This window comes from Modicisalibacter radicis, from assembly GCF_900961225.1.
Classification (GTDB): domain Bacteria; phylum Pseudomonadota; class Gammaproteobacteria; order Pseudomonadales; family Halomonadaceae; genus Modicisalibacter.
Window position 1 is genome coordinate 1 of the sequence record NZ_CAAHFN010000053.1, and the last position, 81,419, is coordinate 81,419.

The 81,419-nt window shown below is 64.3% G+C and carries 70 protein-coding genes and 1 pseudogene; 21 read left to right on the forward strand and 50 right to left on the reverse strand.

Annotated features, from left to right (window positions below; translation table 11 throughout):
* Positions 1 to 641: 641 nt before the first annotated feature.
* The gene (locus tag HR9077_RS05260; RefSeq protein ID WP_136065869.1) at positions 642 to 902 is read left to right on the forward strand and encodes a hypothetical protein; all 261 of its coding nucleotides are present in this window, start codon (positions 642 to 644) and stop codon (positions 900 to 902) included.
* 76 nt (positions 903 to 978) lie between these two features.
* On the opposite strand, the gene HR9077_RS05265 is transcribed toward HR9077_RS05260, so the two are convergent.
* The 4 genes from HR9077_RS05265 to HR9077_RS05280 all read right to left on the reverse strand — a co-directional run bounded on the left by HR9077_RS05265 (position 979) and on the right by HR9077_RS05280 (position 7,537).
* Positions 979 to 1,167: a hypothetical protein gene (locus HR9077_RS05265; protein ID WP_136065871.1), complete on the reverse strand. Its 189-nt coding sequence runs from the start codon at positions 1,165 to 1,167 to the stop codon at positions 979 to 981.
* A gap of 105 nt (positions 1,168 to 1,272) precedes the next feature.
* Positions 1,273 to 3,939 (reverse strand): DNA ligase D, encoded by a 2,667-nt coding sequence (ligD, locus tag HR9077_RS05270; RefSeq protein WP_136065873.1) that lies wholly within the window; start codon positions 3,937 to 3,939, stop codon positions 1,273 to 1,275.
* An 83-nt stretch (positions 3,940 to 4,022) separates the two neighbouring features.
* Positions 4,023 to 5,804: a bifunctional diguanylate cyclase/phosphodiesterase gene (locus tag HR9077_RS05275; protein ID WP_136065875.1), complete on the reverse strand. Its 1,782-nt coding sequence runs from the start codon at positions 5,802 to 5,804 to the stop codon at positions 4,023 to 4,025.
* Between the two features lie 47 nt (positions 5,805 to 5,851).
* A complete protein-coding gene (locus HR9077_RS05280) occupies positions 5,852 to 7,537 on the reverse strand; it encodes a methyl-accepting chemotaxis protein (RefSeq protein WP_136065877.1) in 1,686 nt (561 codons plus the stop codon).
* Between the two features lie 258 nt (positions 7,538 to 7,795).
* Here HR9077_RS05280 and HR9077_RS05285 point away from each other — a divergent pair, with 258 nt between their 5' ends.
* Together HR9077_RS05285 and HR9077_RS05290 are read left to right on the forward strand one after the other, a co-directional pair.
* Entirely contained in the window at positions 7,796 to 8,146 is a 351-nt protein-coding gene (locus HR9077_RS05285; RefSeq protein ID WP_136065879.1) for a DUF488 domain-containing protein, read from the forward strand.
* Complete coding sequence (locus HR9077_RS05290; protein ID WP_136065881.1) at positions 8,146 to 8,337, forward strand: acetyltransferase; 192 nt, start codon at positions 8,146 to 8,148, stop codon at positions 8,335 to 8,337. Before HR9077_RS05285 ends, HR9077_RS05290 begins: the two co-directional genes overlap by 1 nt.
* A 242-nt stretch (positions 8,338 to 8,579) precedes the next feature.
* Here the strand turns inward: HR9077_RS05290 and HR9077_RS21865 are convergent, their stop codons facing one another.
* Positions 8,580 to 8,738 (reverse strand): hypothetical protein, encoded by a 159-nt coding sequence (locus HR9077_RS21865; protein ID WP_168380895.1) that lies wholly within the window; start codon positions 8,736 to 8,738, stop codon positions 8,580 to 8,582.
* Between the two features lie 262 nt (positions 8,739 to 9,000).
* Between HR9077_RS21865 and HR9077_RS21870 the strand changes: the two genes are divergently transcribed.
* The gene (locus tag HR9077_RS21870; protein ID WP_168380896.1) at positions 9,001 to 9,138 is read left to right on the forward strand and encodes a hypothetical protein; all 138 of its coding nucleotides are present in this window, start codon (positions 9,001 to 9,003) and stop codon (positions 9,136 to 9,138) included.
* A 15-nt stretch (positions 9,139 to 9,153) separates the two neighbouring features.
* On the opposite strand, the gene HR9077_RS05300 is transcribed toward HR9077_RS21870, so the two are convergent.
* Positions 9,154 to 10,167, reverse strand: coding sequence for an AraC family transcriptional regulator (locus HR9077_RS05300; RefSeq protein WP_136065885.1), 1,014 nt, complete (start codon positions 10,165 to 10,167; stop codon positions 9,154 to 9,156).
* A gap of 79 nt (positions 10,168 to 10,246) precedes the next feature.
* On the opposite strand from HR9077_RS05300, the gene HR9077_RS05305 reads away from it, so the two are divergent.
* Positions 10,247 to 11,425: an MFS transporter gene (locus tag HR9077_RS05305; protein WP_136065887.1), complete on the forward strand. Its 1,179-nt coding sequence runs from the start codon at positions 10,247 to 10,249 to the stop codon at positions 11,423 to 11,425.
* Positions 11,426 to 11,522: 97 nt separating this feature from the next.
* Here the strand turns inward: HR9077_RS05305 and HR9077_RS05310 are convergent, their stop codons facing one another.
* On the reverse strand, positions 11,523 to 12,212 hold the full coding sequence (locus tag HR9077_RS05310; protein WP_136065889.1) for an FMN-dependent NADH-azoreductase: 690 nt from the start codon (positions 12,210 to 12,212) through the stop codon (positions 11,523 to 11,525).
* Positions 12,213 to 12,334: 122 nt separating this feature from the next.
* Here HR9077_RS05310 and HR9077_RS05315 point away from each other — a divergent pair, with 122 nt between their 5' ends.
* The 6 genes from HR9077_RS05315 to HR9077_RS05340 all read left to right on the forward strand — a co-directional run bounded on the left by HR9077_RS05315 (position 12,335) and on the right by HR9077_RS05340 (position 17,588).
* Positions 12,335 to 13,240, forward strand: a complete 906-nt coding sequence (locus tag HR9077_RS05315) for a LysR substrate-binding domain-containing protein (protein WP_136065891.1) — start codon at positions 12,335 to 12,337, stop codon at positions 13,238 to 13,240.
* Positions 13,241 to 13,495: 255 nt separating this feature from the next.
* A complete protein-coding gene (locus tag HR9077_RS22380) occupies positions 13,496 to 13,873 on the forward strand; it encodes a TonB-dependent receptor (RefSeq protein ID WP_136065893.1) in 378 nt (125 codons plus the stop codon).
* Between the two features lie 8 nt (positions 13,874 to 13,881).
* On the forward strand, positions 13,882 to 14,796 hold the full coding sequence (locus tag HR9077_RS05325) for an ABC transporter substrate-binding protein (protein WP_136065895.1): 915 nt from the start codon (positions 13,882 to 13,884) through the stop codon (positions 14,794 to 14,796).
* On the forward strand, positions 14,793 to 15,776 hold the full coding sequence (locus HR9077_RS05330; protein WP_136065896.1) for a FecCD family ABC transporter permease: 984 nt from the start codon (positions 14,793 to 14,795) through the stop codon (positions 15,774 to 15,776). Before HR9077_RS05325 ends, HR9077_RS05330 begins: the two co-directional genes overlap by 4 nt.
* Complete coding sequence (locus HR9077_RS05335; RefSeq protein WP_136065898.1) at positions 15,769 to 16,794, forward strand: FecCD family ABC transporter permease; 1,026 nt, start codon at positions 15,769 to 15,771, stop codon at positions 16,792 to 16,794. The genes HR9077_RS05330 and HR9077_RS05335 overlap by 8 nt, the downstream gene beginning before the upstream one ends.
* A gap of 5 nt (positions 16,795 to 16,799) precedes the next feature.
* Positions 16,800 to 17,588 carry an ABC transporter ATP-binding protein gene (locus HR9077_RS05340; RefSeq protein ID WP_136065900.1) on the forward strand — a complete coding sequence of 263 codons (789 nt, stop codon included), beginning with the start codon at positions 16,800 to 16,802 and terminating at the stop codon, positions 17,586 to 17,588.
* A 6-nt stretch (positions 17,589 to 17,594) separates the two neighbouring features.
* Here HR9077_RS05340 and HR9077_RS05345 read toward each other — a convergent pair whose 3' ends face one another.
* Together HR9077_RS05345 and HR9077_RS05350 are read right to left on the reverse strand one after the other, a co-directional pair.
* A complete protein-coding gene (locus HR9077_RS05345; RefSeq protein WP_136065902.1) occupies positions 17,595 to 17,909 on the reverse strand; it encodes a chaperone modulator CbpM in 315 nt (104 codons plus the stop codon).
* Between the two features lie 4 nt (positions 17,910 to 17,913).
* Positions 17,914 to 18,852 carry a DnaJ C-terminal domain-containing protein gene (locus HR9077_RS05350; RefSeq protein WP_136065904.1) on the reverse strand — a complete coding sequence of 313 codons (939 nt, stop codon included), beginning with the start codon at positions 18,850 to 18,852 and terminating at the stop codon, positions 17,914 to 17,916.
* Positions 18,853 to 19,795: 943 nt separating this feature from the next.
* Between HR9077_RS05350 and HR9077_RS05355 the strand changes: the two genes are divergently transcribed.
* The 3 genes from HR9077_RS05355 (at position 19,796) to HR9077_RS05365 (ending at position 23,982) form a co-directional block, all read left to right on the forward strand.
* Positions 19,796 to 20,497, forward strand: a complete 702-nt coding sequence (locus HR9077_RS05355; protein ID WP_136065906.1) for a helix-turn-helix domain-containing protein — start codon at positions 19,796 to 19,798, stop codon at positions 20,495 to 20,497.
* A 211-nt stretch (positions 20,498 to 20,708) separates the two neighbouring features.
* Positions 20,709 to 22,091 (forward strand): glutamate decarboxylase, encoded by a 1,383-nt coding sequence (locus HR9077_RS05360; RefSeq protein ID WP_136065908.1) that lies wholly within the window; start codon positions 20,709 to 20,711, stop codon positions 22,089 to 22,091.
* Complete coding sequence (locus HR9077_RS05365; protein ID WP_136065910.1) at positions 22,084 to 23,982, forward strand: aspartate:alanine exchanger family transporter; 1,899 nt, start codon at positions 22,084 to 22,086, stop codon at positions 23,980 to 23,982. Before HR9077_RS05360 ends, HR9077_RS05365 begins: the two co-directional genes overlap by 8 nt.
* 5 nt (positions 23,983 to 23,987) lie before the next feature.
* Here the strand turns inward: HR9077_RS05365 and HR9077_RS05370 are convergent, their stop codons facing one another.
* The 17 genes from HR9077_RS05370 to arcD form a co-directional block, all read right to left on the reverse strand.
* Positions 23,988 to 24,860, reverse strand: a complete 873-nt coding sequence (locus HR9077_RS05370; protein WP_210725864.1) for a F0F1 ATP synthase subunit gamma — start codon at positions 24,858 to 24,860, stop codon at positions 23,988 to 23,990.
* An 8-nt stretch (positions 24,861 to 24,868) separates the two neighbouring features.
* Entirely contained in the window at positions 24,869 to 26,407 is a 1,539-nt protein-coding gene (locus HR9077_RS05375; protein WP_136065914.1) for a F0F1 ATP synthase subunit alpha, read from the reverse strand.
* The gene (locus HR9077_RS05380) at positions 26,388 to 27,137 is read right to left on the reverse strand and encodes a F0F1 ATP synthase subunit delta (RefSeq protein ID WP_136065916.1); all 750 of its coding nucleotides are present in this window, start codon (positions 27,135 to 27,137) and stop codon (positions 26,388 to 26,390) included. The genes HR9077_RS05375 and HR9077_RS05380 overlap by 20 nt, the downstream gene beginning before the upstream one ends.
* A gap of 4 nt (positions 27,138 to 27,141) precedes the next feature.
* A complete protein-coding gene (locus HR9077_RS05385) occupies positions 27,142 to 27,390 on the reverse strand; it encodes a F0F1 ATP synthase subunit C (protein WP_092844411.1) in 249 nt (82 codons plus the stop codon).
* Between the two features lies 1 nt (position 27,391).
* On the reverse strand, positions 27,392 to 28,087 hold the full coding sequence (locus HR9077_RS05390; protein ID WP_136065918.1) for a F0F1 ATP synthase subunit A: 696 nt from the start codon (positions 28,085 to 28,087) through the stop codon (positions 27,392 to 27,394).
* The gene (locus HR9077_RS05395) at positions 28,084 to 28,353 is read right to left on the reverse strand and encodes an N-ATPase subunit AtpR (RefSeq protein WP_136065921.1); all 270 of its coding nucleotides are present in this window, start codon (positions 28,351 to 28,353) and stop codon (positions 28,084 to 28,086) included. The genes HR9077_RS05390 and HR9077_RS05395 overlap by 4 nt, the downstream gene beginning before the upstream one ends.
* A gap of 37 nt (positions 28,354 to 28,390) precedes the next feature.
* Positions 28,391 to 28,669: an AtpZ/AtpI family protein gene (locus tag HR9077_RS05400; protein ID WP_136065923.1), complete on the reverse strand. Its 279-nt coding sequence runs from the start codon at positions 28,667 to 28,669 to the stop codon at positions 28,391 to 28,393.
* A complete protein-coding gene (locus tag HR9077_RS05405; protein WP_136065925.1) occupies positions 28,656 to 29,102 on the reverse strand; it encodes a F0F1 ATP synthase subunit epsilon in 447 nt (148 codons plus the stop codon). Before HR9077_RS05405 ends, HR9077_RS05400 begins: the two co-directional genes overlap by 14 nt.
* A complete protein-coding gene (gene atpD / locus HR9077_RS05410) occupies positions 29,099 to 30,526 on the reverse strand; it encodes a F0F1 ATP synthase subunit beta (protein WP_136065927.1) in 1,428 nt (475 codons plus the stop codon). The genes HR9077_RS05405 and atpD overlap by 4 nt, the downstream gene beginning before the upstream one ends.
* A gap of 188 nt (positions 30,527 to 30,714) precedes the next feature.
* Positions 30,715 to 31,830, reverse strand: coding sequence for a zinc-dependent alcohol dehydrogenase family protein (locus tag HR9077_RS05415; RefSeq protein ID WP_244613056.1), 1,116 nt, complete (start codon positions 31,828 to 31,830; stop codon positions 30,715 to 30,717).
* Between the two features lie 126 nt (positions 31,831 to 31,956).
* Positions 31,957 to 33,075 (reverse strand): ABC transporter permease, encoded by a 1,119-nt coding sequence (locus HR9077_RS05420; protein WP_458692909.1) that lies wholly within the window; start codon positions 33,073 to 33,075, stop codon positions 31,957 to 31,959.
* Positions 33,072 to 35,798 (reverse strand): ribosome-associated ATPase/putative transporter RbbA, encoded by a 2,727-nt coding sequence (gene rbbA, locus HR9077_RS05425; RefSeq protein WP_136065929.1) that lies wholly within the window; start codon positions 35,796 to 35,798, stop codon positions 33,072 to 33,074. The genes HR9077_RS05420 and rbbA overlap by 4 nt, the downstream gene beginning before the upstream one ends.
* Positions 35,795 to 36,871, reverse strand: coding sequence for an HlyD family secretion protein (locus HR9077_RS05430; RefSeq protein ID WP_136065931.1), 1,077 nt, complete (start codon positions 36,869 to 36,871; stop codon positions 35,795 to 35,797). Before HR9077_RS05430 ends, rbbA begins: the two co-directional genes overlap by 4 nt.
* A gap of 134 nt (positions 36,872 to 37,005) precedes the next feature.
* Complete coding sequence (gene arcC, locus HR9077_RS05435; RefSeq protein WP_136065933.1) at positions 37,006 to 37,935, reverse strand: carbamate kinase; 930 nt, start codon at positions 37,933 to 37,935, stop codon at positions 37,006 to 37,008.
* 26 nt (positions 37,936 to 37,961) lie between these two features.
* On the reverse strand, positions 37,962 to 38,972 hold the full coding sequence (locus HR9077_RS05440) for an ornithine carbamoyltransferase (protein ID WP_136065935.1): 1,011 nt from the start codon (positions 38,970 to 38,972) through the stop codon (positions 37,962 to 37,964).
* Positions 38,973 to 39,012: 40 nt separating this feature from the next.
* Positions 39,013 to 40,266, reverse strand: a complete 1,254-nt coding sequence (gene arcA, locus HR9077_RS05445; RefSeq protein ID WP_136065937.1) for an arginine deiminase — start codon at positions 40,264 to 40,266, stop codon at positions 39,013 to 39,015.
* A 60-nt stretch (positions 40,267 to 40,326) separates the two neighbouring features.
* The gene (gene arcD, locus HR9077_RS05450) at positions 40,327 to 41,754 is read right to left on the reverse strand and encodes an arginine-ornithine antiporter (protein WP_136065939.1); all 1,428 of its coding nucleotides are present in this window, start codon (positions 41,752 to 41,754) and stop codon (positions 40,327 to 40,329) included.
* Between the two features lie 308 nt (positions 41,755 to 42,062).
* Here arcD and HR9077_RS05455 point away from each other — a divergent pair, with 308 nt between their 5' ends.
* Complete coding sequence (locus HR9077_RS05455) at positions 42,063 to 44,804, forward strand: HAD-IC family P-type ATPase (protein ID WP_136065941.1); 2,742 nt, start codon at positions 42,063 to 42,065, stop codon at positions 44,802 to 44,804.
* Positions 44,805 to 44,872: 68 nt separating this feature from the next.
* On the opposite strand, the gene moaA is transcribed toward HR9077_RS05455, so the two are convergent.
* The 10 genes from moaA to HR9077_RS05505 form a co-directional block, all read right to left on the reverse strand.
* Positions 44,873 to 45,862 (reverse strand): GTP 3',8-cyclase MoaA, encoded by a 990-nt coding sequence (gene moaA, locus HR9077_RS05460; protein ID WP_136065943.1) that lies wholly within the window; start codon positions 45,860 to 45,862, stop codon positions 44,873 to 44,875.
* A 140-nt stretch (positions 45,863 to 46,002) separates the two neighbouring features.
* A complete protein-coding gene (locus HR9077_RS05465) occupies positions 46,003 to 46,728 on the reverse strand; it encodes a Crp/Fnr family transcriptional regulator (protein WP_110062525.1) in 726 nt (241 codons plus the stop codon).
* Entirely contained in the window at positions 46,694 to 47,947 is a 1,254-nt protein-coding gene (locus HR9077_RS05470) for a molybdopterin molybdotransferase MoeA (protein WP_136065945.1), read from the reverse strand. Before HR9077_RS05470 ends, HR9077_RS05465 begins: the two co-directional genes overlap by 35 nt.
* Positions 47,944 to 48,537, reverse strand: coding sequence for a molybdenum cofactor biosynthesis protein B (gene moaB / locus HR9077_RS05475; protein WP_136065947.1), 594 nt, complete (start codon positions 48,535 to 48,537; stop codon positions 47,944 to 47,946). The genes HR9077_RS05470 and moaB overlap by 4 nt, the downstream gene beginning before the upstream one ends.
* 65 nt (positions 48,538 to 48,602) lie before the next feature.
* The gene (locus tag HR9077_RS05480) at positions 48,603 to 49,418 is read right to left on the reverse strand and encodes a peptidylprolyl isomerase (protein WP_136065949.1); all 816 of its coding nucleotides are present in this window, start codon (positions 49,416 to 49,418) and stop codon (positions 48,603 to 48,605) included.
* Between the two features lie 14 nt (positions 49,419 to 49,432).
* Positions 49,433 to 50,110, reverse strand: a complete 678-nt coding sequence (narI, locus tag HR9077_RS05485; RefSeq protein ID WP_110062529.1) for a respiratory nitrate reductase subunit gamma — start codon at positions 50,108 to 50,110, stop codon at positions 49,433 to 49,435.
* Positions 50,111 to 50,127: 17 nt separating this feature from the next.
* Positions 50,128 to 50,865, reverse strand: a complete 738-nt coding sequence (narJ, locus tag HR9077_RS05490) for a nitrate reductase molybdenum cofactor assembly chaperone (protein ID WP_136065951.1) — start codon at positions 50,863 to 50,865, stop codon at positions 50,128 to 50,130.
* Positions 50,858 to 52,486, reverse strand: coding sequence for a nitrate reductase subunit beta (gene narH, locus HR9077_RS05495; RefSeq protein ID WP_136065953.1), 1,629 nt, complete (start codon positions 52,484 to 52,486; stop codon positions 50,858 to 50,860). The genes narJ and narH overlap by 8 nt, the downstream gene beginning before the upstream one ends.
* A gap of 433 nt (positions 52,487 to 52,919) precedes the next feature.
* A complete protein-coding gene (locus HR9077_RS05500; RefSeq protein ID WP_210725865.1) occupies positions 52,920 to 54,317 on the reverse strand; it encodes a NarK family nitrate/nitrite MFS transporter in 1,398 nt (465 codons plus the stop codon).
* A gap of 68 nt (positions 54,318 to 54,385) precedes the next feature.
* The gene (locus tag HR9077_RS05505; protein ID WP_136065957.1) at positions 54,386 to 55,738 is read right to left on the reverse strand and encodes an MFS transporter; all 1,353 of its coding nucleotides are present in this window, start codon (positions 55,736 to 55,738) and stop codon (positions 54,386 to 54,388) included.
* A 314-nt stretch (positions 55,739 to 56,052) separates the two neighbouring features.
* Between HR9077_RS05505 and HR9077_RS05510 the strand changes: the two genes are divergently transcribed.
* Both HR9077_RS05510 and narL read left to right on the forward strand, forming a co-directional pair.
* Positions 56,053 to 57,888 (forward strand): type IV pili methyl-accepting chemotaxis transducer N-terminal domain-containing protein, encoded by a 1,836-nt coding sequence (locus HR9077_RS05510; protein ID WP_136065959.1) that lies wholly within the window; start codon positions 56,053 to 56,055, stop codon positions 57,886 to 57,888.
* Positions 57,885 to 58,526 carry a two-component system response regulator NarL gene (gene narL, locus HR9077_RS05515; RefSeq protein WP_136065961.1) on the forward strand — a complete coding sequence of 214 codons (642 nt, stop codon included), beginning with the start codon at positions 57,885 to 57,887 and terminating at the stop codon, positions 58,524 to 58,526. Before HR9077_RS05510 ends, narL begins: the two co-directional genes overlap by 4 nt.
* Before the next feature lie 6 nt (positions 58,527 to 58,532).
* On the opposite strand, the gene HR9077_RS05520 is transcribed toward narL, so the two are convergent.
* The 3 genes from HR9077_RS05520 to HR9077_RS05530 form a co-directional block, all read right to left on the reverse strand.
* Positions 58,533 to 58,748: a hypervirulence associated TUDOR domain-containing protein gene (locus HR9077_RS05520; protein ID WP_136065963.1), complete on the reverse strand. Its 216-nt coding sequence runs from the start codon at positions 58,746 to 58,748 to the stop codon at positions 58,533 to 58,535.
* Positions 58,749 to 58,807: 59 nt separating this feature from the next.
* A complete protein-coding gene (locus HR9077_RS05525; RefSeq protein WP_136065965.1) occupies positions 58,808 to 59,212 on the reverse strand; it encodes a ribonucleotide reductase subunit alpha in 405 nt (134 codons plus the stop codon).
* 199 nt (positions 59,213 to 59,411) lie between these two features.
* Entirely contained in the window at positions 59,412 to 59,732 is a 321-nt protein-coding gene (locus HR9077_RS05530; protein ID WP_075368167.1) for a carboxymuconolactone decarboxylase family protein, read from the reverse strand.
* Between the two features lie 359 nt (positions 59,733 to 60,091).
* Here HR9077_RS05530 and HR9077_RS05535 point away from each other — a divergent pair, with 359 nt between their 5' ends.
* Complete coding sequence (locus HR9077_RS05535) at positions 60,092 to 61,711, forward strand: Na+/H+ antiporter (RefSeq protein WP_136065967.1); 1,620 nt, start codon at positions 60,092 to 60,094, stop codon at positions 61,709 to 61,711.
* Between the two features lie 85 nt (positions 61,712 to 61,796).
* Here the strand turns inward: HR9077_RS05535 and hmpA are convergent, their stop codons facing one another.
* Positions 61,797 to 62,981 carry an NO-inducible flavohemoprotein gene (gene hmpA / locus HR9077_RS05540; RefSeq protein ID WP_136065969.1) on the reverse strand — a complete coding sequence of 395 codons (1,185 nt, stop codon included), beginning with the start codon at positions 62,979 to 62,981 and terminating at the stop codon, positions 61,797 to 61,799.
* A 201-nt stretch (positions 62,982 to 63,182) separates the two neighbouring features.
* The gene (locus tag HR9077_RS05545; RefSeq protein ID WP_136065971.1) at positions 63,183 to 66,950 is read right to left on the reverse strand and encodes a nitrate reductase subunit alpha; all 3,768 of its coding nucleotides are present in this window, start codon (positions 66,948 to 66,950) and stop codon (positions 63,183 to 63,185) included.
* A 501-nt stretch (positions 66,951 to 67,451) separates the two neighbouring features.
* Here HR9077_RS05545 and fnr point away from each other — a divergent pair.
* Both fnr and HR9077_RS05555 read left to right on the forward strand, forming a co-directional pair.
* Positions 67,452 to 68,198, forward strand: coding sequence for a fumarate/nitrate reduction transcriptional regulator Fnr (fnr, locus tag HR9077_RS05550; RefSeq protein ID WP_136065974.1), 747 nt, complete (start codon positions 67,452 to 67,454; stop codon positions 68,196 to 68,198).
* 101 nt (positions 68,199 to 68,299) lie between these two features.
* Positions 68,300 to 69,601, forward strand: coding sequence for an oxygen-independent coproporphyrinogen III oxidase (locus tag HR9077_RS05555; RefSeq protein WP_136065976.1), 1,302 nt, complete (start codon positions 68,300 to 68,302; stop codon positions 69,599 to 69,601).
* A gap of 78 nt (positions 69,602 to 69,679) precedes the next feature.
* Here the strand turns inward: HR9077_RS05555 and nirK are convergent, their stop codons facing one another.
* From nirK to ytfE, 9 genes and pseudogenes are all read right to left on the reverse strand, one after another.
* Positions 69,680 to 71,065: a copper-containing nitrite reductase gene (gene nirK, locus HR9077_RS05560; RefSeq protein ID WP_210725866.1), complete on the reverse strand. Its 1,386-nt coding sequence runs from the start codon at positions 71,063 to 71,065 to the stop codon at positions 69,680 to 69,682.
* Positions 71,066 to 71,219: 154 nt separating this feature from the next.
* Positions 71,220 to 71,609, reverse strand: coding sequence for a SirB2 family protein (locus HR9077_RS05565; RefSeq protein ID WP_136065978.1), 390 nt, complete (start codon positions 71,607 to 71,609; stop codon positions 71,220 to 71,222).
* A gap of 121 nt (positions 71,610 to 71,730) precedes the next feature.
* Positions 71,731 to 72,414, reverse strand: coding sequence for an anaerobic ribonucleoside-triphosphate reductase activating protein (locus HR9077_RS05570; RefSeq protein ID WP_244613058.1), 684 nt, complete (start codon positions 72,412 to 72,414; stop codon positions 71,731 to 71,733).
* A gap of 92 nt (positions 72,415 to 72,506) precedes the next feature.
* Positions 72,507 to 73,427 carry a U32 family peptidase gene (locus HR9077_RS05575; RefSeq protein WP_136065980.1) on the reverse strand — a complete coding sequence of 307 codons (921 nt, stop codon included), beginning with the start codon at positions 73,425 to 73,427 and terminating at the stop codon, positions 72,507 to 72,509.
* 14 nt (positions 73,428 to 73,441) lie between these two features.
* A complete protein-coding gene (gene ubiU / locus HR9077_RS05580) occupies positions 73,442 to 74,437 on the reverse strand; it encodes a ubiquinone anaerobic biosynthesis protein UbiU (RefSeq protein WP_136065982.1) in 996 nt (331 codons plus the stop codon).
* Between the two features lie 100 nt (positions 74,438 to 74,537).
* Positions 74,538 to 75,263 (reverse strand): anaerobic ribonucleoside-triphosphate reductase activating protein, encoded by a 726-nt coding sequence (locus tag HR9077_RS05585; protein WP_136065984.1) that lies wholly within the window; start codon positions 75,261 to 75,263, stop codon positions 74,538 to 74,540.
* A gap of 48 nt (positions 75,264 to 75,311) precedes the next feature.
* Positions 75,312 to 77,237: pseudogene (locus tag HR9077_RS05595) on the reverse strand (ribonucleoside triphosphate reductase).
* Positions 77,238 to 77,479: 242 nt separating this feature from the next.
* Positions 77,480 to 79,771: a nitric-oxide reductase large subunit gene (locus HR9077_RS05600; protein WP_136065991.1), complete on the reverse strand. Its 2,292-nt coding sequence runs from the start codon at positions 79,769 to 79,771 to the stop codon at positions 77,480 to 77,482.
* Entirely contained in the window at positions 79,764 to 80,441 is a 678-nt protein-coding gene (gene ytfE, locus HR9077_RS05605) for an iron-sulfur cluster repair protein YtfE (RefSeq protein ID WP_136065993.1), read from the reverse strand. The genes HR9077_RS05600 and ytfE overlap by 8 nt, the downstream gene beginning before the upstream one ends.
* Positions 80,442 to 80,626: 185 nt before the next feature.
* Here ytfE and HR9077_RS05610 point away from each other — a divergent pair.
* The coding region (locus HR9077_RS05610) for a sigma 54-interacting transcriptional regulator (protein ID WP_136065996.1) at positions 80,627 to 81,419 on the forward strand (793 nt) is incomplete at its 3' end.

Sequence of the window (81,419 nt, forward strand, 5' to 3'; positions counted from 1 at the left end):
GAGATAGAGGGCATCAGGGGGCATAATCTAGGTCCCAGGCTATACCGCCTCAGGGTTTGTGGATGCTCACCCTGATGCCAGAGCCTGCTGGTAGCTAATCAACAGGCCCGGAGAGACACAAGGGTTTGTACGAAAAGTCGGCGAGCGAAGGCAAGACAAGGCAAAAATTGGCGAAAAAGCGGACCGGGCTGGCGCTCCAGTTTACGGGGTGTAAATGAGCATTTTGATCGGACTCGCGCCCGAGCCGATTTTTAACGCCGTATTGCCGAGCGCAGGCAGTTTTCGTACAAAGCCTGGCTGTCCGGTGCGATCCGTCGGCTAGGCAAAGGCGCCGGAGCCGACCCGCAAGCGGAATTTCGGCGGCGAAAAATATTGAGACAACAGCTGTACCTTACTTGTACGGCACGATGCCCTGATCTATCCTTGACGGGTGTTCAACGCTCCCTGCTGTCCTGTTGCAACACACCCCTTGAACCGGCCACGTCCTGCGTGGCCGGTTTTTCATGCGTGCGCTGGCTCATCGCGGGGCCTGGGAAAACGAAATAGCGGCTTGCCGGGTAACCCAGGTTAATCCATTGCCTTAGAAGACGGTGTTAGCTTGAGGACGTCGAACCGACGTAACCAACAGGCAGGAAGCCATCATGTTGAATCGCTCACGGAACGTAATCTGTCCCACTTGCCAGGCCACCAATAGTTGGGAGGGTGATCCGGCCCCGGAAGAAGCCCTTCATTGCCAGTATTGCGAGAATTTCATCAGTACCCATCGGCATTACCTCGAAAGCCTGGTCAAGGGCGAGGTGGCACGCGTCATGGCGCGTTACGCCGATCCCGACTCCGCCTATCAATTGTCACTGCTCAAGCAGGTGCTCGCCGACCAGCCCTCGGCGGGCGCGCGCCTCTGATCCTTCGATCCCCCTGTTTATCGCTGTTTCAGGAGCCCGGTCGGGACTGGCCGGGCCCTTGGCGCATCATCGCTTGCTAGCCTGCCTGACTCTCTCCCGTTGCCTGGTCCGTCTGGCCGCAAGGTGGCGCTTCGACCCGGTCGATGACGAAACGGCTCGCGGGAACAATCGGCATTCGCGACCAGTCGATGGTCAGTGTCTGGGCCGGCACCCGGTAGCGCATAGGGTTGAGCAGTCGATCGAGGGCCACTGCCATCAGCGACACGGTAAACCACTCCCCGGGGCAGCGATGGTTGGTGTCATGCTTGCCTTGGGGATCGTCGCCATGGTTCGCACTCCCTGCGAATGAATGTCGGCGTAACGGCCTGGCCTAGTCGAGCCCCACGGCTTGGCGCATCTTGGCATCGATCGCACGTCGGGCATCGTCGAAACCCGACCAGGGATCCTCGCGCAACGAGGCGAGTCGCCGCGGCAGGTTCTTGACGGTGTAGCGGTCGGGTTTCAGCCTGGCGGTGAGCTCGTCCCAGCGAACCGGGACGCAAACCGTGGCGCCTTCGCGGGCGCGTACGGTATAGGAGGCGACGGCGGTGGCGCCGCGCCCGTTGCGCAGGTAGTCGATGAAGATGCGTCCCTCGCGCTGCGCCTTCGACATGTTGGTGGTCAGCCGCTTGGGTTCCGCCTCGGCGTGCCGTTCGGCCAGCGCCCTGGCGAAGGCCTTGGCGTCGTCCCACTCGGCCTCGGGGCTGACCGGAACCACCAGGTGCACCCCCTTGCCACCGGTGACTCGCACGAAGCTCTCGAGGCCCAGCGATGCCAGGCGATCGCGTAGCGAGCGAGCCACCCGAACGATCTCCGGCCACGCCACACCCGGGGCGGGATCGAGATCGAAGACCAGGTTGTCGGGTCTTTCGAGATCGCCGACGCGGCTGCCCCAGGGGTGGATCTCCAGCGCGCCGGCCTGTACCAGAGCGACCAGGTCCGCGGCCGATTCCACATAGAGGTATTCGGCGCGGCCCTTCTTCTCGTCGATATCTACGCGCGGCACGCTGTCGGGAATGGCGACATGAGGATGCTTCTGGAAAAAGCATTCGTTGTCGCGGCCTTCCGGGCAGCGCATCAGGGCGAGCGGGCGCCGGGCGAGATGCGGCATGACCCAGTCCTGAAGCTCTTCGTAGTAGCGCGCCAGGTCGAGCTTGGTCAGGCCCTGTTCCGGATAAAGCACTCGATCGGCGTGAGTCAGGCGTACGCCGAGGACCTGCGCCGTCCGTCCGCTGCGCGACGCGCTGGAACCGGCGGCTCGCTTGCCCCGCGAGGCGGCGGCCTTGCCTGTGCCACCCGCGTCGGAGCGGGACGGCTTGCCGGAGCGCGGCGGCGCTGCCGATCGGTCCTTGTCGGATGCCATGCGGATCTCCTCGGGGTTGCGGTCCTCGCGCAGGCCGCGAAAGGCCGGGTGGCGCAGCAGGCCATCGCGGGTGCGTTCGGCGAATTCGACTTCGATGACCTGCTCGGGGCGTACCCAATGCACGCCGCGGCTGCTGGGCACCGAGCCCGCGAAGGGCGACTGCGAGGTCTCGAGATCGCGCAGCATGGCGCTCAACGTCTCGAGCAGGCGCTTGTTGAAGCCGGTGCCCACGCGGCCGGCGTAGACGAGCCGGTCCTGGTCGTCGAAGGCGCCCATCAGCAGGGCGCCGAAGCCGCTGCGCGAACCGCCGGGCTCGGTGTAGCCGCCGATCACGAACTCCTCGTGGTTGGCGCACTTGACCTTGAGCCACTGCTTGCTGCGTGTGCCCTGGTAATGGCTCGACGCACGCTTGCTGATGATGCCTTCCAGACCGAGCCGGCAGGCGCGTTCATAGAAGACCTCGCCCTGGGCGTCGATGTGGTCTGAATAGCGAATGCGGCTGGCGTTGTCGAATCCGGCGGCTTCCAGCAACCTGGCCAGGACCTGTTTGCGTTCGCTGAGCGCGACGCGGGTCAGATCGTAGCCATCGAGGTGCAGCAGATCGAAGGCCTGATAGGTCAGTTCCCGCGTATTGCCGGCACTCAGGGCCTCCTGAAGGCGCCGGAAACTGCTGGTGCCGTCGCGGTTGAGGGCGACGATCTCGCCGTCCAGCAGTGCCTGCTCGACCGGCAGTTGCTGCATGCGTCGGGCGAATTCGGGAAAGCGATGCGTCCAGTCCTTGTCGTTGCGGGTGATCAGGGTGACCTCGCCGCGATCGAAGCGGACCAGGATGCGATAGCCGTCGAACTTGACCTCGTGGATCCAGTCCTTGCCCCGCGGGACGCGATCGACCAGCGTCGCCAGCTGCGGATTGGCCTCCCTGGGCAGGGCCTGACGTCGCGCCCCGTTCAGCTTCCCTGCGCGCTGGGACGGAGTCGGGGTGTGCTCGCCATCAGCGTTGTCGGTCGCAGCGTGCCCGGCGCGCTCATCGGGTTGGCCGCGCTCGTCGCCTGCCGGTGACCGCCAGGTATTGTCGACGTCCTCGGCGATCTGACGCATGGTGCGGTCGCTGATCACGCTGCGAGCGTCGTCGTCGATTTCCGGCGCCTGGACTTGCGAGTCCACTTCGTCATGGCGCTTGATCATCAGCCAGTTCTTGTCGCTCTTTTGCTTGCCTCCGGTCATTCGGGTCAGCGTCCAGGCGCCGCGCAGCTTTTCGCCGTCGAGGGTGAAGTCGATGCGGTTCCTGTCGCGCTTTCCGGTCGGCTGCCAGCGGCCGTGATCCCACAGCATGACCGTGCCGCCGCCGTAGGAGTCCTGCGGGATGACGCCTTCGAAGTCGCCGTAATCCAGGGGGTGGTCCTCGACCTCGACGGCCAGGCGCTTTTCGCCGGGTTCGAGGCTGGGCCCCTTGGGCAGCGCCCAGCTCCTGAGCACGCCGTCGAGTTCGAGACGCAGGTCGAAATGGTCGTGGCTGGCGGCGTGCTTGTGCATCACGTAGCGTTTGCCGCTCGCCGCATCGGCGCTGTCGTCGCCGGCCGGCTCGCGGGTCCTGCGGAAATCGCGCTTGCGGCGATACTCCTCGAGTTTCGCCATGAGTCTCGTCCTTGATGAGTCGCTAACGAATGAGGTCCTATCTGAGCCTAGTCGACGATTCGGCTGGGGTCTCGGTGAATAAGTCACCCGGCCGTCTCGGTGATGTCCTCCTCCGGTTTCCGGCCGTCGAGCGCCGGCAAGGCGCCGTGGCGCCTGTCGACGAACAGCGAGTTGCCGACTCGCTGCTTGGCCTGGTGCTTGAGTTCACTGAGGCTGTTGGCTATGTCCAGCGCATTGCCGTGAGAGCCGGGCGTGACCGGCTGCAGGGCAAGCGACAGGGTGACGATGGGGAAGAAGGTCTCATGGCCCTGGCGGCTGGCTACCCTCAGGCCGCCCTGACGGCGATGCTCCGGGGTGTAGAATTCCGGCGCCAGGCGCTCGAAGTCGCCAAGGATCGCCTCGCAGACCTGCTGCGCGCCTTCGAGTCCCATCACCAGCATGAAGTCGTCGCCCCCCACATGGCCGACGAAGTCGCTTTCGCTGTCGCTGTGCTCCTGCAATAGCCGCGCCAGGGCGGTGATCACGCGGTCGCCATGGGCATAGCCATAGGCATCGTTGTAGGCCTTGAAATTGTCCATGTCGCAATAGATGGCGGCGAAGGGGCGGCCTTGCACGAGTCGCCGGGTCAGCGTTTCATCGATGAGGACATTGCCTGGCAGGCCGGTCAAGGGATTGGCGTGACGCGCGCTGCGTACCTGAAGCGTGGTGATTTCGCGCAACAGGTCGATGACGTTGCCCATCCCCAGATAGCGTTGCCGGTCATCGACGATCACGAAATCCTGCTGCTCGAAATGCGAGCTTTCGGTGATCTGCTGGCTGAGTGTTTCCAGGGAGGTATCGGCGCGAGTGACCAGCATGTTGGTGTCGAGGATGTCGCCAATGGTACGCCGGGCATACAGCGAATGGCTGAAGGGGTTGGTGAACAGCTGCAGGAAGCCGTGCTGGCGGACGACGCCCACCGGGCGCTGCTCGTCGACCACGGTGAGACAGCGCAGATCCGGCTGTGCCTTGAAGCGTTCGACGACCTTGGGTACCGGCGTATCGAGTTCGATGGGGCTGACCTGGCGGCAGAGCATGGCGGCGCTGCCCTCCGTGTCGTTTTTCGGATTGCGACTGGCTGGCAGCAGGTGTGCGATGGACCCCGGGGGGCTCTCGCTGGGATGACTGAAGTAGAACCCTTGCAGGAAGGGCCAGTTCAGCCCCCACAGGCAACGATACTCGCCGGTGGTTTCAATGCCCTCGGCGATGACCTGACAGCCCAGGCTGAGCGAGACGTTCAGCAGTGACTGCATGAACTGGCGCTTGAGCGGGTCGCAGTCGATATCCTTGACGAAATGCCGATCGACCTTGACGAAGTCCGGGCGCAGCTCGGCCCAGTGGCGCAGGCTGGAATGGCCCGCGCCCAGATCGTCCAGCGCCACCTTGAAGCCCATGCTGCGATAGTGGGCGACGGCCTGTCGCACCAGGTCATAGTCGTGGATCGGGGTGTGTTCCGTCAGCTCGATGACGACACGTTCCGGCGCCATGCCCAGGCTGTCGAGAAACGCCCTGGTCAGGCCTTCACGAAAATCGCGTTCGACCAGGGAGGTTGGCATGACGTTGAGGAACAGCTTTCCGCCCAACGCCAGGTCCATGAAGCGCTGGATGGCCAGTCGGCGGCACAGCAGGTCGAGTTCGACCAGATGCCCGGTGCGGGCCGCCGTGTCGAACAGCGCCAGGGGCGAATGGAGAGCCGTGCCGACGGGGCCGCGTATCAACGCCTCGTAGCCGTAGATGTCACGGCTGCCGGCGTCGATGATGGGCTGAAAGAGTGGCGTCAGCCTTTCTTCGCGCAGGATCGATTCCAATAACAGGGCATCTGGCATGTGAAGTCGGCTCCTGGCGCTGGGTGGATCGCCACGTGGAAGGTGGGTCAGGAAACCGCGACGTCCGCGGAAAGGGAGACCGGACGGGCCGGCTGGCCGGTCGGTGCCGCCGGGGCGGCAGGCCCAGGCTTCGGTGTTGCCGCGGTGAGCGGATCCATGCCGCGTCGGCCGGGTGTGCCGGCGGTGACGAACCGGGCGGCAAAGGCGCGCATTCGTTCGGCTTCGCCCCTGAGGGTCTCGGCGGAGCCCGTCGACTGTTCGACCCGCTGGGCATTGTGCCGGGTCGCCGCCTCCATCTGGCTCATGGCCTGGTTGAGCTGCTCGATGCCATGGTGCTGTTCCCCGGAGGCATGGGCGATTTGCTGAATCAGTTCATTGACCCGGTGCACGGCCTCGACGATGGAACGCATGTTGCCGTTGGCGCGTTCCGACACGGCATTGCCCTGGTCGACGCTGGCCCTGGAGGCATCGATGAGCTCACGGATTTCCCGGGCGGCCGTGGTGCTGCGTGTGGCCAGTGAGCGCACTTCATTGGCGACCACGGCGAACCCCCTGCCGTGCTCGCCGGCGCGGGCGGCCTCCACGGAAGCATTGAGCGCCAGGATATTGGTCTGGAAGGCGATCGTGTCGATCAATCCGACGATTTCGCCGATCCGTGCCGAGCGGGCGTGTATCTCGCCCATGGTGTCGACGAAGCTCGTGACCACGCTCTCGCCTTGCCGGGCTCTGGTGGCGGCATCGCTGGCCAGGCGGCTGGCCTGATGCGCATGCTCGGCGTTGCGCGCCACGTTGGCAGTCAGCTCGTCGATCCCGCTGGCGGTCTGTTCGAGCGAAACGACCTGCTGGCGCGTCCGCGAGGCCAGTTCCTGGTTGCCTTCGCTCATTCCCCGAGCGTTTTCCAGTACGAGATCACTGCTGCCGCGCATGCGAGTGATGGTATCGGCCAGCGATGCCTGCATCCGGTTCAGCTCGCTGTAGAGCTGGCCGATTTCATTGTTTCCGCGGGTTTCGATGGGCCGCGACAGATCGCCTTCGGCGATGCGTCGGAAATGGCCCATGACCTGCTCGAGGGGGCGCAGCACGTTGCTGTTGACCCCCCAGACCACCACGGCGACCCCGGCGAGGGCCGCGCCCAATGCCGCGATCATGACCCAGTTCAACCAAGTGGCCATGGCCTCGAAGCGACTCGACAGGCTGGTACCGCTGGCGGCGGAGGCGGCGGAGAACGCCGCGGCGCTCTCCATGAATGCCTGGCTCATGTCGCTGATGCGCGATTGGCCCGAGTCATAGGCCGACACGTCGCCCTCCTTGAGGCCCATGAGCTGCAGGGACAGGCCGGTGCCGAGCAGCGACTGGAAGCGCGCCTGCAGTGTCTCGATGGCCTCGGTCTGCTCCGGCTGGGCCGGCGTGTCCAGGAATTGCTGAAAGCGGGCGGCGGCATTGGACATCAGTGCTTCGGCCTGTTCGATCACCGGGCCGGGGCGGTCGAACGACGGGCGGCGCAGGAGCTGGGCGGCCCGATCCATTTCCACGCGGGCGCGCAGCATGTCGATATAGGCATGATTGAGCGCCTGGGCCTGTTCGACGTTGATCTGGTTGAGGGTTCCGAAGGCGTCCCGGCTATGATGATTCGAGTACAGCCCGAGTATGCCGACGCCCAGGATGGTCACGGTGAAGGCGAACAGCACCAGCGACCAGCTGAGCTTGATGGTCATGCGATCGAGTAGCCTCATGTCGATACCTGTCCTTTATCTAATGCCTGCCTGATGAGCGGTTTGGTATCGACGATAGCGAGCTCTCGTTACATTTTGGTAACGTTACAAAGCGGCTTTTCGGAAAAAATGTTCAAGCGTTATATTGCGGAATCCGGCGGCCAGGTCCCGTGCATTGCCAGCATGGCGCAGCATCTGTCTTCGACAAGCGAAGCTGTAGCCGAGTGGGGCATTCAAGGTGTGACGTGACACAGAGAGGTCAGGCATCGGGGAGGAGGGATGAATATCCAGTTGAAACGCATCTTCGAGACGGCCTCTCGGGAGGATGGTTACCGTGTACTCGTCGATGGCATGTGGCCGAGGGGTATCGCCAAGCGTGATGCGGCCCTTGACGAGTGGCGCAAGGACTTGGCGCCATCCAGGGAACTTCGCCAATGGTTCGGGCACGATAGGCAGCGGTGGGCGGAGTTCCGCAAGGCCTACCATTCGGAGCTGGACGAGGCCGATCGCGAGACGCTGGCGAATCTTCGCCAGCACGCGTCCCAGGAAGGATTGACGTTGCTGTTTGCGGCACGGGACGTGGAGTGCAATAACGCCGTGGCCCTCAAAGAGTACCTGGAGAAGCGTTGATGCAAGACGAAGAACGTTTGACCCTCGCCACTCGGGTGCGCGAAGCCTGTATCGAAGCGGCATTGGTTGGTTACGACGATGCGGCGATTGCCGGCCTGTGCGAGGACGGCGCCATCGAAGCGGCCATCGGCGCCATCCAGAAGCTGGACTTGCAGAGCGTCATCGATAGCCCTGAACCCGGCAAGACATGACTCGGCTGGTACGGAGTGATGTGCCATCGGCATTCCTCCTTCAGCCTCAGTAAAAGTGGCCGAAATGGCGGGTCGGCACAGCGCTCACAGGTGCAGTGCTTCTGGTGCGCCGGGGACATCTCGGCACCGGCTGCGGACGCGGTGGAGTTATTGCGCCTCGATAACAGATGCTGCGACGCGGGCCGGCCGGCAAAAGCCCCGGCACCAAAGGTGCCGGGGCTACGAACTTCCTGCGTTGACGCTTACCCGTGCCGCCTGCGATTCCGGCCAGGGGGGTGCTCATGATGCTCGATGCGCACTTCCTTGCGGATTGGGCGCCGCTGCTTCTCGCTCATGGCATAGACCAGGGATAACAGTGCCACTGTGGCCACGCTCACGGTCAGTACTTCGATGATTTCCATGCGCTCGTCCTCCAGTAAATGGATGGGCGACCCCCGGGACGCTCGCTGTCCCTCCAGAAGGCGTGCCTGTCGAATGAGGGTGGCAGTTATCTCGTTGGCCGACAAATGCTTTGACACCCATCAGGCGGCCGAGTTCGGCGGCTGCCTCGGGCACCTCCATGCCCTCGCTGCCGGGCATCTCGGCGTAGGTGGACATGGCCTCGAACTCGCCGTCGAAGATCAGGCAGGTGGAAATCTGCATGGCGGGTCTCCAGAGGGACTGATGCAGGCATCACTCTCCTTCGTCGATTCGCCGGGGGGCGATTTCGACGCATTCGCGCATTTTCTTTCAGCCGATGCAGCCGAGCGCATGCGGGGCGAGGCCGGGCTGTTCGTCGATATCGGTCGGCGGCGTCGCTGACGGCATCGAGCCTGGTCAGGTCGTTATCGAGTCACTGCGCCGCTCTGCCTGCGCCGCGGCACGTACCGCGCCGGGAGATTGCCCCGTGCTGCGCTTGAAGGCACGGCTGAAGGCGGCCTGTGAGCCGTAGCCCAGGCGCAGAGCGACGGTCTCGATCGGCATCCGGTCACGGCCGATCCACTGCGTGGCCAGGCGCATCCGTAATTCGGTCACGTAGCGATGCGGGGTCATGCCGGTGACCGCCAGGAAGCGCTCGGCGAAGACCGAACGCGAGCTGCTCATCTCCGCGGCGAGCTCGGCTACCGTCCAGTGGCGGCCCGGGTCGCGATGCAGGGCGCTGATGACGCGTCCCAGCCGCGGGTCGCGCAGGGCCTCGACCCAGCCGGTTGCATCGCCACAGCCGCACTCTACCCAGCCGCGTACGATATAGGCCGAGATCACATCGGCGAGCCGTGCCAGGATGCCGGCGAATCCTGCGCGCTCCGTTCGCGCCTCGCGTTCCATTGCCTCGAGCATGGGCAGGATTTCGGGATGTCGCTCGAGCAGCGTGCCGACCCGCATCACTTCCGGCATCAGCGCCACGAGAGGATGCATGCCGCCGAGGTCGAACTCCAGGCAGGCGCTGAAGATCACGGTGCGGGTCGTCGGGCAGCTTTCCTCGGGGCATGCCTTGATCGAGGTGATCGCCTCGCAGAGGGTGGCGTTCTCGTAGTCGACGATGTCACGGCTGGGCTGATCCGGTGCCGAGAGCAGCTCGTGTTCGCCACCACGCGGCAGCAGCAGGGCGTCGCCCGTCTCCAGGGTGTGCAGCGCCCCGCCCGGGCTGTTCAGGAACACGCAGCCCTGGGCGATGAAGTGGAATTGCGCCCAGCCCTCTACGCTGCCGAAGCGCAGGCCATAAGGTGGCGTTACCTGAATGCGGCGGTAGCGGATGCCGCGCAGCCGCATGCCCAGCAACAGTTCGCTGACCCGGTCATCAGGAAGCGGGGCGGGTGACGCGTGAGTCGATTCGGACGAATGATCAATCATTCGAGAGTATCTAGCATATATCGTCCGAAGTGTCCCGTTTATTCTGCATCGCAACAACTCGATGACTGAGGACATGCAGATGAGCGAATTGGCACAACGGACCGAGCCTGCCTGGGCGGCGGTGATCTCGGTAACGCTTGGCGTCTTCGGGCTGGTCACGGCGGAATTCCTGCCGGCCAGCCTGCTGACGCCGATGGCCTCGGACCTGGGCATCACGGAAGGCATGGCGGGCCAGGCGGTCACGGTCACCGCGGCCATCGCCCTGATGACGAGCTTGTTGATCACGGCGGTGATGCGAGGGATCGATCGGCGCCTCGTGCTGCTGGCCTTCTCGGCGCTGCTGGTCGTTTCCAACCTCATGGTTGCGCTGGCGCCCAGCCTGACGGTGCTGCTGACAGGGCGGGTGTTGCTCGGTGTGGCGCTGGGCGGGTTCTGGACCATGTCGGTCGCGACGATCATGCGTCTCGTACCCGAAGAGCGGGTTCCACGGGCACTGTCGATCATGTTCAGCGGCGTTTCCGTGGCGACCATCGCCGCGGCGCCCATGGGCAGCTACTTTGGCGATCTCATCGGCTGGCGCAACGTCTTCCTGGCGGCGTCACTGCTGGGTCTGTTGGCCTTTGCGACGCAATACGCGACTCTGCCACGCATGGCGCCCAGCGGCGTGACGCGCCTGCGCACGCTGTTCGATGTGCTGATACGTCCGCGAGTCGGCCTCGGCATGCTTGCGGCGGGGCTGGTCTTCACCGGTCACTTCGCCTTCTTCACCTATATTCGTCCCTTCCTCGAAACCGTGACCGGCGTCGGGGTGAGTGGCATCGCCACCATTCTGCTCGGCTTCGGGGTAGCCAACTTCGTGGGCAATCTCCTGGCAGGCACCTTGATCGAGCGCAGCCTGCGCCTGACGCTGGTCGTGGCGCCGCTGCTGATGGGCACGCTGGCGCTGAGCCTGGCCAGCCAGGGTGGCGTGGCCGTTCTCGATGGCGCCCTGGTCGCCCTCTGGGGGCTGGCCTTCGGCGCCATTCCGGTGGCCTGGTCCACCTGGCTCTCGCGGACGGTGCCGGACGAGGCAGAGAGCGCAGGCGGATTGCTGGTGGCGGCCATTCAGCTCGCTATCGCCACCGGCGCGGCCGCGGGTGGCCTGATCGTCGACGTCAGCGGCGTCACCTGGGTCTTCATTGCCAGCGGGGGCATTCTGCTCCTGGCCTCACTGGTGATCGTGTCAGGCGTACAGACGCGGGTGGCGGCCGCAGCCTGATCTCCCGGCGTCGGCCGATGAGCGCTTCCTGGCCGCCATCGGGCAATCGGCAAGGGCCCGCTGCCTTCCGGCGCGGGCCCGCGTGCTTTCAAGCCGTTCAGCAGACTGCCGTCTCGAGGCTTTTCGCCAGTTCGCCCGTCAGCTCCTCGATGCGCCGCTCGGCCCGGCCCAGCGAGGCCCGAAGGCGCTGATCGGCGAACTCGTCGTACTCCACGGCGATGGCGTACACGTCGTCGATGCCCAGATAGCCGAAAACGGTACGCAGGTGGGGCTCGACATGGTTGGCATGGGCCATGCGTTCGCCCGCCGCGTAGCCGTAATCGCCGCGAGCGCCGAGAATGACCAGACGCTTGCGCATGTCGCTCAGCATGGGCCAGTAGGGCAGGCCGGGGCGCGAGCGATCGAAGCCGAAGGTGCGACCGACGCGGACGATATTGTCGATATAGGCCTTGAAGCCGGCGGGTACGCCGAAGTTGTACATCGGCACGCCGGCGACGATTATATCCGCCGCCAGCAGTTCATCGACCAGGGCGTCGCTCGCGGCGAGCGTTTCATGCATCCAGGGCTCGCGCTGCGCCGGCTTGGTGAAGGCGGCATGAATCCATTCGCCGGTGACCGGGCTCGGCGGGTGCCGGCCGACATCGCGATAGACGATACGATCGTCGGGGCGGGCGGTCTGCCATCGTTCCACGAAGCGCGCGGTCAGGCGCCGGGTATGTGAGCCATGCGGCTGATCGCCGGAGCGGCCGGGACGGGAACTGGCGTCGATATGCAGTAGGGTGGCCATGGCTTATCCTCAAGTACAGTTCAAGTGTGTGTGAGCACTACGAAGCATCAGGCCTTGAACGACAGGCGGCAAACGAGCATTTCTCGTCGGATAGGCAAGATGAACTAACTCATGGAGCGGCCATGGACCGTCGTCGGCTACCACTTTCCCAGTTGCGCGCCTTCGAGGCGGCCGCCAGGCATCACAGCTTCAAGCGCGCCGCCGAGGAACTGGCGGTGACGCCGGCGGCGATCAGCCATCAGGTGCGCGAACTGGAGGCTCTGCTGGGGTCGCCGCTATTCGAGCGACGTACACGTCGGGTCGTGCCCACCGCCGCGGCGGAAACCCTCTACCCCGTGCTGCGCCAAGGCTTCGACGCCTTCGCCGAAGCGCTCGATGCGTTGCGGGAAGGGGCGCGTCCAGCCAGCGTGACACTCTCCTGCACGCCGGCCTTCGCCAGCCAGTGGCTGCTGCCCCGGCTGGCCGACTTCCATGCCGGTCACCCCGATATCGACCTGCGCATCCACGCCAGCGAAGCCACGCTCGATCTTTCCCACGGGGCATGCCTGGCGGTCCGTTATGGCATGGGACCCTATCCGGGCTGCGAGGCCGTGGAACTGGCGCGCGATAGCTTCTCGCTGGTCGCCAGTCCGCGCCTGGATCTGGCGCGGGTCGAGGATCTCAAGGCGGTGCGCCATATCGTCTTCGACTGGTACTGCCCCTCGCTTGGATTGCCCACCTGGCCCCAGTGGTGCCAGGCCGCCGGCTGCTCGCCGACCGACCTGGGCCCCAGCCTGAGCTTCTCGGACGAGAGTCATGCGGTGCAGGCCGCCATCGCCGGCCAGGGGGTGGCCCTGCTGAGCCGGACGCTGGTACAGGCGGAACTCGAACGCGGCGTGCTGCACGTGCCATTGGGTCCAAGGTTACCGGGGCTCCGCTACCATCTGCTGATGAGCCACGCACGGACCGATCAGGCCGAACTCCAGCGAGTCGCGGCATGGCTGAAGGCGGCCTTTGCACGTGCGAACGAAGCGGATACGACCCCGTAACGCCCCGGGATCGGCGGGCCGAGACCGTCGCTTGCCGGCCATGTCCGGGCTGGGCATCGTAAAGGCCCCGGCCAGCTAGCGTCTTCAGCGTCCGTTGGGCTTTCCCTGCCGGCCGCCCAAGCGCTGCGGCGAAATCTCGTGCGAAGGCTGAAAATTGAAAACAATAAGGATTATCGTTAGCATCGGTAGCCGTTTTGTGTTGCCTGCCGGCTATCGACCCACCCTACCAAGCATAACTCAGGGACACCCAAGCCAATGCCGCACCCCAGGATCACCCCTATCCGATTGATCCCATTCATGCTGTGCTCAGTTCCGCCCGTGGCAGTTCATGCGCAAGTGACCGAAGCGGAAGATGAAAGGCAGCTTTCCCCCGGCGGCGGGGGCCTGGAGCCCGTGATCGTCACCGCCATTCGCAACAGGCGCAGCGTCGACGATCCCGAGCTGGCGTTCGATGGCTACACCCTGGTCGATGCCTTGCTGGGCTATCGGTTACCCGTTGGGTGGTTGAGACTCGGCATCATGAACCTGATGGACGAGGATTATCTAACCTCGCAAGCTGCCCGGGTGAGCGACGGATATGACTTCAAGGGGCAGGGACGCGCTTACCCCCTCGGTTACCAAGTCGACTTTTGAGCGAGCCAATGCCAGTCGATCGGCTGCGCCTGTCGCGGCGGCGCCTGCTCGGCGCCCTGGTGACGCTTGGCCTGGCGCCGGAGGCTACGCTTGCGGCCCGGACACGTCCCCCGCGCGTGGTCACGCTGTTCCAGGGGGCCACCGATACGGCGGTGGCGCTCGGAGTCACGCCGGCCGGCGTCGTGGAGTCATGGCAGGACGGGCCGGTCTATCCCTATCTGCGTGTCGCGCTGGGGGGGGTGCCGATCGTCGGGCTGGAGACTCAGCCGAGCCTCGAGGACATTGCGCTGCTCGCGCCCGACGTGATCGTGGCCTCGCGCTTTCGCCACCAGAAGATCATGCCGCTGCTCTCGAAGCTCGCGTCGGTGGTCATGCTGGAGGAGATCTATCGATTCCGCGCCACCCTGGCCGTGATGGCCAGGGCGCTTGGGCGCGAAAGGCAGGCGGAACTGCTTGGAGCCCAGTATCTGGCCCGGATCACCGCGGTGAGGGCCCGCCTGGCGGCGCACTTCGGCCCGCGCTGGCCGGTGAGCGTCTCGTTGATCGACATTCGCGCCGATCAGGTGCGCAGTTATCTGCCGGACAGTTTCGCCGGGCGGGTACTCAGCGATCTCGGCTTCGCCTGGAACGAGACGGCGCGGACCCGTTCGGGGCTGATGCTCAAGCTGGGCGGGGTCGAGAGCCTGCCGGCGCTGGATGCCGAGGTGTTCTTCGTCATGCGTCACAGCGCCAGCCCGGTGGTTGCCGAACACGAGCGGCGACTGATGACGCACCCGCTGTGGCAACGGATGGCGGCGCCGCGAGCCGGGCAGGTGGTGGCAGTGGATGCGGTGGCCTGGAGCCTGTCCGGCGGCATTCTCGGTGTTTTCAGCCTGCTCGATGAGATCGATGCCTGGCTGGATGGTCCGGGGGAGGCGCGATGAAGTGGCTCATCGGCTTAACGCTGCTGTTGATCGCGAGCATGCTGGTGAGCCTGATGGCCGGCGCGCATTGGCTGGGCCCGCAAGCGGTATGGCAGGCCCTGGTCGCGCCGTCTCCGCTGGCCGTCGATGACCTGCTGATTCGTACGACGCGCCTGCCGCGCACGTTGGTGGCGGTGGTGGTCGGTGCGAGTCTGGCCGTGGCCGGTGGACTGATGCAGACTCTGACCCGCAACCCGCTGGCGTCGCCGGGACTGCTGGGTATCAACGCCGGGGCGATGTTCGTCGTGGTGCTGCTGGTCTCGCTCTACTCCCAGGCGGCTCTGTGGGCCTGGTACGGCGGCGCCTTCCTCGGCGCGGCCGTGGCGGCACTGCTGGTATGGGCGATTGCGATGCGCGGGCGCGTCCCGAGCGGACCGTTGCGCCTGGTACTGGCAGGCGCCGCATTGACCGCGCTGTTCACCGCATTCAGCCAGGCGCTGCTGGTGATCGATCAGCAAGGGCTCGACACGGTGCTGTTCTGGCTTGCCGGCTCGGTCGCCGGGCGACCGTTCGCGCAGTTGGTTCCGCTGATGGGCGTGGCCCTGGTGGCCTTGCTGGCTTGCCGGCCGCTGGCGCGCAGCATGAACGCACTCGCCGCGGGCGAGTCGATGGCGCGCGGCCTCGGGGTGCAGGTCTACCGCGTTCAGGCCGGATTGGTGGCGCTGGTGGTGGCCTTGGCGGGAGCGGCGGTGGCGATGGCGGGTAACATCGCTTTCGTGGGGCTGATCGTGCCGCATATCGCCCGCCGTCTGCTGCCGGCCGATCATCGGCTCTGGTTGCCAGGCTGCGCGTTACTGGGCGCGATCCTGCTCGTGGTGGCCGACGTGATTGGACGCAGCGTGATCCAGCCCCGCGAGATACCGGTCGGGGTGATGACCGCGCTGATCGGCGCGCCGCTGTTCATCGCGTTGCTGCGTCGTCAGGGGAGGTCGCATGACTGAACGCACATTGCGCCTGCCGGGGTTTTCGCGGCGGCTCGAACTCAGGCCGTGGCGACGTGTGGCGATACTGACAGCGGTCCTGCTGCTGATCGTCGTGGGGTCGATGGCGACAGGCAAGGTCATGCTCGGTCCCGGCGCCCTCGTCGCTGCGTTGGCTGGACCCGACACGCCTTACGGGCTCATCGTGCTGGAGTTGCGACTGCCACGGGTAACGTTGGCGGCGCTGGTCGGCGGGGCGCTCGGGCTTGCCGGTTGGCTGCTGCAGCAGGTGATGCGCAATCCGCTGGCCTCGCCGGACATCATCGGCGTGACCAGCGGGGCCAGCGCGGCGGCGGTCGGTTACCTGGCCTGGCTGGCGGTGCCGCTCGGCATGCGGGGGCTGCCGGTGGCGGCCATGGCCGGCGCGGTGGGGGCGGCGCTCTCGATCTATCTGCTGGCCTGGTCACGCGGTGTCACGCCACTGCGGCTGGTGCTGACAGGCATCGGTATGGCAACCCTGCTGGGCGCAGTGACCCTCTTCATACTGGCCTTCAGCCCGCTGACGACCACGCTTTCGGCCTATGTATGGCTGACAGGCAGCGTCTACGGGGCCAACTGGAACGCCGTCGGCGGCTTGGCGCTGTGGTGCGCGCTGCTGGCGGCACCGCTTGTCGTGATGATGCGCTCCGTGGTCCTGGCCCCGCTCGACGATACGCTCGCGACCGGGCTGGGAGTCAGGGTACAGCGCAATCGTGCGACGATCCTGGCACTGGCGGCGGCGCTGGCCGGCGTGGCGATCGCCTGGGGCGGGGCCTTTGCCTTCGTCGGGCTGGTCGCGCCGCATCTGGCGCGGCGTCTGTCGCCGCCACCCGGCGCCGCCCAGGCGGTGCTGGCGGTGCTTTTCGGCAGTTGCCTGGTGATGCTCGCCGATCTCGTCGCGCGCACGCTGTTTCTTCCCCTGGACCTGCCGGCGGGCATCTTCGTCGCGGTGCTCGGCGCGCCGTTCTTTCTTGGCCTTCTGGTTCGCGAGGTGCGCTAGCGCTTATGGCAACGGTAACGGCCCACGCCCTGACGCTGGGTTATCAGCGTCGACGGATTCTCGATCGGCTCGATCTCGGCCTGCCTGAAGGACGGATCTCGGTCCTGGTCGGCAGCAACGGCTGCGGCAAGAGCACTTTGCTCAAGGCGCTTGCCCGGTTGCTCGCGCCGTGGTCCGGACGGGTGTGTCTCAACGGCGACGATATACACCACCTGCAGACGCGGCAGGTGGCGCGGCAGCTCTCGCTGCTGCCGCAACAGCCCGTCGCGCCGGAGGGCATCACGGTGCGACAACTGGTCAGTCTCGGGCGCCACCCCCATCAAAGCTGGTTCGAGCAGTGGTCGGAGGAGGACGAACGCCAGGTCGAGCGTTCGCTCGAGCGTACCGGCCTGGTGGAGCTCGCCGACCGGGTGGTCGATACGCTCTCCGGCGGCCAGCGCCAGAGGGCCTGGATTGCGCTCGCGGTGGCTCAGGATACGCCGCTGATGCTGCTCGACGAACCGATCTCCTTTCTGGACCTGACCCATCAGATGGAGGTGCTGGACCTGCTGCGGGCGTTGAACCGCGAGGAGGGCAAGACCATCGTGATGGTGCTGCACGACCTGAACCTGGCCGGCCGCTATGGCGATCACATCGTCGCGGTGAAAGAGGGGCGCGTACACGCCCAGGGCACTCCCGGCGAGGTCATCACCCGCGAGCGGGTCCATGAGGTGTTTGACCTGACCTGTCGTGTCATTACCGATCCCTTCTTCAATACGCCACTGTGCATCCCGTTCGGCAAGCAGGGGGCGTGACGGCAATCACTCGGACTTCAGGCCCGCGGCTCGGAGGCGCCCTCTCAGGCGCTCCACCTCCTCGAACAGGTCGGCGACCAAGGCGGCCAGTTCCGGTTCGGCATCGAAGTCGAATTCCATCTGACGCAGGCGTCGGGCCCGGGTCAGGTCGGGGCTGGTGAAGCGCCATCGAGAGGCGTAGCGCGTGCCGTTGCCGAGCATGCCACTTTTGACCCGTTCCACTACCCAGTGCCGCTTGACGGAGCAGGCTCGTGCGAACTCTTCCAGCGTCAGGCTGGCCTCGTCGAGTACCTCGCCTTTGATTGCGTTATATTCAACCATTGGTTCACCTCGTCTGGCGCGGGTTGAACGGCATGTCACGCGCCATGCTTTCGTAGAGCTTTCGTGCCTGGTCAGTATTGGCCGGTGGAAGCACTACCTCCAGCACGAAATAGAGATTGCCGGGCTCGGCACCGGGCAGGCCGCGCCCCTTCAGGCGCAGTTTGCGCCCACCCTGTGAGCCCTTGGGAACCTTCAGAAGGACCTGGCCAGCGGGCGTGGGTACATCGATGGTAGTGCCGAGGGCCGCCTCCCAGGGGGCGACCGGCAAGGTTGCGAAGACATCCCGGCCTTCCACACGGTAGTCGGGGTTCGGCTTAAAATGTACTTCCAGGTAGAGGTCGCCGGGCTCGCCTCCGCCGACACCGGGCTGCCCCTGACCCGCCAGGCGTATATGCTGGCCTTCCGTGATGCCTTCTGGAATGTGCACCTTGAGGGTGTGCTCCCGCAGCGTGACATGCCCCTGGGGATCGGCTTGCGGCACATGCAACGTCACGCTGCGTGTCGCGCCGTGGTAGGCATCGTCCAGGTCGATGAAGATCCTGGCGTGGCGATCGCCGCCGCGCATCTGGTAGGCGCGGTGGGTACGTGAGCGTGCCCGGCCGGCATGGCCGAACAGATTGGCGAAGAAGTCGCTGAATTCGCCGAGGTCGGCATCCTCGAAACCGCCGCCCGAGAACTCGAAGCCCGCATCCCAATCCGGCGGTGGCCGAAAATCCTCCCCCCCGTGATAGCGTTCGCCAAGCTGATCGTAGGCGGCCCGTTTCTCGGGATCGGTGAGCACCGCCTTGGCCTCGTTGATTTCCTGCATGCGCAGGGCGGCATCGGGTTCCTTGCTGATATCGGGATGGTACTTGCGTGCCAGCTTGCGGTAGGCCTTCTTGATGTCGGGGATGGCCGCGTCCCTGTCGACCCCCAATGTCTGATAGTAGTCCTTGAATTCCATGGAATCGTTCCATTCTCGGTCAGAACTGCATGGTCGACATATATCCGTTGCCTCGTCAGATTTCGCTTGCCTATCGGTGAGGAAGCTGTTGTTGTTTTAACGTGCCTGACCTCGCTTGCCTTTGACCGGCATCAACAAACGCGTGCCTACCTCCAACAGGCTAGCGTTACAGTGGGCGGATGGTGAACGCTGCCTTTGCGCTACGAAGGTTATCATGCCGTCAGGCCTAGACATGTCGCGGGAGGAGGTCGAGCGTTACCTTATTCCGGGGGCAGGCGTTTCGAGAAAGGCGCGAAGACCACTCGCGAGCAACTCAGCCGAGTTCATACGACGGGTTACCTGGAAACCATGCGTCAGATGCGTGGCCAGAAGGCCTGGCTGGATGTCGACATGATCATCGTTTCGCCCGGCAGTATAGATGCAGCGGAAGTGGCGGCCGGTACCGTCGTGGCAACAGTCGCGCACGCCCGGTCTCGTGCTGGAGGGCGGCTATAACCTGCTAGCGCCAATAGCGGCGTTGAGGCAAGTTTCGCCGGTTGCTGGACCGGTTCACCAGCAATGGGGAACATTGGGTACCTTTTAACAAACTATTGTGGCGTCGCCCGTAAATGGTGGTATGAACCAATCCTTCCTTCCTGAGTATATCGTGGAATTACTGTGAGCTGCATTCAGTCAGGAAGCCATCTGGTTTTGAAATAATCAAACCTCCTTGTTGTATAGTTGTTGTAGAGGGTTTGGTGAGTTTTTGTACTGTTTTAATGTGTAAAGTTAAGTTAATTTCGAAGGCAGGTCTTGTTGCTCCCCTGTTTGTTGTTTCATACTGATAATGCTAATATAATAGCTAATTTCAATAGAATGTCTTGTGGTGAAAATAGCTCAGCTTTCCAACCATGCTTAGGTATGGTAGGGCGCCATCCGAAGCGAGAAAGTGGCGGGGGTTGTCATGTGGACGAAACATGCGTTGTCGCCTCAACGGTCAAATCAGGCCTCGGGTACTGGTTTGCCTGACTTTCCACAATCCGAATCGATCCGGCGGATTTCTCGGGCTCTTCCAGCCCTGCGGAAAAAGCAAGTTCTTGTCAGGCAAGGCGAAGCCTTTCATGGTTTATATGTCGTTCGTTGTGGCATGTTGAAACAGAGCCACTGGGACAAGGACAGCAATGAGCAGATCACCCATTTTCATTTCCCAGGTGATGTCGTCGGGTTGGATGCAATCATTGACAGGCGCTATCAGGGTAGAGTCGTCGCACTGGATACCGTGGGGGTAGTGCTACTCTCATTTTCAAAAATCGAGGAATTTCCTGGAACATGTGATAACCAGCTGCATCTGATCGGTTACCTGAGCCGGGCCGTACAGCGTGAGCAAAGCCGGCTGCGTGACCTGTTGAGCCAGCCGACTGATTTGCGCTTGGCTCGTTTCTTTCTGAGTGTATCGCGTAATTTTCAGGCCCAGGGATATTCTCCTTATCGATTCAGGTTGCCTATGACGCGATACGAGATCGCCAATTACTTGAGCATGGCATTCGAAACAACCAGTCGTCTAATGAGCAGGTTCTTGCAGATGGGGGTTATGTCGACCAAGGGTCATGAGTACTGTATAAAGGATCTTCATGCCTTGGAGAAAATAGCTGAGTCTGGAGAGTAAGAAGCAGGTGAATAAAGTATATCAAGTGTTGTTGAAGTGGGTTGATGAGCTTTGCATTTGGCATGACCTTCGTCAAAAACTCCACGGCTTAATTCGCTTAGACTGATAGAGCGTGACACAAAAAGCTTTTGATGCTGATGTCTCGTCGCTGTATGCGAGTCACCATGCAGTCTAAAAGCTAAACACATACTTGCTTTTAAAGGGGTTGGATATGCCCATTCACCGCATTGATGGAAGAAGTCAGTCAAGCTTTAGGGACATTTATGCAACGGACGCTTCAGAAAAAAGCCTGCCTAAGTTCCGGATGCCTGAGGGGCGTACCGAGCCGCATGCCGCCTATTCGCTGGTGCACGACGAACTTTTACTGGATGGCAATGCTCGCCAAAACCTTGCAACATTCTGCACAACCTGGGTGGAGGATGAAGTCAAGCAGTTGATGGTGGATGCCGTCGACAAAAACATGATCGACAAGGATGAGTATCCACAAACCGCAGAAATTGAAAACCGCTGCGTACACATTATCGCCAATTTATGGCATGCCCAGAAGTCGTGGGATTCGGTGGGTTGTTCCACGACGGGCTCAAGTGAAGCGGCAATGCTGGGTGGCCTTGCATTCAAGTGGAAATGGCGCAAGTGTCGGGAGGCTGAAGGCAAGGACGCGAGCAAGCCCAACATAGTAACCGGGCCCGTACAGATTTGTTGGAAAAAGTTTGCCCGGTATTTCGATGTCGAGCTCAGGGAGGTTCCACTTGAAGGCAATGCGCTTGGCCTGCAACCTCAGGACCTACGCAAATACTGCGACGAAAATACGATAGGTGTCGTTGCCACTCTCGGGGTCACATTCACGGGTATATATGAACCTGTTGAGGCTTTGGCGAATGAGCTGGATGCGATTGAGCGCGATTTAGGGCTGGATATACCGATCCATGTCGATGCTGCATCCGGTGGGTTTATTGCGCCATTCATTCAGCATGATCTGGTATGGGATTTCCAGATCGAGCGGGTTCGGTCGATCAATGCCTCAGGACACAAATACGGTTTGGCTCCCCTGGGAGTCGGCTGGGTTATCTGGGCCTCAAAGGAAGACCTGCCTGAAGAACTGATTTTCTACGTTGACTATCTCGGCGGTAACATGCCGACCTTCGCGCTTAATTTTTCTCGCCCGGGGGGTGAGATAATCGCTCAATACTATAACTTCCTGCGACTCGGTCGTGCAGGCTATACGGCCATTCAGCAAGCCTGTGCCGATACAGCACAGTGGTTGGGAGATGAACTGGCCAAGATTGGGCCATTCGAAATGGTCTATGATGGACGCGGCGGCCTGCCCGCGATTGCTTACAAGCTGACTGACGCGGACCATGGTTTCACCCTCTACGATCTGTCGGAGCGAGTTCGGATGCGTGGATGGCAGATCGCGTCCTATCCTCTGCCTTCAAATCGCCAGGAAACCGTCGTTCAACGTATACTCATTCGCCACGGCGTCAGCCGTGACCTGGCGCGCCTTCTTCTCGATGACATTAAACGTGCGATTGATCACCTGTCAATGAATCCGGTGCCGAATTCAACCGCGAAACCGGGATTCCACCATGGCTGATCTGAGAAAAATTTTCAGAGTATTCGATAACCTTACGGCCCGCATTATTCGTTATGCCTTGTTTTTCGTCTCCGGAACAGCCATGGCACAAAGTGATGGTGCCTCCGGAGGTGGGCGTGTGATTGGGCAGGTTTTCGATAGAATGGAGCCAGTGGCGGAGGCCGGGATTCACGGTTTTTTTCAGCTATTGGGAAACCAGCCTATTGCGTTCATCCTTCTCGCGCTTACCCTTGGGACGTTGCTCGGAAAGTTCAGTTTCAAGGGTATTTCTCTCGGCTCTACTGCAGGCTCGTTGCTTGTGGGGGTCGTGATCTCGATGATCGCCGAGGCAACTTACGGGATAACTTATTCCATTCCTGGGATTCTATCCTCGTTCATGCTCTTACTCTTCATGTATGCCCTCGGCCTGAAGGTTGGGCCACAATTCTTTTCGGGGCTGCGCAAGGGAGGGCTAGCCTTTATCGGGATAGGTGTTATCGTCTGGGCTCTGAATTGGATAATTTGCTATGTGGGTGCGTATTGGGTGGGGCTGGCCCCAGGGTATGCAACCGGGCTTATTTCTGGAAGTTATACTATCACGGCGATTCTCGGTGTCGGTCAAGGGGCATTGGCGAGTGGCGCTTATACTCCGCCCGCTGGCATGACTATCGAGGAGGTCGGGGCCAACATGGCTGCGGCCTACGCCATCAGCTATGTGCTATCGAGTATCGGCATTATTCTGTTGATCCGCTATCTGCCACGTATTTTCGGCCGTAATGCCAAAGCGGATGCCAAAATTGCCGAGGCTGATTACAGGGGCGATGCCACACATCCAGTACCGGGTGCCCCGGGGGCGTTGACAATGGGGTTCTCGCCCTATGACTTACGCGCTTTCGCCGTGACTCACGATAGTTTTGTGGGTCGCACCCTGTCGCAGTTGGCTAACGATTTCCCCCAGGTTCCGATTTTGCGAGTGGTGCGAAATGGAACGGTACTAAAACTTACGGACGATCCTATTCTTGCCATGGGTGACATCGTGACCGTACGCGCAAATGTTCACGACCTGATTCTCAACGAAGGCGAGTTGATCGGGCCAGAATCTGACGATCCGTTCGCTCGAAATGTGCCTCTGGAGGTTGCGGATGTTCATGTTGGTTCTCACTCGATCTCCGGCAAGACGCTTGAGGAGCTTGCTAGCCATGGGACGGGAGGGGTTGAAGTGCAAGCTCTTTTTCGAGGCGGTAACGAACTTCCTCTGGGCCCTAAAAGCATTGTAGCTTTTGGTGATGTGCTGCGTCTGACGGGGCCTGACGCTGCACTCAAAGCGGCTGCGAAGCAGCTGGGAGGCCACGCGATACTGCCGACAATGAAATCCGAAGTGCTTTATCTGGCGTTGGCAATGCTGGTGGGGTATATGGTCGGCATCATTACTGTGACCATATCTGGGATACCTTTTTCGCTAGGAACTTCGGCAGGTTGCATCCTCGCAGGCGTAGGCGTCAGCTACTTTCGAAGCCGGAATCCTGAATTTGGCGGACCAGTGCATGAGGGCGCGCGCAGCTTCCTCCAGGACTTCGGACTGAATGCGTTTGTTGTAGTTCTCTCGGCAAATGTCGGCCCAAAAGTAATATCGGCTTTGGGGGGCGATACAATCCTGTGGCTGGCGTTGATTGGGACCATTGGCGCATTACTGCCCCCGTTTGTTGCCTTCTGGGTAGGGGTAAAGCTCTTCGGTCTCAACTCGATCATCGCTGATGGTGCCACTACCGGGGGACGAAACAGTACCCCGGGTCTGAACGCGATTATTGAAGAGTCGGGAAGTTCGGTGGCGGCAGTTCCCTATCCGGTCAGTTACGCTCTTACGACCGTACTGGCTCTAATCGGCGGTTATCTCTCGATGATTCTATCGTGATGATGCTACTCACGAGTTATCCTCTCGTTCGCAACCTGGCGACTTCCCAGCCGGGAGGCGGACAGCTCGATGATTTCTTCCGTGATCTCTTCCTGACGCAGGCGTCTGAATTCGGCCTGCAGTTCGTCGCGTCGCTGCTCGATATTGCCCTGGGTGGCCATCATGGCCTGCATGCGGGCTTCGTTTTCCGCGGCAAACGACAGCATCAGGGCCTCGTGAAGTTCCGCGTAGATGTATTCTTCCGCCAGGTTGGCAATCAGTCGAGCGGGGGGCAGCGTGATACGGGGTGGCCGGAAATGGGAGGCCACCGGGAAGCGCGAATAGTCGAACGGCAATAGAACCCGACTGACGATGGATTGGGCCTGGGTCCCGCCCGGCACACCATGCACGAGCGTCACGCGGGTGGCAGCGGCTGCGTCGAGTTGGACATAGAGCGCATCGGCAATACGACCGGCGAGCGATGGCATCTCATCCGGGTGAACTGCCATGGAGTCCGACCAGTCCGGCGTCCTTGCCTGCTCCGCGGCGAGTGACAGGCCGCGCTCGCCCACCACGAACAGGCTATCGTTCGAGGACTCCTGCGCATCCAGCGCGGCCGCCAGGACGCGCTCGCTGAAGTTGCCGGCGAAGCCCTGCTCGGCACACAGGACGATGCGCAGATGCCGCTGGGCCCTGGTCGGAGGCCCGTCCGGTCGCGCCGCGACATCGACCAGCGCCAAGGCCTCGCCAATGGCCGTGCCGATGATATCGGCATAGGCGCGAATGCCCGCCAGGTGTTGCTGAGCCTCGCGCGAACGTGCCGCGGCGATCCCGCGCATGGCGGTGACCACCAGATTCAGCTCGCGGGTCGTGTCGAGATGGGTGGTGACCTCGTTCAAGCGGCCGCTCATGACGAAGAGTCCGCGATATCGTTTGCCAGGGCCTGGACCTCCACGACCAGTCGGCGACGCAACGCATCATCGAGGGGCTTGCTCGCCAGGCTTGCGACGTCGGGCTTGGCGTCTCCCAGTCGGGCATCCAGCCAGGCCGATAGACGCGCTTTCAGTTGGGCGATGAGGGGCAGCGGAAGGGCATCGAAGACCCCTTCGTCGAGAGTGGCCAACAGGGCGATCTGGTCGATCCGTCGCAGGGCATCGAAGCGTGGTTGTGTGAGCAGGGCGCGTATCGCGCGTCCATGCAGGATCTGCTGCTTGACGCGGACATCGCTGAGCCCCCCGAAGCGGGTGAACATTTCGAGTTCCTGGAACTGCGAATACTCCAGGCGTAGCTTGCCCGACACGTCACGCAGCGCCCTGGGTTGGGCCTTGCCGCCCACGCGGCTGACCGACAGGCCCACGTCCACGGAGGGGCGCTGATTGGCCGCGGCCAGGTGGGCATCGAGGACGATCTGCCCATCGGTGATGGAGATCAGGTTGGTGGGAATATAGGCCGAGAGATTGCCGGCATCGGTCTGCGCGATCGGCAGTGCCGTCAGCGATCCACCGCCACGTTCGGGGCTGAGCTTGGCGGCACGTTCGAGCAGGCGGGCATGCAGATAGAAGATATCGCCGGGGTAGGCTTCGCGGCCCGGCGGCTCGTGAGTGAGCAGCGCCAGCTCGCGATGGGTAGCGGCATGCTGGCTGAGATCGTCGATCACCACCAGGGCGTGCTGGCCGCGATCGCGGAAGTACTCGGCGACGCTGATGCCGGCGAAGGGCGCGGCCCACTGCAGGCCGGCCGAGGCCGAGGCGGTGGCGACGACGAAAATGCAGCGACTCGGATCGCCATGCCGGCGCACCGACTCGATGACTTGCTGCACTTCCCCGGCACGCTGGCCGACGGCGATGTACACGCAGATCACGTCGCTGTGTTTCTGGTTGATGATGGTATCGATGGCCAGCGAGGTCTTGCCGGTAGAGCGGTCGCCGATGATCAGCTCGCGTTGTCCGCGACCGATGGGAAACAGGGCATCGATCACCAGTGTGCCGGTGTCGAGCGGTTCGCTGACCAGGTCGCGCTCGATGATGGCAGGGGCGGCCCGCTCGATGGGCAGCGTGGTCTCGGCGGGTATGGGCTCGTCGCGGTCCAGTGGCCGACCGAGGGGGTCGATGACTCGCCCGAGCAGCGCCTCGCCGACCGGTACCCGCAGGATCTCGCCGGTGGCATGCACTTCGCTGCCGGCCGCGATGCTCCCGCTATCGTCCAGCAGCACGGCATTGATGGACTCGGCATCGAGGGTCAGGGCAAAACCGAGGCTGGTGTCGCTGAAACGCAGCAGTTCGTTGAGCTTTACACCCGGCAGGCCGGAAACGCGAGCAATGCCGTCGGCGATCCGGGTGACGCGCCCGATCTCGCCGACCTCGACCCCGAAGGGGGTGCGTTCGAGTGCGGTCCGGTTGCGGGTCAGCCAGGCATCGGCGGTGGCGTCAGGACTGTTCGAGGTCATGCAGGGAGATCTCCGTCTGCAGGCGTGCCAGGTCGGCGCGCAGACTGTTGCGCACCACGGCGTGCTCGGTTTCCAGCTCCAGACCGGCGATCAGTTCGGGGTCGACGATGACCAGAGGCTCGGGCGGGGTTTTCAGAACGCGTCGAAGGGCGGCCTGGAGGGCGTCACGTTCGGTCTCGGTCAGTGCCCGGGGCGCCTTGAGGCGCAGGGGCGCATCGGATTGGGCAAGCGAACGACGCGTCTCTGCCGGCAACGACGCCAGTCCATCGACGAGGTCATCGATGAAACCTTCGACGCGGGCACTTTCCGGCAGGCGCTGCATGAGCCTGCCGGCGATGGTCAGCGCCAGTCGGCCGGCCCGTTCTTCGGTAATGGCTTGCAGGCGCTGTCGTTCGGCGTGCAGCGCCTCCTGGGCCTGGCGGTGACGACGCGCGATTTCCGCGTCGGCTTCCTGTAGGCGTAGCCGCCGGGCCTGATCGGCGTCCACTTCGGCCGCTTGCAGGGCGGCGGCGCGCTGGCGGTTGGCCCCGGCCCTGGCCTGGTCGGAAGCGTCGCGAAGCTTGCGGGCCTCGTCCTTTGCCGCTGAAGCCTCGTCCAGCAGTCGATTGGCCGCCCGCTGGCGCTCGGCGATGATCGCCGCTATCGGCTTGAACAAAAAGCGTGACAGCAGCCAGAGCAGGACGAGAACGTTAAGGGTCTGCAGCCCCAGGGTCCACCAGTCGAGCGTCATCGGCCTATCCGACGAACGGATTGGCGAACAGCACCAGCACGGCAATGACCAGGCAGTAGATGGCCATGGTCTCGATCATCGCCAACCCCACGAAGAGGGTCCGCGAAAGGGTGCCGGCGGATTCGGGCTGACGGGCGATGGCATCCATGGCGGCAGCCACGGCCCTGCCTTCGGCAAGCGCGGGGCCGATGGCACCGAAGGAGACGGCAATCGCCGCCGCGAGGATACTGACGATCTGAATGAGGTTGTCCAACTCAGGACTCCTTGTGTTCCGGGGAAAGCGAGGCGGGGGGCGACTCCACGGCAGCCCCCAGGAAAACCATGGCGAGTACGCTGAAGATATAGGCCTGGATGGCGCCGGTCAGCATGTCCAGCGCCATGAACGGGATCGGTACCAGCAGGCCGGCCAGTGACAGGGTGATGCCCAGCACGAAGACGCCGCTCATGACATTGCCGAACAGGCGCACGATCAGCGAGAACGTGCGGGTGAGCTGCTCGACGAGGTTGAGCGGGACCATCACCCAGCTCGGCTCGGCGAAGGTACGCAGATATCCCGCCAGGCCACGGGTCGCCACGCCGTAGCCGATGCTGGCTGCCAGCACGATCAGGGCCAGCACGACATCGGTTTCCAGGTGCGCGGTCGGCGGTTCGATGCCGGGAATCAGCGCCGACCAGTTGGCGGCGAGAATGAACAGGAACAGCGTGCCGATCAGTGCCCGGTAGCGTTGGGGAGCGACCTGCATGGTGTCGCGGATCTGGTGATCCAGGGTCTCGACGAGCAGCTCCAGGAGACACTGGGCTTTTCCCGGGCGTCGCGAAAGCCCGCGGGTCAGCGCCCAACTGCCCACGCCCATCCCCGCCATCAACGCCCAGGTGACGACGACGGCGGCACTGATCGCGACCGGGCCGATATGGAACAGGGCGGAGGTGACCAGCGGGGAGTCGTTCATGGCGTTGTCACCCGCGGACCCCGCAGCGTGACGTGGCGCGCCACCAGCAGCCCGGCCAGGCCGGCCAGCACGGCAACCGCGCCCCATTGGGCCAGGCCGGCCAGCAGCGCAACGGTGGGCGCAAGGCGCAGACACTGGACACCGAAAGCCTGCCAGGGCCTGCCCGCCAGGAACAGCTTCAGGTTCCAGGCCAGCGACAGGAAGTGGACCAGGCCGCCGGCCAGGCCCAACGTCAGGCCCGCCAAGGCCTGCGCGATCAGACTCATATCATGGCTCCTGATTCGATGGCATCACTTGTACGCTTCATTGACGGTGCATCCAGCGCCAGGCCGACCACAAGCCGATTCCCGCGCCCACAAAAAGCAGGGCGGCGGCGAACAGCACCCCGGTCCCCAGCAGGCGGTCGAGCCAACGTCCCAGCAAAAGGCCCAGCAGCAGGGGGATGACGATGGCCCATCCCAGCACGCCGATCTGACCCAGACGCCTTGCCAGTGACGGTTCCGGATCGTCCCTGCCGCGACGGGCACGCTCCGCGGCGCGACGGGCGGCGTCGCGGACATGATTGGGCTCACGGTTCGCCATTGCCCCCTCCCTGGATCACCGTGTCATGGGCAGGGCGCAGGTAGCGCACCAGGTGACGTACCGCCTGGGTGTGCAGCCGGAGTTGCTCGACACGCGCCTGGCGGACGGTGTCGCGCTCGTTTTCACGCGCCTGATGAACCTGGGTTTCGAGCGCCTCGAGGTCGTCGCCGACAACGCCTTCACGACAGGCAATGCGTAACTCGCGGCCTTCCAGACTCAGCACGCCATTGTGAACGGCGCAGTAGGCCCGACTGTTCGCGCGGCAGCGCCAACGTACCACCGATGGCGAGAGTACGGTCAGGAAGTCCACGTGGCCTGGCAACAGGCCGAAGCTGCCACTGGCGTCCTCGGCACGCAGGGCCACGATATCGTCGCGGTCCACCAGGATCCGCTGCGGTGTCGTGATCAACAGATGAAACGGCGCATGGCTCATGGCGCTTGTTCCCCGGGTTCGTCCTGGGGAACGGCCTGCTCCTTGCGGCGTGCATCGTCGAGCGTGCCGACCATGTACAGCGAGCGCTCCTGCCAGTCATCGCATTCCCCGTCCAGAATCGCCCGACAACCCGCCAATGTATCCTCGATCGCCACCGAGTTGCCGGGCATGCCGGTGAAGGCCTCCGTCACCGCGAATGGCTGGGTCAGGAAGCGTTGAAGACGCCGGGCGCGAGCGACGATACGGCGGTCCTCGCTGCCCAGTTCCTCGACCCCGAGCAGCGAAATCACGTCCTGCAGGCTGCGGTAATGTTCGATGGTGCGACGTACCTCGGTGGCGATATCGAAATGTGTTTCGCCGACCACCATCGGGTCGAGCAGGATCGATGACGAGGCGATCGGATCGATGGCCGGGTACATGCCTTGCGCCGCCATGGACCGGGACAGCACGACCATGCTGTCGACGTGGCTGGCCAGGGCGGTGACCGCCGGGTCGGTGAAATCGTCGGCGGGGACGTAGACGGCTTCGATGGCGGTGACGGCCACCCCTGCCACCGAGACGATACGCTCCTGAAGCGCGGCCACCTCGTCGGCCAGCGTCGGCTGGTAACCGACACGCGAGGGCAGCCGGCCGAGCAGGCCGGACACCTCGGCACCGGCCTGCACGAAGCGGAACACGTTGTCCATCAGCAGCAGCACATTCTTGCGCTGTTCATCGCGGAAGTATTCGGCGATGGACAGCGCCGTCAGCGGAACACGCCAGCGTGCACCGGGAGGCTCGTTCATCTGGCCGTAGACGAGCACGGTATGCGGCAGGACGCCGGACTGACGCATGTCGAGGAGCATCTCGTGGCCCTCGCGGGAACGTTCGCCGACCCCGGCGAACACGGAGATGCCCTGATAGCGCTCGACCATGGCGTGGATCAGCTCCATGACCAGCACGGTCTTGCCGACCCCGGCGCCGCCGAACATGGCCGCCTTGCTGCCCTGGACCAGCGGCGTCAGCAGGTCGATGACCTTGATCCCGGTGGCGAAGCGTTCGCTGGCCGCATGCTGGTCGGCCAGTGCCGGGGGCAACCGATGGATCGAACGCCTTGCGATGTCCTCGGGCAGGGCGGGGCCGGCATCACCCAAGGCGCCGGTCACGTCGAGCAGGCGCCCCAGCACGGCATCGCCCACCGGCACGCTGAGCGGGCCATCGAGCGCACGCACCGGGTCGCCCCGGGACAGCCCCGAGGTGTTCGCCAGGGCGATGCAGCGCACATGCCGATCGTCGAGATGGGCCTGCACCTCGGCCAGCAGCGAAGCGCCGTCGTCGCGCGGGATGGTCAGAGCCTCGTTGATGCGTGGCAAGCCATGCGCAAAGGCGACGTCGACCACCGCGCCGCGGATGGCACTGATTCGCCCCTGGAGTCTGTCAGCCATGATGACGCGGGGTTCCTGTATATCTGGTGCAATGCCGGCCAGCGTGGAGCCGGTGGCCGGCGCAACGCCAGGTAGCCCCGTGCGCTTTGCCAGCCACACCTGTGGTGGGCACGGGAACTTGCGATGTATCGTCGCGAACGGCAGGCAAAGGATTCTCGGGGCGGATGATTGAAGTTCCTCCAGCGCTGTCAGGCGGTCAACAACACCTTGATAGCCTTTTCCGAGGCGGCACGCGCGAACACGTCATAGGCCTGCTCGATCTCGTTCAGGGCAAAGTGGTGCGTGATCAGACTCTGCGCGTCGATGCCACCGGCTTCGAGAAAACGCATCAGTACCGGGATGGTGTTGGTATTCACCAGCCCCGTGCGGATCGTGACGTTCTTGATCCACAACTCCTGGATGCGGAATTCGACGCTATGGCCGTGCACGCCGATGTTGGCGAGCTTTCCGCCAGGTCGCAGGATACGCTGGCAGGTATCGAACGACTCGGGGATGCCCACCGCTTCCATGGCCACATCGACGCCTTCGCCATCGGTGAGCTTCATGATCGCTGCGACAGGGTCGCCACTGACGGTATCGGTCGCCCCCATCTGGCGGGCCACGGCCAGCCGGTTCTCGTCGGGATCGACCATGATGATGCGGGCCGGCGAATAGAAGCGGGACGTGAGCAGGGCCGCCAGGCCTATCGGTCCGGCGCCTATGATGGCCACGGTATCGCCGAGCTTGACCTCGCCATTGAGTGCGCCGATCTCGTGGCCGGTGGGCAGGATATCGCTCAGCATCAGCGCGGCGGCCGGGTCGAGGCCCGGAGGCAAGCGGTAGAGGCTGTTGTCGGCATGCGGGATACGCACGAGCTCGGCCTGGGTCCCGTCGATCCTGTGCCCCAGGATCCAGCCGCCATCCCGGCAGTGGGCATACATGCCCTGCTTGCAGTAGTCGCAGTGGCCGCAGGAGGTGATGCAGGAGATAAGCACCTGATCGCCCGGCTTGAGGCTGCTTACGCTATCGCCAACTTCCTCGACGATGCCTACTCCCTCATGGCCCAGGGTCCGACCGGCTTCGACCGCGGGGACATCACCTTTCAATATATGCAGGTCGGTTCCGCAGATGGTGGTATGGGTCAGCCGTACAATGGCGTCCGTGGGTTCCTGAATAACGGGACGGGACTTGTCCTTCCAGCTCCGTTGGCCCACCCCTTCATAGACGAGCGCTTTCATCGATCCGGTACTCCTGATTGCGGCCTGAGCCTGGTCGTTTATCACCCTGAGTATGGCTGTAGCGCGCCGGTAGAAATTGATCGACATCAAACTCGTCGTGGGTGGCCTTCATTTCATTAACGAATTGGTGCTCGGCATGAACGCAGAGCTGATCTCGAAAAAATGACCCGATATCCGAAAGGGCGCGAAGACCGGCACGTTGTACGCGGATAGTCATCCCAGCGATTTACGCAGCCGGGACAGGGCGAACAGGAAAAACACCGCGCCAATGGCCACCAGCGCCAATAACTGCGGCCAGACGATCGATAACCCTGCGCCACGAAACAGAATGCTTTGCCCCAGCATCACGAAATGCGTGGTCGGTGCGGCGAGCATGATGTTCTGAATGAGTTCCGGCATGCTTTCCCGCGGTGTCGTTCCGCCGGACAGTACCTGCAGCGGAATCAGCGTAAGAATGATCAGCAGGCCGAGCTGGGGCATGGAGCGCGCCACGGTACCGAAGAATATGCCCATGGATGTCGTGGCGAACAGATGCAGCATGGCGCCGAAGAGAAACAGGATGACCGAGCCGGCGATGGGTACCTGCAAGCCGATTTCCACGACCACGCGCAGGGCGAAGGCGGAGGCGATCAGGACCACCAGGCCCATGGACCAGACCTTGGCCGTCATGATCTCGAAGGGCGACACCGGCATGACCAGCAGATGCTCGATGGTGCCATGCTCGCGCTCGCGGATCAGCGCGGCGCCGGTGAGGATGATCGACAGCATGGTGATCTGGTTGATGACTTCGTTCACCGCGCCGAACCAGGCCGGGTCCAGGTTGGGGTTGTAGACCATGCGTACCACTGCCTGAACGGCGGAGGCGCCGTCGGGATCGTGGCCCGCCAGGAAGGTGGCGACTTCGTCGTTGACGATTTCCTGAATGTAGCCGGCCCCGGTGAACGCCTGGCTGATCTGGGTCGCATCGACGTTGAGCTGAATCGTTACCGTGTCGCCGTCGAGCAGGTCGTGCTGGAAACCGGGCGGAATGTCCAGCGTGAAGGTATAGCGCCCCTCGTCCATGCCCTCGTCCATGTCGGCATGCCCGGTGAGCACCGGTGACAGGAAATAGGGCGCCTGGAAGCCGTCGATCAGGCGTTGTGAGGCCGGCGAGCGATCCTCGTCGACGATGGCGATCGTGGCGCGGTGAAGTGCCTCCGGCATCGCGGTGGCGCTCGAATAGATGCTGAGGCTGAAGGCGTAGACGATCAGCAGCAGCATGGCGGGGTCGCGCAAGAGCGTGCGCAGCTCCTTGACGCCCAACTGGAAGATATTGGCGAGCGTGCGCATCATGCCTCCTGTTTCCTGAGGCCGACGAGGCTCAGCAGGCTCAACACCGGAATGGTCGCCAGCAGGGCCAGAAAGTAGGGATAGAGTTCGGTCAGCCCAAGGGCCTTGGAGAAGACGCCCCGGCTGATGATCAGGAAATGACTGGTGGGGTAGAGCTGGCCGATCACCGCCGAAGCGCCTTCCATTGATGAAACGGGATGCAGCATGCCCGAGAACTGGATCGCCGGTACCAGCGTGCCGATGGCGGTACCGAAGATGGCCGCGATCTGACTGTTGAACAAGGCCGAGATCAAGAACCCCAGCCCGGTGGCGCACATCACGTAGAGCAGGGCGCCCAGGGCCAGGGTGAACGGATTGCCCTTGATCGGCACGTCGAATACCAGGATCGACAACAGCACCAGCAGCAGGAAGTTGATCATGCCCAGGGCCACGTAGGGCAGCTGCTTGCCGATCAGGAACTCCAGGCGGGTCACCGGGGTGACATAGAAGTTGGTGATCGACCCGAGCTCTTTCTCGCGTACCACCCCCAGAGCGGTGAGCATGGCGGGAATCATCATCAGCAGCAGCGGAATGACTGCCGGCACCATCGCCGGCAGGCTCTGGACGTCCGGGTTGTAGCGGTAGCGAAGGGCGATATCGACCTGGCCGCTACTGGGCGTGCTGCTGCCCCGTGACAGTTCCCGCAGGTAGTCGCCATGAATGCCCTGGACATAGCCGCGTATCGTGCTGGCGCGATTGGGCATCGCACCGTCGATCCAGTAGGCCACCTGAGGCGAGTCGCCGCGCTTGAGATCGCGCCCGAAATCGGGCGGAATCTCCACCGCCAGGCTGATATTGCCGTTGCGCAGGCGTTCGTCGAGTTCGTCGTAGCTCTGCAGTGGCGGCTTTTCGCTGAAGTAGCGTGAGCCGGCCAGGTCGAGGATGTAATGCTGACTGGTGGTGGTCTGGTCGCGGTCGAGCACCGCAAAGGAAAGGTCTTCCACATCCATGCTGATGCCATAACCGACGATGAACATGAGCAGCAAGGTGCCGGCCAGGGCCAGGGTGGCGCGCACCGGATCGCGTCGCAATTCCATGCTTTCGCGTCGGGCGTAGCTGAACAGCCGCCGCCTACTGAAGCGCGGAGGCGGGGCAGCGGCGGTGGCCGTAACAATGGTGGGGGGCCCTGCCGGCCCCTCATCGTCGGGTTCTTGAGGCGCCTGGCTGGCCTCGCGCAGATAGGCGATGAAGGCCTCTTCCAGCGTATCGCCGCCATGGTCCTCCATCAGTGCCCGAGGCGTGTCGCTGGCGAGGACCCGGCCGGCATGCATCAGCGAGATGCGGTCACAACGCATGGCCTCGTTCATGAAGTGGGTCGAGATGAAGATGGTGACGCCATCCTCGCGCGACATCGTCACCAACTGGGCCCAGAAATTGTCGCGGGCGATCGGGTCGACGCCGGAGGTCGGTTCGTCGAGGATCAGGATTTCCGGACGGTGCAGTATTGCCACCGCCAGCGACAGGCGTTGACGGACTCCCAGCGGCAGTCGGCCGGGTAGTTCATCGATGACGCTCTCCAGATCGAAGCGGCTCAGTAGTTCCTGTCGGCGCAGGCGGTAATCGTCGTCGGGCAGGTGGAACAGTCGGGCATGCAGGTCGAGGTTCTGCCCCACGCTCAGCTCGCTGTACAGCGAGAACGCCTGCGACATGTACCCGACCCGGCGCCGGGTCTCGATGTCCTGAGGATCGACCGGCTGGCCGAAAAGCCGGGCCTCGCCTTCCTCGAACGGCAGCAGGCCGGTGAGCATCTTCATGGTGGTCGACTTGCCGCAGCCATTGGAGCCGAGGAAGCCGAAGATCTCGCCGCGCTCGATGCGAAAGTCGACGTGATCCACGGCGGTGAAATCGCCGAACCGCTTGGTCAGGCCGTGGGCCTCGATGGCGATCTCGTCATTGGCAGGGCGTGGCGGAATGGCAAGCTGTCGATGCCCGCGGCGTCTCTCCTCGGGCAGCAACTGGATGAACGCCTCTTCCAGCGTCGTGCATCGGGTCCGTTCGAGCAGGGCCCGGGGGGAGCCGGTATCGAGTACTTGCCCATCGTTCATCGCCACCAGCCAATCGAAGCGCTGGGCTTCGTCCATGTAGGCGGTGGCCACCAGTACGCTCATGCGGGGGCGCTGCTGGCGAATGCGGGTGATCAATTCCCAGAACTGGCTGCGCGAGAGCGGGTCGACCCCGGTCGTCGGTTCGTCGAGGATCAGCAGGTCGGGATCGTGGATCAGTGCGCAACACAAGCCCAGCTTCTGCTTCATGCCCCCGGAGAGCTTGCCGACGGGGCGCTCGGTGAAATCGGCCAGGCCGGTGCTGCGGGTCAGGTCGACGATGCGACGTTCGCGCTCGTCGTGGTCCTGACCGAACAGGCGAGCGAAGAATTCGAGGTTCTCGCGCACGGTCAGGGTCGGGTAGAGGTTCTTGCCGAGCCCCTGCGGCATGTAGGCGATGCGCGGTCCCGCGAGGCGGCGATGCTCGCCGTCGGCGATGTCGCCGCCGAGCACCTCGATATGCCCTCGCTGGAGGCGCCGGGCGCCGGCAATCAGGGCCAGCAAGCTCGACTTGCCGACCCCGTCGGGACCGATCAGCCCGACCATCTGGCGGGCCGGGATGTCGAGAGTCACGTCGGCCAGGGCCACGGTCCTGGCGTACTTCAGGCCGACCTCGTGCAGCCGCGCCGCGCTATCCTCGGTCATGACGACACGTTCACCTGGAGGGCGTCGGGCCACTCGGCCTGGGGATCGAGCTTGAGATAGGCCATGCCGGGCAGGCCGGTCTTGACCTGTTCGAGATGCTCCTTCAGCAATTGCGGGTCGATACGCGCGCGGATACGGAACATGAGTTTTTCCCGCTCGCTGGCCGTTTCCACCGTCTTGGGAGTGAACTGGGCGGTGTTGGCGACGAAGCTGACCCGGGCGGGGATCACGTACTCCGGGGCGGCATCCAGCACCAGGCGCACATCGTTGCCCAGCGCCACGCGGCCGGCCTGCGAGGTGGGCAGAAAGAACGTCATGTAGACGTCGGTCAGATCGATCAGGTTGAGCACGTTGCCGCCTGCGGCCAGGACTTCGCCGGGTTCCGCCACGCGGTACTGCACCCGGGCCAGGCGGTCGGCACGCAGCTGGCTGTCATCCAGGTCCGCCTGGACCTTCGCCACGCTGGCTTCGGCGGCATCGATGGCGGACTGCGCCTCGACGACCTGGGAGCGGGCCGCGACGCTGGCCGCCTCGGCCGCCGAAACCTGGGCTCTAGAGGCGGCCAGCGCCGCTTCGCCGCTTTGCATGGTGGCGCGATCGTCGTCGAGCTGCTGACGGGAAATGGCGTTGCGCTGGGCGAGGGTGCTGGAGCGCTCGTAGCGCTTGCGTGCCGCGGTCAACTCCGCCTGGCGTTGATGCACGACGGCCTCCGCCGCGGCCTTGGTGCTTTCGTTCTGGGCCACCTGAGCGTGGGCGGTCTGCAAGGCGTTGCGCATGCGCTGCAGTTCGGCCTGGGCCTGGCGCAATTGCGCGTCGAGCGTCCGGGTGTCCATGCGGGCCAGAAGTTGACCGGGGGCCACGAAATCGCCTTCATCGACCAGAATCTCTGCCACGCGGCCGCTCAGCTTGGTGGCGATGTCGATCTCGGTCGCTTCCATGCGCCCGTTGCCGCTGGCGATGGCGTCGCCCAGACCATCAGGGCGCAATGCCTGCCAGACGATCAGGGCGATGGCGACCAACAGGACGACGAAGAGCAGGGCTTGGATGAGTCGCTTGCGAGGTGGTCGATTCATGTATTGACAGGCTCCGGTCGCCATGGGGCATGGTCTGTTAAAGCGAGACCCGGGAGGCATGCGCACGCACATGTCGCTCCCGAGCGAGGTTTGCAGCGCCCGGGATGGGCATCCGCAGCTTGCCGAATCGCGGCTCAGCGATACTCGATTCCCGCTGTCGACAGGCTGATGCGGGTTCCGGCCGTGCCCTGGACAATGGCCTCGATGTCCGCCAGGGAACCGATGACGGCTTCCTTGCCTGTGTTACGGGCGAAGTCGCAGGCGGCCTCGATCTTGGGACCCATCGAGCCTGCCGCGAAGGACAGCTTTCCCAGCGCATCCGGATGAGCGCGGGCGATGGCCCTCTGGCCGGGCTGGCCCCAGTCGATATAGGCGGCATCGACATCGGTGGCGATGACCAGCAGGTCGCTGGCGAGCTCCCGAGCGAGGAGCGCCGAGCATGAATCCTTGTCGATGACCGCTTCGATACCGTGCAGCTTGCGTCCCTCATCGTAGATGGTCGGTATGCCGCCGCCACCGGCACAGATCACGACGCTGCCTTTCTCGAGCAGCCACTTCACGGGGCGAATCTCGAAGATGCGCTTGGGGCGCGGGCTCGGGACCACGCGGCGAAAAGCGGCGCCATCGGGGGCGATGTTCCAGCCCTTTTCCCTGGCCAGGCGCTGGGCCTCCTCCAGCGAGTACACCGGCCCGACGGGCTTGCTCGGATGCTGGAAAGCCGGGTCGGCGGCGTCTACCTCGACCTGGGTGAGAAGGGTGGCGAACGGGACCTCGACAGGCAGCAGGTTGCCCAGTTCCTGCTCGATCATGTAGCCGATCATGCCTTCCGTCTGGGCACCGAGTACATCCAGCGGGTAGGGGGCTACGTCGCTGTAGGCCGCGCTCTGCAGGGCCAGCAGGCCGACCTGGGGACCATTGCCGTGGGCGATCACCACTTCGTTGCCGGGAATGATCCTGGCGAGCTGGGCACAGGCGATGCGTACATTCTCGCGCTGGTTGTCCGCCGTCAACGGCTCGCCTCGGCGAAGCAGGGCATTGCCGCCCAGGGCAGTGACGATGCGCATCGAGTCTATCTCCCTTGCCGTGAGTGTCAGATATCGCCGAGGGTGGCGACCAGCACCGCCTTGATCGTGTGCATGCGGTTCTCGGCCTGTTCGAAGGCGATGCAGGCCGGGGATTCGAAGACCTCCTCGGTGACCTCGACGCCGTTCGCCAGCTCGGGGTATTGCGCGGCGATCTGCTTGCCGATCTTGGTATCGGCGTTATGGAAGGCAGGCAGGCAGTGCATGAACTTCACCCGAGGGTTGCCGCTGGCGTCCAGCAGGGCTTTGTTCACCTGATAGGGCGTCAGAAGCCGGATACGCTCGCCCCAGGTCTCCATGGGTTCGCCCATCGAGACCCAGACGTCGGTATGGATGAAGTCGACGTCCTTGACCGCCTCGGCGGGCGTTTCGGTGAGTGTCAATCGCCCCCCCGATTCCTCGGCGAACCGTCGACATGCCTCGACATGCTCGGCATTCGGCCACAGTTCCTTGGGCGCCCCGATGCGAACGTCCATGCCCAGCTTGGCGCCGATCAGCAGCAGCGAGTTGCCCATGTTGTTGCGTGCATCGCCCAGGTAGGCGTAGCGAATCTCATGCAACGGCTTGTCGCTGTGTTCGCGCATGGTCAAGACGTCGGCGAGCATCTGGGTCGGATGGTATTCATCGGTCAGGCCGTTGAATACCGGGACGCCGGCATGCCTGGCCAGTTCCTCGACGATTGCCTGGCCTGAACCCCGATACTCGATGGCATCGTACATGCGCCCCAGGACCCGTGCCGTGTCCTTCATCGTTTCCTTGTGGCCGATCTGGGAAGAGGTGGGGTCGATGTAGGTCACGTTGGCGCCCTGCTGATAGGCGGCCACCTCGAAGGCGCAGCGTGTGCGGGTCGAGGTCTTCTCGAATATCAGCGCGATGTTCTTGCCCTTCAGGTGCTGCTGCTCGCTGCCGGTGTACCGGGCGCGCTTTAGATCCCGGGAAAGATCCAGCAGGTAGCGCAGCTCGCGGGGGCTGTGATGCATCAGGCTGAGCAGGCTTCGGTCATGAATGTTGAAGGCCATGCGGGTTCTCCTCGGAGCTACGAATAGGGGTAGAGCTGGATCAATAATCCACGGGGTCCCGGATGATCGGGCAGGTCATGCAATGGCCGCCGCCACGGCCTCGGCCCAGCTCGCTGGCGTCGATGGTGATGACTTCCACCCCGGCCTTGCGCAGCAGCGTATTGGTGTAGGTATTGCGGTCGTAGCCGATGACGACACCAGGCTCCAGGGCCACCACGTTGTTGCCATCGTCCCACTGCTCCCGCTCGGCCTCGTAGCTGTCGCCCCCGGTCTGGACCGTGCGCAGCTTCTCCAGCCCCAGGGCCTGCGCCACGACCTCGAGGAAGCCCTGCTCTTCGCGACGCACGTCGATGCCGCCCGGCTTGCTTTCATCCGGGCGCAGGCTGAAAGCGACGATGGACTGCACGGCTTCCGGAAAGACCGTCACCAGATCGTGGTCACAGAAGCTGAACACGGTATCCAGGTGCATGGCGGCACGGGATTTCGGCAGGCCGGCGACGATGATCCGCTCGGCCGCACCCTGGTTGAACAACGACTGAGCAAGCTGGCCAATCGCCTGGCGTGAGGTCCGCTCTCCCATGCCGATCAGCACGATGCCCTTGCCGAGCGGCATGACGTCGCCGCCCTCCAGTGAGGCCATGCCATGGTCGGTATCGGTATCGCCGTACCAGACCTTGAAGTTGGCGCCGGCGAATTCGGGATGGAACTTGTAGATCGCGGCGGTCAGCAAGGTTTCCTGCCGGCGTGCCATCCAGTGCATGGGGTTCAGTGTCACGCCGCCATAGATCCAGCAGGTGGTATCCCGGGTGAACAGCGTGTTGGGCAGCGGGGGAAGAATGAAGCTCGAGTGGCCCAGGTAATCACGAAACATCCTGGCGATCACACTGGCGTGATCGCCAGGCAGATCATCGCCCGAGACGCCGCCGATGAGGAGTTCGGCGAGTCGACGTGGCTCCTGCTCTTCAAGCCAGGCGCGGACTTCCTGCTGCAGGCCCAGGCCTACCTGATTGGCCGTGACCTTCCGGTCGAGAATCCATTGACGGGCTTCGGGGCTCTTTACCGTCTCCGTCAGCAGGTTGTGCATCTCGAGCACTTCGACACCGCGTTCGCGCATCTTGGTGACGAAGTCGAAATGGTCGCGCTTGGCCTGGTTGACCCAGAGCACGTCGTCGAAGAGCAGGTCGTCGCAATTGCTGGGGGTAAGGCGCTGATGGGCAAGACCCGGCGAGCAGACCAGCACCTTGCGCAGCTTGCCGATTTCCGAATGTACGCCGAGTTGCAGGGGGGCAGACATGGGCTTCTCCTTAGGTACTATAGCGAGCCTGCCGGCTCTGTAACCGGCAGGGCGCCGAGCTCAGAGCGATAGATAGCCGCTATACAGGCCGTAGGCAGCGAAGGCGGCACCGGCAAGCACGACGGCGAAGATCACCTTTTCCACGGGGCGAAAGACGGGCTGGTTCTGTTCACGCTTGGCCTTGGCGAAGAACAGCGCACCAGGGGCATAGAGCAGCGCCGAGAGCAGGATGTACTGGACCCCGCCCGCATAGACCAGCCAGGCACTGTAGATGACGGCAATCAGGGCGATGAGCAGGTCCTTGTTGCGTTGCTGCCGCTGGGAGTCATAGGTCTCGCCTCGCCAGCTCACCAGCAGGGCATAGGCAGCCGACCAGAAGTAGGGCACCAGGATCATCGAGGTGGCCAGATAGAAGAGGCTGAGATAGGTGGACTCATTGAACAGGGTGAGGATGAGGAACAGTTGAATCAGGCCGTTCGAGACCCACAGGGCGTTGCTGGGTACCTGCTTGTGGTTCTCCTTCTTCAGGAAGTTCGGCATGGTGTGGTCGCGCGCGCCGGCGAACAGGATCTCCGCGCACAGCAGCGTCCAGGCCAGCAGGCCTCCCGCCAGTGACACCACCAGGCCGATGCTGATCAGGATGGAGCCCCAGCGGCCCACGACCTGCTCCAGCACGCCGGCCATGGAGGGGTTCTGCAGGGCGGTCAGTTCAGGCTGTTGCATGATGCCCATGGACAGAACGTTCACCAGAACCAGCAGCAGAAGAACGCCGAGGAAACCGATCACCGTGGCCTTGCCGACGTCACTGCGTCTTTCGGCCCGGGCCGAATAGATGCTGGCTCCTTCGATACCGATGAATACCCAGACGGTTACCAGCATCATGTTCCTGACCTGGTCCATCACGCTGCCCAGTTCGATATTTCCCCGTCCCCAGAAGTCGGTCAGGAAAATGTCGGCATCGAATGCAAATAGCGTAATGACGATGAACAGGATCAGCGGCACGATTTTCGCCACGGTCGTGACGAGGTTGATGAAGGCGGCTTCCTTGATCCCGTTCAGGATCAGGAAGTGAATGCCCCACAGCAGCAGCGAGGCACAGGCAATGGCAACAGGCGTGTTGCCTTCGCCAAAGACGGGAAAGAAATAACCCAGGGTGCTGAAAAGAAGAACGAAATAGCTGACGTTGCCGAGCCAGGCACTGATCCAGTAGCCCCAGGCGGACGAGAACCCCATGTAGTCGCCGAAGCCGGCCTTGGCATAGGCATAAATCCCCGAATCCAGCTCAGGCTTGCGGTTGGCCAGTGTCTGGAAGACGAAGGCCAGGGTCAGCATGCCGATCGCGGTTATTGCCCAACCGATCAGTACCGCACCGGCGCTGGCGCTCGCGGCCATGTTCTGTGGCAGGGAGAAGATCCCCCCGCCGATCATCGAGCCGACGACCAGTGCGATGAGGGCGCTGAGCTTCAGTTTCTGGGTGGCCTGGGTCATTGTTAGCCTCGCCAATGAAGAGTGATTGTTTCAAGCGTCTGATCGGTCATGTCTGGTTCCGGGGAACTTGTCTGCTGAACTAGCCTTCAGCTTCATGTGCGGAGCACAGCCAAGGCAATCCACATGTTTATATAAGTGCATGATATGAAGGTTTATTCGTGCGCATCTTGAGCCACATCAATTTAAGCCAAGGTGACTTGGATAGTATGTTCGGCATTTACGCGTGGTTGCATGGAACATTTACGCTTTATAGCGACAGTGACGGCTGTGGGTATCGATCATTGGCTTCGCGCCCAAGGAAATGAAATATGAAAACACCCGCTGCCACACGGCATATCGATTCTTCGCCAGATAGCCAGCCCGTGGCTGCCCATGCCCGGCCGGTCGAAGAGGTCCTTGGATCCCTGGGGGCTTCGCCCGCCGGGCTGACGAAGGACGAGGCAACGAGGCGCCAGGCGAGCTACGGGCTCAATCAGTTGCCGGCGGTGGCCGGCCGCCATCCGCTGTTTCGCTTGCTTGCGCAGTTTCATAACGCGCTGATCTATTTCTTGCTGGCAGCGGCCGTCGCGGCATCGCTGCTGGGGCATTTCGTCGATGCGGCGGTCATCGTCACCGTAGTGGTGGTCAACGCCGTGGTCGGTTTCGTCCAGGAGGGCAAGGCGGAGAAGGCACTGAATGCGATCCGTGACCTGATTGCGCCGCACGCCCATCTGGTGAGAGAAGGCCGGCGCGTCAGCGTGGCGGTCGAGGAGATCGTCCCCGGCGACATCGTGGTGCTGGAGGCGGGGGATCGGGTGCCCGCTGACCTGCGTCTCATCCGGGCCAGCGCGTTACGCATCGAGGAAGCCATCCTGACCGGCGAGTCGGTGGCTGCGGAAAAGCGCGAGACGCCGGCACCGGAGGAGGCGGCGCTCGGCGATCGTCACTGCATGGCGTACTCGGGCACCTTGGTGGCCACCGGGCAGGCGACGGGGGTCGTCGTTGCCACGGGCAGCGATACCGAGATCGGGCGAATCAGTACCCTGCTGCGTGGGGTCCGGCCATTGACCACGCCCCTGCTGCGCCAGATCAATCGCTTCGGAACGCAGTTCACCTGGGTCACGCTGGCCGTGGCGGTCGCGCTGTTCGTCTTTGCGGTGCTGGTGCGCGGCTATGCCTGGCCGGAGGCACTGATTGCCGTGGTGGCCTTGGCGGTGGGGGCCATCCCGGAAGGCCTGCCGGCAGTCATTACCATCACGCTGGCCATCGGTGTACAGCGCATGGCGCGACGCAACGCCGCGATCCGGCAGTTGCCCGCCGTGGAAACGCTGGGCGCCACCTCGGTCATCTGCTCCGACAAGACCGGTACGCTGACTCGCAACGAGATGACGGCGCGGCGCCTGGATGTGCCTGGTGGCCGAATCATGGTGACCGGGTCGGGTTATGTCCCGGAAGGCCGGCTGGAAAGCGAGCCGGCGGATGGTTCCGCAGCGGACGAGCGGCTGGCGGATAGCGACAGGCTGATCCTGGCCGGGCTGCTGTGCAACGATGCGCAGTTGAGTCAGGCCGGCGAGGATTGGCAGGTCGTCGGCGATCCGATGGAGGGTGCGCTGGTGGCGCTGGCCATCAAGGCCGGGTTGGACCCCGAGCGCACACGCCACGAATGGTCACGCCTCGACGAGATCCCGTTCGATGCCAAGCATCGCTTCATGGCCACGCTCGACCGCAATGCAACGGGCGAGCGTCGGGTGTTCGTCAAGGGCGCGCCCGACGAACTACTTAAATCATGTACTGCCCAGGCTGATGGCAAGGGAACGGCGCCGCTGGATCGGGACGCCTGGACGGCACGGATCGCCGAAGCGGCCGCCCAGGGGGAGCGTGTGCTCGGCTTTGCCGTCAAGCCGACAGCCCCCGATGCCGACAGGGTGGACTTCGCCGATCTCGAGGATGGGCTGGTCTTCGTCGGTCTGGTGGGGTTCATCGATCCACCGCGCGAGGAGGCCGTGGCCGCCATCGCGGAATGTCACAGCGCCGGGATCGCGGTGAAGATGATTACCGGCGATCACGCGGCGACTGCTGCGGCCATCGCCCGGCAGCTGGGGCTCGGCGAGAACCCGCGGGTGCTCACCGGGCGTGAGCTCGACGACATTTCCGATGACGACCTGCCCGGCATCGTTGTCGAGACCAACGTCTTTGCCCGAACCAATCCGGAACACAAGCTGCGTATCGTCCGGGCGCTGCAATCGACCGGCGCGATCGTGGCGATGACCGGCGATGGCGTCAATGATGCACCGTCGTTGAAGCAGGCGGATGTCGGGGTCGGCATGGGCCACAAGGGCACCGACGCGGCGAAGGAAGCCTCGCAGATGGTCCTGCTCGATGACAACTTCGCCTCCATCGTGGCCGCCGTGCATGAGGGGCGGGTGGTCTACGACAATATCCGCAAGGTGGCGGCATGGACGCTGCCGACCAATGGCGGCGAGGTGCTGGCCGTCGTCGCCGCGATCCTGTTCAACTTCGCCATGCCGATGTCGGCGGTCCAGATCCTGTGGATCAATCTCGTCACGGCGGCCACGCTCGGCCTGGCCCTGGCATTCGAGCCCGCCGAGCCCAATGTCATGCGCCGCCGGCCCAGGCCGGCCCGGCAGGGGCTGCTCACCCCCTTTCTGGTCTGGCGAGTGGTGCTGGTTTCGTTCTTGTTCCTGGCCGCGGCGCTGGGCATGTTCTTCTACTCGCTGAGCCGTGGGGACGAACTGGCCATGGCGCGTACCCTGGTAGTCAACACGATCGTGGTGCTGGAAATCTTCTATCTCTTCAACGTGCGTTACCTGCACATGACGTCGTTCAACTGGCGGGGGGTGCTGGGAACTCCGGCTGTACTGATAGCCGTGACCGGTGTCGTCCTTGCCCAGTTCGCATTCACCTATCTGCCGGTCATGCAGGGCCTGTTCGACACCCGGTCGGTTGCCGTCGCGGATGGGCTGTTGATCATCGGCGTGGGCATCGTCCTCATGATCGTGCTGGAAGCCGAGAAGATCCTGATGCGGCGATTGGGCTGGGCAAGCCACTGACAGGGACCACGGAATGAAGTGAACACAGTGTCGGCTCAAGCGCTTGCTTCATACCCGCGCTTGCTCGCTTACCCGCCCGTCATGTTCATGAAACGCACCACCTGCACGTCGCCGTCGGTGGTGAAGTGGTGGCGCTCGGGCTTGAGTCGCATGGCATCGACGATCGCCGCCTTGAGCCGCTCGCCGTCGCCGGGGTGACGACGCATCACGCCGCGCAGATCCATGGAATGTTCGTTGCCCAGGCACAGCAACAGGCGACCCTCGGCGGTCACGCGCACGCGGTTGCAGGCACTGCAGAAGTTGTGGCTGTGCGGCGAGATGAAGCCGATGCGCGTATCGCTGTCGGCCATGCGGTAGTAGCGCGACGGGCCCAGGGTGCTTTCGGTGGAGGGCAACAGCGCATGATGGCGCTCGATTAGATCGCGAACGTCGTCACTGGAACAGAAGGTCGCGGCGCGATCGTGTTCGGTCACCTGACCCAGCGGCATCTCCTCGATGAAGCTGATGTCGAGTCGCTCGCGGCGGGCGAACTCGACCAGTTCGGGCACCTCGTCGTCGTTGCGGCCCTTGAGGATCACCGCGTTGAGCTTTATGCGCTCGAAGCCGGCCTCGCGGGCGGCGCGGATACCGTCGATGACCCGGCCGAGATCGCCGGTGCGGGTCAGTGCCCGGAAACGCGACGGGTCCAGGGTGTCGAGGCTGACGTTGAGCCGGTCGAGCCCGCCGCGACGCAACGCGCCGGCATGCCTGGTCAGCCCGCTGCCGTTGGTGGTCATGGCGAAGTCGCGCAGGCCCGGCAGGCTGCCGATGGATTCGACCAGTTCGGCGATGCCGTGACGCACCAGCGGTTCGCCTCCGGTCAGGCGGATCTTCTCCACGCCCAGCTCGATGAAGGCGCGCGACAGCGCGGTGAGTTCCTCGAGCGTCAGCACCTGGGCGCGGGGCAGGAATGTCATGTCCTCGCCCATGCAGTACACGCAGCGGAAATCGCAGCGGTCCGTCACGGACAGGCGCAGGTAGCGGATACGACGGCCGAAGCCATCCACGAGCGTATTCATGACTCTCCTCGGCGGGTCGTTTCGGTCTGCAGTGACAGATGGGCAGGGACATGGCCCATGCCGGCGCAGGCCGAGCCGGCATGCAGCAGCGGACGGCGTGAAGAGGGCATAAGCGTCTCCTTTCGAGGGGAATGGCCAGGCTAGTCGTTCAGCGTGGATAGCTTGCTTCGGTCGAGGATGACTAGCTGATGACGCTCGACGAGAATCGCTCCGGCCCGGCTCATGCGGCTCAATAACCGGGAAAGGGTTTCGGGCGTCATGGCCAGTTGCGCGGCCAGCCAGCACTTGGGCACGCTCAGCCGAATGGCGTGCGGCAGCTTCGCACCCAGGGGAAGCTGGCGCAGCAGGAAGCTGGTCAGCCGCGCGCGGGCATCGGCCTGGGTCAGCAGGGCCATGTCCTCCAGGCGCTCGGTCAGTTCCTCCGTCAGGCGAGACATGAAGGCGCCACGGCACTCTTCGTGATTCAGACTTTCCTGACAACGGCTGACGCCGATCGCCAGTACGTGGGTGCGGCGCAGCGCCTCGGCGGAGTAAAGATACGTCGACTGCCGCTGTGAAATCAGACTCAACTCGCCCAGCGTGCCGCCACGCTCGACACAGCGGATCGTTGCCAGTCGGCCGTCGTCGGTGGCGCGTAACAGCCGCACGGCGCCACTGACGACCACGTAGATCCAGTGTGCCGGTGTCTGTTGCCGGAATAGCCACTCGCGCCCTTCGGCGACATGGACCCGGGCACCTTGCAGCAGATACTCGAGCTCTTGTTCGGGCAAGTGAGACAGCCACGGCACATTGCGCACCAGCTCGCGCAGATGACGGCGCTTGGTGACGGCGTCAGATGGCGAATTGTGCAATGGGCAGGAATGCATAGTCGTCCCCCTCCATCACCGGCGTGTCGCCGGGCACCATGAGATAACCGTCCGCCTGACAGGCTGCGCCGAGCATGGCCGATCCCTGGCCGCCGGCCAGCCGGGCCATGGGTTCGAGTTCGGCATGATCGAGAACGACGCGCAGCAACTCGCGGCGCCCGTGGGTGGCGCGACGGCTGAAACCCGCCTTGACGGAAAACCGCTGAAGCGGGCGTGGATGCCGGCCCTGGCAGGCCTGTACGAAGGCCTGTCCCAGCACCTGCCAGGTCACCAGTGCCGCGACCGGGTTGCCGGGCAGACCGAGCAGCGGCACGTCGCCGTCGGCCCCATGGAGACGGCCGAAGGCAAAGGGCTTGCCGGGCTTCATCGCCACGCCGTGAAAGATCGGCTCGCCGAGTTCGGCCAGCACCGGGCGAACGTGATCCTCCTCGCCGGCCGAGACGCCACCGGTACAGATCACCACATCGGCACTGTCGCGCGCCTGGCACAGCGCTTCGCGCAGGGCGGCGGCGGTATCGGCAACGATGCCCAGGTCGACGACGGTGCAGTCCTGCTGCCGGAGCAGGGCGTCGAGCATGACGCGGTTGCTGTTGTAGAGCTGGCCCGGGGCCAGGGGCGCGCCCGGCTCGACCAGCTCGTCGCCGGTGGAGACCAGCGCCACCCTGAGGCGGGTGAAGACTTCGACCTCGACGATGCCCTGGCTGGCCAGCAATGCCAGGCCGGGGGCGTCGAGGCGCTGGCCGGCGGGCAACAGCGGCGCGCCTTCGAGGAACTCCTCGCCGCGGCGGCGGATATTGGCACCGGGCAGCGCCTCGCCCTGGACATGCACGCGGCCCCGGTCATCGATGCGGCAACGTTCCTGCGGGACGACGCAGTCGGCGCCGGCCGGAATCGGCGCGCCGGTGAAGATGCGTGCGCAGCCGCCCTCGCCAAGCGGGGCTGGTGCGCAGCCCGCCGGAATGCGCTGGATCACCGGCAGACCGTCGTGAGGGGCTGCGAGCTCGGCAACGCGCAGCGCGTAGCCATCCATGGCGCTGTTGTCGGCGCCGGGCATGGCCAGGCGGGCACGGATCGGTGCGGCGAGGATGCGCCCCAGCGCGGCATCACGCGGGCAGCGTTCACGCGCTACCGGTGGATAAGCGGCAGCCAGCAGGCGTCGGCGGGCGTCTTCCAGATCGAGCAGGCCGGGAGTGAGGGTAGCGCAGCTGACGCAACTCATGCCTGTTTCTCCTCGACGCGCTCCGCGGCCACCGGCGTTGTGGCGGGTTGCCGACTGGCACAGGGCGCGGCATCGGGGCGCACCATGGCCACGAAATTGCAGGGCCGGGTGCGGGCGTCGAGCTGCGAGGCGAGGATGCCGTCCCAGGCGGTGGCGCAGGCCCCGGGCGAGCCCGGCAGGGCGAACACCAGGGTGCGGTTGGCCACCCCGCCGATGGCCCGGGACTGGATCGTCGAGGCGCCGATATCGCCATGGGATATCTGCCGGAACAGCTCGCCGAAGCCTTCGATGGCCTTGTCGAACAGCGGTGCCAGGGCCTCGGGGGTGGTGTCGCGTGGCGTGAAACCGGTGCCGCCGTTGACCAGCACGGCATGGATGCCGTCATGGGCGATCCACTCGGAAACTGCCGCACGGATGCGGTAGATGTCGTCGGCGACGATGCGCCGGTCGCCCAGCCAGTGGCCGGCATCGGTGAGGCGCGCGCAGAGCAGGTCGCCGCTGCCGTCGCGATCGAAGCCGCGGGTGTCGGAGACCGTCAGCACCGCGATGTTGAGCGGCACGAAAGGCGCGTCGGCAGAAACGTGGGCCATGGAATCCTCCTCGACCACCCGCGGGTGGCGGCAATGTGAAGTGACGCAACGCGTCTGTGAATGGCTTACTGCATCAGGGCACCGGCACTCTCGTCGTCCAGCGCCACGCCATTCACCCCCAGGCGCGCTTCCAGCGCCAGCAGGTAGTGGCGCAGGGCGCGTCGCGTGGCCTGTTCGCGCAGGGTGTGACGCACCCGGTCGGCGGCATCCGCATAGGGCAGGGCGTGCCCACCCTCGCGACAATCGATGCTCACCACATGCCAGCCGTAGCGCGAGGCCAGCGGTCGATCGTGCAGCCCTTCGGGCAGGTGCTGCAGGGCGCGGTCCAGCTCGGCCACGGTCTGCCCCGGCGTCAGCCAGCCCAGCTCGCCGCCGTCGTCCTTCGACGGGCAGGCGGAGTGGCGCTGGGCGAACTCGGTGAAGCGCTCGGGCACCGACTGCAACTCGGCGATGAGCGTCCGGCCCAGTCGGTACTGACGGTCGCGGGCCTCGGCATCATCCGGTGCGGCGGCCAGCAGGATATGGCGCACCGCCAGGCGCAACGGCTCGCAGAAGCGCTCGGCATTGGCCTCGAAGTAGCGTCGGCAGTGGGCCTCGTCGGGCTCGGGGACCTCCAGTTCCGCGTCCAGCAGGGCGGCCAGTGCCGCCTCCTCACTGTCCTCGACCTCCCAGCCCAGCTCATTGCAGCGCTGGCGCAGCAGCTCGCGGACCACCAGGGCGCGCGCGGCTTCGAGCTGGGCTTCTTCCACGGTATCGGCCTGGTGGTACTGCATTTCCCGGGCAATCTCTTCGGCGGGTATGTTCACGTCGCCGACCCATACCGGTGGAATGGCCATCGCCTGTGCATTGGCGGGCAGGGTTTCGAGTGGAATCAGTTGCATGGGATTGTCCTCACTCACGCCTTGCGACGCACGATTTGATAACGGCGGCCAACGTAGCCCAGCGGTGCGCTCCATACGTGCACCAGGCGGGTGAACGGGAACACCAGCACGATGGTCAGGCCCAGCAGGATGTGCAGCTTGTAGACCAGCCCGATATCGGCCAGGTGCTCGGCGGCGCCACCCTTGAAGAACACGATGGACTGCGCCCACTCGGCCAGTTCCAGCATCGCGCCGCCATCCAGATGCCCCATCGCCGGGATGATGGTCAACAGTCCCAGCGACACCTGGGCGACCAGCAGCGCCAGGATCACGATGTCGGCACGGCTGGAGGTGGCCCGCACGCGCGGGTTGGTCAGGCGGCGATGCAGCAGCATGGCGCCGCCGGTCAGGCACATCAGCCCGGCGATACCGCCGACGACGATGGCGATGATCTGCTTGCTGCCGGCGCTGATGAACGGGGCGTAGACCCAGTGCGGGGTGAGCAGGCCGACCAGGTGGCCGAAGAAGATCACCAGGATACCGACGTGGAACAGGTTGCTGGCCAGGCGCATCTGGCGCTTGGAGAGCATCTGGCTGGAGCCGGTCTTCCAGGTGTACTGGCCATGGTCGAAGCGCAGCAGGGCACCGGCCAGGAAAATGGTGCCCGCCACGTAGGGATACAGGCCGAACAGCAGTTCATTGATATAGTTCATGACGGCAGACTCCTGACTCAGTGACCTAAAGTGGCGTCGACGACGGGCGGTACGATGCGGATCGGCATCTCGGCCTGGGACCGGCGCTTGAGTTCCGCCTGGCGACGGCCGGTGGCGGACTGCAGGGCACAATCCTCGTCGGAGGCGGCGTTGAAGCGCACGGCTTCCTCTTCCCACACCGCGTCGAGGGCGGCGGGGGTGTCGTCGCGCGCTTCCTTGCTGACCGCCTCGGCGTGCTCGTCGATGGCGGTATCGGCGCCGACCATGGCCAGCAGTGCGGTGGGCACCAGTGCATGGTCGGACTCGCGCTCGCGCAGGCGCGCGGCGAGCAGCCCCAGGATGTGGGCGATATCGCTCAGTTGCTGGGCGATGTCGGCCTCGTCGCGGGTCGACAGGTACTCGAGGAACACCGGCAGGTAGTCCGGTAGTTCGCGAGCGCTGAGCTCGAAGCCGGCCTGGCGGTACTGTTCGAGCAGGTCGACCATGGCCTGGCCACGGTCGCGGGATTCGCCGTGGACGTGCTCGAACAGCAGCAGCGAGGTCGACCGGCCCTTGTCGAACAGCGCCACGTAGTCGGCCTGCAGGTCGAGCAGGTCGCTGGTCGCGATACGCCCGATCCAGCCATGCAGCGCGGCGCGCTGGGGGTGGCTCAGGTGGTCTTCGTCGGCGATGACGCTCTGCATCTCGGTGGCGGCCTGCTGCAATTCCTCGGTGGGGTAGTCGAGCAGACGGGCAAGGACGATCAAGCTACGCATTGGATTCTTCCTCCGGCGCGGGGCGTTTCGGGGCCGGTGTCGGGGTGTAGTGATTGACGGTATCGGACCCGGCCGGCGCCATGGGTTCGTCATCCGGGTGGGTCATCGGCTTGACCAGCGTGGCGTTTTGCTTGCGTGCACCGAACAGGCTGGCATCGCTGTCGCCACCGTGGCAGCCGTTGCCGAACGAGAACCCGCAGCCGCCGCGTTCGGGGAAAGCGTCGCGGGCCTGCTCGCGGTGGCTGGTGGGGATCACGAAGCGGTCCTCGTAATTGGCGATGGCCAGGTAGCGGTACATCTCCTCGACCTGCGCTTCGGTCAGGCCCACGGCGTCGAGCACGGCCTCGGCCTTGTGGCCATCGACCTGCTGGGCACGCTTGTACAGGCGCATCGCCATCAGTCGCTTGAGGGCGAGCACCACGGGTTCTTCCTCCCCGGCGGTGAGCAGGTTGGCGAGATAGCGTACCGGGATGCGCAGTGACTCGATGTCGGGCAGCACGCCGTCGCTTTCGATGTGTCCGGCCTCGGCGGCGGACTGGATCGGCGACAGCGGCGGCACGTACCACACCATCGGCAGGGTGCGGTACTCCGGATGCAGCGGCAGCGCCAGGCCCCAGTCCATGGCCAGCTTGTAGACCGGCGAGGCCTGGGCGGCCTTGATCACGTTCTCGGGAATGCCGTCACGCTTGGCCTGGGCGATCACCTCGGGGTCGTTCGGGTCGAGGAAGATCTCGCGCTGGCGGTGGTAGAGGTCGCGCTCGTCGGGGGACGACGCCACTTCCTGGATACGGTCGGCGTCGTACAGCAATACGCCGAGATAGCGGATGCGGCCCACGCAGGTCTCGGAGCAGACCGTCGGCATGCCGGACTCGATGCGCGGGTAGCAGAAGATGCACTTCTCGGACTTGCCGGTCTTCCAGTTGTAATAGATCTTCTTGTACGGGCAGCCCGAGATGCACATGCGCCAGCCGCGGCACTTGTCCTGGTCGATCAGCACGATGCCGTCTTCCTCGCGCTTGTAGATCGCGCCACTCGGGCACGACGCCACGCACGTCGGGTTGAGGCAGTGCTCGCACAGGCGCGGCAGGTACATCATGAAGGTGTTCTCGAACTGGCCGTAGATGTCGGCCTGGATCTGCTCGAAGTTCTTGTCCTTGCGGCGCTTGGAAAACTCGGTGCCGAGGATCTCTTCCCAGTTGGGTCCCCACTCGATCTTGTTCATGCGCTGCCCGGTGATGGCGCTGCGCGGGCGCGCCACCGGCTGGTGCTTGCCTTCGCCGGCCTGGTGCAGGTGCTGGTAGTCGAAGTCGAACGGCTCGTAGTAGTCGTCGATCTCGGGCAGGTCGGGGTTGGCGAACAGCTTGGCCAGTACCCGGTAGCGACCGCCGATGCGCGGCTGGATGGAGCCGTTCCTGTTGCGCAGCCAGCCGCCTTTCCACTTCTGCTGGTTCTCCCACTCCTTGGGGTAGCCGATGCCGGGTTTGGTCTCGACGTTGTTGAACCAGGCGTACTCGACCCCTTCGCGGCTGGTCCAGACGTTCTTGCAGGTCACCGAGCAGGTGTGGCAGCCGATACACTTGTCGAGGTTGAGGACCATGCCCACCTGTGAGCGAATTTTCATATCACGGTCTCCGCGGTAGTTGTGTCTTCAACCAGTCGGCAGCGTTGCATCGGGGTCGGGCGGGTTCGCCGGTTCAGCCCGCTGCACGATGTCTCCCTGGACCCGTTGAAGCGTCTTTTCGCAAGCCACTTTGGGGCTTTCGGCGAGGCGGGTTTTTGACTCCAATCAAGTCGCCGGGACCGCCGTTCGGCACCGGAGCGCTGCATACTCCCTTGGTGGTAGGTTTGTCATTCTATGCAACTTACTGTTTTTAAGAGTGTTTTGTATGAAATCTATGCCTTAGGGAGTAGCCCCCAAAGGGCGGAGGCTCTTTGGGGGTAGGGTGGCTCGGTGTCGGCATGGCGGCTTCATGGAGAGCGGACAGACAGCAAGCAGCAACGGCAAGAGCCGGCGAAGGCCGGCTCTCTTTTACGGTCGTGCGGTCAGGCAGCGATCAGCAGGGCGTTTCGGCATTCCTGCGGGTGTAATAGAACCAGGTCAGGCTCATGCACAGCGCGTAGAAGACGATGAAGCCGTAGAGTGCCGATTCCGCACCGCCGGTCAATGCGATGGAGCTGCCGAAGGTCTTGGGAATGAAGAAGGCACCGTAGGCGGCGATCGCCGAGGTGAAGCCGATGGTTGCCGCGGATTCCTTGTCGCCCTGCTGACGTTGTGCCGCGCTATCGAGGTTCGGCATCAGGCGCGCCACCTCCTGACGGAAGATCTCGGGAATCATCTGGAAGGTGCTGGCGTTGCCTACGCCGGTAAAGAAGAACAGCAGCAGGAACATGGCGAAGAAGCCCCAGAACGCGCCCGGCTGGTCCTTGATGCCGAGGAAGAACAGCACCCCGGCGACACAGGCTATCATCCCCGCGAACACCCACAGCGTGACCCGGGCACCGCCGAAGCGGTCCGAGACCCAGCCGGTGCCGGCACGCGACAGCGCCCCCACCAGCGGCCCCAGGAAGGCGAACTTGAGCACGTCGACCTCGGGGAACTGATTGGATGCCAGCAGCGGGAAGCCGGCGGAATAGCCGATGAAACTGCCGAATGTGCCGGTATAGAGTATGCACATCAGCCAGTTGTGCTTGCGTTTGAAGATGACCGACTGATCCTTGAACGAGGAGCGCGCGCTGGCGATGTCGTTCATGCCGAACCAGGCGGCCGCGGCGCCGAGGAGGATGAACGGTACCCAGATGAATCCGGCGTTCTGCAACCACAGACGCTGGCTATCCCCCAGCGCCTGCGGCTCGCCGCCCAGCGCCCCGAAGACCCCGGCGGTGATCACCAGCGGCACCACGAACTGCATGACGCTGACCCCCAGGTTGCCCAGTCCGGCATTGAGCGCCAGGGCATTGCCTTTCTCGCGCTTGGGGTAGAAAAACGAGATGTTGGCCATGCTGGAGGCGAAGTTGCCGCCGCCGAAGCCGCAAAGCAGTGCCACGATCAGCATCACCAGATAGGGGGTATCCGGGTTCTGCACCGCAAAGCCGATCCATAGCGCCGGCAGCGCCAGTGAAGCGGTCGACAGCGCGGTAAAGCGTCTGCCGCCGAAGATCGGCACCATGAAGCTGTAGAAAATGCGCAGCGTGGCGCCGGACAGGCCCGGCAGCGCGGCCAGCCAGAACAACTGGTTGGAGGTGTAGTCGAAACCCACCTGGGGCAGCTTGGCGACCACCACCGACCAGACCATCCATACGCAGAAGGCCAGCAGCAGACAGAAAATGGAGATCCACAGGTTGCGGGTGGCGATGGCCTTGCCGCCGCTCTCCCAGGATTCGGTATCCTCGGGGCGCCAGTCGGTGAGCACCCGCGGGTGCTCACCTTTGTGTAACGTGTTGTCCATGGACATGCTCGTTATCTCCTGATGGTTGCTTGTGGCGACCGGGGCCCTGCGCCCCGGTTGCACCGTTTTCGTGGTTAGGGTCGGGCATCCATCTCCCCGGTCTTGCGGCGGTTTCCGTCCGTCGAGTCCTGAACTTCCGGCAGGTACCGGTAGCGCTCCTCCGAGAGCTCGGGGATGTGCCGGCGCTCCATGCGTCGGATCGCCACGTGCATCCAGACCAGGGAAACGGCAACGAGCACGAACATCACCATGTAAGAGGTGGTCCAGACGCCGGTGAGGTCGAGCACGATTCCGAAGGTGATGGGCAGGAAAAAGCCGCCCAGGCCGCCGATCATGCCCACCAGGCCGCCGACGGAGCCGACGTTATTCGGGTAGTAGACAGGGATGTGCTTGTAGACGGCCGCCTTGCCCAGGGACATGAAGAAACCGAGCAGCACCGTCAGCACTACCACGCCCCACAGCGGCATCGCCAAGCTGAACTCGATCAGGCCTTCCTTGCCCTGAACAGCGTATCGAGTCTCCGGGTAGGCGAGCAGGAACAGGCATACCAGCGAGACGATGAAGGTCAGATACATGACCGCGCGGGCACCGAAACGGTCGGAGAGGTAGCCCCCAAAGGCCCGGAACACGCTTGCCGGCAGCGAATACAGTGCCGTGAGAGTGCCGGCGACCGCGATGCTCACATCGTAGGCGCCGACGTAGTAGCGCGGCAGGTAGGAAGCAAGGGCGACGAAGCCGCCAAACACGAAGAAGTAGTAGAGCGCGAAGCGCCATACCTGGGGATGACGCAAAGGCTCGAGTTGGGTAAGCGCGGAGGTGCCACGGGCGCCGGCGCGGCGACGGGCCATCGTCATCGGGTCTTCCTGGGTGAATACCCAGAAAACCACCGCCATGATCGCCAGAACCACGGCGTAGATCACTGCAGTGCGTTCCCAGCCGAGGGCGATCAGCAAGAACGGGGCGCAGAAGTTGGTGACCGCCGCCCCCACGTTGCCGGCGCCGAAGATTCCCAGCGCGGTGCCTTGGCGCTCTTCCTCGAACCAGTAGGAGGTGTAGGCAATCCCCACGATGAACGATCCGCCCGCCAGACCCACACCGAGGGCGGCGATCAGGAACATCCAGTAGGTCTCCACGTAGGAGAGCAGGAATACGCACACCGAGGTCACGAGCATGAGGATGCTGAATACCCGGCGGCCACCGAGTTGTTCAGTCCAGATGCCGAGGAAGATCCGGCTGATGGAGCCGGTCAGCACAGGGGTCGCGACCAGGATGCCGAACTCCGTCTCGCTGAGGCCGAGATCCTGCTTGATCCTCACGCCGATAATCGAAAAAATCGTCCATACCGCAAAGCACACGGTGAATGCCAGGGTGCTCAGCGTCAGTGCCCGGTACTGATCGGGCCTCGTTACGCCTTCCAGGTTCTTCATGATAGCTTTCCTGTCACGAGTGAAATGATCGGGCGGGAGTCAGGGTGAGCACGGATGATTTGCTGGTTTGCCATGGCGGCCCCTCCCGGTGGAACCTGAGGCAACCATAGGCATGGCGCGCGCGACCGTTATTGACTCGAATCAAGGGCGCTGGCGTGGCGAACGGAGTAGGCTAGCGCGGCTACTCCTTAGGAGGTAGGCGAGGAGGTTCTGGCAAGTCATTGTTTTATAAAATTCTTTTTGTGACTCGGGGCTGCCTCGGGGGCCGCTCCAGCGGCAGCGAGGCATAGGTGGTAGTCCTGTTCGGAGCGCGCATGTCCCAATCCCTTAATCGTTCGCTGATCTTCCGGGCCGGCCTCGCCATGGCGGGGATCGTCGTTCTCGCCCTGACCAGCATGCTCGGGTCGATCATGATCGCCGAGACCGCCAGTGGCGATGCCGCGGCCATCAACCAGGCCGGTACCCTGCGCATGCAGGCCTACCGTCTGCTGAGCACGCGCCTGCAGACCCCGGTGGATGGCGGGGTGCTGAGCCAGCGGATCGAGCGCTTCGATGCAGACCTGACCAGCCCGGTCATCACCGGATTGATTCCCGACGGCCTGCAGCATCCTCTGGCCCAGCGCTACGCCGGCGTGACCGAGATGTGGCGGGACATGCTGCGCCCGGCCCTGCTGGCTGCCGAGTCACGCTCATCCCGGGCTCTGGTGGGCCAGACCGCCGAGTTCGTCGACGAGGTGGATCGCCTGGTCGGCCAGTTGCAGCAGGAAGCCGAGTCACGGATCCGGATGCTGCATCTGCTTCAGGGCATCGTGCTGTTCCTGACCCTGATCCTGGTGCTGGGGACCATGTACAAGCTGGTCAATGATGTGATGCCGCCGCTGCGCGAGCTGTTCCACGTGGTCAATCGGGTGCGCCACGGCGACTTCACGGGTCGTGTGGCTTATGAGGGCAACGATGAACTGGGCCTGATCTCGCGTACCCTCAATCAGATGAACGAAAGCCTGTCGCGGATGTATGCGGAACTCGAGCAGCGGGTGGAAGCCAAGACGGCCGAACTCAAGCGCAGCAACGAGTCGTTGCGGCTGCTCTACGAGGCCGCACGGCAGCTCAACAGCTCGACCCCCGGCAGCGAGGATTTCCGCGATGTGCTCGATCACCTGGAACGGGTCACGGGGCTCGGCTCGATCACCCTGTGCTTGTCGCAGGGCGAGGCCGAACGTGCCTATCAGCGTATTTCCACCCAACTGGGCGATCGCCCCGATTTCTGCCGGGCGCCGGACTGCGGTCCCTGCCTGAGTGGCGAGCGGGTGCCGCCGCGGGTACGCCCGGTGGTGGTCAGCGAGTCCGACCGCCGCTATGGCGTGCTGTTGATTCAGCACCCGGCGGGGGCGTCTCCGCTGCGCTGGCAGATGGATCTGGTCGAGACCGTGGCGGGGCTGATCGCCACGGCGCTCTCGCTGGCTCAGAACAATGACGAGCAGCGTCGCCTGGCGTTGATGGACGAACGTGCGGTGATCGCCCGGGAGCTGCACGACTCGTTGGCCCAGTCGCTCTCGTATCTGAAGATCCAGGTGGCGCGCCTGCAGATGCTGATTCGTCAGCAGGGTACGTCAGCCGATCAGGATGCGGTCATCGACGAACTGCGCGAGGGACTGAACTCGGCCTACCGACAGCTGCGCGAGCTGCTCAACACCTTCCGCCTGAAGATGGCCGAGCCGGGGCTAGAGGCCGCGCTCAACGAGACGGTGAGTGAGTTCGCCCAGCGCACTGAGCTGAAAATCCTGCTCGAATACGAGCTGCGGCACTGTCCGCTGACCCCCAACGAGGAGATTCATGTGCTGCAGATCGTGCGCGAGGCGCTCTCCAACGTGGTTCATCACGCCAGGGCCGAAAACTGCGATATTCACTTGCAGACCACCGACTCGGGGCAGGTCAGGGTGTCTATCCGCGACGACGGGGTGGGCTTGCCCGAGCAGCACGCACGGCTCAACCACTATGGCACCACGATCATGGACGAGCGTGCCACCGGCCTGGGCGGCGCGCTCGAAATGCACAATCGCGCCGAGGGCGGAACGGAAGTGATACTGCGTTTTATCCCGCAGGTCACCGCCGGGAGCGAATCGGTCAATCTGCTGGGAGGGACACAATGAGCGAGACACGCATCCTGATCGTCGACGACCATCCGCTGTTCCGGCGCGGCGTGCGCCAGCTGGTCGAGATGGATCCGGACATGACCATCGCCGGCGAGGCATCCAACGGCGCCGAAGCCGTCGAGGCCGCCGGCACGCTCGAGCTTGACCTGATCCTGATGGATCTGAACATGGCCAGGATGGACGGGCTGGAGGCCCTGCGTCAGATTCGCAGCAACGGCATCGATACGCGCCTCGTGATGCTCACGGTGTCCGATGCCGACGACGATGTGGTCGCCGCGCTGCGCGCCGGTGCCGACGGTTACCTGCTCAAGGACATGGAGCCCGAGGACCTGCTGGCGCGTATCAAGGAGGCCGCCGAGGGCAAGCTGGTGATCAGTCCGCAGCTCGCTGCCATCCTGGCGGGCATCGTCGGCGGCGGCCGCGCCGCCCCCGCCGATGCGTTGTCGTCGCTCACCTCGCGCGAACTGGATATCCTGCGGACGCTGGCCCGCGGCATGAGCAACAAGATGATCGCGCGGCGGCTCGATATCACCGAGGGCACGGTGAAGGTTCACGTCAAGAACCTGCTCAAGAAACTCGGCCTGCGTTCGCGGGTAGAGGCGGCGGTGTGGGCGGTCAATCATGGGGTTTCGTAAGAAACCCTACTCGTCGATCTTGCTCAGTGCCGAGTCCTTGTGCATGGCGATGTGATCGGTCTTGTCGCTCTGTATCTCGTACTGCGGGTCATCCTCGCTGGCGCGGCGCCGGTGCCCCTTGTACTCGGTATCGCGGGTGTGAACGCGGATGATCCGTCCGCTGACATGGCCCGCTTCCGAGTTCCAGCGGACGTGATCGCCGACCTTGAAACGCTTGGCCATAGGGCCCTCCGTTGAATGGATTGATGAAACAGCCGTATCCCGCGTGGATCGCTGTTGGCCTACTGAATATCGACGCTATCGCCCTGGCGATCGAACGCCAGGAAGTTACCGATGCTGCCCATCTGCAGGGCTTCGACCATGCGCTGAAGGGGGCGTTCGGCCTCTTCGCTGGTCGGCGGGTTCGTTCCATCGCCGGCCAGGGCGGCGACGAAGACGATATCCCAGGTCACCCCGGTGCGTTGGGATTCCACGACCAGTGATTCCATGTCGCTCAATTCATCCAGCGTCTTGTCGACGCACAGGGCCGGTGTCAGCACGCCGCCTTCGCCCTGTTCGAAGCGTTCTTGCTGCTGCGCGTCGGGATTGTCGGGCAGTTCGGCCCTGGCGAAGACGAACAGCAGGCGCTGGGGCTCGGGCTGGCGGTGCGCTTCGCTGAGAAGCTCGGCGTAGTTGGCGATGGCCATGTAGCTTTCCTCGAGAGAATTTGGGGCTGGCAGCGCACCGGGAAAGTGCTCGAAGCCGCATTCTGGCGGGCACTGTGCAGCTTTCATGGAGATGAGGGATTGATTCGGGTCAACCGGCGGCCCGACGGGCGGCACGCGTAACCTCTTGGCACGCCCCGGCGGCGTTCATTGCGGCCAGGAGCGCGCATGAATCGCCTGGCTACGCCGGATCGGTGATGTCCTCGATCCAGGTCAGCGCTGCCACGGCCTGGGGGAAGCCCAGGGTGGGAATCGAGAGCAGGGCGACCTGCTTGAGCGCCTCGGGAGGCACCGACTCTTCCAATCCCCGGCGCGCATGAGAGTGCACGGCGCCTTCGGATCCCGCGCCAATGGCCAGGGCCAGCTTGACGAGCCGGGTCGTCGTCGCGTCAAGCGGGCCGGCCTCGGCACAGGCCTTGCCCAGTTCAGCGTAGGCCTTCCAGATCTGCGGGTGGCGCTTGGCCACGGCACCTGCTTCCGAGGGTAACTGCTGTTCATCCATGGTGTAGGCTCCCGGTCGTTTCCTGAATAGTGGCTAGTCGCATGGTTCGCGCCTACAGCATAGCGTTTACCGTTCGACACGCGAAACAGGCCCACATTGACCGGTCCGGCTCATGGCCTTGATGACTTCAATCAATGTCGGGTGAATATCCGACGTTACCGCGTAACAGAACACTGTTTTAGGAGTAAGATATGCAGCAATTCCCCGGCGCGACACTTGTGCGCGACAGGGGACACCAGGGCAACGTCGTCGAGCGCGGCTCTCTTGGGAAATTGCCAAAGAATTGCAGAGATGCCGCATGGCAGCCGATAGCTACTGGTGAAAACTTTCTTGGTAACCTATCCGGCCCCGCCAACACCATGGACATACTCAACCTCGTTTTTCTGCTCACCCTGGCCGTCGGCATCAGCCGAATACTGGCCAACATCATTCCCTTGCCCCTGCCTATCCTGCAGATCCTGATGGGCTGCCTGCTGGCTTCACCGCTTTTCGGGATGGAAGTCGAGCTGGACCCGGAAATCTTCATGATGCTGTTCATTCCGCCGTTGCTGTTCTACGACGGCTGGAAGATTCCCAAGAAGGAGTTCACCGAGCACGGCGGGCAGATCGCCGCCATGTCGCTGCTGCTGGTACTGGTCACGGTGGTGGCGGTGGGCTACTTCATCCACTGGCTGTTGCCTTCGATTCCGCTGGCGGCCAGCTTCGCGCTGGCCGCCATCCTGTCGCCCACCGATGCGCTGTCGGTGATCGCCATTGCCCAGGGACGCCTGCCGCGCCATATGTCGCACCAGCTGGAAGGCGAGGCGATGATGAACGACGCCACGGGGCTGGTCTCGTTCAAGATCGCCATCGCGGCCGCCATGACCGGCGGCTTCTCGTTGCTCTCCGTGTCCGGCGAGTTCCTGATGGTCGCGCTGGGCGGTCTGCTGATCGGCGGCACGCTGAGCTGGACGGTCGGCAAGATCAAGCAGTGGATGACCGCACGCAACCTCTACGATCCGGCCACCTACGTGGTCACGATCCTGCTGCTGCCGTTCGCGGCGTTCTACCTCGCCGAACATGCCGGCATGTCGGGTATTCTCTCGGCGGTGGCCGCGGGCATGGTGCAGAGTCGTGTCGACATGCTGCCGGTGAAGACCAGCACCCGCATCCTCAATCGCAGCATCTGGGAAATGCTCGACTTCACCTTCAACGGCGTGGTGTTCCTGCTGCTCGGGCTGCAGTTCCCCGGCATCGTCGAGCGTGTGTGGGCGGATTCCGCCACGCAGAGCTACGCGATGGGTACGCTGGTGCTCTACGCCGTCGTGCTCATGGCGCTGCTGCTGGCGATCCGCTTTGCCTTCATCTATGCCTATCACTGGATCGAGACCCGCCTGTTCAAGCCGCGAGCCAAGGGCGGAGAGAACCAGCCGCTGCTGTTGATCACCACCCTCAGCTCGGTGGCCGGCGTGCGTGGGGCGATTACCCTCGCCGGCGTGCTTTCGGTGCCGTTGTTCATCAATGGCGTGTCTTTTCCCGGGCGCGACCTGATGATCTTTCTGGCGGCCGCGGTGATTATCCTGTCGTTGCTGATCGGCGCGCTGGGCATTCCCTACTTTTTGAGATTCCTGTCGCTGAACGACCTCGAGGAGCACGAACGCGAGTTGCTGAAGGCGCGGCAGAGCGCCTCCCAGGCCGCCGTCGACTGGCTGGAAGAGTGGTCAAAGGCACAATCGAGCGACGAACTCGAACCGAAAGGCTCGGTGACGGCCCGGATCATCGATTCCTATCGTCAGGAAATGCAGGCGATGGCAATGGATCGTGACGATCGGGCCGACCAGGCGCGTCAGCTTCACCAACTGGAAACGGATTTGCGCATCCGAGCCATTCAGGCCCAGCGCCGGGAGTTGTATCGATTGCGCAAGCGGCGGCATATCGATGAACAGATGCTGCAGACCCTGATTCGCGAACTGGATTACGAAGAGGCTGCGCTTCAGTAGACATGAAAAAGCCAGTCGCCGTGGCGACTGGCTTTTGCATCAGGATCGGCGGCCGTGTGTCGATGGCCGGCGAGGGGAGGGTGGCTCAAGCCGCATGAAGCGGGCGTGACGGCCCGAAGTGCTCGTAGTGACGCCGCTCGGCGGGCACGCCGAGCTCTTGCAGCGCCTCGTCGACCGCGGTCATGAAGCCCTGTGGACCGACGAAATAGCATTCGGGTGAGCCGTCGGGCAGGTGGCGCTCCAGCAACTCGCGGTTGACGCGGCCGATGTGGTCGGCCCGGCCGTCCCCTTCACCCCGTTCGTAGAGGGTCACCGATGTCAATGTGCCGGGGTAGTCCTTCTTGGCCAGGGCATCCAGTTCATCGGCGAAGGCATGCTGTTCGCGCTCCTGGGCGGCATGCACATAAACGACCTGGCGCCCCTGCTCGAGCGCGCGGCACGCCATGGGCAACATGGGGGTCTGGCCGACACCGCCGCTGATCAGCATCACCGGGGAGGTGGTCTCGTCGAGGATCAGCTGTCCCGATGGCTGAAGAAGTTCCAGCTCGTCGCCGACATCCAGCGTGTCGTGGAAATGCTGGCTGACTTTGCCGCCGGGTTCGCGCTTTATCGAGAGGCGATAGCTTTCGCCGTTGGGAATGCCGGACAGGCTGTAGTGGCGATGAACCGTTTCGCCATCGATGGACAGCTTCAGGCCGATGAATTGCCCGGGCTGATAATCGGCGACCGGTCCGCCATCGACCGGTTTCAGCACGAACGAGCGAATCACCGCGCTTTCCTGGCGGGTCTCGGCAATACGGAATAGCCGGGTGCCGCGCCAACCGCCGGGGCGCTCGGCGAATTCCCGGTAGCTGGCGTCCTCCAGCTCGATCAGCAGTGTCGCCAGTTCCTGGTAAAGGGCGCCCCAGGCATCCGCCACCTCGGGCGTGACCGCATCGCCCAGGACTTCCCCTATGGCGACCATCAGGCACTCGCCGACTATGGGATATTGATCGGGCTGTATCCCCAGCGACACATGCTTGCTGACCACCGTGGCCATTGCCGTCCTGACCTTCTCGGGCTCCTTGCGCAGTTGCACGTAGGCCAGCACGGAGCTGGCGAGGGCCCTGGGCTGCCCGCCATCCGCCTGGTGAGTCTGATTGAAGAAGGGCGCTACCTCCGGGTAGCGTTCGAACATCAGCGGATAGAATTGCCGGGTGATGGTGTCGAGGTGTTCCGCCACGACCGGGGCCGTGGCATCGATGATGCGTTCCTGTTCAGCTGTCAACATAGGGTAATTCCTCTCAAGCTTCCGGGCGCCTGGCGATCATCGGCCGGCCAGGCTGATGGTTCGTTTTATTGGACGAAGGCAGTTGAAATGACCGTTGCTGTCAAGCGGTGCGCTTACATCGGCATCACGGTCGGGTGGTAAACCGTGGCGAACGGAATTGCCCCATTTCCATGGGGCAATTCGTTGGCGGGCGAGGAAGCTTCAGCCTTCCACTTTACTCTGCACGCTGTCGTTGCCTTCGCCGTCCAGCCAGTCGACATGGTGCATCTTGCGCACGATGACGAATTCGTCACGGTTGGAACCCACGGTGCCGTAGTAGTTGAAGCTGTAGGACAACTGGGCGTAGCCGCCGATCATGTGAGTCGGCTTGGGGCACACGCGGGTCACCGAGTTGTGGATGCCGCCGCGGGTGCCGGTCACTTCCGATCCGGGCACGTTCACGATGCGCTCCTGGGCGTGGTACATCATCGCCATGCCGTTCTTGACCCGCTGGCTGACCACCGCCCGGGCGGCGATCGCGCCGTTGGCGTTGTACAGCTCGATCCAGTCGTTGTCCTCCACGCCGATGGCGCGTGCGTCGTCTTCGGACAGCCAGACGATGGGGCCACCGCGCGACAGCGTCAGCATCAGCAGGTTGTCGCTGTAAGTGGAGTGAATGCCCCACTTCTGGTGCGGGGTGATCCAGTTCAGCGCGATCTCGGGGTTGCCGTTGCTCTTGTGCTCCGTGATGCCGGTCATCGCCTTGGTGTTGATCGGCGGGCGGTAGACCAGCAGGCTCTCGCCGAAGGCACGCATCCAGGGGTGATCCTGATAGAACTGCTGGCGGCCGGTCACGGTGCGCCACGGAATCAGTTCGTGGACATTGGTGTAACCCGCGTTGTACGACACGTGCTCGTCCTCGAGCCCCGACCAGGTGGGGCTGGAGATGATCTTGCGTGGCTGGGCGACGATGTCGCGAAAGCGGATCTTCTCCTCGTGCTTGGGCAGCGCCAGGTGGGCGTGCTCGCGGCCGGTGATCTTCGACAGCGCATTCCAGGCCTTGACCGCCACGTTGCCGTTGGTCTCGGGAGCCAGCGTCAGGATCATCTCGGCGGCATCGATGGCCGTCTCGATCCTGGGTCGGCCTTCGGCCGGGCCCTCGCTCTTGCGCTGGTTGAGCTTGCCGAGCAGCTCGACTTCGGGCTGGGTCTGCCAACTGATGCCCTTGCCGCCGTTGCCCAGGGTGTCGAGCAGCGGGCCCACCGAGGTGAAGCGCTCATAGGTCGCCGGATAGTCACGCTGCACCGCGATCAGGTGCGGCAGGGTCTTGCCGGGAATCGGCTCGCATTCGCCTTTCTTCCAGTCCTTGACCTCGGCCTGGGCCAGTTCTGCCGGCGAGTCGTGCTGCATGGGCAGGGTGACGATGTCGGTCTCCTGGCCCAGGTGACCCTCGCAGACCCTGGAGAACGCCTTGGCGATGCCCTTGTAGATGTCCCAGTCGCTGCGCGCTTCCCAGGCCGGATCGGTGGCCGCGGTCAGCGGGTGGATGAACGGGTGCATGTCCGAGGTGTTGAGGTCGTCCTTCTCGTACCAGGTCGCCGTCGGCAGTACCACGTCGGAATAGAGACAGGTGGTGGACATGCGGAAGTCCAGGGTCACCAGCAGGTCGACCTTGCCCTCCGGCGCGTCCTCGTGCCAGGTGACTTCCTCGGGCAGCGTGCCGTCCGTGTCGCCCAGATCCTTGCCCTGCAGGCCATGCTTGGTACCCAGCAGGTACTTGAGCATGTACTCGTGGCCCTTGCCGGAGGAGCCGAGCAGGTTGGAGCGCCACACGAACAGGTTGCGCGGGAAGTTCTGCGGGCTGTCCGGGTCCTCGGCGGCGAAGCGCAGGTTGCCGCTCTTGAGCTGGGCGACCACATAGTCGGCCGGATCGACACCGGCGACGCGGGCGGCCTCGGCGAGCTGCAGCGGGTTGGTGTCGAGCTGCGGCGCGGAGGGCAGCCATCCCATGCGCTCGGCACGCACGTTGAAGTCGATCAGGCTGCCCGAGAAGTCCTCGCGACGCGCCATGGGCGAGAGCAGTTCGCTGATCTCGAGCTTCTCGTAGCGCCACTGGCTGGAGTGGTTGTAGAAGAACGAAGTGCCGTTCATGTGACGCGGCGGACGCTGCCAGTCGAGGCCGAAGGCCAGCGGGGTCCAGCCGGTCTGCGGGCGCAGCTTCTCCTGGCCCACGTAGTGCGCCCAGCCGCCGCCGCTCTGGCCGATGCAACCGCACAGGATCAGCATGTTGATCAGGCCGCGGTAGTTCATGTCCATGTGGTACCAGTGGTTCATCCCGGCACCGACGATGATCATGCTGCGGCCATGGGTCTTGTCGGCGGTGTCCGCGAACTCTCGCGCCAGACGGATGGCCTGCGCGGCGGGCACGCCGGTTATCCGCTCCTGCCAGGCGGGGGTGTACGGACGCACCTGGTCGTAGGCGGTGGCGCCGTCGTCCTCGCCCTCGGCGCCCAGGCCGCGGTCGATGCCGTAGTTGGCGACCATCAGGTCGAACACGGTCACCGCCAGCACCTCGCGACCGTCGGCCAGCGCCAGGCGCTTGGCCGGCAGGTTGTGATAGAGCACGTCGTTGCCGGCGACATGATCGAAGTGTTCGTGGGCGATGCCGCCGAAGTAGGGGAAGCCGACCCTGGCGACGCTGTCATGGCTCTCGGCCAGCGACAGCTGCAGGGAGACATCATTGCCCTCGGCGTCGAGCGGCTCGAGGTTCCAGCGGCCTTCGCCGCCTTCCTTCTCGCCCCAGCGGAAGCCGATGGAGCCGCGCGGTACCACCAGGCGATTGCCGGTCGCGTCCCAGGCCACGGTCTTCCAATCCGGGTTGTTGTCCTGGCCCAGGTTGGCGTCGAAGTCGCTGGCGCGCAGCTGCTTGCCGGGGGCGAAGCTGCCGTCCTCGCGCGCTTCCAGCTCGACCAGGAACGGCATGTCGGTATAGCGACGCACGTAGTCGGTGAAGTAGGCGCTGGGCCTGTCGAGGTGGAATTCCTTGAGGATCACGTGGCCCATGGCCATCGCCAGTGCCGCGTCGGTACCCTGCTTGGGGCTCAGCCACTCGTCGCACAGCTTGGCGACCTCGGCATAGTCCGGGGTGATGGCGACGGTCTTGGTGCCCTTGTAGCGCACCTCGGTGAAGAAGTGGGCATCGGGGGTGCGCGTCTGCGGGACGTTGGAGCCCCAGGCGATGATGTAGTTCGAGTTGTACCAGTCGGCGGACTCGGGCACGTCGGTCTGCTCGCCCCAGGTCATCGGCGAGGCCGGCGGCAGATCGCAGTACCAGTCGTAGAACGACAGGCACACCCCGCCGATCAGCGACAGGTAGCGCGCGCCGGCGGCATAGGAGACCATCGACATCGCCGGGATCGGCGAGAAGCCGATGATGCGGTCCGGGCCGTACTGCTTGGCGGTGTAGACGTTGGACGCCGCGATCAGGGTTTCCAGCTCGTCCCAGTCGGCCCTTACGAAGCCGCCCATGCCGCGAACCTTCTTGTACTGCGCGGTCTTCTCGGGGTTCTCGACGATGGAGGCCCAGGCCAGCACCGGATCGACGTGCTGGGCCAGCGCCTCGCGCCACAGCTTGATCAGGCGCTTGCGCACCAGCGGGTACTTGAGACGGTTGGCGCTGTAGAGGTACCAGGAATAGCTGGCGCCGCGCGGGCAGCCGCGCGGTTCGTGATTGGGCAGGTCGGGGCGGGTGCGCGGGTAGTCGGTCTGCTGGGTTTCCCAGGTGACCAGGCCGTTCTTGACATAGATCTTCCAGCTGCAGGAGCCGGTACAGTTCACCCCGTGGGTGGAGCGCACGACCTTGTCGTGCTGCCAGCGAGCGCGATAGCCGTCTTCCCAGTCGCGGGTTTCGTCGCGGGTCTCGCCATGGCCATTGGCAAATGCCTCACGGGGCTTGCCCAGATACTGCAGTCGGTCGAGAAAATGGCTCATTGTATCTTGCCCTCTATGGAGTCCGGTCAGGAGTCAGGGAGTCGTCTCGGTCACATCGCCGGGGCCAAGAGGTGTGGCTGCGCCAGCTGGCTTGCCATGGCGAACCTCCCATGCTTGAACTGCACCCACCATAAGGAGCCCGTGCGGGGTCGATTTTGATTTCAGTCAAGTTGCGCGGTGGGGTGCCATGGCGAGGGTAGCCTGGCTACTCCTTAGGAGGTAGTGAGGGGTAATGACCCAAGCTGCTGATTGATATGAATATTCGTGGCTCCTTTGCCGGTTCTGATCGACGGCTGCCCGGTTTCCGGCGCATTCGGGGTAGGTCATGTTCTCCACTGCTATCGGAGGCGTGCGGTGAACGGGGCAGGATGCCGGGCATCTGCTCGCTTACCTCGCAATATCACCCCGGCTACCTCCAAAGGGCTATCGGGGTCGGAGCGGGTATTAGGTAGCATCAGGGGCATGATGTTGCGGAACCCCCGCAGGAAGGAGAAACACGCCATGACCCGCATTGCCACGCTGAGCGAATCGCGCGATAGCTGCCACAACTGTCGCCTGCGCACGCTGTGCCTGCCCGACAACCTGCCGAAGGATGACATCGGCAAGCTGGAAGGGATCGTGCAGCGTCGCAAGCCGGTATCCCGGGGTGACTATCTGTTCCAGGCCGGGCAGCGGTTCAACTCGATCTACGCGGTGCGCACCGGGGCCGTGAAGACCTCGACCCTGATGGCCAATGGCGACGAACATATCTCGGGGTTTCATCTGCCGGGTGAAGTCATCGGCCTGGATGCCATCGTCTCGCGGGATCACCCGTCGAGCGCGATCGCCCTGGAAACGGCCAGCATCTGCGAGATTCCCTACGCCGAACTGGAAACCCTGAGCGATCGCACGCCGTCCCTGCAGCATCGGCTGATGCGCATCATGAGCCGCGAACTGCTCGCCGAGCAGAGCACCAATCATCTACTCTCGCGTCGTTCCGCCGAACAGCGCCTGGCCGTCGTGCTGCTCAAGTTCTCGGAGCGCTTCGCCGAACGGGGTCTCTCGGCGCTGCGCTTTCGCCTGCCGATGTCGCGCCTCGACCTGGGCAACTACCTGGGCCTGGTGCCCGAGACCATGAGTCGCACCTTCCGCCGCCTGGAGGAGCAGGGCCTGGTCGGCATCGCCGGAAAGGAGATCGAGATCGTCGATAGCGGCGCGATGCAGGCACTGGCCTTCGGCGCGGAAGGCTCGCAGGTGGCGCGGGCCTGAGCGCGAGCGGGATGCATCGCGTGACGGCGTGACTTCAGTCAACCTGGCCGCCCGCAGCGGGCGCTAGAGTGAGTCTGGATATACTCGCTCTGGTAATCGAAATGACCCGCTCCCTCGATCCCGTTCTCCTGGACAAGCATGATCGGCCGGCTCCGGACTACGGAATCTTTCCCGGCCTGGTCCGCTTTCCTGAAAAGCTCACGGTAGCCGATTACCGGCTGGCGGCGCATGGCAGCAACGAAGACCCCATCCCCAAGCCATTGACGGTCCATGTTCATGTGCCCGCCGGGTTGGGGCACGAGGCCGACGGGGCGACTCGTTACCTGGCTTGTCTCAAGCGTGAAATGGCAATTCAGGGAAGCCTGTTCGATGACGATCGTCGAATCGAGCGGCTTGTTCTGGCCGGGGGTGGAGTGAGGCGTCTTGACGACGACCAGTTGGCCGGTCTGCTTACCGAGCTGCATCGCCATTTCGGGCTGAAGCGCAGCCGCGACAGGGTCTTTGCGCTGCGCATCGGTCCGGACGGTCTGTCACCGCAGCGTCTGACCGATCTGATTGCCCTGGGCTTCAACCGGCTCGCTATCGATATGCGGGGCGCCGGGGCTTCGGCGGTGGATCGCTTGCTCGAGATCAAATCCACGGCTCGCCCCGCTTATCTTTACCCGCCCACTGTCGAGCTGGGGCTGCGACTGCCTGGGCGGACGTCAGCGGGTTTCTCGGCACTGCTCGAAGGCCTGGTATGCCTGCGCCCAGAGCGTATCAGTCTGTCTCGCGAAGCAGGCCGCTGCACAGTCGCCTGGCCAGGGTTTCCCGGCGCTTCGGCAGCGGGCGATCAGAGCGGCACGCCCATGCGCCATGCCACCCTGGGCCTCCTTGCACAGGGCGTGGAGCGACTGGCCCGGGAGGGGTACGAGCATGCAGGCACGGGGCGCTTTCTACTGGCAAACGACTCGTCGATCAGCGCGTGTCGCGATGAACTCGAGCATGAGACCGACTGTATCGGGCTCGGGGCCGGTGCGATCAGCCATGTCGCCGATGGGTACTACCAGAATGCACGGGAACTGTCGGACTATCACGCCCGCCTGGATGCCGGTGAGCTGGCCGTCTGCCGGGGCTATGAGCTGAACGCCGATGACCGGGTGAGGAACGATGTCATCCAGCACCTCATGGCAAGGGGCAGCGTACGTTATGCGACTATCGAGAAACGTCATCGCATCGTATTCCGCAACTATTTTGCGCCGGAGTTGCAGGCCCTGCAGGAGATGGCCGGCGATGGCCTGGTCGACATCCGACGCGATGGCATGGCGCTGACGCCATCGGGACGGTTGCTGACGAACCGTCTCGCCATGATCTTCGACGGCGCCTTCGGCGATCCGCGGCCCCGATACTTGCAGATGATCTGATCGGCGCCGATAAGTTGCTATGGTGCAGATTGTGCCGTCGTCCTGGAGAGGGATCTGCCGGCAGTCGATGATCGGCCCTCAATGCGCGAGATCGTGCGGGGCCTGGAAGATCTCGTCGTTGCTGTCGCCGTGCACCGTCAGAAAGCCCACGAGGCCTTTCTCGACCCGGGCCAGAGCGTGATCGACAAGCTTGTACCTGCCCGGGTAGTCGACCTTGAATTCGACCATGACGGCGCCGCCCGGGGCGACCGTCGTGGTCTGCACGTCGGTCAATGGCGGGCTGGTCAACGACCCCTGGCTGTAAACCCTGTCGAATGTCTCGCCGATCACATGAAAGCTCGATGTCGCGTTGGGGCCGCCGACGCCGAAGAAGATGCGCACGGTATCGCCGACCTGGGCTTGCAGCTCGTGGGTTTCGGTCAGGGCGCCCACCGCGCCGTTGAACGTGAAATACTCGGGACGCTCGTCGAGCAGCTTGTCGAGCGATAGCTCCTGTAGTCCTGGGCTGCCGTGGCGTTCGCGGGTGTAGAGCTCGCCCTGCATGACATAGAACTCCCTGTCCACCGGCGGCAGACCGTCTTCGGGCTCGACCAGGATCATGCCGTACATGCCGTTGGCGATATGCTGAGCGACCATCGGCGTGGCGCAGTGATAGACATAGAGCCCCGGTGCCAGGGCCTTGAAGGTAAAGTGCCGGGTTTGGCCCGGGGCAACCTGCGTGACCGCTGCGCCGCCACCGGGGCCGGTGGCGGCATGCAGGTCGATCGAATGAACATGTTCGCTGCGCTCGTCGTTGCTCAGGTTGACGGTCACCCGGTCGCCGACCCGCACACGCAGCAAGGGGCCGGGCACCTTGCCATCGAAGGTCCAGTAGCTGTAGCTGGAGCCATCGGCAAGCCGGCCGACGACCTCGCTGGTTTCCAGGTCAAGCGTGACATGCCGAGGCGCGCGCGTGCCGACCGGCTGGCCCACCGCCGTGGGGTCCTGCGCGATGGTGCCCGTGTCGTCAGCCAACGTTTCCCGTGCTTCGCCAACGACAAGGCGGCCGAGCATACCCATCGCCTTGTGGCCGGGCAGCGAGCAGTAGTACGTGAAGGTCCCGTTCCTGTCGGCCTTGAAGACGATCGTGGTGGCCGCCCCCCGGGTGCTGATCTTTCCCGAATCGGCACCGAACTCGGGTACCACGATATCGTGGATGACGCCGTCCCCATTGATCAGCTTGATCCGGACGATGGCGCCCTCGGGAGCGCTCAGGTCGGGATTGACCTGCCCCTTTATGGAGCCGGTGGCGCCGACGAATGCCAATCGGCCGTCAGTGAGCGCGGTACGCAGCGTGTAGCTCACGTCCGGCGTCGCATCGCCGGGAACCGGCTCGCCCTCGGGCGCCGCGAAGCCGGTTGCGCACGCCAGTCCGGTCAACAGCACAAGCATGCCAGCAATCAACCGACGGGGAACTCTATTCATGAGGTCTTATCCTTGCCCTGCTGGGACAATCTTGAAATACGCTCCACGTTAGCATCGCGAAGGGCGCCCATTATTGATTCGTCTCAAGGAGCCCGCTTCGAGGGTTCGACCGCGTGTTCGCGAGGGGCGCCGGCGTCGGCATGGCGACGAAGTCTCAGACACCTGCCAGCCAGGAAAGTGGATGGTGATTCATCGCCGCGCCGACGATGTACAGGAAGATGACGATGGCTACGAGTGACGCCACGGCACGAATGGTCGCTGTCCTGCCGCGCTTGATGGCCAGGGTGCCAACGACGATGTAGGCCACCAGGCCGATCAGCTTGGCCGCCAGCCACGGTTGCTGGGTCGGCCAGGCGCGCAGCATGATCATCAGCGCGACCCCCGCCGCCAGCAGCACGGTGTCGATCAGGTGTGGCAGCACCTTGACCCAGCGTCGCCGGAGTTGCGGCGACTGCCGAACCGACCACCAGGCGCGCAGGATGAACAGCGCCAGGCTGAGGCCGGCGGCAGTCATGTGGATGTGCTTGATCAGGAAATAGTCCACGCGGCCCTCCGCCAGGAAATGGCCGCCTTCCAGCCTGTCATGCCAGGTCAGGGGGAGGCGACTAGCAAAGAAGAATGATTGCAAGTGACATCGGTCGTCCGGGGCAGACGGATACCGGCCATTAGCGGCGCACCGTGACACGTTCGAAATGCGCCGCCAGTCGCGAGGCCAGCGAATCCACGGCGCGATCCGAAGGAGCGCCATCCGGCGACAGCGTATAGATGCACTGCTGCAGGACAAGATGGCGTACGCCGCAATCGGCCAGCGACATGGCCAGCCTCTCCAGGTCACGCAGCGAAAAGGCCCGCCAGTGCAGGGTGATGCGGCACTCCAGTTCGATATCGCTGTCCAGCAGCAACGCCAGGCTCTGCACGTTTCGGCGCCAGATGCTTCGTTGCCGACGGGTGAGCCCGGCGCTCATGCCCCAGCCCTTGATATCGAGCCTGACCCAATCCAGCCAGGGAAGTGCCTCTGCCAGGCGCCGCGGATAGAGCCCCGAGGTATGCAACCCGCTGGCGAAGCCGTGTGCCTTGATGTCGCGGAGTACCGCGTTGAGCCCGTGGTGGCGGGTCGGTTCGCCACCGCTGATCACCACTCCGTCCACCTGGTCGTGGCGGCGATCGAGAAGATCGCGGACAGCCGGCCATGCATGGAGCTCCCCGCGTCGCTGCGCGATCATCCACCGATAGTGGCCGTACCCGTGCCGCGAAGGAGGACCTTGCAGGAAGACCGTACAGGCTCGGCACCCGGGAAATTCCTGTAGGGTCGGGAGCGTCAGGCCGGCGATGGGCAGGGAGTTTTCCATGGGGCCATGCATCGTGTGACTGGGTTGCCGGATAGCCATCAGGCGCGAGCCTGCCCGGCTTTTGCCAAGGGGCTGGCGCGTGATCGAGTGGTTCATGGGGCCGTCGTTGCGCGACTGTTGTCCATGCCGGGCCGGGCATGCCAGTAGCCGTCGCAGATCTCGGCCTCGACCAGGGCCAACGGGTCCGGGGCGGACAGCTCACCGCGCCGCGCGGCGTCGAAGGCGGCAACCACTCCGGCCATGCCCTCGGCGCGCGGGCTGAGGCGCGCCACGCCAACGCCCATGCCGGCCATGTCGCTCACCTCGTGGCGCAGATCCTGGCAGGCCCCGGAGAGGGTCTGGATACCGTTCAGCGTGAAGACCTCCTTCGATTCCTGGGAACGCAGCGCCAGGCCCTCGGGATGTTGCCGGCAGACGAACTGGCAGCGGTCCTTGGGCTTGCGGTGGTGCCGGGCGGTGAAGCAGCGCGAGGACCAGGCCAGCGGCAGATGGCCATGGGCGAACACTTCGCAGGGCTGGTCGAGTCCCTCGCTGCGACAATCGGCGAGCAGTCGGGCCAGGTCGTTGCGCGACATCTCCACCGGGGCGTGCCAGCGCTGCATGCCGGCGCGGGCCATGACGGCGATCGTCGCGGGGTTGTAGAGGTTGAGCGCGGCGCCGGCGACGAAGGGCAGGCGGGCGGCGGACAGGCGCTGCAGGGCGCTCTGGTCGTTGGCCTCGATGCGAAACTCGCCGTTGTCGCACAACCGGCGCAGGTCGCGCAGATCGGCCTCGGATTCGATCAGCGTCTGGCTCGACAGCACCACCTGCTTGCCGCTCTGGGTCAGCTCGCGGCCCAGTCCCAGCCAGTCGTCGAGCTTCATGTCGCGGCGCCGCGAGCAGACCGACTCGCCCAGGTAGACGATCTCCACCGGCCAGTCGGCGGCCTCGCGATAGAAGTCGGCATAGCGCTCGCGGGTCCAGTAGAAGAGCACCGGCCCCAGCGACAGCTGCATGGTCTCGGGTAGGGACATGATTCTTTCCTTTCCTATTTCCAGCGGCGCTCGTAGGCGCCCAGGGTGGTGGTGGCGCCCTCGGAGACCTCGCCGAGGCCGGCCATCCAGGCGGGGTCGGGGTGGAAGCGCTCGGGGGACTTCGCCAGCCGGTCCAGGGCCTGGCGCCAGATGCCGGCGACCTTCGAAACGTAGGCGGGACTGCGCTGGCGGCCCTCGATCTTCACCGCGCTGATGCCCAGTTCGGCGAGCTCCGGCAGCAGTTCCAGGGTATTGAGGCTGGTGGGCTCCTCGATGGCATGGTAGGTCTCGCCGCCGACCTCGAAGCGCCCCTTGCACAGGGTCGGGTAACCGGCCCGCTCGCCCTCGCCGTAGCGGTCGATCAGCACGCCGTTCAAGCGCGACTCCAGGCCCTCGGCGGTTTCTTCCCAACGCACGTGGGCCGCCGGCGAGCAGACGCCGCGGGTGTTGGGCGACTCACCGGTGAGGTAGGAGGAGAGATAGCAGCGCCCCTCGGCCATGATGCACAGGCTGCCGAAGGCGAATACCTCGAGTTCCACCGGGCTCTGCCTGGCCAGGTCGCGCACCTGGGTGATGGAGAGCACCCGCGGCAGCACGGCGCGGGTGATGCCGAACTGGTCATGGTAGAAACGCAGCGCCTCATGGCTGGTGGCCGAGCCCTGCACCGAGAGGTGACGGGGCAGCGCCGAATGGCGCCGGGCGGCGTAGTCGAGCAGCCCCATGTCGGCCAGGATCAGCGCATCGACGCCGAGATCGGCGGCCTGGTCCACGGCGCGGGTCCACTGTGCCCAGCCGTCCGGCTGCGGGTAGGTGTTGATGGCGCAGAACACCCGCTTGCCGCGGGCATGGGCATAGTCGATCCCCTCGCGGGCGCGCCTGTCGGTGAAGTTGAGGCCGGCGAACTGGCGGGCGTTGGTGGCATTCTGGAAGCCGAAATAGACGGCATCGGCTCCCTCGTCCACGGCGCGCTTCAGGGCGGGCAGGTTGCCGGCCGGGCAGACGAGTTCCATGTCGCTCTCCTCGCGGTTTACAAACCCGACCATGCTAGTCGAGTATTCCACTTCGCCTTTTGATTCGGGTCATGGCGAAGCGCGGTCTGTGAATGATCGTTCAGCTGCGCAGTTCGAGCCGTTCGAAGGCGGGGCGCAGCGTTGCAAGCAGCGATGCCAGGGCCTCGCCGCCAGGCGGCCCCGGTGCCGGGGCGGCATAGTCGGGGTCCAGGCACTGTCCCGTGCGCGCCAGCTGGATGGCATAGCGCGCGACGCCGCGCTCGGCGAGGTCGAGCGCCAATCGCCGCAGGCTCGCCAGGTCGAAATCGCGCCAATGCACCGTGGTGCGGCACTCGAAGGCAATGCCGCTCTCCAGCAGCAAGGCCAGGCTGCGTGCATGGCCGGCCGCCATGCCGGGGCGACCGACGATGCGGTCGAAATCGGTGGCGGCTCCCTTGACGTCAAGCCCCACCCAGTCGAGCCAGGGCAGCAGTGCCTGCAAGCGCCGCGGGTAGATCCCGGCGGTATGCAGCCCGACCTTGAAGCCCAGGGCGTGGGCCCGCTCGGCGGCTTCGGCCAGGCCGGCATGCAGTGTGGGCTCGCCGCCGCTGAACACGACGGCTTCCAGCAGCCCCTGGCGGCGTTCGAGGAACGCCTCGATCCCGGCCCACTCCTCGGAGCCGGCCTTGCGCGGCTCGAGCATCTGCGGGTTGTGGCAGTAGCCGCAACGCAGCGGGCAGCCCTGCAGGAAGACCACGCAGGCCAGATGATCGGGGTAGTCCAGGGTGGTCATGGCAGTGAGGCCGGCCACGGGCAGTCGCGGTCGGCGGGTAGCGGTGTCAGTCATGGACCTGTCCCGGCCGGGCGCCCGTGGACGCCCGGCATGGTGGTGGATTCAGGAGGTGGCGGCGTGCTCGCTGAAGTGGCGCCGCTCGCGGTGCTCGGACTGCTTGCCGCGGTTGAACTGGCTGACCGGGCGGTGGTAGCCCATCACGCGGGTCCAGACCTCGCAGCGTTGACGCTGTTCGGCGGGCAGGTTCTCGACGGAGTGGTTCATGCAATGCTCCTTTTCAGGGTTGAGGGTGCCTCAGGCCGGGGTCGCGGCCTGGGCGGCGCGTCTTGCCAGAAGTGCGTCGTCGCACGTCGGGCAGAACTCGTGCTCACCGGCCAGGTAGCCGTGTACCGGGCAGATCGAGAAGGTCGGCGTCACGGTGAGGTAGGGCAGCCGGAAGCGCGACAGGGCGGTGTGTACCAGTTGCTTGCAGGCCCGTGCCGAGGAGAGTTTCTCGCGCATGTAGAGGTGCAGCACGGTGCCGCCGGTATAGCGGGTCTGCAGCGGGTCCTGATGGAGCAGCGCCTCGAAGGGGTCGTCGGTGTGGCCCACCGGCAACTGGCTGGAGTTGGTGTAGTAGGGGGCCTCTGGCGTGCCGGCCTGGAGAATGCCGGGAAAGTGCTTGCGGTCCTCCCTGGCGAAACGATGGGTGGTGCCTTCGGCCGGGGTCGCCTCCAGGTTGTAGAGATGGCCGGTGCTTTCCTGGAACTCGCGCATCCGCTCGCGGACGTGGTCCAGTAGCGCCAGGGCCAGCTGCTGTCCCTCGGGGGCGGCGATGTCGAGGCGGTCGTCGCTGAAGTTGCGCACCATCTCGTTGAGGCCGTTCACGCCCAGCGTCGAGAAGTGGTTGCGCAATGTGCCCAGATAGCGCTGGCTGTAGGGATAGAGGCCGTCGTCCATCCACCGCTGGATGCACTCGCGCTTGATCTCCAGGCTGTCGCGGCCGAGTTCGAGCAGGCGGTCCAGCTCATCGAACAGCCCCGCCCGGTCGCCGGCGAAACGGTGGCCCAGACGCGCGCAGTTGATCGTCACCACGCCCAGCGAGCCGGTCTGTTCGGCACTGCCGAACAGGCCGTTGCCGCGCTTGAGCAGCTCGGTTAGGTCGAGCTGCAGCCGGCAGCACATGGAACGCACCATGTGCGGTTCCAGGTCGGAATTGAGGAAGTTCTGGAAGTAGGGCAGGCCGTACTTGGCGGTCAGCGCGAAGAGCCGCTCGGCGTTGTCGCTCTGCCAGTCGAAGTCCGCGGTGATGTTGTAGGTGGGGATCGGGAAGGTGAACACCCGACCGCGGCAGTCGCCCTCTTCCATCACCTCCAGGTAGGCGCGGTTGAGCAGGTCCATCTCGGCCTGCAGTTCGCCGTAGCCGAAGGGCTGCTCCTCGCCGCCGATGATCGGTACCTGCTCGCGCAGATCCGCCGGGCAGGTCCAGTCGAAGGTGAGGTTGGTGAAGGGGGTCTGGCTGCCCCAGCGCGACGGCACGTTGAGGTTGTAGATGAACTCCTGCACCGCCTGCTTCACCGCCGGGTAGTCGAGCCGGTCCTTGCGCACGAAGGGCGCCAGATAGGTATCGAAGGAGCTGAACGCCTGGGCGCCGGCCCATTCGTTCTGCAGGGTGCCGAGGAAGTTGACCATCTGGCCCAGGGCGCTCGAGAGGTGCCGGGGCGGTGCGCTCTCCGCCCGCCCCGGCACGCCGTTGAAACCCTCGGCGAGCAGGGTACGCAGCGACCAGCCGGCACAGTAGCCGCTGAGCATGTCCAGGTCGTGGATGTGCAGGTCGCCCTGGCGGTGCGCCGAGCCCACCGCGGCGGGATAGACCTCGTTGAGCCAGTAGTTGGCGATCAGCTTGCCCGAGGCGTTGAGAATAAGCCCGCCCAGGGAGTAGCCCTGGTTGGCGTTGGCATTGATGCGCCAGTCGGCGCGCTGCAGGTACTCGTCGACGGTCGAGGCGACGTCGACGGTTTGATGGCGCTGCAAGGAAGGTTCTGCCACCGTCTTCTCCCATATGTGGTGTTTTAACTATCAATTGCTACTACATGATGTATTAGAGCGTAGGCGGCTCGGCGCTGAAAAGACATGACGTAAATCAGGAAAGGATCAATCGATGGGGCTGGCTCGGACGGCCTTCCGGTTACGGGTCCCGTCGAGAACCTGAAACCACCGCACGGAGCGAAGAAAGGATGACCGCCTGGGTCATCCCTTCCTCGAAGCGGCTCGGGCGACCTGACCGTGGGTCAGGCCGAAATGCTGCCCCGGGCCTCGCTGTCCGCGTTTTCGATCGACTGAGGCTGCGCACGGCCGAGCAGCGCGGAGACGACCTGCCAGGCCACGGCCAGGGCGCCGACGATGAACACCACGTCGCCGACGGTGCGGATCCAGCGCAGCGTCTCCAGCAGTGGCTGCTGCATGAAGGCTTCGCTGCGGGCGTACCACAGGCCCTCGCTGGCGCTGGCGATGAACTGGATCACGCCCACCGGCAGCAGGCTGGTGAACAGCATAAGTGCCAGACCGGCGTTGAGGCAGCAGAAGCCGACCTTCATCAGACGGTCGTTGAACATCAGCCCCGGCCTGATGTAACGCAGCACCAGCAGGGTGAAGCCCAGCGCCAGGAAGCCGTAGACGCCGAACAGGGCGGCATGGGCGTGGGTCGGCGTGGTGTTGAGTCCCTGGATGTAGTAGAGCGCGATCGGCGGATTGATCATGAAGCCGAGCACGCCGGCACCGAGCATGTTCCAGAACGCCACGCCGACGAAGAACAGCAGCGGCCACTTGACGTTCTCCATCCAGGAAGCACGCTGCTTGAGGCGCCAGTGCTCCCAGGCTTCGTAGCCGAGCACCACCAGCGGCACGACTTCCAGGGCGCTGAAGGTGGCACCGACCGCCATGACCGGCGTGGTGGTGCCGGCGAAGTACAGGTGGTGGAAGGTGCCGGGAATGCCGCCGAGCATGAACAGCGAGGCCGAGGCCAGGCTGGCGGTGGTGGCGATGCGGCGCGAGACCAGGCCCATGCTGCAGAAGATGAAGGCCAGCGCGGTGGTGGCGAACACTTCGAAGAAGCCTTCCACCCACAGGTGGACGATCCACCAGCGCCAGTACTCCATCACCGACAGGTTCGTGCGCTCGCCGTAGAAGAAGCCGGCGCCGTAGAACAGGCCGATGCAGGCCACCGAGGCGGTGAGCAGGGCCAGCAGATGCCTGTCGCCGGGCTGACGCAGGGCGGGCACGATGCCGCGCAGCATCAACACCAGCCAGAAGGCGATACCGGTGAACTTGCCGATCTGCCACAGGCGGCCCAGGTCGACGTACTCATAGCCCTGGTGGCCCAGCCAGAAGTTGAGGTCCGCGGGCATGATCTGGGCGATTGCCAGGTAGTTGCCGGTGAAGGAACCGGCGACCACGACGACCAGCGCCCAGAACAGGATGTCCACCCCCAGCTTCTGGAACCTGGGGTCCTTGCCGCCGTTGATGATCGGGGCGAGGAAAAGGCCGGCGGCGAGGAAACCGGTGGCGATCCAGAACAGCGCGCTCTGGATGTGCCAGGTGCGCAGCAGCGTGTAGGGGAACCAGCGGGACAGCTCGATACCGTAGAAGCTCTGGCCCTCGATGGTGTAGTGAGCGGTGGCGCCGCCCACGAACACCTGGAAGATGAACAGGCCGACCACCAGCAGCAGGTACTTGCCCAGCGCCTTCTGGGATGCGGTCAGGGCGACGCTGGTCAGCGGGTCCTTGAGGGGCGCTTCGGGCTCGGCTTCATCCTCCTTGCGCAGGAACGCCCAGGCCCAGATCAGCAGGCCGACACCGGCAATCAGCAGCACCACGCTGGCCAGCGACCAGAGGATGTTTTCCGCGGTCGGCACGTTGTCGATCAGCGGCTCGTGCGGCCAATTGTTGGTATAGGTCGCTTCGCTGCCCGGGCGCTCGGTGGCGGCGGCCCAGGCGGTCCAGAAGAAGAAGTCGGCCAGCTGCGCGCGACGCTCGGCGCTGGGCAGGGTGTCCTCCTTCATGGCGTAGCTTTCGCGGCTACCCTGCAGTGCGGGATCGTCGCTGAACAGGCGGCTGTAGTAGTCGGCGGTCCGGGCCATGGCCCGGGCGCGGCGCTCGGAAACCACGACCGTGTCGCTGGCGGCGTCCAGCGTATTGGTGCGGTACTCCTGCTCGAGTTCGAATTCGAGCCGGTTCTGCTCGCTGGGACTCAGCGAGGCGTAGGACTCTCCATAGGTGTCCTCGGCGGCCAGTTCCAGCCAGGCCATCAGCTCGCGATGCAGCCAGTCGGCGGTCCAGTCCGGCGCCTGGTAGGCGCCGTGACCCCAGATCGAGCCGAGCTGCATGCCGCCGACGGACTGCCAGGCGGTCTGGCCGTCGAGGATGCCCTTCTCGGTCATCAAGAGCTCGCCGCCCGTAGTCACTACCCGGTCGGGAATCGGCGGCGCCTGGCGGTAGACCTCCTTGCCGAAAAAGCCCAGCAGGGCGAAGGTGACGCCCAGGACCAGCAGCAGCAGCCCCCAGAGTTTGCGGTAATCAGCCATGGCGAACCTCCGGTGTCACGGCGCGCTCGAACAGCACGTTGTTTTCCAGGTGGATGTGTTGCATCAGGTCCTCGCGGAATTCACGCAGCCCGGCATACAGCGCGCGCCAGGTCGTGCAGGCGCCCCTGGGCGTCTGGATGTCGTGGGTGAGCGCCATCAGCCGGGCCAGGGCCTCGCCATGCGCGTCGTGTTCGAAACGCATCACCGCGATGGGCCCGTGCGCATCGTGGTCGAGGCCACGCTTGAGCATCGGGAACAGGATCCTCTCCTCCTTTTGCATGTGGCTTTCGAGTTCCTGGTGCATTCCCTCGAGGAGCTCGGCCAGCCCGCCGGGGCAGTCCTGGCGCTCGCCGTGGACGTGCTCGACACGCCTTGCCAGGCGGATGAGTTCGGGCATCTGCTGGCGATGCACGGCGTGGTAACGGGTCAGGATGTGATCGATCAGTTCGCCGGTGCCGGCCGTCTGCCAGTCTTGCTCGCCGGGCTGGCTGGCGGGGAGTGATTCCAGGGCGGCGACGAGGCGGGGCAGATCGTCGTCGCGGCCGGCCAGCGAGTCGCGCAGGGTCGCGCGGCCGCCGCAGCAGAAGTCGATCCCGTAATCGTGGAACACCCGGGTGGCGCCGGGCAGTTGGCGGGCCAGCTGGCCGACGGGCTGGTCGAGAAGGGTCATGGCGTGCTCCTGTGATAGGCATGTGCCTTTTCAGTGCAGGTGCCGTGCCAACTTTTAAGCCGTTGATTGCTCTTGGCTATTGTTGATTCTGGTCAATTGTACCCGGCGCGTGGGCGGTGATAATGACCCGGCTGTGGTGGTTTTTACCCGCCTCTTGTCCGCTGCGATCCGCCAGGAGCCTTGCCATGCTGGAAGACGTCGTGCTTGCCGACCTCACCGCCGAACTGCCCAGCGCGGTGCGGCTGCAGCGGCTGGTCAGGACATTGCGCGAATATTTTCGCTGCGGCGCGGTGGGATTGTTGCGCCTCGAAGACGATGCGCTGTGTCCGGTGGCGGTCGACGGGCTGACGCGCGAGGCGCTGGGGCGTCGCTTCGTGGTGGCCCAGCATCCACGCCTGACAGCGATTCTCGCCCGGCGCGAGACGGTGGCCTTCCCGCCCGATTCGACGTTGCCCGACCCTTACGACGGGCTGCTCGACAATCACATCGGCGATCCCTTGCCGGTGCACGACTGCATGGGCGTCAGCCTGCATGTCGAGGGCAGCCTGTGGGGGGCATTGACCCTGGACGCGCTCACGCCTGGCACTTTCGATGCTCAGGCCCGGGACGACCTGCAGCGCGTCACCCTGCTGGTCGAGGCCGCCGTGCGCATGACCCGCCTGGAGCAGGACGTGCGTCGCCTGCGCCTGTCGCGAAGCGATACCGCCAAGGAGATCGGTGAACCCCAGGAGGGGGAGATCATCGGGCAGAGCCCGGTCATTCGCCAACTGCTGGATGAGCTCGAAGTGGTGGCCGATTCCGAGTTGCCCGTGCTGATCACGGGCGAGACCGGGGTCGGCAAGGAGTTGTTCGTCCGCCATCTTCACCAGCGTTCGCGGCGTCGGCGCCGCCCGCTGATCCAGGTCAACTGCGCGGCGCTGCCCGAGTCGCTGGCCGAAAGCGAGCTGTTCGGTCATGTGAAGGGCGCCTTCTCGGGGG

Coding starts and splice junctions, on each gene's coding strand:
- HR9077_RS05260 (WP_136065869.1), top strand. CDS start 642: ATGTTGAATCGCTCACGGAACGTAATCTGTCCCACTTGCCAGGCCACC.
- ligD (WP_136065873.1), bottom strand. CDS start 3,939: ATGGCGAAACTCGAGGAGTATCGCCGCAAGCGCGATTTCCGCAGGACC.
- HR9077_RS05275 (WP_136065875.1), bottom strand. CDS start 5,804: ATGCCAGATGCCCTGTTATTGGAATCGATCCTGCGCGAAGAAAGGCTG.
- HR9077_RS05280 (WP_136065877.1), bottom strand. CDS start 7,537: ATGAGGCTACTCGATCGCATGACCATCAAGCTCAGCTGGTCGCTGGTG.
- HR9077_RS05285 (WP_136065879.1), top strand. CDS start 7,796: ATGAATATCCAGTTGAAACGCATCTTCGAGACGGCCTCTCGGGAGGAT.
- HR9077_RS05290 (WP_136065881.1), top strand. CDS start 8,146: ATGCAAGACGAAGAACGTTTGACCCTCGCCACTCGGGTGCGCGAAGCC.
- HR9077_RS21865 (WP_168380895.1), bottom strand. CDS start 8,738: ATGGAAATCATCGAAGTACTGACCGTGAGCGTGGCCACAGTGGCACTG.
- HR9077_RS21870 (WP_168380896.1), top strand. CDS start 9,001: ATGCAGGCATCACTCTCCTTCGTCGATTCGCCGGGGGGCGATTTCGAC.
- HR9077_RS05300 (WP_136065885.1), bottom strand. CDS start 10,167: ATGATTGATCATTCGTCCGAATCGACTCACGCGTCACCCGCCCCGCTT.
- HR9077_RS05305 (WP_136065887.1), top strand. CDS start 10,247: ATGAGCGAATTGGCACAACGGACCGAGCCTGCCTGGGCGGCGGTGATC.
- HR9077_RS05310 (WP_136065889.1), bottom strand. CDS start 12,212: ATGGCCACCCTACTGCATATCGACGCCAGTTCCCGTCCCGGCCGCTCC.
- HR9077_RS05315 (WP_136065891.1), top strand. CDS start 12,335: ATGGACCGTCGTCGGCTACCACTTTCCCAGTTGCGCGCCTTCGAGGCG.
- HR9077_RS22380 (WP_136065893.1), top strand. CDS start 13,496: ATGCCGCACCCCAGGATCACCCCTATCCGATTGATCCCATTCATGCTG.
- HR9077_RS05325 (WP_136065895.1), top strand. CDS start 13,882: ATGCCAGTCGATCGGCTGCGCCTGTCGCGGCGGCGCCTGCTCGGCGCC.
- HR9077_RS05330 (WP_136065896.1), top strand. CDS start 14,793: ATGAAGTGGCTCATCGGCTTAACGCTGCTGTTGATCGCGAGCATGCTG.
- HR9077_RS05335 (WP_136065898.1), top strand. CDS start 15,769: ATGACTGAACGCACATTGCGCCTGCCGGGGTTTTCGCGGCGGCTCGAA.
- HR9077_RS05340 (WP_136065900.1), top strand. CDS start 16,800: ATGGCAACGGTAACGGCCCACGCCCTGACGCTGGGTTATCAGCGTCGA.
- HR9077_RS05345 (WP_136065902.1), bottom strand. CDS start 17,909: ATGGTTGAATATAACGCAATCAAAGGCGAGGTACTCGACGAGGCCAGC.
- HR9077_RS05350 (WP_136065904.1), bottom strand. CDS start 18,852: ATGGAATTCAAGGACTACTATCAGACATTGGGGGTCGACAGGGACGCG.
- HR9077_RS05355 (WP_136065906.1), top strand. CDS start 19,796: ATGTGGACGAAACATGCGTTGTCGCCTCAACGGTCAAATCAGGCCTCG.
- HR9077_RS05360 (WP_136065908.1), top strand. CDS start 20,709: ATGCCCATTCACCGCATTGATGGAAGAAGTCAGTCAAGCTTTAGGGAC.
- HR9077_RS05365 (WP_136065910.1), top strand. CDS start 22,084: ATGGCTGATCTGAGAAAAATTTTCAGAGTATTCGATAACCTTACGGCC.
- HR9077_RS05375 (WP_136065914.1), bottom strand. CDS start 26,407: ATGACCTCGAACAGTCCTGACGCCACCGCCGATGCCTGGCTGACCCGC.
- HR9077_RS05380 (WP_136065916.1), bottom strand. CDS start 27,137: ATGACGCTCGACTGGTGGACCCTGGGGCTGCAGACCCTTAACGTTCTC.
- HR9077_RS05390 (WP_136065918.1), bottom strand. CDS start 28,087: ATGAACGACTCCCCGCTGGTCACCTCCGCCCTGTTCCATATCGGCCCG.
- HR9077_RS05395 (WP_136065921.1), bottom strand. CDS start 28,353: ATGAGTCTGATCGCGCAGGCCTTGGCGGGCCTGACGTTGGGCCTGGCC.
- HR9077_RS05400 (WP_136065923.1), bottom strand. CDS start 28,669: ATGGCGAACCGTGAGCCCAATCATGTCCGCGACGCCGCCCGTCGCGCC.
- HR9077_RS05405 (WP_136065925.1), bottom strand. CDS start 29,102: ATGAGCCATGCGCCGTTTCATCTGTTGATCACGACACCGCAGCGGATC.
- atpD (WP_136065927.1), bottom strand. CDS start 30,526: ATGGCTGACAGACTCCAGGGGCGAATCAGTGCCATCCGCGGCGCGGTG.
- HR9077_RS05415 (WP_244613056.1), bottom strand. CDS start 31,830: ATGTCGATCAATTTCTACCGGCGCGCTACAGCCATACTCAGGGTGATA.
- HR9077_RS05420 (WP_458692909.1), bottom strand. CDS start 33,075: ATGATGCGCACGCTCGCCAATATCTTCCAGTTGGGCGTCAAGGAGCTG.
- rbbA (WP_136065929.1), bottom strand. CDS start 35,798: ATGACCGAGGATAGCGCGGCGCGGCTGCACGAGGTCGGCCTGAAGTAC.
- HR9077_RS05430 (WP_136065931.1), bottom strand. CDS start 36,871: ATGAATCGACCACCTCGCAAGCGACTCATCCAAGCCCTGCTCTTCGTC.
- arcC (WP_136065933.1), bottom strand. CDS start 37,935: ATGCGCATCGTCACTGCCCTGGGCGGCAATGCCCTGCTTCGCCGAGGC.
- HR9077_RS05440 (WP_136065935.1), bottom strand. CDS start 38,972: ATGGCCTTCAACATTCATGACCGAAGCCTGCTCAGCCTGATGCATCAC.
- arcA (WP_136065937.1), bottom strand. CDS start 40,266: ATGTCTGCCCCCCTGCAACTCGGCGTACATTCGGAAATCGGCAAGCTG.
- arcD (WP_136065939.1), bottom strand. CDS start 41,754: ATGACCCAGGCCACCCAGAAACTGAAGCTCAGCGCCCTCATCGCACTG.
- HR9077_RS05455 (WP_136065941.1), top strand. CDS start 42,063: ATGAAAACACCCGCTGCCACACGGCATATCGATTCTTCGCCAGATAGC.
- moaA (WP_136065943.1), bottom strand. CDS start 45,862: ATGAATACGCTCGTGGATGGCTTCGGCCGTCGTATCCGCTACCTGCGC.
- HR9077_RS05465 (WP_110062525.1), bottom strand. CDS start 46,728: ATGCATTCCTGCCCATTGCACAATTCGCCATCTGACGCCGTCACCAAG.
- HR9077_RS05470 (WP_136065945.1), bottom strand. CDS start 47,947: ATGAGTTGCGTCAGCTGCGCTACCCTCACTCCCGGCCTGCTCGATCTG.
- moaB (WP_136065947.1), bottom strand. CDS start 48,537: ATGGCCCACGTTTCTGCCGACGCGCCTTTCGTGCCGCTCAACATCGCG.
- HR9077_RS05480 (WP_136065949.1), bottom strand. CDS start 49,418: ATGCAACTGATTCCACTCGAAACCCTGCCCGCCAATGCACAGGCGATG.
- narI (WP_110062529.1), bottom strand. CDS start 50,110: ATGAACTATATCAATGAACTGCTGTTCGGCCTGTATCCCTACGTGGCG.
- narJ (WP_136065951.1), bottom strand. CDS start 50,865: ATGCGTAGCTTGATCGTCCTTGCCCGTCTGCTCGACTACCCCACCGAG.
- narH (WP_136065953.1), bottom strand. CDS start 52,486: ATGAAAATTCGCTCACAGGTGGGCATGGTCCTCAACCTCGACAAGTGT.
- HR9077_RS05500 (WP_210725865.1), bottom strand. CDS start 54,317: ATGTCCATGGACAACACGTTACACAAAGGTGAGCACCCGCGGGTGCTC.
- HR9077_RS05505 (WP_136065957.1), bottom strand. CDS start 55,738: ATGAAGAACCTGGAAGGCGTAACGAGGCCCGATCAGTACCGGGCACTG.
- HR9077_RS05510 (WP_136065959.1), top strand. CDS start 56,053: ATGTCCCAATCCCTTAATCGTTCGCTGATCTTCCGGGCCGGCCTCGCC.
- narL (WP_136065961.1), top strand. CDS start 57,885: ATGAGCGAGACACGCATCCTGATCGTCGACGACCATCCGCTGTTCCGG.
- HR9077_RS05520 (WP_136065963.1), bottom strand. CDS start 58,748: ATGGCCAAGCGTTTCAAGGTCGGCGATCACGTCCGCTGGAACTCGGAA.
- HR9077_RS05525 (WP_136065965.1), bottom strand. CDS start 59,212: ATGGCCATCGCCAACTACGCCGAGCTTCTCAGCGAAGCGCACCGCCAG.
- HR9077_RS05530 (WP_075368167.1), bottom strand. CDS start 59,732: ATGGATGAACAGCAGTTACCCTCGGAAGCAGGTGCCGTGGCCAAGCGC.
- HR9077_RS05535 (WP_136065967.1), top strand. CDS start 60,092: ATGGACATACTCAACCTCGTTTTTCTGCTCACCCTGGCCGTCGGCATC.
- hmpA (WP_136065969.1), bottom strand. CDS start 62,981: ATGTTGACAGCTGAACAGGAACGCATCATCGATGCCACGGCCCCGGTC.
- HR9077_RS05545 (WP_136065971.1), bottom strand. CDS start 66,950: ATGAGCCATTTTCTCGACCGACTGCAGTATCTGGGCAAGCCCCGTGAG.
- fnr (WP_136065974.1), top strand. CDS start 67,452: ATGACCCGCATTGCCACGCTGAGCGAATCGCGCGATAGCTGCCACAAC.
- HR9077_RS05555 (WP_136065976.1), top strand. CDS start 68,300: ATGACCCGCTCCCTCGATCCCGTTCTCCTGGACAAGCATGATCGGCCG.
- nirK (WP_210725866.1), bottom strand. CDS start 71,065: ATGAATAGAGTTCCCCGTCGGTTGATTGCTGGCATGCTTGTGCTGTTG.
- HR9077_RS05570 (WP_244613058.1), bottom strand. CDS start 72,414: ATGGAAAACTCCCTGCCCATCGCCGGCCTGACGCTCCCGACCCTACAG.
- HR9077_RS05575 (WP_136065980.1), bottom strand. CDS start 73,427: ATGTCCCTACCCGAGACCATGCAGCTGTCGCTGGGGCCGGTGCTCTTC.
- ubiU (WP_136065982.1), bottom strand. CDS start 74,437: ATGGAACTCGTCTGCCCGGCCGGCAACCTGCCCGCCCTGAAGCGCGCC.
- HR9077_RS05585 (WP_136065984.1), bottom strand. CDS start 75,263: ATGACTGACACCGCTACCCGCCGACCGCGACTGCCCGTGGCCGGCCTC.
- HR9077_RS05600 (WP_136065991.1), bottom strand. CDS start 79,771: ATGGCTGATTACCGCAAACTCTGGGGGCTGCTGCTGCTGGTCCTGGGC.
- ytfE (WP_136065993.1), bottom strand. CDS start 80,441: ATGACCCTTCTCGACCAGCCCGTCGGCCAGCTGGCCCGCCAACTGCCC.